Annotated in this window: 84 protein-coding genes; 46 read left to right on the top strand and 38 right to left on the bottom strand. The window is 55.2% G+C overall.

The window, feature by feature from the left end; all coding sequences use genetic code 11:
• The 10 genes from TH5_RS16145 to TH5_RS16100 form a co-directional block, all read right to left on the bottom strand.
• The coding region (locus tag TH5_RS16145; RefSeq protein ID WP_244204947.1) for a DUF4167 domain-containing protein at positions 1-602 on the bottom strand (602 nt) is incomplete at its 3' end.
• A 290-nt stretch (positions 603-892) separates the two neighbouring features.
• On the bottom strand, positions 893-1,813 hold the full coding sequence (gene prmC, locus TH5_RS16140) for a peptide chain release factor N(5)-glutamine methyltransferase (protein WP_114122701.1): 921 nt from the start codon (positions 1,811-1,813) through the stop codon (positions 893-895).
• Between the two features lie 4 nt (positions 1,814-1,817).
• Positions 1,818-2,900 carry a peptide chain release factor 1 gene (gene prfA, locus TH5_RS16135; RefSeq protein WP_114122700.1) on the bottom strand — a complete coding sequence of 361 codons (1,083 nt, stop codon included), beginning with the start codon at positions 2,898-2,900 and terminating at the stop codon, positions 1,818-1,820.
• Positions 2,897-4,246: a glutamyl-tRNA reductase gene (hemA, locus tag TH5_RS16130; protein WP_114122699.1), complete on the bottom strand. Its 1,350-nt coding sequence runs from the start codon at positions 4,244-4,246 to the stop codon at positions 2,897-2,899. The genes prfA and hemA overlap by 4 nt, the downstream gene beginning before the upstream one ends.
• 7 nt (positions 4,247-4,253) lie before the next feature.
• Positions 4,254-5,495, bottom strand: coding sequence for a histidine--tRNA ligase (hisS, locus tag TH5_RS16125; RefSeq protein ID WP_114122698.1), 1,242 nt, complete (start codon positions 5,493-5,495; stop codon positions 4,254-4,256).
• A gap of 127 nt (positions 5,496-5,622) precedes the next feature.
• On the bottom strand, positions 5,623-6,747 hold the full coding sequence (ispG, locus tag TH5_RS16120; protein WP_114122697.1) for a flavodoxin-dependent (E)-4-hydroxy-3-methylbut-2-enyl-diphosphate synthase: 1,125 nt from the start codon (positions 6,745-6,747) through the stop codon (positions 5,623-5,625).
• Between the two features lie 180 nt (positions 6,748-6,927).
• Positions 6,928-8,067, bottom strand: a complete 1,140-nt coding sequence (locus TH5_RS16115; RefSeq protein ID WP_114122696.1) for a helix-turn-helix domain-containing protein — start codon at positions 8,065-8,067, stop codon at positions 6,928-6,930.
• A 167-nt stretch (positions 8,068-8,234) separates the two neighbouring features.
• The gene (ptsP, locus tag TH5_RS16110) at positions 8,235-10,517 is read right to left on the bottom strand and encodes a phosphoenolpyruvate--protein phosphotransferase (RefSeq protein ID WP_062953386.1); all 2,283 of its coding nucleotides are present in this window, start codon (positions 10,515-10,517) and stop codon (positions 8,235-8,237) included.
• Positions 10,518-10,522: 5 nt separating this feature from the next.
• Positions 10,523-11,551 carry an NAD(P)H-dependent flavin oxidoreductase gene (locus TH5_RS16105; RefSeq protein ID WP_062953385.1) on the bottom strand — a complete coding sequence of 343 codons (1,029 nt, stop codon included), beginning with the start codon at positions 11,549-11,551 and terminating at the stop codon, positions 10,523-10,525.
• Between the two features lie 149 nt (positions 11,552-11,700).
• Entirely contained in the window at positions 11,701-12,921 is a 1,221-nt protein-coding gene (locus TH5_RS16100; protein WP_062953384.1) for an aspartate kinase, read from the bottom strand.
• A 419-nt stretch (positions 12,922-13,340) separates the two neighbouring features.
• On the opposite strand from TH5_RS16100, the gene ubiG reads away from it, so the two are divergent.
• Positions 13,341-14,105, top strand: coding sequence for a bifunctional 2-polyprenyl-6-hydroxyphenol methylase/3-demethylubiquinol 3-O-methyltransferase UbiG (gene ubiG, locus TH5_RS16095; protein WP_114122695.1), 765 nt, complete (start codon positions 13,341-13,343; stop codon positions 14,103-14,105).
• A gap of 87 nt (positions 14,106-14,192) precedes the next feature.
• Here the strand turns inward: ubiG and TH5_RS16090 are convergent, their stop codons facing one another.
• A complete protein-coding gene (locus TH5_RS16090; protein ID WP_114122694.1) occupies positions 14,193-14,627 on the bottom strand; it encodes a DUF1178 family protein in 435 nt (144 codons plus the stop codon).
• A gap of 121 nt (positions 14,628-14,748) precedes the next feature.
• On the opposite strand from TH5_RS16090, the gene TH5_RS16085 reads away from it, so the two are divergent.
• Together TH5_RS16085 and TH5_RS16080 are read left to right on the top strand one after the other, a co-directional pair.
• Positions 14,749-15,288 (top strand): class I SAM-dependent methyltransferase, encoded by a 540-nt coding sequence (locus TH5_RS16085; protein WP_244204946.1) that lies wholly within the window; start codon positions 14,749-14,751, stop codon positions 15,286-15,288.
• 108 nt (positions 15,289-15,396) lie between these two features.
• The gene (locus TH5_RS16080) at positions 15,397-17,310 is read left to right on the top strand and encodes a PhoX family protein (protein WP_114122692.1); all 1,914 of its coding nucleotides are present in this window, start codon (positions 15,397-15,399) and stop codon (positions 17,308-17,310) included.
• 84 nt (positions 17,311-17,394) lie between these two features.
• Here the strand turns inward: TH5_RS16080 and TH5_RS16075 are convergent, their stop codons facing one another.
• A complete protein-coding gene (locus TH5_RS16075; protein ID WP_114122691.1) occupies positions 17,395-17,934 on the bottom strand; it encodes a YHS domain-containing (seleno)protein in 540 nt (179 codons plus the stop codon).
• A 204-nt stretch (positions 17,935-18,138) separates the two neighbouring features.
• Between TH5_RS16075 and TH5_RS16070 the strand changes: the two genes are divergently transcribed.
• A complete protein-coding gene (locus TH5_RS16070; protein ID WP_114122690.1) occupies positions 18,139-18,522 on the top strand; it encodes a VOC family protein in 384 nt (127 codons plus the stop codon).
• A gap of 23 nt (positions 18,523-18,545) precedes the next feature.
• Here the strand turns inward: TH5_RS16070 and TH5_RS16065 are convergent, their stop codons facing one another.
• Entirely contained in the window at positions 18,546-19,370 is an 825-nt protein-coding gene (locus TH5_RS16065; RefSeq protein WP_114122689.1) for a carbon-nitrogen hydrolase family protein, read from the bottom strand.
• A gap of 198 nt (positions 19,371-19,568) precedes the next feature.
• Between TH5_RS16065 and TH5_RS16060 the strand changes: the two genes are divergently transcribed.
• The 3 genes from TH5_RS16060 to TH5_RS16050 all read left to right on the top strand — a co-directional run bounded on the left by TH5_RS16060 (position 19,569) and on the right by TH5_RS16050 (position 22,489).
• Complete coding sequence (locus tag TH5_RS16060; RefSeq protein ID WP_114122688.1) at positions 19,569-20,240, top strand: GntR family transcriptional regulator; 672 nt, start codon at positions 19,569-19,571, stop codon at positions 20,238-20,240.
• Positions 20,241-20,317: 77 nt separating this feature from the next.
• Positions 20,318-21,127, top strand: coding sequence for a phytanoyl-CoA dioxygenase family protein (locus tag TH5_RS16055; protein WP_114122687.1), 810 nt, complete (start codon positions 20,318-20,320; stop codon positions 21,125-21,127).
• Positions 21,128-21,151: 24 nt separating this feature from the next.
• Positions 21,152-22,489: an NAD(P)H-dependent oxidoreductase gene (locus tag TH5_RS16050; protein WP_114122686.1), complete on the top strand. Its 1,338-nt coding sequence runs from the start codon at positions 21,152-21,154 to the stop codon at positions 22,487-22,489.
• Between the two features lie 40 nt (positions 22,490-22,529).
• Here the strand turns inward: TH5_RS16050 and TH5_RS16045 are convergent, their stop codons facing one another.
• Positions 22,530-23,432: a LysR family transcriptional regulator gene (locus TH5_RS16045; protein ID WP_244204945.1), complete on the bottom strand. Its 903-nt coding sequence runs from the start codon at positions 23,430-23,432 to the stop codon at positions 22,530-22,532.
• A 456-nt stretch (positions 23,433-23,888) separates the two neighbouring features.
• Between TH5_RS16045 and TH5_RS16040 the strand changes: the two genes are divergently transcribed.
• From TH5_RS16040 to TH5_RS16030, 3 genes are read left to right on the top strand one after another with little or no spacing between them, the layout of a single operon-like run.
• Complete coding sequence (locus TH5_RS16040) at positions 23,889-24,146, top strand: hypothetical protein (RefSeq protein ID WP_147250121.1); 258 nt, start codon at positions 23,889-23,891, stop codon at positions 24,144-24,146.
• On the top strand, positions 24,143-24,400 hold the full coding sequence (locus TH5_RS16035; RefSeq protein WP_114122683.1) for an Atu4866 domain-containing protein: 258 nt from the start codon (positions 24,143-24,145) through the stop codon (positions 24,398-24,400). Before TH5_RS16040 ends, TH5_RS16035 begins: the two co-directional genes overlap by 4 nt.
• The gene (locus tag TH5_RS16030) at positions 24,397-24,951 is read left to right on the top strand and encodes a nuclear transport factor 2 family protein (protein WP_114122682.1); all 555 of its coding nucleotides are present in this window, start codon (positions 24,397-24,399) and stop codon (positions 24,949-24,951) included. Before TH5_RS16035 ends, TH5_RS16030 begins: the two co-directional genes overlap by 4 nt.
• Positions 24,952-25,049: 98 nt before the next feature.
• Here TH5_RS16030 and TH5_RS16025 read toward each other — a convergent pair whose 3' ends face one another.
• Positions 25,050-26,102: an NAD(P)H-dependent flavin oxidoreductase gene (locus TH5_RS16025; protein ID WP_114122681.1), complete on the bottom strand. Its 1,053-nt coding sequence runs from the start codon at positions 26,100-26,102 to the stop codon at positions 25,050-25,052.
• Positions 26,103-26,226: 124 nt separating this feature from the next.
• Here TH5_RS16025 and TH5_RS16020 point away from each other — a divergent pair, with 124 nt between their 5' ends.
• Complete coding sequence (locus TH5_RS16020) at positions 26,227-27,108, top strand: LysR family transcriptional regulator (RefSeq protein WP_114122704.1); 882 nt, start codon at positions 26,227-26,229, stop codon at positions 27,106-27,108.
• 44 nt (positions 27,109-27,152) lie between these two features.
• Here the strand turns inward: TH5_RS16020 and grxC are convergent, their stop codons facing one another.
• From grxC to TH5_RS16005, 3 genes are all read right to left on the bottom strand, one after another.
• Positions 27,153-27,410 carry a glutaredoxin 3 gene (gene grxC, locus TH5_RS16015; RefSeq protein ID WP_062958358.1) on the bottom strand — a complete coding sequence of 86 codons (258 nt, stop codon included), beginning with the start codon at positions 27,408-27,410 and terminating at the stop codon, positions 27,153-27,155.
• Between the two features lie 124 nt (positions 27,411-27,534).
• Entirely contained in the window at positions 27,535-28,305 is a 771-nt protein-coding gene (locus TH5_RS16010; RefSeq protein WP_114122680.1) for a ComF family protein, read from the bottom strand.
• A gap of 77 nt (positions 28,306-28,382) precedes the next feature.
• Positions 28,383-29,279: a LysR family transcriptional regulator gene (locus TH5_RS16005; protein ID WP_114122679.1), complete on the bottom strand. Its 897-nt coding sequence runs from the start codon at positions 29,277-29,279 to the stop codon at positions 28,383-28,385.
• A 141-nt stretch (positions 29,280-29,420) separates the two neighbouring features.
• Between TH5_RS16005 and TH5_RS16000 the strand changes: the two genes are divergently transcribed.
• The 6 genes from TH5_RS16000 (at position 29,421) to radC (ending at position 35,847) form a co-directional block, all read left to right on the top strand.
• Entirely contained in the window at positions 29,421-30,038 is a 618-nt protein-coding gene (locus tag TH5_RS16000; RefSeq protein WP_114122678.1) for a glutathione S-transferase family protein, read from the top strand.
• Between the two features lie 111 nt (positions 30,039-30,149).
• A complete protein-coding gene (locus TH5_RS15995) occupies positions 30,150-32,303 on the top strand; it encodes a 2Fe-2S iron-sulfur cluster-binding protein (RefSeq protein WP_114122677.1) in 2,154 nt (717 codons plus the stop codon).
• A gap of 84 nt (positions 32,304-32,387) precedes the next feature.
• Positions 32,388-33,305, top strand: coding sequence for a methyltransferase domain-containing protein (locus tag TH5_RS15990; RefSeq protein ID WP_114122676.1), 918 nt, complete (start codon positions 32,388-32,390; stop codon positions 33,303-33,305).
• A gap of 51 nt (positions 33,306-33,356) precedes the next feature.
• On the top strand, positions 33,357-34,085 hold the full coding sequence (sfsA, locus tag TH5_RS15985) for a DNA/RNA nuclease SfsA (protein WP_114122675.1): 729 nt from the start codon (positions 33,357-33,359) through the stop codon (positions 34,083-34,085).
• 97 nt (positions 34,086-34,182) lie between these two features.
• The gene (gene map, locus TH5_RS15980; RefSeq protein ID WP_062953366.1) at positions 34,183-34,989 is read left to right on the top strand and encodes a type I methionyl aminopeptidase; all 807 of its coding nucleotides are present in this window, start codon (positions 34,183-34,185) and stop codon (positions 34,987-34,989) included.
• 24 nt (positions 34,990-35,013) lie between these two features.
• Complete coding sequence (gene radC, locus TH5_RS15975; RefSeq protein ID WP_114122674.1) at positions 35,014-35,847, top strand: RadC family protein; 834 nt, start codon at positions 35,014-35,016, stop codon at positions 35,845-35,847.
• A 172-nt stretch (positions 35,848-36,019) separates the two neighbouring features.
• Here radC and TH5_RS15970 read toward each other — a convergent pair whose 3' ends face one another.
• Together TH5_RS15970 and TH5_RS15965 are read right to left on the bottom strand one after the other, a co-directional pair.
• Positions 36,020-36,493: an SRPBCC family protein gene (locus tag TH5_RS15970; RefSeq protein ID WP_114122673.1), complete on the bottom strand. Its 474-nt coding sequence runs from the start codon at positions 36,491-36,493 to the stop codon at positions 36,020-36,022.
• Between the two features lie 38 nt (positions 36,494-36,531).
• Complete coding sequence (locus tag TH5_RS15965) at positions 36,532-37,398, bottom strand: SDR family oxidoreductase (RefSeq protein ID WP_114122672.1); 867 nt, start codon at positions 37,396-37,398, stop codon at positions 36,532-36,534.
• 105 nt (positions 37,399-37,503) lie between these two features.
• On the opposite strand from TH5_RS15965, the gene TH5_RS15960 reads away from it, so the two are divergent.
• Entirely contained in the window at positions 37,504-38,397 is an 894-nt protein-coding gene (locus TH5_RS15960; protein ID WP_114122671.1) for a LysR family transcriptional regulator, read from the top strand.
• Between the two features lie 144 nt (positions 38,398-38,541).
• Here the strand turns inward: TH5_RS15960 and TH5_RS15955 are convergent, their stop codons facing one another.
• From TH5_RS15955 to TH5_RS15945, 3 genes are all read right to left on the bottom strand, one after another.
• Entirely contained in the window at positions 38,542-39,393 is an 852-nt protein-coding gene (locus tag TH5_RS15955) for a MipA/OmpV family protein (RefSeq protein ID WP_114122670.1), read from the bottom strand.
• A 144-nt stretch (positions 39,394-39,537) separates the two neighbouring features.
• Positions 39,538-40,716, bottom strand: a complete 1,179-nt coding sequence (locus TH5_RS15950) for an AraC family transcriptional regulator (RefSeq protein ID WP_114122669.1) — start codon at positions 40,714-40,716, stop codon at positions 39,538-39,540.
• A 41-nt stretch (positions 40,717-40,757) separates the two neighbouring features.
• Entirely contained in the window at positions 40,758-41,924 is a 1,167-nt protein-coding gene (locus TH5_RS15945) for an AraC family transcriptional regulator (RefSeq protein ID WP_114122668.1), read from the bottom strand.
• Positions 41,925-42,572: 648 nt separating this feature from the next.
• On the opposite strand from TH5_RS15945, the gene TH5_RS15940 reads away from it, so the two are divergent.
• The 5 genes from TH5_RS15940 (at position 42,573) to TH5_RS15920 (ending at position 48,095) form a co-directional block, all read left to right on the top strand.
• A complete protein-coding gene (locus TH5_RS15940; protein WP_114122667.1) occupies positions 42,573-44,207 on the top strand; it encodes a peptide ABC transporter substrate-binding protein in 1,635 nt (544 codons plus the stop codon).
• Positions 44,208-44,286: 79 nt separating this feature from the next.
• Positions 44,287-45,210 (top strand): oligopeptide ABC transporter permease OppB, encoded by a 924-nt coding sequence (oppB, locus tag TH5_RS15935; RefSeq protein WP_114122666.1) that lies wholly within the window; start codon positions 44,287-44,289, stop codon positions 45,208-45,210.
• Between the two features lie 26 nt (positions 45,211-45,236).
• Positions 45,237-46,118 carry an ABC transporter permease subunit gene (locus TH5_RS15930; protein ID WP_062953445.1) on the top strand — a complete coding sequence of 294 codons (882 nt, stop codon included), beginning with the start codon at positions 45,237-45,239 and terminating at the stop codon, positions 46,116-46,118.
• Positions 46,119-46,122: 4 nt separating this feature from the next.
• On the top strand, positions 46,123-47,094 hold the full coding sequence (locus TH5_RS15925) for an ABC transporter ATP-binding protein (protein WP_114122665.1): 972 nt from the start codon (positions 46,123-46,125) through the stop codon (positions 47,092-47,094).
• Complete coding sequence (locus TH5_RS15920; protein ID WP_062953355.1) at positions 47,091-48,095, top strand: ABC transporter ATP-binding protein; 1,005 nt, start codon at positions 47,091-47,093, stop codon at positions 48,093-48,095. Before TH5_RS15925 ends, TH5_RS15920 begins: the two co-directional genes overlap by 4 nt.
• A 62-nt stretch (positions 48,096-48,157) precedes the next feature.
• Here the strand turns inward: TH5_RS15920 and TH5_RS15915 are convergent, their stop codons facing one another.
• Together TH5_RS15915 and ada are read right to left on the bottom strand one after the other, a co-directional pair.
• Positions 48,158-48,871 (bottom strand): 2OG-Fe(II) oxygenase, encoded by a 714-nt coding sequence (locus TH5_RS15915; RefSeq protein WP_114122664.1) that lies wholly within the window; start codon positions 48,869-48,871, stop codon positions 48,158-48,160.
• The gene (ada, locus tag TH5_RS15910; RefSeq protein ID WP_114122703.1) at positions 48,868-49,956 is read right to left on the bottom strand and encodes a bifunctional DNA-binding transcriptional regulator/O6-methylguanine-DNA methyltransferase Ada; all 1,089 of its coding nucleotides are present in this window, start codon (positions 49,954-49,956) and stop codon (positions 48,868-48,870) included. The genes TH5_RS15915 and ada overlap by 4 nt, the downstream gene beginning before the upstream one ends.
• Positions 49,957-50,200: 244 nt before the next feature.
• Between ada and TH5_RS15905 the strand changes: the two genes are divergently transcribed.
• Positions 50,201-50,971 (top strand): SDR family oxidoreductase, encoded by a 771-nt coding sequence (locus TH5_RS15905; protein WP_114122663.1) that lies wholly within the window; start codon positions 50,201-50,203, stop codon positions 50,969-50,971.
• Positions 50,972-51,009: 38 nt separating this feature from the next.
• Here TH5_RS15905 and TH5_RS15900 read toward each other — a convergent pair whose 3' ends face one another.
• Complete coding sequence (locus TH5_RS15900; protein ID WP_114122662.1) at positions 51,010-52,761, bottom strand: GAF and HD-GYP domain-containing protein; 1,752 nt, start codon at positions 52,759-52,761, stop codon at positions 51,010-51,012.
• Positions 52,762-52,979: 218 nt separating this feature from the next.
• Entirely contained in the window at positions 52,980-53,993 is a 1,014-nt protein-coding gene (locus TH5_RS15895) for an MBL fold metallo-hydrolase (protein WP_244204944.1), read from the bottom strand.
• A gap of 158 nt (positions 53,994-54,151) precedes the next feature.
• Here TH5_RS15895 and TH5_RS15890 point away from each other — a divergent pair, with 158 nt between their 5' ends.
• The gene (locus tag TH5_RS15890) at positions 54,152-55,060 is read left to right on the top strand and encodes a LysR family transcriptional regulator (protein WP_114116115.1); all 909 of its coding nucleotides are present in this window, start codon (positions 54,152-54,154) and stop codon (positions 55,058-55,060) included.
• Between the two features lie 215 nt (positions 55,061-55,275).
• Positions 55,276-56,586: an adenylosuccinate lyase gene (purB, locus tag TH5_RS15885; RefSeq protein ID WP_114122702.1), complete on the top strand. Its 1,311-nt coding sequence runs from the start codon at positions 55,276-55,278 to the stop codon at positions 56,584-56,586.
• A 56-nt stretch (positions 56,587-56,642) separates the two neighbouring features.
• Here the strand turns inward: purB and TH5_RS15880 are convergent, their stop codons facing one another.
• Positions 56,643-57,551 carry a LysR substrate-binding domain-containing protein gene (locus tag TH5_RS15880; RefSeq protein WP_114122660.1) on the bottom strand — a complete coding sequence of 303 codons (909 nt, stop codon included), beginning with the start codon at positions 57,549-57,551 and terminating at the stop codon, positions 56,643-56,645.
• Positions 57,552-57,648: 97 nt separating this feature from the next.
• On the opposite strand from TH5_RS15880, the gene TH5_RS15875 reads away from it, so the two are divergent.
• Positions 57,649-58,590 (top strand): DMT family transporter, encoded by a 942-nt coding sequence (locus TH5_RS15875; RefSeq protein WP_114122659.1) that lies wholly within the window; start codon positions 57,649-57,651, stop codon positions 58,588-58,590.
• Between the two features lie 59 nt (positions 58,591-58,649).
• Here TH5_RS15875 and TH5_RS15870 read toward each other — a convergent pair whose 3' ends face one another.
• The 3 genes from TH5_RS15870 to TH5_RS15860 all read right to left on the bottom strand — a co-directional run bounded on the left by TH5_RS15870 (position 58,650) and on the right by TH5_RS15860 (position 60,625).
• The gene (locus TH5_RS15870) at positions 58,650-59,348 is read right to left on the bottom strand and encodes a CTP synthase C-terminal region-related (seleno)protein (protein WP_114122658.1); all 699 of its coding nucleotides are present in this window, start codon (positions 59,346-59,348) and stop codon (positions 58,650-58,652) included.
• A gap of 120 nt (positions 59,349-59,468) precedes the next feature.
• Positions 59,469-60,146 (bottom strand): response regulator, encoded by a 678-nt coding sequence (locus TH5_RS15865; protein WP_062953342.1) that lies wholly within the window; start codon positions 60,144-60,146, stop codon positions 59,469-59,471.
• 158 nt (positions 60,147-60,304) lie between these two features.
• Positions 60,305-60,625: a DUF1476 domain-containing protein gene (locus TH5_RS15860; RefSeq protein ID WP_114122657.1), complete on the bottom strand. Its 321-nt coding sequence runs from the start codon at positions 60,623-60,625 to the stop codon at positions 60,305-60,307.
• Positions 60,626-60,769: 144 nt separating this feature from the next.
• Here TH5_RS15860 and TH5_RS15855 point away from each other — a divergent pair, with 144 nt between their 5' ends.
• From TH5_RS15855 to purL, 5 genes are all read left to right on the top strand, one after another.
• On the top strand, positions 60,770-61,549 hold the full coding sequence (locus TH5_RS15855; RefSeq protein ID WP_167443576.1) for an NRDE family protein: 780 nt from the start codon (positions 60,770-60,772) through the stop codon (positions 61,547-61,549).
• Between the two features lie 218 nt (positions 61,550-61,767).
• Positions 61,768-62,526 (top strand): phosphoribosylaminoimidazolesuccinocarboxamide synthase, encoded by a 759-nt coding sequence (gene purC, locus TH5_RS15850; RefSeq protein ID WP_007092029.1) that lies wholly within the window; start codon positions 61,768-61,770, stop codon positions 62,524-62,526.
• 118 nt (positions 62,527-62,644) lie between these two features.
• Positions 62,645-62,884, top strand: coding sequence for a phosphoribosylformylglycinamidine synthase subunit PurS (gene purS, locus TH5_RS15845; protein WP_007092030.1), 240 nt, complete (start codon positions 62,645-62,647; stop codon positions 62,882-62,884).
• Positions 62,885-62,965: 81 nt separating this feature from the next.
• The gene (gene purQ / locus TH5_RS15840; RefSeq protein ID WP_114122655.1) at positions 62,966-63,655 is read left to right on the top strand and encodes a phosphoribosylformylglycinamidine synthase subunit PurQ; all 690 of its coding nucleotides are present in this window, start codon (positions 62,966-62,968) and stop codon (positions 63,653-63,655) included.
• Positions 63,652-65,862 carry a phosphoribosylformylglycinamidine synthase subunit PurL gene (gene purL / locus TH5_RS15835; protein WP_114122654.1) on the top strand — a complete coding sequence of 737 codons (2,211 nt, stop codon included), beginning with the start codon at positions 63,652-63,654 and terminating at the stop codon, positions 65,860-65,862. Before purQ ends, purL begins: the two co-directional genes overlap by 4 nt.
• A 76-nt stretch (positions 65,863-65,938) precedes the next feature.
• On the opposite strand, the gene TH5_RS15830 is transcribed toward purL, so the two are convergent.
• Positions 65,939-66,754, bottom strand: a complete 816-nt coding sequence (locus TH5_RS15830; RefSeq protein WP_114122653.1) for a helix-turn-helix domain-containing protein — start codon at positions 66,752-66,754, stop codon at positions 65,939-65,941.
• Positions 66,755-66,895: 141 nt separating this feature from the next.
• Here TH5_RS15830 and TH5_RS15825 point away from each other — a divergent pair, with 141 nt between their 5' ends.
• The gene (locus tag TH5_RS15825; RefSeq protein ID WP_147250120.1) at positions 66,896-67,300 is read left to right on the top strand and encodes a hypothetical protein; all 405 of its coding nucleotides are present in this window, start codon (positions 66,896-66,898) and stop codon (positions 67,298-67,300) included.
• Positions 67,301-67,346: 46 nt separating this feature from the next.
• On the top strand, positions 67,347-68,120 hold the full coding sequence (locus TH5_RS15820; protein WP_114122651.1) for a substrate-binding periplasmic protein: 774 nt from the start codon (positions 67,347-67,349) through the stop codon (positions 68,118-68,120).
• A 15-nt stretch (positions 68,121-68,135) separates the two neighbouring features.
• Here TH5_RS15820 and TH5_RS15815 read toward each other — a convergent pair whose 3' ends face one another.
• Positions 68,136-69,338 (bottom strand): Mrp/NBP35 family ATP-binding protein, encoded by a 1,203-nt coding sequence (locus tag TH5_RS15815; RefSeq protein ID WP_114122650.1) that lies wholly within the window; start codon positions 69,336-69,338, stop codon positions 68,136-68,138.
• Between the two features lie 276 nt (positions 69,339-69,614).
• Here TH5_RS15815 and hflK point away from each other — a divergent pair, with 276 nt between their 5' ends.
• The 4 genes from hflK to TH5_RS15790 all read left to right on the top strand — a co-directional run bounded on the left by hflK (position 69,615) and on the right by TH5_RS15790 (position 73,661).
• Complete coding sequence (gene hflK / locus TH5_RS15805; protein ID WP_114122648.1) at positions 69,615-70,748, top strand: FtsH protease activity modulator HflK; 1,134 nt, start codon at positions 69,615-69,617, stop codon at positions 70,746-70,748.
• A complete protein-coding gene (gene hflC, locus TH5_RS15800; protein WP_114122647.1) occupies positions 70,748-71,620 on the top strand; it encodes a protease modulator HflC in 873 nt (290 codons plus the stop codon). The genes hflK and hflC overlap by 1 nt, the downstream gene beginning before the upstream one ends.
• Positions 71,621-71,751: 131 nt before the next feature.
• A complete protein-coding gene (locus TH5_RS15795; protein WP_114122646.1) occupies positions 71,752-71,943 on the top strand; it encodes a DUF2065 family protein in 192 nt (63 codons plus the stop codon).
• 218 nt (positions 71,944-72,161) lie between these two features.
• Positions 72,162-73,661, top strand: coding sequence for a DegQ family serine endoprotease (locus TH5_RS15790; protein ID WP_062958388.1), 1,500 nt, complete (start codon positions 72,162-72,164; stop codon positions 73,659-73,661).
• Positions 73,662-73,748: 87 nt separating this feature from the next.
• Here the strand turns inward: TH5_RS15790 and serB are convergent, their stop codons facing one another.
• Positions 73,749-74,639, bottom strand: coding sequence for a phosphoserine phosphatase SerB (serB, locus tag TH5_RS15785; protein WP_114122645.1), 891 nt, complete (start codon positions 74,637-74,639; stop codon positions 73,749-73,751).
• A gap of 200 nt (positions 74,640-74,839) precedes the next feature.
• Here serB and TH5_RS15780 point away from each other — a divergent pair, with 200 nt between their 5' ends.
• From TH5_RS15780 to TH5_RS15755, 6 genes are all read left to right on the top strand, one after another.
• On the top strand, positions 74,840-75,433 hold the full coding sequence (locus TH5_RS15780; RefSeq protein ID WP_114122644.1) for a hypothetical protein: 594 nt from the start codon (positions 74,840-74,842) through the stop codon (positions 75,431-75,433).
• Positions 75,430-76,392, top strand: a complete 963-nt coding sequence (miaA, locus tag TH5_RS15775) for a tRNA (adenosine(37)-N6)-dimethylallyltransferase MiaA (protein ID WP_114122643.1) — start codon at positions 75,430-75,432, stop codon at positions 76,390-76,392. The genes TH5_RS15780 and miaA overlap by 4 nt, the downstream gene beginning before the upstream one ends.
• Before the next feature lie 151 nt (positions 76,393-76,543).
• Complete coding sequence (locus tag TH5_RS15770; RefSeq protein ID WP_114122642.1) at positions 76,544-78,307, top strand: acetolactate synthase 3 large subunit; 1,764 nt, start codon at positions 76,544-76,546, stop codon at positions 78,305-78,307.
• Between the two features lie 104 nt (positions 78,308-78,411).
• Positions 78,412-78,921 (top strand): acetolactate synthase small subunit, encoded by a 510-nt coding sequence (gene ilvN, locus TH5_RS15765; RefSeq protein ID WP_114122641.1) that lies wholly within the window; start codon positions 78,412-78,414, stop codon positions 78,919-78,921.
• A 98-nt stretch (positions 78,922-79,019) separates the two neighbouring features.
• Positions 79,020-80,039, top strand: coding sequence for a ketol-acid reductoisomerase (gene ilvC / locus TH5_RS15760; RefSeq protein ID WP_114122640.1), 1,020 nt, complete (start codon positions 79,020-79,022; stop codon positions 80,037-80,039).
• Positions 80,040-80,193: 154 nt separating this feature from the next.
• Positions 80,194-81,102: a pseudouridine-5'-phosphate glycosidase gene (locus tag TH5_RS15755; protein ID WP_114122639.1), complete on the top strand. Its 909-nt coding sequence runs from the start codon at positions 80,194-80,196 to the stop codon at positions 81,100-81,102.
• Positions 81,103-81,152: 50 nt separating this feature from the next.
• Here TH5_RS15755 and TH5_RS15750 read toward each other — a convergent pair whose 3' ends face one another.
• Positions 81,153-81,818, bottom strand: coding sequence for a pyridoxamine 5'-phosphate oxidase family protein (locus TH5_RS15750; protein ID WP_114122638.1), 666 nt, complete (start codon positions 81,816-81,818; stop codon positions 81,153-81,155).
• Between the two features lie 133 nt (positions 81,819-81,951).
• On the opposite strand from TH5_RS15750, the gene pdxR reads away from it, so the two are divergent.
• On the top strand, positions 81,952-83,466 hold the full coding sequence (gene pdxR / locus TH5_RS15745; RefSeq protein ID WP_114122637.1) for a MocR-like pyridoxine biosynthesis transcription factor PdxR: 1,515 nt from the start codon (positions 81,952-81,954) through the stop codon (positions 83,464-83,466).
• A 107-nt stretch (positions 83,467-83,573) separates the two neighbouring features.
• Positions 83,574-85,058: a cryptochrome/photolyase family protein gene (locus TH5_RS15740; protein ID WP_114122636.1), complete on the top strand. Its 1,485-nt coding sequence runs from the start codon at positions 83,574-83,576 to the stop codon at positions 85,056-85,058.
• Between the two features lie 7 nt (positions 85,059-85,065).
• Here the strand turns inward: TH5_RS15740 and TH5_RS15735 are convergent, their stop codons facing one another.
• The 3 genes from TH5_RS15735 to TH5_RS25350 all read right to left on the bottom strand — a co-directional run.
• The gene (locus TH5_RS15735; protein WP_147250119.1) at positions 85,066-85,620 is read right to left on the bottom strand and encodes a hypothetical protein; all 555 of its coding nucleotides are present in this window, start codon (positions 85,618-85,620) and stop codon (positions 85,066-85,068) included.
• Between the two features lie 36 nt (positions 85,621-85,656).
• Positions 85,657-87,204 carry a CYTH and CHAD domain-containing protein gene (locus tag TH5_RS15730; RefSeq protein ID WP_114122634.1) on the bottom strand — a complete coding sequence of 516 codons (1,548 nt, stop codon included), beginning with the start codon at positions 87,202-87,204 and terminating at the stop codon, positions 85,657-85,659.
• A gap of 75 nt (positions 87,205-87,279) precedes the next feature.
• Positions 87,280-87,794 (bottom strand): hypothetical protein (locus TH5_RS25350; protein ID WP_208638463.1); only part of this gene is annotated, 515 nt, incomplete at its 5' end.

The following is an 87,794-nucleotide window of genomic DNA, read 5'->3' as shown; positions in this document are numbered from 1 at the left end:
GCCTTTGGCGGACGACCGCGCGGTGCGGCACGGCGCGCACGCGGAGCACGCTTTACCGGTGCAGCATCGCCATCGTTGCTGTCTGCGGAAGAAGAAGCAGATGCTGCGACCTCATTGCTATCGGCCAAATTATTGCCGGTATCATTCGACGTATTATCTGTCGATGCCGCAACGTCATCCTGGCTGACAGAATTATCGTTGCTGTCGTCGCCATTTTGGTTTTCGCTACGCTCGTCTCGGTTCGGGCGATTGTTACCCCGATCATTCCGGTCGTTGCGATCATTACGCTGCGGGCGCGGGTTGTTATTGTCGCCACGCTCTTCACGACGCTGGTTTTCCCAGTCAATCGCGGCCTGCAAAATACGATGATAGTGTTCCGCATGCTGGTAATAGTTTTCAGCAAGAACCGGATCGTCAGTACAATCCTTCGCCAGCGAAACGTATTTTTCGTAAACCTGCTGGGCGTTTCCACGAACGCGCCCGTCCGGACCGTTACTGTCAAAAGTCTGAAATTTCGGATTTACAGGACGTTTATTCGGCTGCTGCCGACCGCGCGGACGCTTATTATTGTTGTTGTTGTTGTTGTTGTTGTTATTTCTCATATCAACATGTCTTTGGTGTTGAAGGACAAATCCGGATTCATCAAGGAATCCCGGAACCACTCCGTCTGAAAAACATATTTCCCGCTAAACAGCACCGATTGAACGGCACTACGATAAACCCGCCGAAAACCTTAAAGGGAACGGAGATTCATTACTGTTTACAGGGGAACACGGCGCTTTCATAGCGCGTCGGGCACCCGGCCCGTAAAAACAACCTATATGGCTTGACGCCTTATTCCAACTGTTTTTTTCAATGCCTGTATTTTTTTTGCAATGACGTGGCAGATCGGTCAGATCACACAGCGGCCAACCGAGCAACGGGTCTTTTTGGCTGCAACGCAGCGCACGATGCCGCCCAGATCCTCCCGATATTCCACGCCGACAAATCCGGCCTCGACCAAAAGGCGGGCAACGTCTTCTTCCTGTCCCTGTCCGATTTCAAAAATGACAAACCCGGCCGGTTTGACGAGGGAAAACGCAACCTGTGACAGAATGCGATACGCACTAAGCCCGTCGCCTTCGTCCGTCAGCGCCAAACGTGGATCATATTCGCGCACTTCCGGCGACAGCACTTCCATATCGGCCTGCGTGATATAGGGCGGATTGGACACGACCAGATCAAATCCGGTTTGCCGTTCCTCGTCCGTAATCGCACTGTCCCAGTTCGAAACACGAAACTCAACCTGATCGGCAAGATCAAGGAGCTTGGCATTTTCACGCGCACATGCAACAGCCCCCTCGCTGATATCGACACCAAGCCCGTTTGCATTTTGCAGATCACCAACGATCGAAAGCAAAAGGCACCCTGTGCCCGTTCCGAAATCAAGAACCGTCGGGGCATCCTCATCTTCGAGCCAGTCCAATGCCAGCTCAACAATTGTTTCGCTATCGGGGCGTGGATCAAGTGTTTCGGGTGACAGCTTGAAACTATGGCGCCAGAAATCCCGTTGCCCCAGAATGCGCGACACCGGTTCACGTTTTAAACGACGGGCCACCATATCCCGGAATTTTGCAGCACGGTCATTGGTAACCACATCTTCGGGCCATGCTGTTATCCTGCTGCCATCGATTTCTGCGGCATTCGATAACAGAATACGGGCATCCATTCGGGCATTTTCAATACCGGCATCACGCAGAGCACTTACCGCCTCCTCCATCAGGGCACCAAGGGTTAGCGCATTGTCTTTCGTGCTGGCATTATCAGCCGTCATTGGATCAGTTCTCGATTTCGGCCAGTTTCTGTGCCTGATCTTCGGCAATCAGGGCATCAATCATTTCATCAACCGACGGCCCGCCAGCGATGAAATCATCCAGACGATAAAGGGTCAGGTTGATGCGATGATCCGATACACGTCCCTGCGGGAAGTTGTAGGTCCGGATGCGCTCCGAACGGTCGCCGGAACCGACCTGTGATTTGCGGTCGGCAGCACGTGCGCTGTCCTTGCTTTCACGTTCCTGATCATACAGGCGTGAAAGCAGCATTTTCATCGCCTTTTCCTTGTTCTTGTGCTGGGATTTTGCTTCCTGGCTCGCGGCAACCACACCGGTTGGAATGTGGGTGATACGCACCGCACTGTCCGTTGTATTGACGTGCTGGCCACCGGCCCCTTGCGAGCGATAGGTATCAATCCGCAAGTCTTTCGGATCGATATGAATATCGACTTCTTCTGCCTCGGGCAAAACGGCGACCGTTGCCGCCGACGTGTGAATGCGCCCGCCGCCCTCGGTCACGGGAACACGCTGAACCCGATGCACGCCGCTTTCGAATTTCAGTCGCGCAAACACACCCGCACCCGATACGTTAACGATCACTTCCTTGTATCCGCCAAGGTCGTTTTCATTGGCGTCCATCTGCTCGAACTTCCAGCCGCGGTTTTCAGCGTAACGCTGATACATACGATACAGGTCAGCTGCAAAAAGTGCGGCTTCCTCGCCGCCGGTACCGGCGCGAATTTCAAGGATGGCGTTCTTTTCGTCCGCATCATCCTTGGGCAGAAGCATCAGCTTCACTTCATGCTCCGCCTTGGGCAATTCGTCGAGGATTTCGTATTTCTCGGCTTCGGCCATTTCGCGCATGTCGCGATCGGAACCGGCATCGTCAAGAATTTCCTGCGCGCCCTCCAGATCGGCACGAAGCTTTTTAACCTTCTCGACCGCATCGACAATCGGGGAAAGTTCGGCATATTCGCGCGACAGTTTGGCAAACGAGTCACCATCCGTCGCCCCACCCGAAAGCAGGGATTTGAGCTCGTCGAACCGGCGTACAACGCCATCAAGTTTACCGGGGTCCAGACTCACTCTTTGTCCTCCTTCGGGGTTTCATCATTATCTTCGGCTTTGTCGGCATTCGGAGCGGACTGCAACGCGAACAGACGCGTCAAAAGCTTCTGCGCTTTCATCCATTCGACCGTTCCGGCACCGTCGGTTGTTGCCGCAAGGTCTTTAAGCGCTTGGGTGGGCGCATGCAACAACCGATTGATCAGAAGCCGGGTCGCCTTTTCGGCATCGCCATGGCTTTCGCGCAATGCATCGTCGCGAACGGTTTCGAAATGCGCCCGCAAATCCGCCATCGCCGGGATGGCGGCACGTTCTGCCCGCACACGAACAAAATGCTCGACCTCTTCCTCAATCAGCGCCCAAGCCTCGTCGGCCTTTTCCTCGCGCCCGCCGCGCCCCTCGGCGGCAATCTTTTCAAGATCATCCAGCCGATAGAAAAACACCTCGGCGATCTCGTCGACCTGTGGATCGATATCACCGGGAACCGCCGTATCGATCATCAGGATCGGGCGATAACGCCGACGTTTGATCGCATCCAGGGCACGCGCCTTGTCAATGATATAGCGGCGCGATCCCCCCGCGGTCAGGACCATATCGGCCTCGGCCAGCAGACGATCAAGGTCTTCAAGTTCCGACCAATGACAATCAAGCCTGCGCGCGACAAGACGCGCCCGGGCAGCCAACCGGTCGGTGACCAACACCCGTCCCATGCCGCGTTCGGCAAGGGATGCGGCAATCAGTTCGCCCATATCCCCGGCACCGGCCAGAAGCAGCGTGCAATTGGCAATATCGCCATGCAGGTCGCGCGCAACCGACTGTGCTGCCGCCGCAATCGAAACCGCCCCCTGCCCGATCCCGGTCTGGTTACGGACCTTTTTGGAAATGGCATAAGCTGTCTGATACACCAGCTCCAGCTCGCGTCCGACAAGCTTGTGGTGCCGTGCGATCCGGTGAGCATCCTTGACCTGCCCGAATACTTCGGGTTCGCCGATCACCAGACTGTCAAGAGACGCCGCAACCGCAAAAATATGGCGCAACGCGTCGCGCCCGGACCGTATATAAAGCTCGCTTGCCAGATTGTCGCGATCGATATCCGCCCAAAGTGCGAGAAGATCGATCAGCCGTTCCCGGCCCCGTTCCGCATCCGACGCCAGCAAATGGATTTCGGTGCGGTTGCAGGTCGAAACCACGATCGCCTGCCCCAGACGGGCCTGTGAAATCGCCGACAGAAATTGCGGCAGGCGGGCCTCGTCGATGAACAGACGATCACGCGTATCCTCGCTGGAGCGCCGATGATTGGTGCCGATCACCATCAGGCGATCCAGCGGCCAGTCTCCGGCTTCTTCACGCGGGAATGCGTCTGTCACCCTGCACTTACCTTTTGCCGATTACGCCCGCAAGCTGATCAAGCGCGATTTCCTGCTGCTCACCACTGTCAAGGTCGCGAAGCTGGGCGACGCCCTTTGCCAGTTCGTCATCGCCAAGGATAACCGCAAGACGGGCATTTGCCTTGTCCGCGCGCTTCATGCGTTTTTTCATGTTCCCGGCATAACCGAGCTCGACCGCAATACCAGTTTCGCGCAATGTCTGTGCGAGTGTACGGCATCGTGCCTCGGCTGCACCTCCCATCGGGATCAACGCAATCGGCCGGGGTCCGGCCGGGGCTTCGCCGACCATCAGAGCCAGGCGTTCAACACCAGCCGCCCAGCCAACACCAGCCGTCTGCGGGCCACCCATGGTCGAAATCAGGCCATCATAACGGCCACCGGCCATCACGGTTCCCTGTGCACCAAGGGTGTTGGTCGTGAACTCGAAACAGGTATGACAATAATAATCCAGACCACGTACCAGACGCGGGTTCAGCTCATATCCGATACCGATATCGCCAAGCCCGCCGGTCAGCGACTTGAAGAATTCCTGACTGTGTTCGTTCAGATATTCCGCAAATAACGGTGCATTGGCGACCAGTTCCCGATCGCCTTCATCCTTGGAATCAAGAATACGTAGTGGGTTCTTTTCAAGACGCGCCCGACTGTCTTCTGACAACTTGCCGAAATGTCCCTTGAAATAATCGACCAGAACATCGCGATACGCCGCCCGGCTCTCCGGATCGCCAAGGGTATTGAGCTCAAGCGTTATGCTGTCCCACAGGCCAAGGCTTTTAAGGGTATGGGCACCATAGGCGATCATTTCGATATCGCCTGCGACCTGTTCGACGCCCAGAAGCTCCGCACCGATCTGGTGGAACTGGCGCTGGCGGCCTTTCTGCGGGCGCTCATACCGGAACATCGGCCCGTAATAGGAAACCTTGACCGGTGACATCTGCTGCATCCCGTTCGAGATATAGGCGCGCGCAATGCCAGCGGTGCCTTCTGGGCGCAGCGTGATCTGTTCACCACCGCGATCCTCGAATGTGTACATTTCCTTGGTCACCACATCGGACGTATCGCCAAGGGTACGGGCAAAGACCTCGGTAAATTCGAAGATCGGCGTCGTCATGCGATGGTAACCATACAACTCGCCGATGTCGCGCGCGACCTGCGCGATATGATCCTGCAGACGGTTCTGTTCAGGCAGAAGGTCGTGCGTGCCTCGGACGGGTTGAAGCGATGCCACTTTGGGGTCTCCGATCTAACTTGAATTCCAGATATTTGCGCCAAAACGATCAACGCAAATTCATGTGAACATGAAAATAGCTTTCCGCCCGGACGGCGGAAAGCCAAAATTCGTCAATTCTGCTAAGCTATTCCGCCGCGGCCAGCTTTGCAGCTTCTTCGGCTTCGATCTTGGCGGCGCGTTCCTCGACCAGTTCGACGATATGGTCGACCATCTTTTCGGTGCTGACATTGTGATCCGGACGGCCGGAGATATACATTTTGTGGTTGCCACCACCGCCACCTGTAAGCCCGATATCGGTCTCTCGTGCCTCGCCCGGGCCATTAACGATACAGCCAATGATGGACAGCGAAATCGGGGTTGAAATGTGGGCCAGCCGTTTTTCAAGTTCGGCCACGGTATCAACCACGTTAAAGCCCTGACGTGCACAGGACGGGCAGGAAATGATCTGCACACCGCGGGTCCGAAGGCCAAGCGATTTCAGAATGTCATACCCGACATGGATTTCCTCGACCGGATCGGCTGACAGCGACACGCGCAACGTATCACCAATACCGGCCCACAGAAGGTTGCCCATACCAATCGCCGATTTCACCGTACCACCACGCAGGCCACCAGCCTCGGTAATGCCCAGATGCAGCGGATAGTCGCATGCCTCGGCCAGGCCGTAATAGGCGGCAACCGCAAGGAATACATCGGATGCCTTGACCGAAATCTTGAACTCGTAGAAATCCTGATCTTCAAGGATTTTGGCGTGGTTCAGCGCACTTTCGACCATCGCTTCCGGGCAGGGTTCGCCGTAACGTTCCAGCAATTCTTTTTCAAGCGACCCGGCATTGACGCCGATACGCATCGAACAGCCGTGGTCCTTGGCCGCCTTGACGACCTCGCGCACGCGTTCGGTCGATCCGATATTACCCGGGTTGATCCGCAAACACGCCGCGCCAGCTTCGGCGGCTTCGATCGCACGTTTGTAATGGAAATGGATATCGGCAACGATCGGGACATGCACCTGCTTGATGATGTCTTTCAGCGCCGCGGTCGATTCCCGATCCGGGCAGGAAACACGAACAATATCGGCACCTGCTTCTTCAAGTCGCAGGATCTGATCCACGGTGGCGGCAACATCGGTGGTCAGGGTATTGGTCATCGACTGCACCGAGATCGGCGCATCTCCACCAACTTCCACATTACCAACGCGGATCTTGCGGCTTTTGCGGCGTTCAATATCTCGATAAGGGCGGACGCTCATTTCCGGTTCCAAGCAAATCTGTGTCTCTGGCCGACTATATAGCTCATCAGGGACTAATTAGAAACCGTTGCCTTGCGGTTTTTCCGTCGGATTTTGCAAAGCTGTCATAAAAAAAGCGGCCATATCAGGCCGCTTTTCCGAAAATCACGGGTGGCGCCATCACAAGGATGGCAGGCATCCTTACTGTGCCGTCGCCGATGCCGTGCCTTCAAGGGCTTCAACATCAAGCGAGAAATCCGAAATCACCGCACCGTAATCACCAACCGGCAAGGCTTCCTTGCCATCGACACTATAGGTCAGTGCGCCTGCATTGCCGACTTCAAGCATCAGGCCGTCCTTGTTCGGAACACGATACGTGTCGCCTGCGCTCAGCATCCGGGTCAGCAGGATATTGCCATCGCCTTCGCGAATACGTACCCAGCTGGTTTCGACCGCCTCGATGGTGACACGGCTATCAACATTAACCGCACCGAACACACGTCCACCGCCGACTTCGTCAACTTCGGGCGCTGCCGGAACTGCGGCAGTCTCTGCTGCCGGTGCAGCCGGTGTCTGTGCTGTCGTCTCGGCCACAACCTCTGGCGAGGCTGCAGGTGTTTCGACCGGTGCCACAGCTTCTGCTGGTGCTTCAGCAACTTCCGCTGGTGCCGTCTCAACCTCTTGCGAGGCTGCTGCGGTTTCGGCTGTATCGGTTGTTGCTGCCGGTTCCTTCTGTGCAATCACCGGGGCATCGGCGGTCTCTGCCGGTGCTTCCGCCGTCTCGGCAGCTTCCCCGGTCGGAGCAGAGGCCGAAGGTCCAACTTCTGCCGCACGGGCATCGGCTGCATTTTCCAGATTGCGTTCCGGAACGGCCTGTTCGCCGCCTGACGTGTAGCTTGCCAGTCGCTCAGGCAACGGATCGACCAGGTCGGCGATGGTTTTGCCCTGGCTCGACAGATAGTACCAGCCACCATAGGCGCCGATACCAAGCAATGCCGCAATCAGAAGAACCGCCCCACCGGGGACGCGGCTTTCTTGAACAGGTTTCGGGAAACTAAGTTCAGTCCGGGCTGCGGGTGCGTTGCTTTCCGCGCGGAAACGCCGCACGATTTCTGCCCCGTCCAGTCCGAGATGTTCGGCATAGGCTTTGATAAAGCCCAAACCATACGGGCCACCGGGCAACACCGAATAATCGCTGTTCTCGATCGCCTCGATATAAATCTTGCGGATACGCAGCAAACGGCAAACGTCTTCCACGCTCTGACCAAGACTGTTTCGGGTGTGACGCAAAAGGCGCCCTACCTCGGTCTGATCAGAGGAATAGCCGGTATCTGCTTCCATTTTGATGTCATTTGACGGCCCATTCCCAGGCAACGGCCTGAAACGCAAGCGCCCCCCGGATTGCTCGTCCAAATGATCTTCCTTTCGCTTTCCGATCGCCAACTCCGCACCCCCACGTTACGATCTAGCAATAAAAATAGCAGAATCCCCACCAAAAGCGATTGTTTTTAAAGTTTTACACCGTGATCTATTGCGAAAGCCTTAAGACGCGATCGCAACGATTTACTCGAACTTCCCATTATCGACAGGACATATCCTTCAACGCTTGCCGCATTCATGCTCCGGACCATCTCCTTTACAGGACCAACCGCAGCAGGTGCCATCGACAGGCGGCGAATACCCAATCCGATCAGGGCCATCGCTTCAAGTGGTCGCCCAGCCATCTCGCCACAGATGGTCAGACGGACATTCCGTTCGTCACACAATGTGACAAGTTGCCGCATAAATGCGAACACACTTGGCGAAAGTGTGTCGTAACGCCCTTCCAGCCGCGGGTTCCCGCGGTCGGCAGCGAACATAAACTGCAGCAGGTCGTTGGTTCCGACCGACAGAAAGTCGACACGATCCAAAAGCGCCGGTGCCTGCCATATCAGCGCCGGAACCTCCAACATCGCCCCAACCTCTACCCGGTTCGGTACATAGCCGCGTTCTGCTTCACGCTTTAACTGCTGATCCAGAAGCTCTTTTGCCTGATCGAATTCTGCGACTTCGGCAATCATCGGGAACATGACATACAGGTCCCGCTCGTGAGCAGCCCGTATCAACGCGCGCAACTGATGAACAAGCACTGCAGGGCGATCCAGCGTAATACGGATCGAGCGCCAGCCCATCGCCGGGTTCTCCTCTGTCATATCCTCCCAATAGGGCAACAATTTGTCACCCCCGACATCAAGAGTACGAAAGACAACCGGACGACCTTCGGCCTGTTCGAAAATACGGGTATATAAACGGGTCTGATCGCCAATATCGGGCATGGCCGATCTGACCATGAAAGGAATTTCCGTCCGATAAAGGCCGATCCCGTCCGCACCGCTTTCGATCACATGGGGCACATCAATCAGAAGTCCCGCATTTACGTTCAGCGAAATATCGATCTCGTCGCATGTCCGGGCCGGCATATCACGCATCTGCGCATACAGCGCCTTGCGTTCGGCGCGCGCCTTAAGCGCACCGTCGATAACCGAACGAACATCCTCACTTGGCCGGACAAACAGCTGTGCGTTGTCGGCATCGACAATCAGTGGATCGCCTGTTTCAACCTTGTCGAGAACGCCCTTGACCCCGCCCAGCACCGGAATATCAAGGGCACGGGCAACAATCGCCACATGCGATGTGTGCGATCCTTCTTCAAGGGCAAGGCCACGCAAACGCGTGTGATCGTAATCCAGAAGTTCCGCCGGGCCAATATTGCGCGCCACCAGAATGATATCGTCGGGCAACTCGCCAAAGGCCGGGGACTGATACTGCCCCGAAAGATGCTGCAACAGCCGGTTTGCCAGATCTTCAAGATCATGCAGGCGTTCGCGCAAATACGGATCGCTGACCTGGGCCATGCGGGCACGGGTATCGTCATGCACCTTCTGAACCGCGGCTTCGGCTGTCAGGCCGGTATGGACCGCCTCGGTAATGCGGTTCAGCCAGCCGGTATCCTGCGCAATCATTTTATAGGCTTCGAGGATATCACCCGGATCATCATCGCCGCCATTGCTGTCCATTCCAGCAACGGCTTCAAGCATCTTGTCGAGGTGATCCTGAAGCCCACGCATGGCATCTCGAAGCCGGGTCAGTTCTTCGTCCGGGTCGTCCGACACCATCCGGTCGATGACGATGCGCGGTTCATGCAGGACCGCAATGCCCTTGCCAATCCCCGGTGCCAGACGCGCCCCACCCAGACGCAAGGGCAAAAGCGCAATCCCGTCAGTCGGGATCAGTTCTTCACGGCTGACCAACTCGCCACCAGCGACCATTTCGGCCAAAACCATGGCAACGTTTTCAAGCGCTTCCTGCTCATCCTCGGAATAAAGGCGTTCGGTCCGGTTCTGCACGGCAAGCACACCGATGATACGGCCACCGCGCAGGATCGGCACACCGATCATGGAATGATAGATTTCCTCACCGGTTTCCGGACGATAGGCAAAATTCGGATGGCTTTGCGCATCTTTAAGATTAAGCGGTCGCGCATGTGCTGCCACATAACCCACAATCCCCTCGCCAACCCGAAGGCGGGTCATGTGGACCGCCGCCGGGGCCAGACCGCAGGTCGCAAAAAGCTCCAGAACCTCGCCTGCCCGCATCACATAGACCGAACACACCTCTGCCACCATATCGGCGGCAATGATGGTAACGATCTGCCCAAGGCGTTCTTCTGCCGTCCCCGGACCAGCCATGACGTCGCGGACGCGCTTTAAAAGGCGTCGCGGACCAGTGACTGCGGCGGACGGCATGCTCATCGGGCTTAATTGTCTCTTCGTACGAGGGACTGAACGGCCTGTTCGACCAGCTCTTCAAGAATTTCGGCTACCGGTTGTTCTTTCTTTACCATACCAACCGACTGTCCTGCCATAACCGATCCGCTTTCGACATCACCATCAATAACGGCCCGGCGAAGCGCCCCCGCCCAGAAATGTTCGATCTCAAGCTGGGCTTCGCCCTGATCGACCTCACCGGCACGGAATTTCGCAATCACCTTGCGCTGGGTATCAAGGAATTCGTCAGTCCCCTTGTTGGCAAGCGCACGCACCGGAATGACCGGGAAACGTTCGTCAAGCTGCACCGTGGTAACCGCGTCGCGTGCGCTGGCACGGATAAAGGCCTTTTTGAAATCCGGATGGGCAATGCATTCGGTCGCACAAACAAGACGCGTCCCGACCTGAACCCCGGCAGCTCCCTGTTCAAGCAATCCGGTCATGGCTTCGCCACGACCGATACCACCGGCACAGAAAATCGGCACATCCTTGATTTCCGGAAGAATCTCCTGTGCCAGAACGGTCAGTGAAACCGGGCCGACATGCCCACCGGCTTCGCTGCCTTCGATCACCAGCGCATCCGCACCCGATCGCACCAGTTTCTTAGCCAGCACCAGCGCTGGTGCAAAACAGACAACCTTCGCAAATTCCTTGGCTTTCTTGATCGATGCCGATGACGGCAGACCACCGGCCAGAACCACGTGACCAACCTCGTGCTCGCGGCAAACCTCGATCAGGTCGTCAAGCATCGGGTGCATGGTAATCAGGTTCACCCCGAACGGCTTTTTGGTCAGCGCCTTGGTCCCGGCAATTTCGGCTGACAGCAGATCCGGGGTCATCGACCCGCAGGCAATCACGCCAAAGCCACCGGCATTTGAAACCGCCGCCACAAGGTGACGTTCGGAAACCCAGGACATTGCACCCGCCAGAATGGCGTAATCCGTTCCCAGAAATTCCTTGCCCGCCGCCCACAATTTTTCAAGACGGGCGCGTGCCGCATCGAATTTCGGATCGCTCATATCATCAGTACCCCAAAGCAGAAATGCAGGGAACCGGGGTTCCCTGCCATTTCATCATAAAGGCCGAAACCGATAGTTCCAGCTAGTATGTAATAATTGACGCAATTTAACAGTGACTTAATCGTACACAACGAAGTCACATTATCAAATTACTCGGCATCAAGACCATAAGCGGTATGAAGCGCACGAACTGCCAGTTCGGTATATTCTTCGGCAATCAGAACGCTAACCTTGATTTCCGAGGTCGAAATGACCTGGATATTGATGCCTTTTTCCGCAAGCGTTTCAAACATCTTGCGTGCAACGCCAACGTGCGAACGCATGCCGACACCGATGATCGATACTTTGGTCACATCCGACGTGCTCAGCAATTCCTTGTAGCCGATCTTGGCCGAATTACCTTCAATTACCGACAAAGCACGTTTGAATTCGCCGCGCGGCACGGTAAAGGTCATGTCGGTGCTTTTACCGTCTTCCGAGACGTTCTGCACGATCATGTCGACATTGATATTGGCCTCGGCCAGCGGGCCGAAGATAGAAGCAGCGATTCCCGGTTTGTCTGCGACTTTCACCAAGGTGATCTTGGCTTCATCACGGCTATAGGCAATCCCGCTGACGACTTCCTGTTCCACGATTTCGTCCTCGTCTACAACAAGTGTTCCTTCTGCATCGCTAAAGGTCGAACGGACCTGCACCCGGACGCGATGGTTCATCGCCATCTCGACTGAACGGGTCTGAAGGACCTTCGCACCAAGCGATGCCAGTTCAAGCATTTCTTCGTAGGTAATTTTTTCGATCTTGCGCGCCTTGGGCACGATACGCGGGTCAGTCGTATAGACACCGTCAACATCGGTATAGATATCGCAACGATCCGCCTTCAGGGCCGCGGCAAGAGCCACCGCCGAAGTATCGGAACCGCCACGGCCAAGCGTGGTGATGCGATTATCCGGGGCAATCCCCTGGAAGCCGGCAACACACACAACCTCACCACCATTCATGCGCTTGTCGAGTTCGGTGGTATCGATTTCCTTGATACGCGCCTTGGCATGTGCCCCGTCGGTCTTGATCGGAATCTGCCAGCCAAGCCATGAACGTGCCGGCACATCCATGCTTTGCAGTGCCATCGCGATCAGGCCGACTGTCACCTGTTCGCCCGACGATACGATCACGTCATATTCGCGCGCATCATACATTGGCGAAATTTCATCAGCCCAGCCTACCAGTTCGTTGGTCTTGCCAGACATGGCCGAAACAACAACCGCGACCTGGTTTCCGGCATCGACCTCGGCTTTGACCCGACGGGCGACGTTCTTGATCTTTTCGACATCGGCGACCGATGTGCCGCCGAATTTCATGACAATACGGGCCATGAAGTATCCCCGCTAAGCTTGCCATCCATCGGCGTTCCGAAAAAGATGGCATGTGATCCGGCCCTCGATCGATTGGCGCAAGCCTGCAATGCGGCGCGCCGCCTGATCCGGGCGGCGTTATCAATACTGCCATACTCTCTCGGAAACAAGCATCAACGCAGGGGAAAATTGCATCGATTCATTTTTTATTCGGGTTTGATGATCCTGATGCACCCCCAAGGACGCAAATCGCGAAACATCCTGCGAATTCTTACCTGAAAACCCTGACAACACATGCGATTGGTGCAAGGCACATTACGATTTCACTCATACCCGCAAAACTATCATCCGCGCCATCGACCCGGCAAACTATTGCCTTGCCGGACGCGCCCGCGTAAACAGGGCAAAGCAAAATCAATGTCACGCCTTCGGAGCCGTCCATGTCGCACGCATCCGCCAATAACAGCCGCACCGCCAATGCCGAGGAAATTGCACGCTTTTCTGCAATGGCTGAAAAATGGTGGGATCCGAACGGTGCGATGAAGCCGCTGCACAAGTTCAATCCGATCCGCTTGCAGCTTTTGCGTGACAATATCGCCGCCCATCTCGGTCGGGACGCCAGTCAGCTTGACGTTCTCAAAGATGTCGAAATCATCGATATAGGCTGCGGTGCCGGTCTTCTGTCCGAACCGCTGGCGCGCATGGGTGCCAAAATGACGTCAATTGATGCGGCCGAAAACAATATCGAAGTCGCCAAAGTTCATGCTGCTCAGTCCGGCCTTGCCATTGATTATCGCAACTGCACCCCGGAAATGCTGGTTGATGAAGGCAAGCAGTTCGATATCGTGCTGAATATGGAAGTCATTGAGCATGTCGATGATCCGCAATTCTTCATGCAGGCCTGTGCGGCGTTGCTCAAACCTGGCGGGTTGATGTTTGTCGCGACCCTGAACCGCACAATCAAATCGCTGGCACTGGCGAAATTCGGCGCTGAGTATGTCCTGCGCTGGCTGCCTGCTGGCACCCATGACTGGCGTAAATTCGTCAAACCGTCCGAAATGTCGGGTTTCCTGCGCGGCGCAGGTCTTGATCTCGTCGATATTACCGGTGTTGCGTATAACCCGATCACGGATAAATGGTCAGCAGCACCACGTGATCTTGACATCAATTACATGGTCATCGCGCAGAAACCCGCCAACGCCTGATCATTTGGCAAAAAAAGACAAAAGGCCCGGTCGATCTGACGGGCCTTTCTAATTTCGGAAATCACGGAAAAGAACCGGATTACGATCCTAGTTCTTCTTGCTCTCATCAAGCCATGGCAACGCGTGAACATCGATACCTTCATCAATCAGTTCAGCGGTTTCCTTTAACGATGCCTCGCCATAAATGCCGCGTTTTTCGGTTTCGCCGTAATGAATCTTGCGGGCTTCCTCGGCAAACTTGGAGCCAACATGCTCGCAATTTGCCTCGACCTGCTTGCGGATTTCGGCCATTGCAACGCGGGTTGCTTCGGCCATGGCGACCTGGCGGGTCTTTTCAGCGGCTTCTTCTTTCTGGCGTGACGTCCGAAGACGGGGTGCCATCAATGCCTTGCCGACATTTCCGGTCCCGCAAACAGGGCATGACAATTCACCGCTGGCAGCCTGGGTGTCATATGTGGCACCGTCTTTGAACCAGCCTTCAAATTCGTGATCATGTTCGCATTTAAGCTGAAAGAGGATCATGGTGTTGTTTTGTTCAAGCCAACCGTAACAATTGCAAGGTGTTTTAATATCAAGGATATAGCGACACCTTGCCCGAAACGCCAGTTTCGGGCGGCTCTTTCAATAACCAAGATTTATGAAAATGTCATCATTAATGCCATCTGACTGGATTACCCGTCATTGCCCTCCGAGCGGCGGAACCGCACTTGATCTTGCTTGTGGCAAGGGTCGTCACAGTTTCTGGCTGGCCGATCACGGATGGCAGGTGACAGCCCTTGATCGTGACCTGTCGGATACGCAGACCGGTCACAATATCGGGATTGACTGGATCGAAGCCGATCTTGAATCCGGTCATTGGCCGCTTGGCGACCGGCAGTTTGATCTGGTGATGGTCGTCAATTACCTACATCGTCCGCTGTTTGAATACCTTCGCAAGGCGATCACATCCGGCGGCACCCTGCTTTATGAAACCTTCATGATCGGGAACGAAGCATTTGGCCGCCCACAATCGCCGGAATTCCTTCTGCGTCCAAATGAACTGCCAAACGCTTTTTCAGGCTGGGAAATCAACGCATTCGAACAGGGGCCGCAATACAAATCCGGCGCAACGGTTCCCTTTGCGGTGAAGCAATTCCTGTCGGCCCGCAAACCATCGCCAAAACAGACCGAAACAATTCTGTAACACACTGGAATACCGATAAAAAAATAAACACAAGTGTCACAATTCAAACGGTCTGTTTCTGGCATCTTCCTCGGCGCTAGTTTTAGCATTTGGCAGAGAGAGAAAACCATGAACGAACAATTTGAAATCGTCGAGGATCGCGATGACATTCCGTCGAACCCGACAAACAATCCGCGTGTCGCAGACCTGATCAATGCTCGCCTTTCCCGTCGCGGCTTTTTCAAGGGCCTGATGGCAACTTCGGCCGTCGCTGGCGCTGGTATCGCAACCTCGGGCATGGCCCGCGCGCAGGACGCCTCGACCCTGACCTTCAAATCGATCCCGCAGAAGATCGCAAAAACCCATGCCGTTGCCGAAGGATACGATGCCGACATCCTGATCCGTTACGGTGACAAGGTCGTCGCCGATGCCCCGGCATTCGTTCCGGGCGCCGTCGATGCCACCGCGCAGAACAAGCAGTTCGGCTATAACTGCGACTATATCGGCTATATGCCGCTTCCGGTCGGATCAGACAATTCCGAACACGGCCTTCTGTGTGTCAGCCATGAATACACCAATGCCGAACTGATGTGGCCGGGCCTCAAGGACGCCATGGGCGCATCGCAGGAACAGGCCCTGCATGAAATTGCCGCCCACGGCCATTCCATCGTCGAAGTCAAAAAGACAGACGGCAAATGGCAGGTCATTGACGGTTCAGATTATGCACGCCGTATTTCCGCCCTTGATACCGAAATGGTCATCACCGGCCCGGCAGCAGGCCATGACCGCCTGAAAACCAGCACCGACCAGACCGGTACACGCGTCATCGGCACGCTGAACAACTGTGCAGGTGGCAAAACCCCTTGGGGCACCATCCTGATCGCTGAAGAAAACTTCAACGGCTATTTCGGTGGCGACATCGCCAAAACCAGCGAAGAACGCAACTACAAGCGCCTCGGCATTGAGCCGGACAGCTGGTATTCCTGGGTCAAATATTTCGACCGCTTCAACGTCGAAAAAGAACCGAACGAGCCGAACAAATTTGGCTGGATGGTCGAAATTGATCCCTATGATCCGACATCGACCCCGAAAAAACGTACGGCCCTTGGCCGCTTCAAGCACGAAGGTGCCACTGTTTTCCTGAACAAGGATAACTCTGTGGTTGCCTATTCCGGCGACGATCAGCGCTTCGATTACCTTTATAAATTCGTCGCGTCGAAAAAATACAATCCGAACGACCGTGCGGCGAACATGAACATCCTTGAAGACGGCACACTTTATGTCGCCAAATTCAACGAGGATGGCACGGTTAACTGGATGCCTCTGGTCCACGGTGATGGCCCGCTGACCGCCGAAAATGATTTCAACAGTCAGGCCGATATCCTGATTGAAACCCGTCGCGCGGCCGACCTTCTGGGTGCAACCCAGATGGACCGCCCCGAAGACGTCGAACCAAACCCGGTTAACGGCAAGGTTTACGTCATGCTGACCAACAACTCGAAGCGCAAGGAACCGAACATCGTCAATCCGCGCGCCTCGAACATCCACGGTCATGTTCTTGAGCTCACCCCTCCGGGCGGTATGGGCAAGGATGCCGATCACACCGCCGATACCTTCAAGTGGGACATCTTCCTGCTTGGTGGTAACCCGGCGAATGCCGATGACCGTGCAGTTTACCATCCAGGGGCTGAAAGCTGGGTATCCTGCCCGGATAACCTTGCGATTGACCATAAAGGTCGCCTGTGGATTTCCACCGATGGCGCGCCGAGCTCGGATATTCCAGACGGCATGCATGCCGCAGATGTTGAAGGTGCCGGTCGCGCACTGACCAAATTCTTCTTTGCTTGCCCGGAAGGTGCCGAAATGTGCGGCCCGGAATTCACGCCGGATGGCACGACCCTGTTTGTCGCGGTTCAGCACCCTGCAGACGGTTCAACCTATGACGAACCAAGCACCCGCTGGCCGGACTTCCAGGACGGCGTTCCGCCACGTCCGTCGGTGGTTGCCATCACCAAACAGGGTGGCGGCGAAATCGCCAGCTGATCCTGGTCATACCCGATCATAGTCAAACCGGCCCCGCTTGGGGCCGGTTTTCATTTTCCGGTCACGTTACCTTACCTAGACGGCTCACTTGATCGGTGCTGTGCCTGCATACGTCCCATTATTGTCCGCAATTGCCATCCAGCTTTTGTCCGAAGCCCCTTTGGCTTCAAGCGACGTCCAGTTACCTTCGGACTTGTTGATATTGCCGCTGATATCGCTATTCCAGAAACCAACCACCGTCGGTGTGATATTCAGATAAAGCGCCCCGTCAACAATCCGCCACAGGTTCGGATTGGCAGGGACCTTGCCGCCCTGTGCGACGCCATAGGCGCAATGCCCGTCATATTTCGGCGCGTATTTTTCCGGATTGGCGGTGAATATGTCGCGATGCTCTTCGGATGCAAACGCCCATGTCGCCCCGTTATACTCGGCGGTGATATCGGATCGCCCCGGCACGGCCCGGGGCTGCGCGCCCCCCGGCTCCGCCTGCGTCAGATCGAAATAGGCCACCGGATCATACCCGCTGATCGCAAAGCCCGTTTCATCAACATATTGCTCCCCGGCGAAAGCGGAACCCGATGCTGCCATGATCAGGGACGTCGCCATTAACATATGCTTCAGCATCACCCAAACACTCCATTTGCTGTTTTGATAAGCCGATATTGAAAGAGCATGTGCGAAAGACAAAATGACGTTGCGACACTGTTTCGTGAAACTGCGTGACCACGGAGCTCAACATCCCAATTGGTTGCGAATTTTCTTCTTGACCTAAACTTAAGTTAAGGAATTACACAGGAGATACTTGAGGAAAAAAAAAAGGGAAATGCCATGAGCACCGCGTTTCTGGAACATGTGAATTTCACCGTCGCTGATCCGGTCAAAACGGCCACACAATTATGTGACTGGTTTGGCTGGCATGTGCGCTGGAACGGGCCGTCAAAGGATAACGGCATCACCTATCACGTCGGCAGTGATACAAGCTATGTCGCCGTCTATTCCGGTGGAACGCCGGTAAGTTCGGATGAAAATTCGTATCGCACTCTGGGCGGGATGAACCATGTCGCCATCGTGGTTGACGACCTTGACGCGACCGAAAAGAAAATCCTCGCCAGCGGTCTTAAAACCCACAGCCACGCCGATTATGAACCCGGCCGCCGGTTTTATTTCCATGACGAAAACGGCATCGAGTTCGAGGTGGTTAGCTATAGCTAACCACCTGCGAAATGCTGCTTAAATCAGCAAGGCTTGTATGCCCGGTCATTATGAAGCGATGGTACCATCCGCCGAATATCTTCCACCCGATCCAGATCGATTTCGGCGGTGATAAAGCCGGGATCGGTCCCCGCATCAGCAAGGATCTCGCCCCACGGATCGATAATCAGCGAATGGCCGAAGGTCTGCCGGTTACCCGGATGATCGCCGCACTGTGCGGCCGCAATCACATAACAACCATTTTCAATCGCGCGTGACCGCAACAGATTATGCCAGTGTGCCTGCCCGGTCGTGCGCGTAAACGCCGCCGGGATCGACAGAATCTTTGCCCCCGCCTTGGCATAGTCACGGAAAAGCTGCGGGAACCGGACGTCATAGCAAATCGCGATGCCGATATCCCCTATATCTGTTTTGGCAAGCCGCGCCTGATCACCCGGGCGGAATGTTTTGCTTTCGCGGTAACTTTCTCCACCCGCCAGATCAACATCGAACATATGGATCTTGTCATAAGACGTGATCACCGCCCCGTCCGGGCCAATCACAAAACAACGATTGGCCACCCGGTCTTCGCCCGGTACCTTCACATGCAAAGACCCGACAATCAGGGTCGATTTCAATTCTTCCGCCAGATCGCGGAAAAATGTCAGGGCCGGGTGATCAGCCTCGTCAAACGCCGCTGTCCGAACCTTTTCACCGCCGAATGACATCATCGAAACATTTTCCGGAAACGCAATCAGCGTCGCCCCCGCCGCACGGGCATCGCGCGCATAGGTCGCCGCCCGCGCAAGGTTGTCGCTCATATTGTCCCGCGCATTTACCTGGACACAGGCAGTAACAAAACGGGCCATGACATCGTCTCCTTATCGTTGTTCCATAATGATCATGGAACGCCATCACACCGCCGACAATACACAATTGGGCTACAGCCCAGCCAAAACAGTGTTTTAAGGTACGTACTCAACCGTAAAGTCACTTTTTACCAATTTGATCTTCCAATGGTTAAAATTAGTGTATACAGTATTCCGAATGTAGAAAAAGGATCGAAGATGGAACCTCTTTCCGGTCGTAAAAGTCTGACTGACGAAGTGCATGATCGCTTGGTCGATGCCTTGTGTTCCGGTGCTCTCCCTCCCGGAATGCCTTTGCGTCAGGAAGCCTTGGCCGAGGAGCTCAATGTCTCGCGGCAACCAGTGTTGCAAGCTCTGGGGTTGCTGCGTCGTGATGGGCTGGTAGTACCGATGGGGCGGCGCGGATACCGCGTTGCCCCGGTCGATGCCAAACTGGTCGAGCACGTTTATGACTTGCGCGAAGCGTTTGACGGGCTTGCCGCCCGGCTGGCGTCAAAATCCCCGGAAGACGAACGGAAATCGGCACTGCGGGCTGCCATCCAACAGGGACACCACGCTCTGGGCAGCAATTCCACCGCAGACCTTGTTGCAGCCGACGTCGCGTTTCATCAAACGATCTATCGCCTGTCGGGCAACCCCCTGTTGCCCGAGGCATCAGCCGCAATCTGGTTGCAGGTCCGGCGTGTCATGCATGCCGATCTGCAAACCGGAACCGGTCCCGATCCCGTATGGACTGAACATCAAGCCATCGCCGACGCAATCTGCGTTGGCGATGGTGCGGCAGCCCAGCAGCTGGCAATCGCACATACGCGCAATGCCGCAAACCGCCTGATCACGCATATGAAGGATACCGCAAAGACCACATTATAAACCGCCCGGCATAAAGATCCGGCCGGGCACAGGTCGCATAACAAAAAACAAAAATATGCGACACGGAGGTAAACGTCATGAAACTCAACGAAACGGCACTTGCCGAATTTCGCGAACAGGGCTTTGTCTTTCTGCCGGAACTTTTTTCACGTGAAGAAGCCGCCCTTCTTCTGTCCGAAGCCCGCCAGATTTATGCATCCGACCGAGAAGAAGTCTGGCGCGAAACATCCGGTGTTGCCCGGACCGCCTTTGCCGCACACACCTATAACGAAGCCCATCGCCGCCTTGGTGCCCATCCCCGCCTGATCGAACCTGTTGAACAATTCCTAGAAGAACAGGTTTACATGCACCAGTACAAAATCAACGCCAAGGCCGCCTTTGATGGCGCCGTCTGGCAATGGCATCAGGATTACGGCACCTGGCAGCGTGACGATGAAATGCCCGAACCGCGCGCGTTCAACATCGCTCTGTTCCTCGAAGACGTCACCCCGGCAAACGGCCCGTTGCTCTTCATCCCCAAAAGCCACAAGGCCGGCGTACTCAAAGCCGGTCACGATCTTGAAACCACCTCCTATCCGCTTTGGACGCTGGATAGAGAAACCGTGACAAAACTTGCTGCCGAAGGCGGCTGTGAAGCCCCGATTGGGCCTGCCGGATCGGTTGTGATGTTCCACGGCAACCTTGTCCATGCAAGCCCACCCAATATCAGCCCGTTTGACCGCACCATTGTTTATCTTAGCCTGTGCGCGGTTTCGAACCATATCCGGGCGTTTAATCGCAAACCGTGGATCGCCCATCGCGACTTCACCCCGATCACACCGCTTGCCGATGACTGCCTTGACGAACTGGTTGCCAAACAATCGTCCGCCAAAAGTTCTGCGGCCTGATCGCCCGGCGACGGAGTATTTCAAATGAACCTTGATGCAAAACTGCGCAAACGTGCCGCGGACGGAAACCCCGTTCGCGTCGGCATTATCGGCGCGGGCAAATTCGGCTCGATGTTTTTAAGTCAGGCTGGACACCATCCGGGCTATCACGTTCTGGGGGTGGCCGATCTCAGTGCCACCCGCGCCAAAGAAGCCCTTGATCGTGTCGGCTGGCCAAAAGAACGCTATCAGGCAACCGACCCGAACAATGCGCTTGAAAACGGCACCACATGGATCACCGAGGATGCCGACGCCCTGATCGAAGCCAACGGCCTCGAAGTCATCATCGATGCTACCGGCAGCCCGGCGGCAGGCATTCGCTATGGGTTAAAGGCCATCGAATATGGCCGCCACCTTGTCATGGTCAATGTCGAGGCCGACGTTCTTGCAGGGCCCCTTCTGGCGCGCAAGGCCGAGCAGGCAGGCCTCGTCTATTCCATGGCCTATGGCGATCAGCCCGCTCTGATTTCTGAAATGGTCGATTGGGCACGTGCGGTCGGCCTTGATGTCATCTGCGCGGGTAAGGGCACCAAATATCTGCCCGCCTATCACCATGTCACGCCCGACGACGTCTGGACCCATTATGGCCTGACACCAGAACAGGCAAAGGCAGGTGGCATGAACCCCCAAATTTTCAACAGCTTCCTTGATGGCACCAAATCCGCCATCGAAATGGCTGCGGTTTCCAATGCCTGTGATCTGGTGCCACAGGATATCGGCCTTCGGTTCCCTGCCTGCGGTGTTGATGATCTGCCCCGCTTGCTCTCGCCACGGGAAACAGGTGGTTTGCTTGATCGCAAGGGTACGGTCGAAGTGGTTTCAAGCCTTGAACGTGATAAACGCCCGGTCTTTCGTGATCTGCGCTGGGGTGTTTATGTCACGTTTGAAGCCCCCAGTGACTATGTCAAACGCTGCTTCTCGGAATATGGCCTTCTGACTGACCCGACCGGGCAATATTCCGCGATGTATAAACCCTATCACCTGATCGGTCTGGAACTGGGCATTTCGGTCGCCTCTGCCGCCCTGCGACACGAGGCGACGGGCGCACCGCGCGCATGGTCAGGCGACGCGGTTGCCTTTGCCAAACGCGACCTTCACGTCGGTGAAAAGCTCGACGGGGAAGGCGGTTACACGGTCTATGGAAAACTGATGCCAGCCCGCATGTCAAAGGCCAACAATGCCCTTCCCATCGGCCTTGCCCACCACCTGACACTCAAACACAAAATTGCCACCGATCAGGTCGTTACATGGGACGACGTCGATTTCGACCTCACTGATCCCGCCATCCGCTTCCGCAAGGAAATGGAAGATACCTTTGGCTAATCTGCAATGCCTGTTTTCGGCAACGGGTGCACCATTATGTCTAAAGTGGCGGCACTCGCATCCGGAACTTGCGAACATGCTCGATCAATGCGCGAAGCTTTGGCGTAACCGACCTGCGTCCGGGAAAGTAAAGATAAAACCCCGCAAAGGGCGCCAGCCAATCATCAAGAACAGTTACAAGCTCGCCACGCCGGATATAGGGCGCAAAGGTTTCCTCGATCCCGAATGTGATACCGCCATCCGCAAGGGCAGTGCGGATCATCAAGAGCATGTCGTTTGTCGTAACCTGCGGCTCGACCGCCACATCGAACTCCTGCCCGTCACGTTCGAATTCCCATCGATACGGCGCGGTTTCAGGTGACGGGCGCCAACCGATACAGCGATGCCCTGCCAAGTCGCGCGGATGCTGCGGAATTCCGTGCCGCTCAAAATAACGTGGCGTTGCCACTGCGACCTGCCGCTGCTCGCCCGTAAGCGATACCGCGACCATATCCTGCTCAATCACCTCGCCAAGGCGCACGCCCGCATCGAATCCTGCGGCAACAATATCGAACTCCTCGTCGGTGACTGTCACATCAAGTGTAATTCCCGGATAGGCAATGGCAAATTCGGCGACAAGCGGTCCTGACAGGAACCGTTCGGCAATAGATGTAACCGCAACCCGCAAAAGCCCGTGCGGCATTCCCGATGCACTCCGTGCGGTTTCCAGCGCCGCGCCAATTTCCAGAAGCGGCGAATGAACCGTTTCCAGAAACCGTTCACCTTCTTCCGTAAGGCGAACGCTGCGCGTCGTTCGCTGAAACAGTGGCTGCCCTATGGTTTCTTCAAGACGCCGGATACCCTGACTGACAGCAGAACGTGTTACGCCCAGCCTGTCGGCTGCAGCACGAAAATTTCCGGTATCCGCGACCGCGGCAAACATCGTCAGAAGATTAAGATCCATACCTATTGGTAAATTATATTAACCAGTATGTCGAGCGATTGGTGGGTTATTCTGAACAAAGATAGTGAGTACCGTTAACAGGCAGCGGGGATAAGAGGCACTTGATTGCACACACCCGCAGCACCAATCGAAAAAGCAGGAGATCACTATGAACCCCCGCATACTCGTTTTCTCGCTTTTGTGTTCCGCCATCAGTACCACGGCCTTCGGTCAATCTGAAACAGCACAATCCTGCCCGGCAGACGGGCAAAATAGCCCTGCAATACTCCATAAAACATGGATTCTGGATGGTTGGGAACGTGCCCCGGATGATCCGGATTTTGTCTTTGCCGAAAAGCTTGCCCGTTATTACGACCTCGAAGGTCCCGGTGTTTTTTTGACGACCTCGCACCGGACGGCAAGACCGCCAGACGTGCAATTGACTATGGCACCATGTGGGAAGGGCCGTTTAACAACATGCACTCGGCCCGCCACGCAATATCGGACGGCCCCGATGCCATCGTTGGCAATAATGTCGCCTCAACCACACTTGAGTTTGTTGCCCGTCTCGAAGCACAGGATGGCACGATCACCGCGATCCGGGATCGTTCCCAACTCGGCTGGCAATGCGATGGCAATCGCTGGGTCATTCGTCATGAGCACAACTCGGCCGGGTCGTCACCGAAGCTGAAATTGCCCCCTATTTCCAACAGACAGAGGAACAATCTGGCATGAGCGAAATACAGCCCTCACCCTATGTCGGCATGTGGGTTACCTCGGACAATCATGTCCGGCAGGAACTCAGGCCCGACGGGCGATACGCAGAAGCACGTGGCAATCGCGAAAACGCCTATACCGGCCGTTACGAGATCGAAGGCAACCGGATCGAATACTGGGATGATTCCGGCTTCACAGCCGACGGCGAATTTATCGATGGCATTCTACATCACGGCGGCATGATCATGCATCGACAGGAGAACAACCAATGAAACATACATCCGTTTTGACCCGATACATACCGTCCCCGATCCGGTTTGGTACTGGCCTTTTCACTATCGTTTTACCGATACTTTTAACCAGTCCGGCATCGGCATCGCAAACCGTAACACCAAACGCGGCCGCGCTTGAACAGCAGGAAAACAACCGGGATATCGTTCGCCGTGCCTTCGACGCATGGGTGGCAGGCGAAAGCGTGTTCGGGCAAATTCTTGCCGATGATGTTGTCTGGACGATCCATGGCTCTGACCCTGTTGCTGGCACTTACACCAACCGTCAGGATTTTGTGGAACAGGCTGCAACGCCACTTGTCAGTAGACTTGTAACACCGATCAAACCTGTTGTTCACGCGATCTGGGCCGACAACGATATGGTGATTATCCGCTTCGACGGTAGCGCCACCACCACCACCGGAACGTCTTATGAAAACCAGTTCGTCTGGATATTCAAAATGCAGGAAGGTCTGGTTATCGAGGCCGAAGCTTTTCTTGATCTCGCAGCCTATCGCGAGGTCGTCGACAACAATCCGGTGAAAACCGAATAAAGCCAGCCACGTAGCCCAGGTTTCCAAATGTGAAAAGCATGCGTTGACCTGCATGCTTTTCACCATCACTCAGACAGAGGTTAAGACAAACGGCTGTTTCAGTTCCGACGGGCCGCCTCAAATTCTCGCATCAGGGTCGTAACAAGCTCCGCTGCGGGCATTGCACGCGCCAGTGGCGCGCCTTGCCCGGCCCACTGCGCACCAAAACCGTCTTCGCCTTTGGCCTTGGCCGCAGCGTTCAATGCTTTTCCCGCGTCATAAGCTATCGGATAGGACGGAACTGCCGCATCCAGCGTATCTTTCAAGGCCGTAAAGCGATTTGCAATCGCGCGCGCCGGTCGCCCGGAAATCAACGATGTCAATTGCGTGTGATATGCCCCCGCCCCCATCAGCGCACGGCGATATCCATCATCAGCCGAGGATTCCGGACACGCGATAAAGGCCGTGCCAAGTTGGGCGCTCACAGCACCAAGATCAAGGGCGGCGGCAATTCCCGCGCCATCCATGATACCGCCCGCGGCAATAACCGGTAGCTTGCAATTACGCACCAGCAAACGGGTCAGGGCGACGGTTCCCAAATAGTCATCATGCGCTTCCGGGTCAAAAACACCACGATGACCGCCCGCCTCGATCCCCTGGGCAACGATCACATCAATACCAGCAGCTTCGGTTTTGCGGGCGTCATCCAGACTGGTCGCCGTTGCAAACAGTATGATTCCGGCCTGCTTTAGCGCCGCAATCACATCTTTGGACGGCAATCCGAAATGCAAACTGACCACGGCCGGTTTCACCTCGATCAGAAGAGCCAGCATATCCCGATCATCGACAAAGCTTTTGTAGATGGTGCGCAAACCTGATGGTGGCGTTGCGCCGAATTCGGCAAACTGCGGCCTTAACGCATCAAGCCACGCGGCTTCGCGTCTCGGATCCGGCTTTGGTGTTTCATGAACGAAAACATTGACGTTAAAGGCACGATCCGTCTGGCCACGCAATTCCTCGATCATCTTGCGTGCGCTCGCCACATCACTTGCCCCGACACCGATTGATCCCAGACCACCGGCATTTGAAACTGCCGCGGCAAGCGCCGGGGTGGAAACCCCAGCCATCGGGGCCTGCACAATCGGCAATGTCATACCAAGCCTGTCCAGCATTTCAGCCCTCCCGGATGCTCTGCCCATCTGGCACGACCATCCTTCACGATTTCAGAATTAAGATTGACATATATTCCCAAATAAAGAATATAAATTCAAGTAAATTCCGTATCGGAGAATTATGATGGATCTTGCATCACTGGCGGTTTTTCGTACCGTTGCCAGGGAACAGGGTATTACCCGTGCCGCCGAACTGCTTGGCCGGGTACCGTCCAACGTCACCACCCGCGTTCAGCAGCTTGAAACAGAAATCGGTGTCGCCCTGTTTCAGCGCGACAAAAAACGCATGACCCTGACACAGGAAGGCGAAACCTTTCTGGAATATGTCGACCGCATTTTGAACCTTGCCGACGAAGCACGCCAGATGGTCAATTCTTCGACCCCAGGCGGCACCCTGCGTGTCGGTTCGATGGAAAGCACCGTTGCCAGCCGTCTTCCCTTGCCGCTGGCGGCCTATAACAAGGCATTTCCCGACGTCACGATTGAACTTTCAACCGCCCCCACCCGGCAGCTTGTCGATGGTCTTCTGGCTCGCCGCATTGATTGCGCGTTGATTGCTATACCGTCAGGGGAATGGTGGCTGGAACCCGGAATGCTTGATACCCGCGCCCTGTTTCGCGAGGAACTGGTATTGCTTCTCCCGCCCGGCCATCCCGATATCCACCATGCAGACGACATCCAGCCAAAGTCATTGGCGGCCTTCGCACCGGGTTGCACCTATCGCGCGCTGGCAGAAGAATGGCTGACCGGGTTCGGATCCATCAGGGAATATTTCGCTGTTCAGGAAGTTGGGTCTTATCACGCGATGTTTGCCTGCACCGCCGCCGGATCATGCATCAGCATCATGCCGCGCAGTGTCGTCGATCTGATGCGTCATCTTGGTCCGGTTAGGGAACATCCCCTGATGAAGGTTGATACCTTTCTGGCCTGCCGTCCGGGTTTTGATACCCCGGCATTTTCGGAATTCCGCAAAACGCTTGAAACGGCATCCGATATCAAAAAATAAACGGGTGGCAACAATCGTTGCGACCCGTTTTAGAAATTCCGAACTTATGCCGACAGCTTGCTGTCCAGACCGCCCTTGGCGTTCAGCGCCATAAGTTCGTCGCAGCCGCCGATATGTTCGTCATTGATGAAAATCTGCGGCACGGTATGACGGCCACTCGCACGATCCATCATTTCCTTTTTGCGACGCGGTTCCATCATCACATCAATCAGTTCGTATTTGGCACCCTTTTCTTCCAGAAGCTTGCGGGCACGCTTGCAATAGGGGCACCATTCGGTGGCGTAAACTTCGACTTTTGCCATCTAATCATGTTCCTTTTCATCAGGACTCGACCCGTGCGATGGCGCATGTTTTGCACCCCGGCACCGGGTTACGACCGGTAAATCTTGTTGAATGACCGTTCTATAACAGATATTTCGCAGGGCGTCATCGCACCACCCGTGCAACCGTGATCAGGCGCACTTGCATGGCTCCGGCGCGCTTTAAAATCCGCGCACATGCATTGGCGGTCGCCCCGGTTGTCAGCACATCATCAATCAAAACCACACGCGCACCGGCAAGCCCGATCCGCGCGGCAATCCTGTCATCCACCCCAAAGGCACCGCCAACTTCGCGCTTGCGCGACGACGGCCCCAAACCACCCAGACTGCGTGTTTTTCTCAACCGCCGGAGTACCGTGCCATGCCACGCAATCCCTGTTTGCCGCGACAGGGATGCTGCCAGCAACCCGGACTGGTTATATCGACGCATCAAAAGCCGGGTCCGATGCAGCGGCACGGGAATTATCAGATCCGCATCCCCCCAGAAATCCTGCCCCGCCAGTAACAGCCAGCGACTTAAAAGCGGCGTCAGATCGGTGCGATCCCCATGCTTGAACCGTAACAAATAATCGCGGCTGCCATTGTCATAAACCAGTGCCGCCCGCGCAGCATCAAACGCCGGACTTTTTCGAAGGCATTCGCCGCACAAGAAGCCATCGCCCGCATCATCGTCACCGGCAAGCTCGAACGGATAACCGCAACATGCGCAAAGCGGATCGGAAATGAACCGAAGCCCGGCCCAGCAATCCGCGCAAACCGCATGCACCGTATCGGTAATCGCACCGCATCCGCCACAACGCGGCGGCAAAACGGTGCGCAAACCGATCTGCATCACATTGCCGACAATGCGACCAATCTGTGCCGGTAAAATCCCCACCCGATCATCCCTGCTTATGCATCGTCCCCGATCACAAAACACCCAATTCTATCACGCGTGGTGTTTGAAACGATGCGCTAATTGATCCGCTTATCCGCACGAAGGCGGTCGACCGCCAGATCGATAAAGGCCCGGACCTTGGCCGGAGCATGGCGGCCCTCGGGATGGACGATATGGATGGGGATCGGTTCGGGCTCATAATCACGCAGAACCACCTCAAGCGATCCATTCTCGATAAAAGGTGCCGCCTGATAGGAGAGCATCCGAACCAATCCCCATCCGTCAATCGCTGCTTTGCGGGCCGCTTCAATCGAATTGGTTTGCAGTCGTGCATTGACCGAAAGACTGACCTTCTGGTCCCCTCCGAACTGCCAATCCAGTGGTGCCGACGATCCGGTTGATGCGACAACCCTATGTGTCCCGATATCTGAGGGCACCCCTGGCCTACCGTGGCGGTCCAAATAATCGGGGGCCCCGCAAATGATCCGCCGCACCATCCCGACCTTGATCGCACTCATGGATGTATCGGCCATATGGCCGATACGAATGGCAAGATCGATGCCTTCCTCAACAATATTGACGATGCGATCAAACAACAGCACCCGTCCGCGCATGTCGGGATACAGGTCAAGAAACTCGGTCATCACCGAAAAAACATACATCTGACCAAACAGAACCGGGGCCGTGATGGTCAATGTGCCGCTGGGCCGGGCATAGGCACCGCCTGCAGCAGCTTCGGCTTCTTCCAGATCACCAAGCAACCGTTTGCAGTCATCATAATAATTTGCCCCCGGCTCGGTCAGGGTGACGGACCGTGTTGTCCGCGTCAAAAGCCGGGCACCGGTGATTTCCTCGAGGAACGCGACTGCACGTGTAACGGCGGGTGGACTTGATCCCAACTCCCGGGCCGCTGCGGCAAAGCTTTGCGCCTCGACAACGCGCACAAAAATCTTCATCGCCTGAAATCGGTCCATGGTGCTTTTCCTGCACTACCAACGTATCATTCCATTTTACGGAATAATGAATTACCCGAAAACCATATTCTACGAAAATTCAGAAACAGTCATAGTCAGTGGCATCACATCAATCTTTTGTTGGAAGAAGGATCTGGAACAATGAAGCTGCATTATTTTCCCCTCTCGGGCCATGCCCATCGTGCCCACCTGTTTCTAAGCCTTCTGGGCGTTGACCATGATGTCGTCACGGTCGATCTGCCCAATGGCGCGCATAAATCTACGGAATTCCTGAAACTGAACCCGCTGGGTCAGGTTCCCGTGCTTGAAGACGGCGACGTGGTGATTTCGGATTCAATCGCCATCATGACCTATGTTGCCAAGAAACAGGGCGCGACCGACTGGCTGCCCGAAGATGCCGAAAGTGCCGCCAAGGTTCAGAAATGGCTTTCAATCTCAGCAGGCCAGATCGCCTATGGCGTCTGTGCCGCCCGTCTGGTCACGGTGTTTAACGCCCCGTTCAATGCCGACGAAGTCATTGCACGCGCGCATGCCATTCTGGCCCATATTGAGTCCGCGCTTTCCAAAAAGGACTGGCTCGAACTGGGTCGCCCAACCATCGCCGATGTCGCGCTTTACAGCTATATCGCCAATGCGCCCGAGGGCAATGTTGACCTTGCCCCCTATGGCAATGTGCGCGCTTGGCTCAAACGGGTCGAAGCCCTGCCCGGTTTTGTCCCCTTCGAACAGACAGCCGCAGGCCTGCGCAAGTCGGCCTGACGGTCTGGGCTGGTCTTTCACCCTGTTTGGCTTCCCCCTGCACAAATTTGGTGATCCGCGGATCGGCCCATTCTTTCCCTTAACGTCCGTCGCGTCGCAAAGGAAAATGCCATGAACACGTCAATTACGTCACCCGCATCTGCTGCGGCAACACCTGCCGCAACTCCCGTGCAATTCACCCCGTCCGGCACGGATACCGATAGCCCGTGGCACGAAGGTGAAATTCACATGCAAAAGCTGGTCGGGGTCGATGCCCGTATGGCCGAAGTTGGCAAACGTGTTCTGCGCGACCACCTGATCGAACAGCATCGCCAGTTTTACCCACAACTGCCCTTTGCCGTGTTTGGCGCGGTCGATGACAATGGCGATGTCTGGGCCACCCTTCGCGCCAACCATCCCGGCTTTCTGCATTCACCTGATCCCTATCAGCTTGCGGTCAATATCCCGCGCGACCCGAACGACCCGGCAGACGCCGGGATGGATGATAGCAAGGCAATTGGCATGATCGGGATCGAACTGCACACGAGACGCCGGAACCGTCTGAATGGTACAGTCACCCGATCATCCGATGACGGTTTCGCAATCCGGGTCGGGCACAGCTATGGCAACTGCCCGCAATATATCCAGTTGCGTAATTTCGAGTTCACCCGCGATCCGATGGCAGTTGTTTCTTCGAAAAACAAATTGCATGCAGACTGGGAAAGCACACTGAACGATCAGGCCCACGCAATGATTGCTGCGGCCGACACCTTCTTTGTCGCGACCTATTTAGATCGTCCGGGCGAAAAGCGCGAGGTCGATGTTTCGCATCGTGGCGGTAAACCCGGCTTTGTCCGCATTGATGCCAATGGCAGCCTGACCATTCCCGATTTTGCCGGAAACCTGTTTTTCAATACGCTGGGCAATATCATCGCCAATCCCAAGGCAGGCCTTGTTTTTACCGATTTCGCCAATGGCGATGTCCTGCAAATCACCGGCGATGCCGACGTTATCATCGACGGCCCGGAAATTGCCGCCTTTCAGGGTGCGGAACGTTTGTGGCGGGTTTTCCCGCGCAAGGTCGTGCTGCGTAAAGCCGCCCTTCCGATCCGCTGGCGCGATCAGACCGACGGCGCATCACCCAACAGCCTTCTGACCGGCGACTGGGAAACGGCTGAGCGCAAGGTTGCAGCAATGCAGAACGCGATTACTTGGAAAAATTTAAAAATAACGCGGATTGTGAAGGAAAACAGAATAATCAAATCCTTCCATCTTGAACCACTCGACGGGACCGGAACCCTACCCTACAAGGCCGGGCAGCACCTGCCGATCCGGGTCACGGTGCCCGGTCATGACAAACCGCTGATCCGCACCTATACACTTTCAAGCAGTCCGTCGGACAATCGCTATCGCATCAGTGTGAAGCGCGAAGGTGTGGTTTCAAGCTATTTGCATGACCATCTCGCCGAGGGCGATGTGATCGAAGCCCGCGCACCCGCCGGTGATTTTTCGATTGATGCCAACGCAAAGCGCCCGGCCGTTCTGATCGCGGGTGGCATCGGCATTACGCCAATGATCTCAATGTTGCGCCACATCGTCTATGAAGGGCTCCGCACCCGCGGCTTCCGGCCGACATGGCTGTTTTACGCCGCGCGCACCCGTGAGGACCGCGCATTTGATGACGAGTTGGTCGAACTGGTCAAAGCAGCCCAAGGCAGCATTCGCCTTGTCCGCGTCCTTGCCGATCCGACCGATGCCGAACCGCGCAGGGATTACGAGGCATCCGGGCATATCGATATGAATTTGCTGCGTTCCCTGCTGCCGTTTGATGATTTCGATTTCTATCTGTGCGGTCCGCCACCTTTCATGCAGGCAATGTATGATGGTCTGCGCGGGCTCAACATCACCGATACCCGCATCCATGCCGAGGCATTTGGCCCCGCATCGCTGCAACGCAGACACGACAGCCAACCCGATTTGCCGGAACTGGCACCGGCAAGCAGCACGGAAACAAAGGTCGATTTTTCAAGCTCGGGCCAAAGTACAATCTGGAAACCTGTTGATGGTAAAACCTTGCTGGAACTGGCTGAAGATGCCGGATTGGCACCAGAGGCAAGCTGCCGCGGCGGGAATTGTGGCACCTGCCGAACCAAAATCCTGCAAGGAAACGTGACCTATAAAACCCGGCCATCGGCCAAAACCGCCCCCGACGAGGCTTTGATCTGCTGTGCCGTGCCCGCGGCGACCGAAGATGACAGCAATGAGCCACTTGTTCTGGAGCTTTGATCCGGTCTTGGATTGCAAGGGCGGGCGCGACGTTCTATCTAGGTCGTAACTTTTAAAACGACTTTTGACGGAGCTTCCCGCCCCATGGCCGATCCGATCACCGTTTTTGATCGCCACATCCTGAAACTGCGCCGCGAGCGCGCGTCAAAGCGGGCTAGCGAATTCAATTTCCTGTTTGTCGAAACCGCGGAACGGCTTGCCGACCGGCTTGACGACACCACCCGCAAATTCCCGCTGGCGGTTGACCTTGGCTGTCACAATGGCGAGCTCGGCCAGATCATCGGCGCGCGCGGCGGGATCGAAACCCTGCATCAATGCGACATTTCATATGGCTATGCGCAATCCGCCAGAATGCGCAATGACCGCACGACATTCGTTGCCGACGAAGAATTCCTGCCGTTTGGCGATGGGGCGCTTGATCTAATCCTTTCGAACCTGTCACTGCATTGGGTCAACGACCTGCCCGGTATGCTGCTTCAGGCGCGGCGTGTGCTGAAACCCGATGGCCTGTTTCTGGCCTGCCTTTTAGGCGGTGATACGCTGCGTGACCTGCGCGAGGCACTGATGACCGCTGAGGCAGAAGAAGAAGGCGGAGTCTCCCCCCGCGTGTCACCGTTTGTGGATGTCCGCGATGCCGGGTCGCTTTTACAGCGCAGCGGCTTTGCCCTGCCGGTGGTCGATAGCGACGATATCACCATCGATTACCCCGATGCGCTGAAACTGATGCGTGATCTTTCGGGGATGGGTGAAAGCAACCTTGTTACCATCCGGTCAAAAAAATTCACCAAACGCAGCACATTGGCCCGCGCCGCAGCAATTTATCACGAACGTCATGGTCGCCCTGATGGCCGCGTTCATGCCAAGTTTCAGGTGATTTATCTTACCGCGTGGGCCCCGGACGAAAGCCAGCCAAAGCCACTGCGTCGTGGTACTGGTCAGGTCAGCCTTGTCGATTTTCTGGGTGACGTCCCGAACAAGCCTGATCCGGCCAAAAACAACTAGTCACAAATTTTGATTTAACCGATCAAAAACAAACAATTACCGGAATTTGACATGCTCCTTCCCTCTCCCCTGATTCAGGGCAAGCTGATCAAACGTTACAAACGGTTTCTGGCAGATATCGAGCTTGAAAATGGCGACATGATCACCGCGCATTGCGCCAATCCGGGCGGGATGATCGGGTTGAAGAAAGCCGGGATTGATGTATGGCTGTCACAATCGGACAATCCGAAACGCAAACTGAAATACAGCTGGGAACTGTGCCGGGTTGGTGGTGCGATGGTTGGCATCAATACAGCCCATCCCAACGCGATTGTCGAAGAAGCCATTTTGTCGGGCAAGGTGCCCGAACTGGCCGGGTATGAGACGCTGACACGCGAAGTCAAATACGGCAAGAATTCCCGTATCGATATTCTGCTATCCGATCCGGTCAAAGGGCTTTGCTATGTCGAGGTCAAGAACGTCCATCTGAAACGTGATGACACCGTGCCGGGGCTGGCAGAATTTCCCGATGCCGTGACTGCACGCGGGGCAAAGCATCTGGACGAAATGACCGACATGGTCGCAGACGGGCACCGTGCTGTGATGTTCTATCTGATTCAGCGCGACGATTGTAATCAGTTTGCCTTGGCATCCGATATCGATCCGCATTACGCGGCGCGATTTAAAGCCGCAACCAAGGCCGGGGTAGAAGCGATTGCCTATGACTGCGTCATTGATGTCAAGACACCGTCGGTCACCGTAAACACCATGCTTCCAATCCGCGACATCAACGCAAAGTGACGGCATCCTTGCCAATTTCGCCCTGTCCGATTATGTCATTGAACTATGTCGCGGCATAGCGACTACTGAATTTACTGCCGAACCAAGGAGATTTCGGGTGGCGAACGGAAAAGTAAAACTGCACGGACCCGAAGCGTTCGAAGGGATGCGCGCCGCCGGACGGCTGGCTGCGGAAGTGCTCGATTACATTACACCTTTCGTTGTTCCCGGCGAAACGACCGGCAGGCTTGATCAATTGTGCGATGAGTATATTCGCGATCATAATGCGGTTTCGGCCTGCCTTGGATATCGCGGTTTTCCGAAATCAATTTGCACCTCGATCAATCATGTTGTCTGTCACGGGATCCCCGGCGACAAGAAGCTGATGAATGGCGACATCATGAATATCGATGTCACCGTCATTCTTGATGGCTGGTATGGCGATACATCGCGCATGTATATCGCGGGCACGCCCAAGGTTATGGCGCAGCGCCTTGTCGATGTGACCTATGAAGCATTGTGGCGCGGCATTAATGCCGTCAAACCGGGTGCAACCCTTGGCGATATAGGTTATGCAATCCAGAGCTACGCCGAAAGCGAACGTTTTTCGGTGGTGCGTGATTTCTGCGGCCACGGGCTGGGTCAGGTTTTCCATGATGCGCCAAATGTCCTGCATTACGGTCGTCCTGGCGAAGGACTTGTTCTGGAACCTGGCATGATTTTCACCATCGAGCCGATGATCAATCAGGGCACTTATACCTGTAAAATCCTGCCTGATGGCTGGACAGCGGTAACACGAGACCGCAAACTGTCGGCACAGTTTGAACATTCGCTTGGCGTGACCGATGACGGGTTTGAAATCTTCACCCGCTCGCCGGCCGGACTCGAAAAGCCGCCATACGACATCAGTGCCGCAGCCGAATAAGGCCACAGAAAGGGGGAAGCGGATTTGAGCGAAACAGAAGATCGCAAAGCTGCTTCCCGTTCTGATGGGCCACCTGATACGCAGATCAACGACGGCACGCGTTTCTTTTTCGATCAGACGCGCGATGCGGTCCCGGTCGGACAAAGTCCCGATATTGCGCCATCCCCGTCTGATGCAAAGCCCCCCAAACCCCATTATCACGGCCACCGTCAACGTCTGCGCGAACGGTTCCTTAAGGGTGGGGCAAATGCGCTTGCCGATTATGAATTACTTGAACTTCTGCTGTGCATGGCGATGCCGCGTGGTGATGTCAAACCGCTGGCGAAATCGTTGATTACGCAGTTTGGCAGCTTTGCCAATGTTCTTGCCGCCCGCCCCGAAGATTTGCAAAAGGCCAAAGGGCTCGGCGATGCCGGAATTGCCGCGATCAAGGTCGCCGAAGCCAGCGCGCAATATCTGGCGCGTGAACGCGCGATGGAATTACCCGTGATCGCTAGCTGGGAACAGCTGATTGATTACTGCCGGGTGCGTCTGGGCCATCGCAAGACCGAAGAACTGCATCTGCTGTTTCTGGACCGCAAGAACCGGTTGATTGCCGATGAATGCCATCAGACCGGCACGGTCGATCACACCCCGGTTTACCCGCGCGAAGTGATCAAGCGCGCCCTTGAATTGCACGCCAGCGCGATCATTCTGGTCCATAACCATCCCAGCGGCGATGCCACCCCATCGCGCGGCGATATAGACATGACGCGCAAGATTGTCGAGGCTGCAAAGGCGATGGAAATCACCATCCACGACCACATCATTATCAGTCAGGCCGGGTATAATTCGTTTAAAACCCTTGGCCTGATTTAGCCACATGATCCAACGGGATAAGATCGTGCTTTTGGAATAAAAACCGTAAAACGAACAGGACCAGACAGAAACAGTTGGCTAAAACGCAAAATCTGGTCAGCCATTGGGAACAGCCGACCAGATATCTGTCATCTGAATTTTCAATTATCTCGAACAAAGCAGAAGACCGAGGTCAAATCCTTCCTTCGGCAACCATTTCACGAGTGCGCTTCAATGTAGACAGCAGGGCTGCTTTGTAGCCGTTGTAGCTATCGAACTGTGCCTGCTCTGCCTGTTCTTCCGAGCCGTTAGGTTGCTTATCGCGCAGTCCGAGGTAGCAGTAGAATTTGAGCTGAAGGTCGCCCGCTTCATCTTCAAACAGTTCGTTGATGATCGCCCCCTCTCGTGGACCGGTTGCCTGAAAGAAGGTGACCTTTCGTCCGGGCTCAAGCGTAATGATCTCGCGCAGGTCAGCACCACCGATCATGGCGTCGCGGATAAAATGTGTTGAACTTTCCTCTGTGACATCGCAATGGGTACAGAGGCCAGCCGGAAGAAATTGGCGCGCATCACGAGCTTTCAGCTCAAGGCCCTTCCAGACCTGTTCGCGTGTCAGTTTGGGCTCTCCTTGCGGGTTAACCGGGACGGTTGCGGTCGAATATATCATGTCGATAGCCCTTTTCGGTCGGGTTGGAATGAGGGCGATCAGTCAACGATCTGCGCGACATAGTCACGATAGGAGCGCAGCGGACGGCCAAGCATTGATGTCAACCGGTCCACGTCACCGGCATCCGGAATCATGCCATCGGTCAGGAACCGCTCCGCCATCAGGCGCATGTCAAACGCCATCCAGCCTGGCATGAACTGACGCAGGTTCTGTTCGAACCCGGCGGTATCGTTACCGGGAAAGGTGATGGTACGGCCAAGGACATCACCCCAAATCGCAGCGGCATCGTTGCCAGTCAGCGTGTCTGGACCAACAAGGTTAATGCGATTGATCGGCAGCGGTGTTGCCGATTGTTCACGGCGGATCAGTTCGAGCGCAGCAATTTCGCCAACGTCACGCGCATCGATCATAGCAAGGCCCTTCTCGCCAATCGGCATCGGATAGATGCCATAGCCAGTCACCACATCCTTTATCGTGATCTCGTTGTCCATGTAGTAGGCCGGGCGCAGGATGCTGGCGCCAAGCCCCATTTGCTCGATCATCCGTTCAACACCGAACTTGCCCGCGAAATGCGGGACGTTGACATAAATATCGCTGTGAATTACCGACAGGTACACTATCCGCTCAATCCCGGCCTCGCGGGCAACGTTTAGAGCAATCAGCGCTTGGGTGTATTCGTCGGCAACAACCCCGTTCAGCAGAAACAGGGTCGAGACCCCCGACATAGCGCGCCGCAGTGAGTCGACATCTAACAGATCTCCTTGGGCCACTTCCACGGCGGTGGGGAAACCAGCTTTGGACGGGTCACGGACCAGCGCACGCACATCAGCGGCACCACGGCTCAGAAGTTGTTCAACGACGTTGCGGCCAACATTGCCGGTCGCGCCGATTACAAGAATGGTCATGAATTCTCTCCTTGGTTAAGCAGTTCAGCTATCCCCTAACTTAATGATCCATATTATTGCCGATAGATGCTATATTTAGACAGTTCGTCTCACTGGTGGAACACCATGAAACTTCTTGCTCTTGTCGACTTCAATCTGGTTGCCCGCCACGGCGGGTTTGGTAAAGCGTCGCGCGTCACTGGTCGGCCAAAAGCGACGCTGTCACGGCGTGTGGCAGAGCTGGAGGCAAGCCTTGAGTTGCGTTTGTTCGAACGCGGCGCGCGACTTCTCAAGCTGACCGAAGAAGGAAGGGCGCTATTCGAGCGGACGAGCCAGTTGTTCACTGAACTCGACGAGACGACTGCGGCAATTGCCTCTGGCGGACGCGAACCAAGGGGGAAACTTCGGATCAGCGCGCCTTTGCTGTTTTCACAGACTGCGATGGGGAAACTGGCCGCGGACTTCGCCCTCAAATATCCGGAGGTCCGGCTTGAGGTCACGACCGAAGATCGCCCGGTCGATATGATTGAGGAAGCCTATGATCTGGTAATAAGGGTCAACCCGGAACCTGATGAAAGCCTTGTCGGTCGTGTGTTCCTGCGTGACCGACTGGTGATCGTTGCGAACCCGGGCCTGACGCCACCGATGGATGGCTCCTCTGTCCCGGCTGTTGTACGGGGGCAAGTCCGCCAAGACGAAAGCTGGAATGTGAAAACACCAACCAGCCAGTCAAAGATCGCGGTCAATCCGGTCCTGAGCCTCTCATCGCTCGTCATGGTTCGGGACGCCGTACGCAAAGGAGTTGGCGCGGGACGACTTCCCGTGTCGCTTGTGAGTCACGATCTTGCCGATGGTACGCTGGTGCATTGGGGCGATGTGGACGGGCCGGAAATCACCTTATGGGCACTCTATCCGTCACGCCGATTGCTAAGCGCGCGCGTGTCGGCGTTCCTCGACTTTTTACGGGATGCTTTTCCCAAAGGAACTCCGGACGAGTTGGCGGCCTATGTGGGAAGATGAAAGCCATATAGCTTGGCTTCCATGCCTGCCGTCCGCTTGAAAACACCACAGAAAAGGCGGGCCGGCCCATTGGAAAGGACCAACCCGCCGGAAACCGGCCGCCTGAATTCGGGCGGGCAGGAGACTGGTATATAACGATCAGGATCAGAAGTTGTAAACCAGCCCCAGACCGATACTGTAAACATAGTCATCATCAATCAACGGACTGTCGGTATAGCTGTCAGGCAGCAATTCCACCCCACCGGTTCCAAGCAGAACGATACTTTCGGTAATCGGATAGGTGACAGAGACGTCAAGATGCGGGATGAAGGCTGCATCCGCGTCATAGGCGTTGCGATCACTTCTGACTTCGGTGCCGCTGACTCCGACATGGTAGTTTGCCAGCTTATCGCTTTGCCAACGTACCCCGCCACCCCAGTCGAATGTTACATTCTGCAAATCCATCGGGATGGTATAGGTGAGGTCAAGTTCATGACCGTCATGGGCGTCATTCAGATCAGTCAGGTAATAGGCCCCGACTTCCCCGCGCCACAGGCGGCTGGTGAAACCGATCCCGGCTTCATAGGCCATATCGCGTTCTTTCATGCCACGCAGATATTCACTATCGCCATTTTCAAACGGCTTCATGCGAAGCGCACCAAGTACGTCAAGACTGGCGAATTCGTTTTGCCATGCGGTGACAGATATCCCGTCGGTCCCGATATGCAGCCGATCCGCATCATAAGCCAGAAGCGGCAAAGGATCTAAATCGACGCTGTCCGCACCACGATAAGGATTGCTTTCAACCTGGCCATATGCCCCAAACTGCCATACCCCGCCAAGCCACGGATCGGCTTCGTCCTGTTTGGGATTGACCTCTTCGCGCAGGATGTCCCTTGTACCTTGCTGCGCATTGGCCGAGGTGCTGATAAAAAGCAGAAGCGCGCTTGCGCATAATCCGGTCCCCAACAGGATCAAACCGTTCCCGACCAGATTTGAGACTCTATAAAAATTCATTTTGTCCGATCACCCTTGTATCAGTTTTGGTGATCCGACTATGCCGATCCGCCCTGTGCATGGCGTCCGGCTCTGTATCCTCGAACCTGATTTAAGCGTTCAAAAGGTACGAATGCGCATTCGGACACGATAAGTATTTGTATCTTATGATTTATCTTCCCGATACGCGCTGGGCGTTTTACCGGTGATTTTCTTGAAGGCCAGATTGAAAGTCGATTTGGAATTAAACCCGACACTGATGGCGATATCGAGGATCGTGCGATCCGGCTCCTCGATCAGCAGGCGGGATGCCTCGTTTGTCCGGACCTCATTGACAAAATCAAAGAAGCTTTTGCCAAGATGCTGGTTCAGGACATAGGAAAGCTGGTTCGGTGTCACGCCGACCGCATTGGCAAGTTTCGGCATGGTCAGAAGCGGATCAAACATTAGCTCGCGTGCCGCCACGATGCGGTCCAGTTTTGCCCCTATCCGGCTGACATCTTCGGGATCAACCACATTGCGCGCCAGACCGGATCTGGGCCTTTTTCCATCACTCTCGCCGGTGTTTTCAACCTCATCGCGTTCAGGCTGTACGAACAATGCAGGATTGGCGGCAATAACGTGACACATCCGGAAGAACACCAGAACGAAAGTCGCCTTCACACACAGAACCAGCCATTCACTGCGTGAAACGATGGTATCGAAAAGACTGATCAGCGTGAAAAGGGTGAAAATCACACTCAACCCGACGAGCAGTTCAAGAACCCAGCGCCTTAGCCCTTTCTGATCGACTTCAAGCTGCCGATGGGCATCTTTCAAGTACCGGACCGCAACATGCCAGATTCGGAACATATAGATCGCAAATTGCAGACAGAAGATCGCGATCAACATCATCAGCAGCAGATTAAAGACGCTGCCCTGACTGAAATCGAGATTGATACGGACGTCGGAAACAGCCGTGTCCGACGACGAAAGACTGGCATGCAGCAGAAAAACGACCCAGACCATGACCACCGACACCGGAAGCATGATTGCAAAATGCCATGCCGGTTTTGCGGACGGGTTGCCTGAGATTTCCCGGAAATAAAGATAGATTGCCGGAATGAAGGCGAAGAAGAAGGGTGTAACAAGCGGTGTTAGATACAGGTTCACAAGTGGGGGGACGATGGTATCGACAATATCGTCGACAAAGCCCATGCCGACAGCCACCGCAAACATCATCAGCCAGCGATTTGCTCGAAATGCGCGTTTTCCCTCGCCCTGCAAAAGAATAATCAGAAAAACGGCCTGAACCGCGCCAAGAGCCGCAATCAGCAGCAGCAGCAAATCGATTGTTTCAAACATTCATGTGCCCGTCATTTGGGACGATAAAGATTACGGCAGCGCTAAAGTATGGGGTTACGCCGCGACAGGGTCTCCGATCGGTAAACACTGGGCGTTTTGCCGGTGATTTTCTTGAAGGCAAGATTGAAGGTCGATTTCGAATTGAAACCGACACTGGTGGCGATATCAAGGATCGTGCGATCGGGCTCATTAACCAGCAATCGGGATGCTTCGTCCGTGCGCACCTCATTGATGAAGTCAAAGAAGCTTTTGCCAAGATGCTGGTTTAAGACAAAGGATAACTGATTGGGTGTTACACCGACCGCAGCAGCAAGTTTTGGTAGGCTGACCAAGGGATCATAGATGAGTTCACCCTTATCCCGGACAGTAGCCAACCGCCGACAAATTCTTTCAATTTCATCGGCATCGACAAGATAACGGGGCGTTGATTGAGGCTGATCCTGCCCGTCCCATTCAGCCTGAACGAACAGGGCCGGGTTGGCAGCAATTAGGTGACACAGGCGCAAAAAAACCAGAACAAACCCGATCTGAACAAGTACAACCGACCAGTCACTTTCTGTCGTAGCAATATCGAGACTTGTGGTCGCGGCGAAAATCACAAAGATAATACTGATTCCGATCAGAAGTTCGCGAACCCAGCGCCGCAAGGCTTTTTCATCTGCCCCCAACTGTTCTCCAGCCTGACGCAAATAGCGATAGGTAACCCGCCACGTCCGGATCATGTAGATCGCGACCTGCAGATACAATCCAAAAAGCACCGTTAAAAATATCATCCCTAGGGCAAAATGATTGCCAAGTTCCAGCTCGATCTCGCCTTCGTTGACAATCAGATCCTGAAAATTTTGCAAAATGAGGAAAACCGAAACGACCAGGGAGACGAATACCGGCAGGAGGATCGCAAAATGCAACAGGGGCCATCTTGGGGAATGCCCTGCGATTTCACGAAAATACAAAAAGATTGCCGGCATCAGAGCAAAGGTCGCCGTCAGGAACACCGGGATCAGATACAGGGTTATCGACGGTTCCAGCAAGACATCGGTCAAATCTTCAACGAAGCTGAGACAGACCGCGATGATGAAAACAAATAACCAGCGATTGGCACAAAAGGCACGTTTCCCCTGTTGATAAAGCAACAGCAGCAGGAACATCCCCTGTACCAGACCGACAACCGCAATCAGCAACAGACAAAGTCTGGGTGTTTCGAGCATGGTGGTATCACATCATCTGGCTTTATGTTTCCCGCATCAGGAAAGACCGCTTGGCGGCACTACCTGATTTCGAGGCCCGAATAGAAGAAGGGCAAAGTTGCAAAATGCCTAGCCCGGCAATACCGATTTCACAACGAAAAATTGTGCGACACTGAAATGGCATGTCGCCGGGAGGCATCCCGGGCAAGATACCTGCCGGAAGCCCATGATTTCACCAAAACGGGAAACATTAACCACTCATTTTCGCGCCAAGATACTGATTCTCGGTGGTTTTGATGCAAAAATATGCAACCTTTCCCATCGCCCGATTCGTAACCAGTTGTTTTCACCGCCAACCCTTTGAATGTGAACTATTTCACATTTCACGCATATAGCGTCCAGCCTGCGACACGAGGCATGACGTTACGCATGAAACGGTTTTGCAGGCTCTGGTTGAAGCCCTCTGCCACCGAACAATCATTGGCAATTCATCCAAATTTCGCAAAATTCCATCAATAAATTACCCATATTACGCAAATAACCACCAATTGTTTCAGGTTTGTGGAATCGTGACTTGCAGATTACGCATGTCAGTCTCAGTATTTTTGCGTACGTACTTTCAGGGAGTACGTCGACAACAAAGCAAAATGGATGAGGGAGACATTACACATGTCAAAACACGCGAAGACCGCAAACGGTCTCGTGAAGGGATTGCTTAATTCCTCGCGGGCGTTTGTGCTGGGTACGGCATTGCTTGCCGGGTCCATGACCATGCTGTCGACCACACATGCGCAGGCGGAAAAAATCCTGCGTGTCGGCAATGACGGCGAACCGCAATCGATGGACCCGCATTACATCTCGACGGTTCAGACCAGCCGTATTTCGGACGATATGTTTCTGGGTCTTCTGACCTATGGCCCGAATGGCGAGCCGGTCCCGGGTGCAGCCGAAAGCTGGACCGTTTCCGACGATGGCATGACTTATACCTTTAAAATTCGCGACCATAACTGGTCGGACGGTGTTCCGGTCACGGCACAGGATTTCATCGCGGGCTGGAACCGTCTGCTTGATCCGTCGACCGGGGCGGAATATGCGTCGCTGCTTTATATCATTGAGGGTGCCGAGGCTGTTAACAGTGGCAAGGAAGGCGCGAAAATCGCTGCCACCGCACTGGATGATAAAACCCTGCAGGTTAAACTGACCGCACCTGCCCCCTATTTTCTGGCCCAACTGACCCACCAGACCGCTTTCCCGATCCCGCAGCATGCGGTTGCCAAATTTGGCAAGGATTGGGTCAAGCCGGAAAACATTGTGGTCAACGGCCCATACAAACTGACCGAATGGCTGCCGAACGTTCATTCCAAGCTTGAAAAGAACCCGGAATTCTATGACGCAGCCAATGTGCCGATCGACGAGGTGATCTATTACACCTATGAAGATCGCACCGCGATGCAGAACCGTTTCCGTGCAGGCGAACTTGACGTCGCACGCGACATCGCGTCCGAACAGATTTCCTGGCTGCGCGATAACCTTGCCGATAGCCTGCGCATCGCACCGTATGCCGGTATCTATTACTATGCGATCCGTACCGACAAGGACATGTTCAAGGATGCGCGCGTGCGCAAGGCATTGTCGATGGCGATCAACCGCGAAGCCATCACTGATTCCGTCCTGAAGACCGGCGAACTTCCGGCTTATTCCTTTGTCCCGCCCGGAACCGGTAATTACGGCGAGCCAGCATACATTTCGTGGAAAGACCTTTCCTATAATGAAAAGCTCGAAGAAGCCAAAAAGCTTCTGGCCGAGGCCGGTTATGGCCCTGACAATCCGCTTAAATTCACCCTGCGCTACAACACGTCTGAAAACCACAAGCGCATCGCGATTGCGGCCCAGAATATGTGGAAGCAGATCGGCGTTCAGGCCGAACTGTTCAACACCGAAGGCAAAATCCACTATGCCGATCTGAAGGTTGGTAACTTTGAAGTGGCACGCGCGGGCTGGATTGCCGATTACAACGATGCGCAGAACTTCCTGTTCCTCGGCGAAGAACGGACCGGGCCGCTGAACTATGCGGCTTTTGATAACCCGCGTTACAACGAACTGATGCTGGAAGCCGAAAAGGAAGGCGACCTTAAAAAGCGTGCCAGCCTGATGAAGCAGGCCGAAGCCATCATGATGGAAGCACAGCCCTACGTCCCCATTTACTATTATGTCTCGAAACAGCTCGTCTCGCCAAAGATCGAAGGCTGGATCGATAACGCCCCGGATCGCCACCTGACCCGCTGGCTCGACATCAAAGAGTAAACGCCGGAGACCTTTGCCGCAGGTCCGGTTAACGGGCCTGCGGCATTCCACCGGCCCCCAATGGGGATGAGAGAGAATTATGCTATCTTACGCCATCCGGCGCCTGATGATCGCGATCCCGACGCTGTTCATCGTGATCACGGTTGCCTTTTTCATGATGCGCATCGCACCGGGCGGACCGTTCGACCAGGAACGTGCACTGCCGCCGGAAATCGAAAAAAACATCAAGGCCGCTTATGACCTTGATAAGCCGCTTATTGAACAATACACGATCTATATCGGTAAAATCCTGCGCGGCGATTTTGGACCATCGATTAAAATTCGCGATTTCTCGGTTGCCGAACTGATCATGGCCGGGGCCCCGGCTTCGATGCAGCTTGGCCTGTCGGCGATCTTCCTTGCCCTGATATTCGGGGTCGGGTTTGGCACCTATGCGGCACTCCGGCAAAACAGCACGGTTGATTTTGTCGTGATGGGTGTTGCCATGGTTGGCATAGCCATTCCGAACTTTGTCATGGCGCCGCTTCTATCGCTTGTGTTTGGTCTGTATCTGTCGATTTTGCCGACCGCAGGATGGGGCGATGGCGGCATTGAATACAAGATTTTACCGATCATCGCCCTTGCCCTGCCGCAGATTGCCTATATCGCGCGGCTGACACGCGGCTCCATGGTCGAAGTCCTGCATTCCAATTACATCCGCACCGCACGCGCCAAAGGTTTGCGCGAAAAGCTTGTCGTGAACCGGCATGCGATCAAGGGCGCACTTTTGCCGGTTGTGTCCTATCTCGGCCCGGCGACGGCGGCGGTGATGACCGGTTCGGTGGTCATCGAAACCATCTTTGGCGTGCCCGGCATCGGGACCTACTTCGTCAAGGCAGCACTTAACCGCGACTACCCGCTCGTGATGGGTGTGGTGATCGTCTATGCGGTGATGATCATCTTTCTGAATTTCCTGGTCGACACGGTTTATGGCCTGCTCGATCCCAAGCTGAAGTCACGCTAATGATGAACAAGGATCAAAAAACAGCGATGCTCCAGGCGGCAGGCGCCCCCGGAGAAATCGAGGGACGCAGCCTGTGGCGCGACGCCCGTATTCGACTGTTTCGCAACAAGGCCGCCGTCGGCTCGATGATCATTCTGGCGATCATCACGCTGATGGCGATTTTCGCCCCGCTGCTCAGCCCGTTTGCCTATGACCAGATCGACTGGGGCTATATTCAGGAAGGTCCGAACTGGGAAAACGGCCATATCCTTGGCACAGATGGCAATGGTCGCGATATTTTCATCCGCATCCTTTATGGCGCGCGCGTATCCCTTGCGGTTGGCTTGCTGGCAACGGCAGTCTCCCTTGTGATCGGGGTGACCTATGGCGCGGTTGCCGGTTATTTCGGCGGGCGTATCGACAACATCATGATGCGGTTTGTCGATGTGCTTTACTCCCTGCCCTTCATGTTCTTTGTGATCATGCTGATGGTGGTGTTTGGCCGAAACATCTTCCTGATCTTTGTCGCTCTTGGCGCAGTTGAATGGCTGACCATGGCGCGGATTGTTCGCGGGCAGACGCTGTCGCTTCGGCGGCGCGAATTTATCGAAGCTGCCCATGCCACGGGTGTTTCGAACTTCAAGATCATTTTCCGCCACATCATCCCCAACGTTCTGGGACCGGTCATTGTTTACATGACGCTGACCATTCCGCAGGTGATCCTGACCGAAAGCTTCCTGTCGTTCCTGGGCCTTGGTGTACAGGAGCCACTGACAAGCTGGGGTGTACTGATTTCCGAAGGGGCGAAAGTGATCGAAGCGGCGACCTGGATGCTTATTTATCCGGCGATCTTCCTGGCACTGACGCTGTTCTGTTTCAACTTCATCGGTGACGGCCTGCGCGACGCCCTTGACCCGAAGGACAGATAGGCACATGACAAATCATATTCTGACTGTTGAAAACCTTCGCGCCCGCTTCCAGACCCCGGATGGGGAGGTCGAGGCCGTCAATGACATCAACTTCCATATCGATCCGGGCGAGACACTTGGCGTTGTGGGCGAGTCCGGATCGGGCAAAACCCAGATTTTCCTTGCCGTGATGGGGCTGCTTGCCAAGAACGGCAAGGCCACGGGTACGGTGCGCTACAAAGATAAGGATATCCTCAATATCCCGTCGCGGCAGCTTAACAAAATCCGCGGTGTCACCATGTCGATGATCTTTCAGGATCCGATGACGTCGCTGAACCCGTTCCTCAAAATCTCAAAACAGATGACCGAGGTACTGGTGGAACATCGCGGCATGTCCGAGGGCGATGCCCTTAAACGTGCGATCAATATGCTTGATCGTGTTGGCATTCCGGGTGCGGCCCAGCGCGTACATATGTATCCGCACGAATTTTCCGGCGGCATGCGCCAGCGCGTAATGATTGCCATGGCGTTGCTGTGCGATCCCGAAGTCCTGATTGCCGACGAGCCAACCACCGCCCTTGATGTGACGGTGCAAGCACAAATCCTTGATCTGCTGCGCGATCTTAAAAAGGATTTCAATACGGCCATCGTCATGATCACCCATGATCTTGGCGTGGTTGCGGGCCTGTGTGACCGGGTCATGGTGATGTACGGCGGGCGGATTGTCGAAACCGGTACGGTGCGCGACATTTTCTATGACAGCCATCATCCCTATACCGAGGGACTGTTGAAATCGATGCCGCGCATCGACACCGCAAGCGAGGAACACCTGTTTGCCATTCCCGGACAGCCGCCCAACCTGCAAAACCTGCCAAAGGGCTGTGCTTATCAGGAACGCTGCGCCTATGTGATGGATCGGTGCTGTGTTTCGCGCCCCGGTCTGTTTGGCTTTGACGATGGTCGCGCCAGTGCCTGCTTCCGGGAGGACGGCCAATGAACGCGATCCGTAAAAAGAAAAACGTGCCGATCCTCTCTGTGCGGGACCTTAAGGTTCACTTTTCCCTGCCGGGCAAGGGATTTTTCGGCCCCGAGCGTAAACTGAAAGCCGTCGACGGGATCAATTTCGACCTGTTTCCCGGTGAGACGCTTGGCATTGTCGGTGAGTCCGGTTGCGGCAAATCGACCCTTGGTCGCGCGATCCTGCAACTGATCCCGCCGACCGACGGGCAGGTCGTGTGGCTGGGCCGCGATATTGTCGGCGCCCCACACCGCGAAATGCAGCCGCTTCGCCGTGACCTGCAGATCATTTTTCAGGACCCGCTGGCCAGCCTGAACCCGCGTATGACAATCGGCGAAATCATTGCCGAACCGCTGGTGACCCATAAGCCGGAACTGGGTAAGGACGAAATCAAGGCGCGCGTCAAACGCATGATGGCGCGTGTCGGGCTTTTGCCGCAGATGATCAACCGGTATCCGCATGAATTTTCGGGCGGGCAATGCCAGCGTATCGGCATTGCACGTGCGATGATCCTGGAACCGAAACTGATCATCTGCGACGAACCGGTTTCAGCCCTTGATGTCTCGATACAGGCGCAGATTGTCAACCTGTTGCAGGAATTGCAGCGCGAATTTGACCTGTCACTGATTTTCATCAGCCACGATCTTTCGATCGTACGTCATATCTGCCACCGCATATTAGTGCTGTATCTGGGCAATCTTATGGAGCTTGCCGACCGCGACAGCATCTATGCCGCCCCCAAACACCCTTATACCAAGGCGCTGATTTCCGCTGTCCCTATCCCCGACCCGGAAATCGAACGCACCAAGGAACGCATCGTGCTGACCGGTGATTTGCCCAGCCCGATCAACCCGCCATCGGGTTGCGTGTTCCGTACCAGATGTCCGTTTGCCAAAGATGTCTGTGCAACCGATGTACCGAGCGTTGACACGATCAACGATCAGCATCAGGTCGCCTGCCATTTCCACGAACGGATGTAGGAGGGCAACCTCCCTTTGCACCACCCAACTTGACCGGGCCGTCTCGCGACGGCCCGATTTTTCTATTTGGCGTCATGGAAAATGATGCCAAGCGTATGCCGTGACCCGGCACGCAGGCGGGAAACACCGTGGCGCATATTCACCCGGTACGTGCCACGTGTTCCCGCAACCGGGCGATGATGAACCGGGAAAATCACAGCGTCACCTTGCATCAGCGGCACGACCTCGGCGCGGGACTGCATACGCGGGCGTTGTTCAGTCAGGACAAATTCACCACCTTCGAAATCCGTTTTCGGGTCGCTTAGAAGGATTGCGACCTGTAATGGAAACACGCAATCGCCGTAAACATCCTGATGCAGGCAATTATAATCCTCCGCCCCATAGCGCAGTAAAAGCGGCGTCGGGCGGGTTTGCCCTGCTTCATGGCATTGGGCAACAAACCGGGCGTGATCTCCGGGAAAGCGCCGGTCCAGCCCCATCGCCCGGTTCCAGCGATTGGCAATTTCGGCCAATGGCGGATAAAGCGATTGCCGCAAACCCGCAATCATATCGGGCAAGGGGTAGGCAAAATATTTGTATTCGCCGCGCCCGAACCCGTGCCGGGCCATATGAATATGGCTGCGAAACGTTTCCGTCTCGTCATAGCATGCGACCAATGACTGGCATGTGTCCGGATCAATCAGGTGTTCAAGGATTGCACAGCCATGGGCATCAAGTTCGCGGGCATGCTTTTCCCAATCAAGCGATGCGATCCCGTCACGGGTCATCTTGTTCATTGCCCGGCCTCCCTGCTTTCGAGGTCCAGCAGGGTTTTCTTGCGCTCCACACCCCAGCGATATCCCGAAAGATCGCCATCCTTGCGCACCACCCGGTGGCAGGGAATGGCAACCGCGATGCTGTTGGCACCACAGGCCTGCGCAACAGCACGGGTAGCACGCGGCGATCCGATCTTTTCGGCGATTTCCGCATAACTTGCCTTTGTCCCGGCCGGAATTTCCGAAAGCGCCTGCCAGACGCGTTGCTGAAAGGCCGTACCGCGAATATCAAGCGGCAGGTGATGACCAAGCTGCGGGGCTTCGACCAGACCGATGATCTGTGCCATCCAGTCCTCGAACGACGGGTCGCCGCCGATCAGATCCGCCTTGGGGAAGGCATCCTGCAACTGGCGCACCAGCGCGTCGGGATCGTCGCCCAGAAGGATCATGCAAATCCCCTTGAGACTTGCCGCACCAAGGATTGCGCCCAACGCACATTGCCCCACCGCAAACCGGATTTTCTCGCCCTTGCCCCCCGCGCGATAGCTGCTTGGCGTCATGCCCAGCATCTTGTGTGCGCGTTCATAAAACCGGCTGTTGGAATTGTAACCCGCATCATAGATCGCCTCGGTCACGGTATTGCTGCTGCGCAATTCCTCGCGCACGCGTCCGGCCCGATACTCGCTGGCATAGGCCTTTGGCGTCACCCCGGTGACCGATTTAAACACGCGGTGAAAGTGAAAGCGGCTCATCCCGGCCTCAGTTGCCAGATCATCAAGGCTTGGCATTTCTTCGGCATTACGGATGGTGTCGCACGCGTTTGTCACGGCATCGGCATTGCGTTCGGCAATTGATGCGGTGTTCGGGCGGCACCGTTTGCATGGGCGGAAACCCGCCTGTTCGGCATCATCGCAACTGGCATGGAACGCGACATTTTCCCGGCGCGCCAGACGCGCACCACAGGATGGTCGGCAATAAACCCCGGTGGTTACCACCGAATAATAAAACTGTCCGTCGGCTTTGCCATCGCGATTTGCCACGGCCTGCCATTTGTCTTCGTCACTGATCCAGCCGATCGCCTTGTTCAATTTCGTCTCCGTCAACATGAGGATGGCTCCTTTATCAGAATGCTGGGATGCCAGATGCATCCGTTTGCCCGGCATTCTGATCGTCCATCCCGTGGGCCGCACTCCGTTCCTTGCTTTCAAATTCGCTACCTACGAAAACCGTCAATTCCGCGAATTCAATGCCAATAACCGGAGTGCCCGACCGCCTTGCCCGAACTAGCGTCTCCCCATCGGGCCATCATCACCACGACGGTCATCCTATCATGACAGAGGAGACGGAAACATGTTCGCACTGGGCGATAAAACCGCAATCATCACTGGTGCCAGTTCCGGCATTGGCCGCGCCATGGCCGAACTTTTCGCAGCGCAGGGCGCACAACTTGTCCTCAATGCAAGGCGCTCCGATCTGCTTGACGATCTGGTGGCCGATATTCGCGATGCCGGCGGCATCGCGGTTGCGGTTCCTGGAAACATTACCGACGAAGCGATTTCAAAACACCTGGTCGAGGCGACCCTCGATCATTTCGGCAAGCTTGATATCGCGGTTAATAATGCCGGAATGGTCGGGGAATCGGTTTCAATCCCCGATATGGCAATCGATGACTGGCATGAAATGATCGAAACCAACCTCACATCAGCGTTTTTCGGGGCGAAATATCAGTTACCCGCCATGCTCGCCAATGGTTCGGGATCAATGATTCTGACATCCAGTTTTGTCGGTCATACAGTGGGGATGCCCGGCATGGGAGCCTATGCTGCCAGCAAGGCGGGCATGATCGGATTAATGAAGTCGCTTGCGGCCGAATACGGACCACAGGGCATTCGGGTCAATGCCCTGCTGCCCGGCGGGACTGATACCCCGGCTAGCATCACCAACAAACCCGGCGCCGGGCCGGAGGTCGAACAGTTCGTCAACAGCCTGCATGCCTTAAAACGTATGGCAAAACCATCCGAAATTGCGCAGGCTGCCCTGTTCCTGGTCTCCGACGCAGCAAGCTTTGTGACCGGAGTACCGTTCCTTGCCGATGGCGGGGTTTCAATCAATCGGACCTGATGACGAAACGGATCGGATGCATCGCGTCCGGTCCGTTTTCAGTTGCGCAGAAACTGCGTGATATCAACTTCGTCGCACTGGCCGGGTTGCAGATATTTACGGCCGTACTCGATGTAAACGCCCGACGACAGCAGCAATTCGAACAGATCATTGTCGATCTGCCCCTTGTCACGCATGTCAGCCAGGATCGCGATGCATTCCGATAACATTTTGGGCCGTTTATAGGGACGGTCAACCGCGGTCAAGGCCTCGAATATATCAGCAATCACCATCACCTTTTCGAGGATGCCCATATCTTCGCCCAGCATGCCGTTGGGATAGCCCGAACCATCCATCTTTTCATGATGGTTGCCTGCAATTGCGGGAATACGCTGCAATTCCTTGGGATAAGGCAATTGTGCCAGCATTTCCTGCGTCACCACCACATGGTCATTGATGACCTTGCGTTCCTCGGATGTCAGGGTGCCGCGCGGAACCGAAAGGTTATAAAGCTCGCCCCGGTTAAAGCCGAGATATGCATGATCAGCACGATCATCGAGAAGCTTTTCAACACCGGGCTGGCTGAATTTCGCAAGATCATCTTCGGTCAGACGCTGATTTTCCGCCCATGAAAGCCCGATGGTGCGATCAAAATGACGCATCCATTCCTGCCCGCCGATTTCATGCAGGGCAAAGACCGCATCGCTATCAAGCTCGTCATCGCCAATGTTGCTTTGCGCAACCATCGAAAACTGACTTTCAAGTTCGGAAATCCGGGCACTGAAATCATCATCGCAACGTTGGGCATCCTCGCCCGAAAGCTTGCGTTTGAGCATCTCGATTTCGGCATCGCGCCTGAGGACCTCGAACCGGGTGCGGATTTCGTGAATGCGGTTATGGATGGTTTCAAGCTTGGTGGCCTTTTCGACCACATGATCGGGTGTTGTGATTTTGCCGCAATCATGAAGCCACGCCGCAAGGTCAAGCTCGTACCATTCCATATCGGTCAGATAGAAATTGGAAAATGTCCCCTGCTTTTCGTCGACGGCCGCCTTCGCCAACATGCGGGCAATGATTGGAACCTTCTCGCAATGATAGGCAGTATGGGGCGATTTGGCGTCAATCGCTTGCCCCAGCACCCGTACGAAACTTTCCATCAGATCGCGCTGTGCCATCAAAAGGCGACTATTTTCAAGCGCCACTGCTGCCTGGCTCGCGAGGGCATTGATGATCGGCTCGATCATCGGGTCAAACGCAATCACATTACCCGAGCTGTCGCGTGCATTGATCAGTTGTAACACACCGATCACAGTGCCGCGCGTGTTTTTCAATGGCACGGTCAGGAATGATTTTGACCGGTAACCGGTTTTGGCATCAAAAGCCCGCGTACCGGAAAAATCGAAACCGTCGGCGAAATAGGCATCCTCGATATTGATCGACTCACCCGTTAACGCGACATAGGTTGCGATGTTTTTGTGATTGGGATTGCCATCTGGATCATAAAGCGGCAACGGCGGAAACGGTTTCTCGTTTTCGCGGCCTGATACGAAAAACGTATCAAGCGTATCATTCATTAGAATACGAAACTGAAGCTCTGTTTCCTCCTTGTTGACCAGATACAGCGACCCGCCATCGGCATTGGTAAACTGCCGGGCTGCCATCAGGATTTTCTGATGAAGTTCCTCACGACCCTGCTCTGCCGACAGGGCAATACCAAGATCCACCAGCTGCGCAAGATAGCGCGCATCGGTGTCTGCGCTTCGGGCTATGCGGGTCGGAGGATTTTTCAAATCATCCCCGGTGCGGGTCATAAATACGCGCCATTATCTGTGTCCACTCGCGATCAGAGCGGTTTGCCCGCCCTTGTTCTGGAATGCTCGTTTTACGAACTATATCCATCAGGAGATTGAGATAATCTTAGCAGATGGCAAGTTCCACACAGGTAAAAAGCTATAATAAAGCTGTTATGCCCCAAAGCGGGGTTCCCGATAGTAATGCGTTTGGTGCGTGTCACCCCCTGATAAAAAGATCAAAACTGCCAATAGGCAGGAACCCAGGCATAGCCGACATCCGTTTTGAGCATTCGGCCAAGGCCCGGGAACGGATAATGGAAACCGAGAACAAGAAGCCGGTCTGTTGCCGCCATGTCAAAGATGCGCCGGCGAGAAGCAAGAGCCGTTTCCTTGTCGCGATCCGGCCCCGGCAGCCATGATCGGTCGACATTGACGATTGGATGATAAGCAAGGTCGGCTGTAAGCAGGAGCTGGTCATTCCCTGATTGAACAAGGAAGTTCGCCATGCCAGGCGTATGGCCCAATGCCGGAAGCGTGATCAGACCGGGTATAATCTCTTCTCCGGGTTCATACAATTCGATCCCGTTCGCAACCGGTTCGACGCTCCGCTTGATGGCCGCGGCGAAATTACGACGGAAATCCTCGGGCACCGGCATGTAGGAAAGATCCGGATCGTTGACGACAAAGAAATCCCAATCAGCACGAGGCGCAAAAACGGTCGCGCGTGGAAATGCCTTACGACCATCAGCTGTCCGAAGATTTCCGACATGATCCGGGTGCGTGTGGGAAACAACCACAATGTCGATATCCTCGGGCCTCAAACCGATTGCCGCCAAGTTATCAAACAGACGACCGCCCTGCGGTCCCATCGTCTGCCCGGCGCCCGCCTCAAGCAGTATCCGTCTGCCATTCGTTTCGATAAGAAGCGTATTGAGATTAAGTGTCAGACGATCAGTCGGCAAAAAGGCTTGCCTGAGAACTTCCTCCAATTCTGCCTCCGGCGCGTTACTGGCGTAAATCCGGGGCGGACCACCGATCAGCCCGTCGCTCAACACGGTTGCAGATATGTCATCTCCGACACGAAACCGGTAATGGCCAACATTTCCCCCCGCATTCCCGTTTTGGAGCGGGGACGACGCGCCGGAAGCAGCCTGGGCAAAGGCTATACCGCCGGTTGGCAAGATCAGTCCCGCTGCTGCCGATGCGGCTGTCAGCATGATCTTTCTGCGATTCAATGTAATTCCGCTCATACTCATCATCCTGTCCAAATTGTGATTGCAGGTGTCGTATTTGATTGCAGCGTCGTCCGGCACGGCACCTGTAGGCGATGCCTTTTCTAGAGATGACACAGATCGAGCGCACAGATAAGCTAACAAAAATGGATCAGCTTATTAAGCAGAGCTTTGCAATGAAATCGCTACGCCTTGATAGCCTGGAGATATTTGAGGACGTCGTGCGATGCGGTGGCTTCAGAGCTGCCGCGCTCGACAGGGGTGTCTCATCCTCTGCGATTAGCCAATCTGTCAATGTGCTTGAGGAAGCGTTGGGCATCCGGTTGCTGAACCGGACGACACGCAGCGTCTCGCCAACCGAAGCAGGCGAACGACTTCTTGAGCGACTTGGGCCTGCCCTTCACGACATCAGAACAGCGATCGACGATCTCAATCAGCTCCGGGAACACCCATCCGGTACTGTGCGGATCAATGCGCCGGGCCCGGCCGCCGACCATGTTCTGTGCCCTCTGGCCTTTGAATTCATGGAAATTTACCCCGACATCAATGTTGAAATCGTCAGCGAGGCAGCAATCATAGATATTGTCGAGCATGGTTTCGACGCCGGTGTGCGTTTCGGACATCAACTTGCCCAGGACATGATCGCGATGCCGCTGGGTCCCGCCTTACAATATGCAATTGTGGCCTCCCCCGATTATCTGCGCAGGAGGGGTCGCCCCGGTTCACCGGACGATCTTCTGACGCATGACTGTATTCGCCGCCGTTTTCCCGGTGGAACCTTGGTGACGTGGAAATTCGCGAACAACGGGAATGAGGTCGAAATCACCCCGAAAGGCCGGTTGACGCTGAGTTCCGCGCATCAAGAGCGTCAGGCAGCCCTTGCAGGATCGGGCATCGCTCATCTGTTTGACGATTATGTTCGCAACGATGTCAAACAGGGCAGACTTGTCGAATTGCTTGTCGATTGGAAGAAAAAGCTGCCGAGTTGGTATCTGTATTATCCGAACCGGCGCCATACGAGTGCGGCCATGCGTGCCTTTCTTGAATACATTCGCAATCGGAAATGGCCTGCAATCGGCGAATAATGTCCGGCAGGAAAATCCGGAAACGCCGCGCAACGGCCCCAAAAACACCGGCAAAGATGCCTCTGAACGCAAACAGCCTACGATGCAGGGTTGCCAATCGCAGCGATATGGACTATCCGACGCGTTGAAAGCGTGCCGGAACCAGCATCGCACTTCGCTGATCACGCAATCTGGTCATGACCCGGCACCCAACCATCCTGCCCGGAGGCGACTGCATGATCCCCCGTTATTCCCGTCCGCAGATGACATCAATCTGGGAACCGGCGAACAAATTCCGTATCTGGTTTGAAATCGAGGCACACGCTGCCGACAAACTGGCCGAGCTGGACGTCATTCCGGCTGCCTCTGCCAAACTGGTCTGGGAAAAAGGCAACAAGCCTTATACCCAGGATCGTATTGACCGCATCGATGCTGTCGAAGCCGAAGTCAAACACGACGTGATCGCCTTCCTGACGGAACTGGCAGAACAGGTCGGTGAAGAAGCCCGTTTCGTTCATCAGGGCATGACCAGCTCCGACGTTCTCGATACCTGCTTTAACGTTCAGCTTGTTCAGGCAACCGACATCCTGCTTGAAGACATGGACAAGCTTCTGGCTGCGCTGAAAAAGCGCGCCTATGAAACCAAGGACATCGCCTGCATGGGGCGTTCGCACGGCATCCACGCGGAGCCGGTAACCTTTGGCCTGAAACTGGCAACCTTCTATGCCGAGTTTAAACGCAACCGCGACCGTCTGGTGGTCGCCCGCGAAGAGATCGCGACCTGTGCGATCTCCGGTGCAGTCGGCACATTCGCCAATATCGACCCGCAGGTCGAAGAACATGTTGCCGCCAAGCTTGGCCTGAAACCCGAACCGGTTTCAACCCAGGTCATCCCGCGCGACCGTCATGCCGCCTATTTCGCAGCCCTTGGTGTTATCGCATCCTCCATCGAACATCTGGCAACTGAAATCCGCCACCTGCAGCGCACCGAAGTCCGCGAAGTCGAGGAATTCTTCTCGAAGGGGCAGAAGGGTTCGTCGGCAATGCCGCACAAACGCAACCCGGTTCTGACCGAAAACCTGACCGGCCTGGCCCGTCTGGTGCGCTCGATGGCGATCCCGGCGATGGAAAACGTTGCCCTTTGGCATGAACGCGATATTTCGCATTCATCGGTCGAACGCAATATCGGCCCGGATGCGACCGTAACGCTCGACTTCGCCCTGATACGTCTGACCAATGTGGTTGAAAACCTTGTCGTCTATCCGGAACGGATGGACGAAATCCTTAATCAGATGGGTGGTCTGGTCTTCTCGCAGCGCGTGCTGCTAACCCTGACGCAGCATGGCGTTTCGCGCGAAGATTCGTATCGCATCGTTCAGCGTAACGCGATGAAAGTCTGGAACCGCGAAGGCGATCTGCTGTCGCTTCTGAAAACCGACGCAGACGTTACCGCGAAGATCCCGATGGAAACGCTCGAAAGTCTGTTTGACCTTGGTTACCATACCAAGCATGTCGACACGATTTTCGCCCGTGTGTTTGCCGACTGACGGTAACACCGCGCACCAAAATCAAAGCCCCGGTCAACTGGCCGGGGCTTTTCTGTTTACGTATTTTGCAACAGGGAAAGTTCCTGCGCCTCGCCCAGCAGCCAGTCACGAAACAGCTTTACCTGACCGCGCAGTTCCCGGTTTTTCGGATGCACCAGATAATATCCCAATGGAACAATCTGGACCTGTTCGGGAAACAGATGGATCAGCTTGCCTTCCATCACGTCTTCCTCCGCCAGTAACGGGTTGGCCATCACAACCCCCTGCCCGTGGATCGCGGCCTCGATCGCCATAGATGTCTGATCGATTTCAATGCGCTTGATTGCAGCAATCTCGACCGGGTTCATCTCGGCAAACTGGCCTAGCCATTCTTCCCACCAGTCATGCAGAATGTCGTTTAACAAAGTCGCACGTGCCAGATCGGCGGGGCGCTCAAACCCCATCCGGTCACGATAGGCAGGCGAACAGAAGGCCGCCGCCTGCCCGCGATAGATCAGGACGGATTCAAGCTTTTCATCATTCCCGTCAAAATACCGCACGGCGATGTCGACCGGATCGCGATCAAAATCCGTGAATTGTACTGACGAACCCACGTGAAGTGACGTTGACGGATAATCGATCAAAAACCGCGCCATGCGTTTGGAAAACCATTTCGCGGCGAAGCTTGGCGGCATGACCACACGCACCATATGCTCACGCTGCCCGCGCAAATGCTGACTGGCGTCAATAATCTGCTGCAGGGCGGGCGATATGCGCGCGGCATATTCAAGCCCATCGGCGGTTGGTTTGACCTGCCGGACCGAACGGGCGAACAGCTCCACACCCAGCCAATCTTCAAGCTTTCTGATCTGCTGTCCGACGGCGCCGGGTGTTACGTTCAGTTCCTCCGCTGCACGAGAAAAACTATTCAGTCGAATGGAAGCCTCGAATGCACGCAAGGAATTCAGGGGCGGATATGAACTCATGATGCAGATTTTCTATCCCATGATCCAGATAACATGATTTGTACGCCATTCCGGCCAGACCTACAATCACGGCATCACCCCCACGAAAGTTCCGGCCATGAAGAACAACGCATACCTCGTCTTTGGCTTTCTTGCCCTGTGCTGGGGCATGACCTTTTTGTTCAACAAAACGGCAAGCAGCCTGATATCGCCAATGCAAGTGGTGACGGTGCGGGTCATCATGGGCTTTCTGCCGGTTCTGGCATTTGCGATGGCGCGCAAGGTGCTGCATTGGCAGCATCTGCGCCATACGCATCATTTCATTGTCATGTCGCTTCTCGCGGCCACCGTCTATTACCTTGCCTTTGCCAAGGGCATCTCGCTTCTGCCATCCAGCGTTGCCGGGATGCTAAGTGGTGTGATCCCGATGTTTTCCTTTATCGCGGCGGCCATTTTCCTGCGCAGTGAACCGATCAATATCCGTTCGATCAGCGGATTGCTGTTTGGTTTTGCGGGTGTCCTGATCATTGCAAAACCTTGGGAAAATGGCACATCAGGCATCGATCTGATGGGTGTGGTTTACGTCGCCATCGGGTCGGGCTGTGTCGGGCTTTCATTCGTCTATGTCCGCAAATTCCTGAGCCCCCTTGGCATTTCACCAATTGCACTTTGCACCTATCAGCTTGGAATTTCGGCGGTGACACTATTGATCATTGGCGATTTCACCGGGATTGATGCGATCTTTACCAACTGGAAAATTGCCACCGGGCTTTTTATCGGCCTTGGCATGTTCGGCACAGGCATTGCCTATATGTGTTATTACTTCCTGATCGGGAAACTCGGCGCGGTCAAAACCGCCGGGGTCACCTATATCCCGCCGGTTATTGGCCTTCTGACCGGAAGCCTGATCTTGGGCGAACCGGTTTCCGCAACCGATATTGTTGCGACCGCCATGATCCTGTCGGGTGTTTTCATCATCCAGTCTGGTCGCACCCCGCCGTCATCTGCAAACACGACATCACCGAATGTCCGGGCACACAACCTGCCCGAACGTGCCTGAGACTCTCCGTCTCATGGACTGCACCCCCGTATTGAGAACGGGGGTGCTTTTTTATGGGGTTATTTTCCTGATGCGGCCCTGATAAAGGCCGTGATCAGCGGATGATTTTCACCGCGCAGGGCGGATCGTTCCGGCTGAAACGCCGTGCCGATAAAGAAACGATGATTGTGCAATTCCACCGCGCGGGGATCACCATCTGCATCCCATGCCCCAATCTGCAACGCCTGCCCGTCCAGAAGCCCCGCATAATCACGATTAAACCCATAACTGCACCGATAGGTTTCAATCAGATGGTCCGATCCGCAATGAGCCCGGATCAGGCTGCCCGCAGCCAGATCAATCTCGCCATCCTGATCAATCAGCGCACAGGTCAGGGGCGCAATAAGCGGCAGTTCCGCATCCGGATCAATTTCGGCATTCGCGGCATTGGCAAGCCCCAGAACATTGCGCGCATATTCGAGAATCGCATGCTGATAACCGCCGCATGTGCCCAGAAACGCAATATCGTTCTCGCGCGCGAACCGGATCGCGGCAAGCGCACCTTCAAGACTTTCATACGGACTTGCCGGAACACACCACATCCCATCATAGCCAGACAGTATCAGCGCCGCACCGCCATCAAAACTCGGCGTTGCAATCCAGTCATATTCGACGGAAATGCCGATTTCGGCAGCCGCAATTTCAATGGCCTTGGGGATGGCCTGATGGGCGGTAACGGCGGGATTATAATCCCCGACAAGGGCAATACGGATGGTCATTTCAGTTCCTCGTTTCAGGTGACATTACGAGGGGAACAGCCCGAACCACCAAAGAAAAACGGCCCGTGAAATCACGAGCCGGGTTTCAAGCGTTAAACAGCGCTGCCTTTGACGAGCATACTACAACGTTCCGGTACGCGCCATATCTTCCAGTGCGATTTTTACCGCCTGCGCCCGGTTGGACACGTGCAGTTTGCGGTAAATGTTTTTCAGGTGATATTTCACCGTGATTTCGCGCAGGTCGAGATGACGCGCGATATCCTTGTTAGGACGCCCTTCGGCCAGAAGCGCCAGAACTTCACGTTCGCGCGGGGTAAGGCGACTGAAATCGCCTTCATTGCCAAAACCACCCGCCATGCGCGGTTCGCCGTCACTGCCACCACCAAAGCCATCACCCATATCGTTCAGGATAGAGGACGGCAGATATTTCTCACCGGCCAGCACCAGCTGAATGGCATTGGCGAGTGCCTGCCCGCGCAATGTTTTGGGGATAAAGCCTTGCGCGCCATTTTCAATGGCATGACGCACATCTTCGCTGCGATAGGCCCCCGAAAGCAAAACAACCGATGTTGTCTTGGCTGCTTTTTCAAGAGTGCGTTTCAACCCCTCAAGCCCGTTCATGCCGGGCATCCGCAAGTCCAGAAGCACCAGATCGAAATCGTTCTGTGCCTCGATATGCTCCAGTGCCGGGTCAAGCGCGCCTGCCTCGACCACTTCACAACCTTCGAAATATTGCTGGAACAGCAGTGATAATGCTTCACGAACCAGATCGTGATCGTCTGCCAACAGGATACGCAAAGCCTTTGCCCTTCTCTACCTGACCCACAACCATGCCCGAACATTCACAAGCAAAACAACGCGTGGCTGCAACCAGAAATCTTTCTTGATCCGGGAACAGAATACGAAACCGGCTAATGGTTTGCAAATCCGAACTTTTTCTTATTTCTGCAAAGCAACTATTCCTCGAGCAGCTCGGCACGCGCAAGCGGGCGCAATTCTTCGAGTTTGCGGTTTACCTCGCTGACCGTCATGTCGATATTATGCCGTCCGAAATCGGCCAGAAGCACGGATATGATACCGTTTTCCTGCGGATTACTGACAACATCACCGACGATTTTGGCCGCATAGGAACGACTTTCCGTCTCGCTCATTCCCATTTTATCGCCCGCCCAGGTCGCCAGCATTTTGTATAGGTGGGCTTCGATCCGGAAATTCTGTTCCAGGTCAAAGCTGTATTTCGCCTCGAAACCGCGTTCACGATCCGTGAAATTGGACATGTTCTGGCTCCTCCATCCGGTTTATTTTTGATCGGGACGTTTCCCCTCGTCCTTTATTTATGGACTCTATCACACCATGTCACCGCCCCACCCCGATACTTTTGAATTTGACAAATGCCGGTCCATGTCGCTTTGATCTGGGTCATGTGTACAGTTATCATTCTGCGCCGCCCCGACCATGAATGGCCGGTGATTATCGGCGCCAATCGCGACGAAATGAACACCCGCCCGTGGAAGGCCCCTGCCCGCCATTGGGAGGATCGCCCAGATGTTATCGCCGGACTGGATGAAACCGGCGGCGGAACATGGCTTGGCATCAACGAAGATGGCGTGGTGGCCGCCGTGCTTAATCGCTATGGCACGCTGGGCCCGGCCGATGACAAACGATCGCGCGGTGAATTGCCGCTCGAAGCACTCGACCATGCCGATGCCATCGACGCGGCCCAGGCATTGGCCGAGCTTGACGGCACGGCATATCGCCCGTTCAACATGGTGATTGCCGATAATCGGGATGCCTATTGGCTGGCCAATCGCGGCGAAGGCAAAATTGAAATCACTGACATCCCCGAGGGATTGTCGATGATCACCGCCCATGACCTGAATGACAAAACCAGCAGCGAACGCACCAAACGCAATCTGCCGCGTTTTTTAAGCGCACCGCCCCCCAACCCTGAAGCCGATGACTGGTTTGCATGGCAGGCGCTTCTGGCCGATACCGGCATGATGGAACCCGATCCCGAACATCATGACATCCGTGCCGATGCTATGCTGGTGCGCAGCAATATCGGGTTCGAGACGATCTGTTCGTCCCTGATCGGACTTCCGGCTATTCCGACTCAGAAAAACGAACTGCCGCGCCGCCCGATCTGGCTGTTTGCCAACGGCCAGCCCGACAGCGTCCCCTTCCTCCCGGTCGAGATTTAGGGAGTCCACCGGGTTCACCCCCGTAACGCCCCGTTTTCGGGGATCTTTTTCGTCGTGGCCCTTCGCGGGTTCGACGGTTGCAAAATCCTATTATCAAGTCTGCGTAAATAGACCTACACGGCAATTGAGTTTCTGCGTCAGCACTGCTATACGGGGGGCGCGATTTTCAGGGTGCTCGGGGACACTCCCCGCAAGCAAAGATGTGAAAGATCCCGCCAATGTCCAGAAAGCAGCCCATCTACGAGGGTAAAGCCAAGGTTTTGTACGAAGGTACCGAGCCCGGAACCATCATCCAGTATTTCAAGGACGATGCCACGGCGTTCAACGCACAGAAGCGCGGCACCATTGCCGGCAAAGGCGTCCTGAACAACATGATCACCGAATTCGTCATGACCCGTCTGGCGGAAATCGGCATCCCGACGCATTTCATTCGCCGCATCAATATGCGCGAACAGCTTTGCAAGAAATGCGAAATCGTTCCGATCGAAGTCGTGGTGCGCAATATCGTCGCCGGTTCGATGGCCAAACGTCTTGGGCTGGAAGAAGGCGAACGTCTGCCGCGCCCGATCGTCGAATTTTATTACAAAGACGACGCGCTTGGTGATCCGCTGGTTTCTGACGAGCATATCCTTGCCCTTGGCTGGGCAAGTGCCGAAGAGCTCGAGGAAATCGTCGGCATGACCCTTCGCGTGAATGATTACCTGTGCGGCCTGATGCGCGGCATCGGAATCAAGCTGGTCGATTTCAAACTTGAATTCGGACGCGTCTGGGAAGGCGATTTCATGCATCTGGTTCTGGCCGATGAATTCAGCCCGGACAACTGCCGCCTCTGGGATGCCGTGACCAACGAAAAGATGGACAAGGACCGTTTCCGCCGCGATCTTGGCGGGGTCGAGGAAGCCTATCAGGAAGTGGCGCGCCGTCTCGGTGTCCTGCCTGAGTCCGCGGACATAGAATCGCTGAACAAAGACAAATAATCCCAAGGCCGCGCTTGCGCGGCCTTTTCTTATCGACGCCGGAACCGTCGGAACCGGTACATTATTGTTTGCAAACAAGTATCGCCGTATGGCGAGTGCGCACTCAAAGGAGCTTCTCGTGAAAGCACGTGTCCATGTCACCCTGAAGAACGGTGTTCTTGACCCGCAGGGTAAAGCCGTTCATCACGCCCTGCAGGGTCTTGGTTTTGCCGGTGTCAACGATGTCCGCCAGGGCAAGTTCATCGAACTCGAACTGGATGGCAGCGACGTCGAAAAGGCACGCGCCGAGGTCAAGGAAATGTGCGAGAAGCTTCTCGCCAATACCGTGATCGAAGATTACAGCATCGAGCTGGCCTAACTGCCCGGGCGGGGCTTTGCCGTTGCAGGGCCTTTGTCTGTCGCGATCAAGTAACGGATATTAATCGAGAGACGGTATTTCATGAAATCCGCTGTCATCCTCTTCCCCGGCATCAACCGGGAGAATGACGCCATTGCGGCCCTTGAACAGGCCACCGGCACCAAACCGACCGTGGTTTGGCATGGCGAAACCGAACTGCCAAAAACCGACATCATCATGGTTCCGGGTGGTTTTTCCTATGGCGACTATCTGCGTTGCGGCGCCATGGCTGCCAAATCGCCGATCATGCGTGCGGTTGCCGAACGCGCGAAGGCCGGTGTGACCATCCTTGGCGTCTGTAACGGTTTCCAGATTCTGACAGAAGCAGGCCTGTTGCCCGGTGCGCTGATGCGCAATGCCAGCCTGAAATTCATCTGCAAGAACACGCGTCTGAAGATCGAAAACACCAACACCCGCTTCACCAACCAGTACAAAACTGGCGAAGTCGTTGATTATCCGGTGGCCCACCATGACGGCAACTTCTTTGCCGATCGCGAAACGCTTGACCGCCTTGAAGGCGAAGGTCGCGTTGTTCTGCGCTATTGCGATGCCAATGGTGTTGTTGATCCGGCAACCAACCTGAACGGGTCACAGCGCAATATTGCCGGCATCATCAACGAGGCGGGCAACGTCCTTGGCATGATGCCGCACCCGGAAAACGCGATTGATCCGCTGCATGGTGGCACCGATGGCCGCAATCTGTTCAAAAGCTTGGTGGAGGCAGCATCGTGAGTGCTAACGATTTCAACACCCCGATCACGCCGGAACTGGTCAAGGAACACGGGCTGAACGAAGAAGAGTATAAACTCGTCCTCGAAATCATGGGTCGCGAACCCAACATCAACGAGCTTGGCATTTTCTCGGTCATGTGGTCGGAGCATTGCTCCTACAAGTCCTCGAAAAAATGGCTCAAAACCCTTCCGACCAAGGCTGACTGGGTCATTCAGGGTCCCGGTGAAAACGCCGGTGTGATTGACATTGGTGATGGTCAGGCCGCCGTCTTCAAGATGGAAAGCCACAACCATCCCTCCTTCATCGAACCCTATCAGGGCGCGGCAACCGGCGTTGGCGGCATCATGCGTGACGTCTTCACCATGGGTGCACGCCCGGTCGCAAACCTCAATGCGCTGCGCTTTGGCGAGCCGGATCACCCGAAAACCCGCCACCTGCTAAGCGGTGTGGTCGAAGGTATTGGTGGTTACGGCAACTGCATGGGTGTCCCGACCATCGGTGGGGAAACCAATTTCCACGCATCCTATAACGGCAACATCCTGGTCAATGCGATGACCGTGGGTCTGGCCGATGCCAACAACATTTTCTATTCGGCGGCGGCCGGGATCGGGAACCCGGTCGTCTATGTCGGTTCGAAAACCGGTCGTGACGGGATCCATGGCGCAACCATGGCATCGGCCGAGTTTGATGACGACAGCGAAGAAAAGCGTCCTACCGTTCAGGTCGGCGATCCGTTCACCGAAAAGCTTCTGCTGGAAGCCTGCCTTGAACTGATGGCAACCGACATGATCGTCGCCATTCAGGATATGGGGGCGGCCGGTTTAACCTCGTCTTCGTTCGAAATGGCATCCAAGGGTGGCGTTGGTGTCGAACTGTGGCTTGATAAAGTCCCGATGCGCGAAGAAGGTATGACCCCCTACGAGCTGATGCTGTCAGAATCACAGGAACGCATGCTGATGGTTCTGAAACCCGGTTGCGAAGATGCTGCCAAGGCAATCTTTGACAAATGGGAACTCGACTTTGCCGTGATCGGTATCCTGACCGATACCAAACGCATGGTTCTGAAATGGCATGGTGAGGTTGCCGGTGATCTTCCGATTGATCCGCTGGCCGAAGCATCGCCGGAATATGACCGTCCGTGGGAACCGACCCCTAAGCAGGATCGTATCGATCCGTCCAGCATTTCCGGCAAAGTCAGCCATGTGGATGCGCTCAAAACCCTGATTGCGTCCCCGGACCTCGCATCGCGTCGCTGGATCTGGGAACAGTATGACCATCTGGTCATGGGCAACACGATTGTCCGTCCGGGTGGCGATGCCGGTGTCGTGCGCGTACAGGGCACGAACAAAGGCATTGCAGCCACCACCGACTGTACCCCACGCTATGTCATGGCCGATCCGGTTGAAGGTGGAAAACAGGCCGTTGCCGAAGCATATCGCAACCTGGTTGCAACCGGTGCCAAGCCGCTTGCGATCACGGATAACATGAACTTCGGCAACCCGGAACGCCCGCGCATCATGGGTCAGTTTGTTGGCGCATGTCAGGGCATCGCCGAAGCCTGCATCGCGCTCGACTTCCCGGTCGTTTCGGGCAACGTGTCGCTTTACAACGAAACCAATGGCGTTGGCATCATGCCGACCCCGGCCATTGGTGGCGTTGGGGTGATTACCGATCTGGGTCACCATGCCACCATCGGCATCAAGCGCGATGACAGTGCGCTGATCATGATCGGCGCCGCGACCGGTGAACTAGGTCAGTCGCTGTATCTTAAAACCATCGAGGGCCGCGAAGAAGGCGCCCCGCCGCCGGTCGATCTGAATGCTGAAAAACGCGCCGGTATGCTGGTCCGCGAACTGATCGAACTGGGTCTGGTCCGCACCTGCCACGATATCGCCGATGGCGGTCTTCTGGTCGCAGTTGCCGAGATGTGCCTTGCGGGCAATATCGGTGCCGACCTGCACCTGCCGGAAGCCGGTAGCGAAGTCGCATGGTTGTTTGGCGAGGATCAGGGCCGCTACGTGATCGCCACCCGCGATCCGGACAAGGTCCTGAACGCCGCCAGCAGCGCCAATGTCGCTGCCGTCATCATCGGTCAGGCCGGTGGCGACGCGGTCACCATCGATGGTGGTGCCAAGGTATCCCTTGCCGAGCTCCGCGATCTGAACGAAGGCTGGATGCCATCCTTCATGGCAGAAGCCGCGCAGTAAGCCGTAAAAGCCGAAAACCAAAACCCCGTCAGAGAAATCTGGCGGGGTTTTGTGCTTTGGCCCGGTTCAGTTCAATTTAAGGCAAACCTGTCGCCAGTTCGCGCAAAAGAGCCGACGTTTGGGCATCGGCAGGTAGCAGGGTTTCGATGGCAAGCTCGGATAATGTGACTTCGACCGGGGTGCCAAAGACCGTGGTTGTGCTGACAAAGCGCAATTCACCGGCATCGGTTCGTAAAACCAGCGGCACGACAAGCCCGGTCAGGTCTCCTGCCCTGTCAGCAATGTCGATTTCCGTCACGTTTTCGGGTGCACAGTAACGGCTGGCTTCATCATAAAGGCCCCGCAATTTCGCGTCTGCCGTCACCGCAATCTGGCGACGCAACCGGTCCAGCAAATGATCACGCCATTCAGCATAATTGACCACCCGTGACGCCAACCCGTTCGGATGCAGGCTTAGCCGCAGGATATTGACTGGCGGTTTGAGAAATTCCGGATCAACCCCGCCAAGCAATAACGGTACGATCCGGTTTGCAGCCACCATGTTCCAGTGCCGGTCCATCGCCAGCGCAGGGTATGGTTCATGCGCGGTCAGTATTCTGTCCACCGCTGCCCGGATGGCAGCCGACTGATCTGCGCCAAGATCATGTTCAGCATAAATCGGTGCAAATCCCCCAGCGATCAGCATCGCATTGCGTTCACGCAGCGGCACATCAAGACATTCGGAAAGACGCAATACCATGTCGCGGCTTGGCCTTGCCCGACCGGTTTCAAGAAAGCTCAGATGCCGGGTCGATATCGCGGCCTCGCTCGCAAGGTCAAGCTGGCTCATACGGCGCTGCTTGCGCCAGACCTTCAGCACATTGCCAAACGGGTCGGGTTTCAGTTCGTTCATCGGATCACCGTTTCTGTGGATATTCCGATCCTAGCATCAAACAAAACCGACAAACATTACCTCCGGGGTAATCGTGTGCATTCCCGACTTTCGGCATGGTTGCCTGACCAACAAAACGCACTCCATCGAAAGGTCGATATGATGACAACCAACGTATCCAATAAAATGCTAAAAGCGGTTTTGATATTTGATGCGGTAACCTGTTTTGCTTTCGGGTTGCTGCTTTGCCTCGGTGGGGGCTTACTTGCCAGTCATTTTGGGCTGCCTGCCGATTTGCTGATTTATGCCGGGATTATCCTGTTTCCATGCAGCGTTCTGATGTTTGTCACCGCAAAGCACGCCCGTCCGGCCCTAGCCCTTGTCTGGTTAATCATACTCGGTAATCTCGGCTGGGTTCTGGCCAGTATTACGATATTGGTCCTGCCGATCGGGACACCGACAGTGATCGGATACGGTTTTGTCTCCGCACAGGCATTGGCAGTGCTTGGTATCGCAGCACTTGAATATCGCGCAATCGCGCAGCATTCCTTGTCGTCGACCACCTGACGCCCCATGTGTTCTGTTGGGAACAGACGCATCATCCGGGGCCATAATGACATTTCCGGCAAAACTGATTGCCAAATCACTGATCGTCGTCGGCATGGCCATTCTGACCATGATGCCGGCGACGAAAAGCCATGCCGAAACCATCTATGTCGACGAGGCCAACCCACCCTTCATGTATCGTGCCGGGGATAAGGCAACAGGTATCTATCCTGCAATGATCCAGGCGATTTTTCTTCATGCCGGGATCGACGTCGATATTGTCGCAGTACCGTGGAAACGCGCGATTGAAAATCTGGATGCCAACAGAGGTGGCGTTGCCGGAATTTACAAAAATCTCGAACGCCAGAAAAAATATTACTTTTCCGACCCGATCCATGTTGAACGGCTGATGCTTTATCACCATCGCGATATGGCACGCAAACCAGACGAAATTGATGATCTGCGCGGCCAGACCGTCGGCGTCATTCGCGGATGGAGCTATGGGGATCAGATCGATGACGCACGCGAACGCGGTGTGTTTACCGCGTCCGAAGCATCCGGAGATGAACAGAATTTTCAGATGCTGTCGCTGGGCCGGGTTGATAGCGTAATTGCCATCCAGGAGGCTGGCGATGTCTGGGTCAAGCGGCTGAAACTAGATGAAAAAATTACCCGCGGTGAAGAGCCAGTGCGTGAAAATGCGACCTTTATCGTGTTCAACCGCGCCTCGTCGGGCATTTCGATGATGACCGCAATCAATCGTTCGATTGAAGAGTTGCGCGAAAACGGCACCCTGCAACGCATCACCGAGGATGTGTTGCAGGGTGCAAGCAATTACTGATCGAAAGCAGACGACCTAGCGGAAGCTGATTTTGGGGAACAGGCTTTTCTTCGGTGCGGATTTCGGACCGACGCGTTCGTCAATTGCCGCAGCAATCTTGTCGGCAATCGCGGTATAGGCCCTGGAATGTTCGCCGTCCGGATCGGTATGGATGATTGGTTTGCCTTCGTCCGCGCCAAGGCGGATTTTAAGGTCGAGCGGGATTTCACCAAGAAACGGTACGCCCAGTTCGTCGGCAGCTTTTCGTGCGCCACCATGATCGAATACATGATCGATGTGACCACATTCCGGACATTTATAATAGCTCATGTTCTCGATCAGGCCCATGACGGGGACATTGACCTTGCGGAACATGTTGAGCCCCTTGCGCGCATCAAGAAGGGCAATGTCCTGCGGAGTGGAAACAATCACCGCCCCCGTGACCGGTACGCGCTGCGCCATCGAAAGCTGAATATCACCGGTACCCGGTGGCATATCGACGACAAGAACGTCAAGCTCGCCCCAGTCGCTGTCGCGCAGGAGCTGCTCCAGCGCCCCCATCGCCATCGGACCACGCCAGATAACCGGCTGCTCTTCATCCACAAGAAAACCGATAGACATGATCCGGATGCCAAATGCCGATGGCGGCACCATTTTGCCTTCCTTGTCGGAATGGGTCGGCTTGGCATCGCGAAGGCCCATCATGCGCGGCAGGCTCGGCCCATAAATATCGGCATCCAGCAGGCCGACCTTCAGCCCCTTGGCCGCCAGTGACAACGCCAGATTGACCGAGGTCGTCGATTTGCCAACCCCGCCCTTGCCCGATGCAACGGTGATGATCGAACGTACGGTCGGCAGTTCAAGCGGCTTTTGCGCAGCACCCTGCGGGCGTTGCCCGGCTTGCGGTGCGGGCCTTTCCGCCCCATGTGTATGGCCATGGGAATGGGGATGCGAATGACCACCTTGCGCCGGGGCAGAAGCTCCCTTCGCACGTTCTGCCGTAAGGGCCACACGGGCCGTTGTGACCCCGTTCACATTGGCAACGGCACGCTCGGCAGCAAGACGCAGGTCTTCAAGCGACGCCCCGCGTTCCGGGTCAACAGCGATCATGACATTGACAGTTTCATCATGGATATCAATACCTTGAACCATACCCTTTTCGACGATAGTCTTGCCGTCAGCCGGATCGATAACCGTCGAAAGGGCTTCTGTAATGCGTTCCCGGTTGGGCGAGGTCATATAGCAGTCTCCGAAAATTGGCTTAAGTCCGTGATCGCACAGAACTTGCAGGCGCGTATCGTTGTTTTGCAGGGCAAGCTGTCATATAAGGCCTTAGGGCGTGGCCCCATTAATTACATGCAACGCCGTCCGGATAAAAGGATTCAGACGGAGCTTGGTGCGCAGATAGGTCAGATGACCGCGATAAGCAAGCAATACACATGTTATTAATGGGCTCATGTCCCAAGATCGGTAAGCATAAATAAACACCGAACGGCAAGAAGAGGAAGACACTCGATGCCTTGGAATTCACAAGGGGGCGGCGGCCCCTGGGGTGGTGGCGGAAACAATGGCGGCGGCCGCAATCCGTGGGGACAGCGTCCCCAGGGTGGCGGTGGCGGCGGTGGTAACACTTCCCCCGATTTTGATGAAATGATTCGTAAAGGCCAGGAACGCCTCAAACGGCTTTTCCCCGGTGGTGGCGGCGGTTACAAGGGCGTTGTCCTGATTGGTATTGCCATCATCGGGATCTGGCTTTTGACCGGCTTCTACCGTGTGCAGCCAGGCGAACAGGGGGTTACCCTTCTGTTTGGCAAATGGGTTGGCACGACGGGTCCGGGTCTGAATTATTTCCTGCCCGCCCCGATCGGCGAAGTGATCAAGCCGAACGTCGAACGCACCAACCAGATCGAGATCGGTTACCGTGGTAACGGTACTGGTACCGGCGGCGCGCGCGATGTCCCGGAAGAAAGCCTGATGCTGACCGGTGATCAGAACATTATCGACATTGATTATGTCGTTCAGTGGCGCATCAGCGATGCCGGTGCCTATCTGTTTAATGTTCGCGATCCGGAAAACACCATCAAGCTTGCAGCCGAAAGTGCGATCCGTGAAGTCATCGGCAAAACCAATCTTGAAGAAGCCCTGACGGTCGGTCGTGTCCGCGTTGAAGAACAGACACGCACCCTGCTGCAATCGATCATGGACGGGTATGCTTCGGGTATTTTCATTGCAGAAGTGAAAATGCAGAAGGTTGACCCGCCGCGTGACGTTATTGATGCGTTCAACGATGTGCAGCGTGCCCGTCAGGACCGTGATCGTTCCCAGAACGAGGCGCTGGCCTACCGCAACGACATCATCCCGCGGGCAAAAGGTGAAGCAGAACGTCTGGTTCTCGAAGCCCGTGCATACAAGGATCAGGTTGTGAAGAATGCACAGGGTGAAGCAGAGCGCTTTATCTCGGTTTATAATTCCTATCTGACCGCGAAAGATGTCACCACACGTCGTCTGTATCTTGAAACCATGCAGGATGTTCTGAAGAACTCCAACAAGGTCATTCTTGATCAGAACGGTGAAGGCGCAAACGGTGTTGTTCCCTATCTGCCGTTGCCTGAAATCCAGAAACGCGCGAATGCAGGAGGCAATAACTAATGGCAAGTCCTAAACTTATTGCTGCCGGCGTCGTTGTCGTCATTGGTGCCGTCGTTGCATCCATGTGCATGTTTACCGTTCGTCAGGACCAGCAGGCGCTGGTGCTTCAGTTCGGTAATCCGGTCCATGCGGTTTCCGAACCGGGCCTGCATTTCAAGCTGCCGATCCAGAATGTGGAATATTACGAGCGCCGCATTCTTGAACTTGATCCGCCGGTTCAGCAGGTTCTTCTGTCGGACCAGAAGCGTGTCAATGTTGACAGCTTTGCCCGTTGGAGAATCGTTGACCCGCTGCAGTTCCGTCAGCGCGCAACCAACTCGGCGAACTTTGTTCAGCTTTTTGGGCAGCGTCTGAACTCGGTTATCCGTGGCGAACTCGCACAGGCTCCGCTTGTGTCGCTTCTGTCGGATAACCGGTCGCAGATCATGGAAAAAATCCAGGCAACCCTGATCGAGCCGGCAAAGGAATTCGGCGTCGAGCTGATCGATGTTCGTATCGGTCGTACCGATCTTCCGCAGGAAACGTCGCAGGCGGTGTACAACCGTATGCGTTCTTCGCGTATCGCCGAAGCCGCACAGCTTCGCGCCGAGGGTGAAGAGCTCAAGGCGAAAATTCAGGCAGAAGCAGATCGTGAACGCGTCGGTATTCTGGCCGAAGCCCGCCGTCAGGCAGAAGTCCTGCGTGGTGAAGGTGACGGTGAACGGAACATCGTTCTTGGTGAAGCCTATGGCAAGGATGCCGGTTTCTTCGAGTTCTATCGTTCGCTTGAAGCCTATCGCGAAGCCCTTTCAGATGGTTCGACGATGGTGATTTCACCGGATTCCGAATTCTTCCAGTACTTTAACAACTCGTCGCCTGACGCAACGCGCTAGACAAACGGGTGCTGGACAAAGCACTAGGGCGACCGGCATAGTGTGCCGGTCGCCCTTTTTGTTTGAAAATAATGTCCTGTTGATAGTTATATCGCACACAGGTTCATAGAAACGCCGGAACGTCCACGCCCATGAAGGAACTCGTTACAGCTGTTCTCCTGGCCATCGCGCTGGAGGGAATGTTTTATTCGCTGTTCCCGGGCGGCGCCAAACGTGTGATGGAACTGGTGCAGGAAATCCCCGAATCCCAGCTACGGATCGGCGGCCTTGTTGCTGCGGTCATCGCCATTGTCGCGATCTGGGGCGTCCGGGTCTGGCTTTGAAGATAAAGTTCGGGGGCATTTTGCGCATATTTGCGCCTTCCAGTGTGCAAACACAGAAAAACCCGAGCTCTTCCTTGATTTTTCTCAGGCTTGCCAAATTTCTGACAAACTCGGCGCTAACTTGGCTAGTTAAGCGGTGCATGAACTATCCAAAAGAACAGCATCGCGTGCTGCAAAAATTCAATACCGTGAACGCGGCAACGAACAGGATCAGACACATGCTAAAAGCATTATACAACCCGGCGCGAAGCAAATTTACGGCTGCGCTGGTGATTGTTCTTCTTGGCGTGACCAGCGTGTCGCAGATTGCGAACGCTCGCCCCGCTCCTGAAAGTTTCGCAGACCTGGCCGAAAAGCTTCTGCCCAGTGTGGTAAATATCTCGACCAGTCAAATGGTGGCCGAACGCCAGGGTCCGGACTTCCAGTTCCCTCCCGGCTCGCCGTTTGAAGATCTTTTCAAGGACTTCATGGATCGCAACGGACAAGGTGGTGGACAAGGCCAGGGCCAGACTCCCCAGCAGCGCCGTGCGACCGCACTGGGTTCGGGCTTTATCATCTCGGCTGACGGTTACATCGTGACCAACAACCATGTGATTGACGGTGCCGACGAAATCACGGTGCGCCTGCATGATGGCGATACGCTTCCAGCGAAACTGATCGGTCGCGATCCGAAAACGGATGTTGCACTTTTGAAAGTCGAACCCACAGAAGACCTGCCTTTCGTTAAATGGGGGGATTCAGACCATTCCCGCATTGGCGACTGGGCGATGGCGATCGGCAACCCGTTCGGCCTTGGCGGCACAGTGACCGCCGGGATCATTTCGGCACGTAACCGTGACATCAATCAGGGTCCGTATGACGATTTCATCCAGACCGATGCCTCGATCAACCGCGGGAACTCCGGCGGGCCGCTGTTCAACCTTGATGGCGACGTCATCGGGATCAACAGCGCGATCTATTCGCCGTCCGGAGGTTCGGTCGGGATCGGTTTTGCCATTCCCTCGGCAATTGCACAGTCGGTTGTCGAACAGCTCAAGGAATATGGCCGGACCCGCCGTGGCTGGCTTGGCGTTCACATCCAGACCGTGACTGACGATATCGCGGACTCGGTCGGCCTTGATGAATCGACCGGTGCAATGGTTGCCGGTGTATCCGAAGACGGCCCTGCAAAAGCCGCCGGCATCAAACAGGGTGACGTCATCCTGTCGTTTGATGGCAAGGAAGTCGAAAGCATGCGTCGCCTGCCGCGGATCGTTGCCGAAACCAAAATCGGCAAGGATGTCGATGTGGTGATCTGGCGTGACGGTGAAAAGAAAACCGTTCAGGTCGAACTCGGCGAACTTGAAGAAGAAACCGTCGCAACCGCAGCAGAACCGGGTGAAGAACAGTCGCCTGCCGCCATTGCCGAAGCTGAAATCAAGGCACTTGGCCTCAAGGTCGCCAATGTCGATGATGAACTGCGTCGTCGCTATAACCTCGCCGAAGGCACCGAGGGTGTCATCGTGACCGATGTGAATGGTGACAGCTATGCCGCAGAAAAAGGTGTCCGCCCGGGCGACATCATTATCGAGGCATCGCACAGCTCGGTTTCGACCGTCGAAGAAGTAGCCGATGCGGTTAAAAAGGCACTTGATGATGATAAACGCACCATCCTGATGCTGATTGAAACCTCGGCAGGCCCGCGTTACTTCGGCCTGACCCTGAACAAGGAAGAATAAGGCCTTCGGGTTTTACTCTACGATGATCAAAAAAGGGCGGCCCTTGCGGGTCGCCCTTTTTGCTACGCGTTTTTCTGACTGCCTGGATCAGATCACAAAATCGGATTTGGCATAGCCCTGCAGATAAAGCAGTGCCGTCAGATCACCATGATTGATGCAGATGCGTGCCTGCTCCTGAACCGCTGGCTTGGCATGAAAAGCCACACCAGTCCCGGCAAGCGAAATCATCTGCAGATCATTGGCACCATCGCCAACCGCAATGGCATCCTCTACCCCAATCCCCTGCTCTGCCGTCAATTTTTCAAGCGCATCGACCTTGGCCTGACGGTCCAGAACCGGTTTTTGTACCTTGCCGGTCAGCTTACCATCCTGGGTGATCAGAACATTGGCCTGATCAAAATCAAAACCAAGTTCGCGGCGCACCGCACCGGTAAAATAATCAAACCCGCCCGACACAAGGGCGGCGTAGGCACCGTTGGCCTTCATGGTCGCAACCAAGGTTTTCGCCCCGCCGGTATATGCAATTTCTTTCCAGGCTTCGGCCAGCATATCGGTCGACATGCCATCAAGCAGCCCGACGCGTTCATCAAGGGCGGTCTCGAAATCAAGTTCGCCATTCATCGCACGTGCCGTAATCGCGGCGACATGGTCCTTGATCCCGGCAAAGGCAGCAAGTTCATCAAGGGTCTCCCCCGTCACCATGGTGCTATCCATATCGGCAATCAGCAATTTCTTGCGACGCGTTTTGGCGGTCTGGGTCACGGCATCGACACCAAGACCGGCATCACGTAACGCCGTATCGGCAATATCAAGGCTCAGCCCGGCAAAGCCGATATCACACGCCTCGCCCGCCGCCAGCCACGAAACATCCCCGACATGCGCCCCGGCCCCGGCCAGAACGGTTTTGGCACGCGCAACAATATCATCGCCCAGCGCGTTCGAATTGGGGGCAGCGATCAAGGTCAGGACCAGATCCATGGATTGCGGGCTCCTTGGCGGAAAAGAGAATAAACGAAATATGTCGCCTTTATCCGAATTGAGCCCACAGATGACAAGAGAACTTTTACATTGGCACTGCTGATCTGCACTAACAATGCCAATTCAGTTGCATTAGATCTATTTTGGGTATTAGACGAGAGTATGCCTAATTATCTCAATAAATTTCCCGAGAGAAAAACATGGAATTTGTGTTTAATATTCTTGTTTTTTCAGTGCCGATTTCTCTTGGCGCCGCCGTGTTGCTTCATCTCGTAATTAAGAAATTTGTTCCTCACGCAAGTGAGGGATCTCTATCTCCACAAGACTGGCAAAACTATAAAGATCGCTATCAATTGTACAAAGACGAGATCGTCCAAGAGCACAAATCTGCGGCAGATATTGGTGTAGTCGCACTACGTTCCAGTATAATCCTAAACGGTGCCTCTGCTGCGGCGACCCTCGCTTTTATCGGACGTATTTGGACATCAAATGGCTCAGCCTTAGTCATCTCAGAGTTAGTCGATGTGCTTTCCGCGTACATGGTTGCCACACTGATATCGGCCTTATCAACAGCATTTGCCTACGCAAGAATGTATTTTGGAACCATAAACTGGGATACATGGAAGCGAAAGAATGATGACAATGTAATTGCTTTAAATGCTGCAAACATAAGTCAGTACATCGCAATTTTCCTAGTACTTCAGTCCTATGTACTTTTCGCATCGGGAACAACTTTAGCAACGCATATCCTTAGAAGCTCAATATCATTGAAAAAGGTTTTATTAGCGATTTGAACGAGCCCAAAAGTCCAACTTCAAAAGTCATTATTGTTGCCGGGCCAACTGCCAGCGGCAAGTCCGCCTTGGCACTTGATCTGGCGGATGCGTTTGACGGGGTGGTGATCAATGCCGACAGCATGCAGGTTTATAAAGAACTACGTGTGTTAAGCGCGCGGCCCGATGAAAGGGAAACCGCTCGCGCGCCCCATCGGCTTTATGGTGTATTGTCCGGGCGCGAGGCATGTTCGGCCGGAAAATGGCGCGACATGGCGATGGCGGAAATTGCCGAATGCCATGCAAACGGCAAACTTCCGATCGTTACCGGGGGTACGGGTATGTATCTGAATGCCCTGACGGCGGGGATCGCCCCGATTCCCGATATTCCCGCCGAGATTCGCCAACAGGTCACCGCTGATCTGGAAAAAGCAGGGCATCAGGCGTTTTTCAATGATTTCGCCAAACGCGATCCCGACACAGCCGCCACCCTTGATCCGTCAAACACCCAGCGCCTGATCCGCGCGGCCGAGGTATTGGCGGGAACCGGTCGTGGTCTTGCGGCGTGGCATAACGAGCCGATGGTGACGCCACCCGAAGGCATGGTTTTCAAAAAGCTGTGTTACATGCCGCCGCGCGATATTCTTTATGATCGCTGCAACCGGCGTTTTGATTTGATGATCGAACAGGGTGCGATTGAGGAAGTCCGCCGACTTCTGGCTGAAAAGCTGCCGGAAACGGCCCCGGTGATGAAGGCAGTTGGGGTCCGCGAGATCGCGGCATACCTTGCCGGCGAGACCGATCTGGAGACCGCGAAAGAGAAATCGCAGCGTGAAACCCGGCGTTATGCCAAGCGTCAATTAACGTGGTTTCGCCATCAGATGAGTGACAAGGAGATCATCGACGCGCAATATTCGGAAAGTTTGGCAGACAAATTGCGTAATGATGTTCACCAATTTCTGTTGACCACGCCAAAGTGAGGCGATAGGTTGGCCCTTCCGCCGTCGAAATGGCGGAAAACCGCCGTTTCGGCGGATTTTTCAACTCCAGTTCAAGGGTAATTGGATCATGTATCAACCACGCGGTTATCACGCGGCACGTTGTTGTCGCTAAGGAAGAGGCTCGAAAATCATGGCAGAACGTATTTTAAGCGGTTCGGAAGTAGTGTTGCAGGCTCTGGTCGATCAGGGTGTGGAAGTCGTGTTCGGCTATCCCGGCGGCGCCGTCCTACCGCTATATGACGAGATATTTAAGCAAAACCGGATTCGTCATATCCTAGTACGCCATGAACAGGCTGCCGTGCATGCCGCCGAAGGTTACGCACGTTCGACCGGAAAGGTCGGCGTTGTTCTGGTAACCAGTGGCCCAGGTGCAACGAATGCCGTTACCGGCCTTACCGACGCGTTGATGGATTCGATTCCCGTCGTCTGCCTGACCGGGCAGGTTCCGACCCACCTGATCGGCAATGACGCCTTTCAGGAAGCCGACACCACCGGTATTACCCGCCCCTGCACCAAGCATAACTATCTGGTGAAGGACAGTGCGAAGCTTGCCCGCACGATGCATGAAGCATTCCACGTTGCGTCAAGTGGCCGCCCGGGTCCGGTTGTGATCGACCTGCCGAAAGATATTCTGGTTGCCAAGGCACCGTATCTTGAGCCGTCACAGGTTCAGCACCGCACCTATAACCCGGTTGTCAAAGGCGACCGCGGCCAGATCGAGGAAGCACTCGAACTGCTGGCATCGGCGAAAAAGCCGATCCTCTATTGCGGTGGTGGCGTCATCAATTCCGGCAGCCAGGCCTGCAAGGTTCTGACGGAATTCACCCGCCTGACCGGCGTTCCGATTACGCTGACCCTGATGGGGCTTGGCGCCTATCCGGCATCGGATAAACAGTATCTTGGCATGCTCGGCATGCACGGCACCTACGAAGCCAACATGGCGATGCATGATTGCGATGTCATGATTGCGGTCGGTGCCCGTTTTGATGACCGCGTAACCGGCAACCTCGATTTCTTCTCGCCGGGTTCGCAGAAAGTCCAGATCGATATTGATCAAAGCTCGATCAACAAGAACGTTCCGGTGGATATCGGGATTGTTGGCGATGTCGGTCATGTCCTTGAAGACATGATGAAAATCTGGAAAGCCAAACAGCACAAGATCGAAGCCAAGGCGCTTGATAGCTGGTGGGACGAGATCGAAGGCTGGCGCGGTAAACACTGCCTGTCCTACAAGCAGCCCAAAGACATCATCAAGCCGCAGCACGTGATCCGTCGCCTGCATGCGCTGACCCGGGATCGCAAGACCTACATCACCACCGATGTCGGGCAGCACCAGATGTGGGCGGCCCAGCATTTCGGGTTTGAACATCCGCATGAATGGATGACATCCGGTGGTCTTGGCACCATGGGTTACGGCATGCCCGCCGCCCTTGGCGTTCAGGTTGCCCATCCGGATGCGACCGTGATCTGCTTTACCGGTGATGCGTCGATCATGATGAACATTCAGGAATGCGCGACGCTGACACAGTATCGCCTGCCGGTGAAAACCGTCATCCTGAACAACCGTTACATGGGCATGGTCCGCCAGTGGCAGCAGCTTCTGCACGGGTCGCGCTATTCGGAAAGTTACAGCGAATCCCTTCCGGATTTCGTCAAACTGTCCGAGGCATTCGGCTTTACCGGTATGACCTGTAACAACGCGGCCGATCTTGATGATGCCCTGACCAAGATGCTTGAAATCGATGGTCCGGTGATCCTCGACGTTGCCGTGGATGACAAGGAAAACTGCTATCCGATGATTCCGTCGGGCAAGCCGCATAATGAAATGCTGCTTGGAGCGGAAACCACCGGTGACGAAGCCATTGATTCCGACGAAGGGATGGTTCTGGTCTGATCCGCGAAACCCGTTCGCGACAAGACATCATCAAAACCAAAATCAAAGGCCGGGCCGGGCTGCACACTGAATGCGCCCGCCCGCGCCCTAGCGGAGCAAGACCCGTGAAAGAAACCGAAATTTCGAAACACACGATATCCGTTCTGGTGGATAACGAAGCAGGCGTTCTGGCCCGTGTCATCGGCCTGTTTTCCGGTCGTGGCTATAACATCGAAAGCCTGACCGTGGCTGAGGTTGATGCCAGTTCCCACCAGTCGCGCATCACTGTTGTCACCTCGGGTACGCCCATGGTGATCGAACAGATCAAGGCACAACTTTCACGTCTGGTGCCGGTTCACAAGGTCAGCGATCTGACCCTTTCCGGACCATGCGTTGAACGTGAACTTGCCCTGGTCAAGGTGATTGCATCGGGTGAAAAGCGCGTCGAGTCCCTGCGTATTGCCGATATCTTCAAGGCCCGCGCAGTCGATGCGACCAACAGTTCCTTCGTCTTCGAAATCATCGGAAGCCCCGAAAAAATCGACGCCTTCATCAAATTGATGGAGCCGTTGGGGCTTTCGGAAACTTCGCGCACGGGTGTCGCTGCAATTTCGCGCGGCACGCTGACGATGTGAGTTCGCCGGGGGTGCCTTGGCATCCCCGCTTTAACCAATTTGATCCATCCGCCACGCAAACAAAAATCGCGTGGTCCAACGTCCAGAGGTATCGAAAGATGCGTGTTTATTACGACCGCGATGCAGATGTTAATCTGATCAAGACCAAAAAAGTTGCCATCATCGGTTACGGTTCGCAGGGCCATGCCCATGCGCTGAACCTTCATGATTCCGGTGTTAAAGACGTTGTTGTCGGCCTTCGTGAAGGTTCTTCATCGCGCAAAAAGGCTGAAAATGCCGGCCTGAAAACCATGACCCCGGCCGAAGCCGCAGCATGGGCAGATGTTGTCATGATCCTGACCCCGGATGAACACCAGGCTGCGATCTATGCCAAAGAACTGCGCGACAACCTGAAAGACGGTGCCGCCCTTCTGTTCGCACACGGCCTTAACGTCCATTTCGGCCTGATCGAGCCACGTGCTGATCTTGACGTCATGATGATCGCACCGAAAGGCCCGGGCCACACGGTTCGTTCCGAATACAAGCGTGGCGGCGGCGTACCCTGCCTTGTTGCCATCGAGCAGAACGCATCGGGCAATGCGCTTGAACTCGCACTTTCCTACGCATCGGCAATCGGTGGCGGCCGTTCGGGCGTAATCGAAACCACCTTCCGCGAAGAATGCGAAACCGACCTGTTCGGCGAACAGGCTGTTCTTTGCGGCGGTCTGACCCAGTTGATCAAATACGGTTTTGAGACCCTGACCGAAGCTGGTTATGCTCCGGAAATGGCATATTTCGAATGCCTGCACGAAGTGAAACTGATCGTCGACCTGATGTATGAAGGCGGCATGGCCAACATGCGTTACTCGATCTCGAACACTGCAGAATACGGCGACTATGTCACCGGCCCGCGCGTGATCGACGCATCGGTCAAAGAACGCATGAAAGAAGTTCTTGCCGACATTCAGGAAGGCAAATTCGTTCGTGACTTCGTTCAGGAAATGCATTGCGGCCAGCCGATGTTCAAGGCAACCCGTCGCCTGAACGCCGAACACGAAATCGAAGAAGTCGGTACCAAACTGCGCGCGATGATGCCGTGGATTGCTGCCAACCAGCTCGTCGATAAAGAAAAGAACTAAGCTTTACGCTTTGTTTTGCAAAACGGCCGTCCCGATGGGGCGGCCGTTTTTGTTTGTCCGCACACAACAGCCATGATGTGTTTGGGGTGGATTTTACAGGCCGATCCGCGTAATCCTGACCTTTAAAACTTTAACTCAAACATGAGCATTTTGAATGTCGGACTTTATCGATATCGCCCCGGAAGTCGCCGAAGCCCTTGCTGCTGGCAAGCCGGTTGTCGCCCTTGAATCCACCATCATCTCGCACGGGATGCCCTATCCGCAGAACCTTGAAACCGCGCGGGCGGTTGAACAGGATGTGCGCGATAATGGCGCAATCCCGGCCACCATCGCGGTGATCGGCGGGCGTTGCAAAATCGGCCTGTCACCGTCGGAACTGGAATATTTCGCCAAGGGCACCGACATTCTGAAACTGTCACGCCGCGACATTCCATACTGCATCGCCAAGAAACGCGATGGTGCGACCACCGTTTCAGCCACGATGATTTTGGCAGAAAAGGCCGGTATCAAGGTCTTTGCCACTGGCGGCATTGGCGGGGTTCACCGTGAACTGGCGGCAAGTTTCGATATCTCGGCCGACCTGACCGAACTTGGCAAAACTAGCGTTGCCGTCGTCTGCGCGGGTGCCAAGGCAATCCTTGATATTCCGATGACGCTTGAACATCTCGAAACACTCGGCGTACCGGTCATTTCATATGGCACGGATGAATTCCCGGCCTTCTATACCGTCAAAAGCGGTCAGAAAGCCCCGATCCGCCTTGATAGTCCGGCCGAGATTGCCGAATTCCTCAAATCGAAATGGGAATTTGGTCTTGAAGGCGGGGCAGTAATCGGCAACCCGCCGCCTGCCGACAAGGCGCTGGAACTTGATGCCATCGAACATGCGATTGATAGTGCCCTGATCGAAGCCAAGGGCCTTAACATCCATGGTCGCGAAGTCACGCCCTTCCTTCTGGAACGCGTGACCCAGCATACCAAGGGCAAAAGCCTTGAAGCCAATATTGCGCTGGTGCGCAACAATGCCGCCCTTGGGGCCAAAATCGCGGTTGCGCTGGCAGGTTAAACCCCGATCCGTTCCGATAAAAAGGCAGCCATCCGGGCTGCCTTTTTTGTTTATTCCGGTGCCTTGGCGACCAGCCCCGAATAGGAGGGATCAAGGCGGGTATCCGCCACCGGATCGCCCCAGACATTGGCGCAGGGCAAAACACCGGCCCAGACCGGCAGACCATAATCATCCTCGTCATCGACCGGATCACCTGTGCGGACCTTTGCCGATACCTCGTTCAGATCAAAACCAAGGAACATGGTGGCTTTGAGTTCCTGTTCATTGGGATGACGGATCTGGTCCCAGCGGCCTTTGGACAGCTTTTCGACAAACAGCCGGGAATGTTCCATTTTGCCTTCCGGATCGGCCACGACTTCGCCCTTGCCATAAATCACCACCGAACGGTAATTGGCCGAGTGATGGAAGGCCGAACGTGCCATCACCAGACCGTCCAGATGGGTGATGCACAGGCAGGCTTCCTCGCCATTGGCGATGGCGGCCAGAATCCGGTTCTTGGATGCACCATGGATATAAATCCGTTCCCCCAACCGCCAATGCGCCGTCGGGATCATGGATGGGCGACCATTCACAATGGTGCCCACATGACAGATCAGGGCATCATCGATAATACCATGCACAAGTTTGCGGTCGTAACAGGCACGTTTGGGGCCGCGCACCACTTTGGTGGCAGGATGGACTTCGTATTGTGCCGGAAGTGCGGTGGTATCTGACATTTTCTTTGTTCTCTGTAACTTCTGGTGACGCAAGGGCTGACGTCATCATCGACAGAATTGGACTTTATCACAGGTCCGTTATAAGAATTTTGACAGAACCAATTTCAACATCATCCGTCACCGATTGGCCAAGATGCGCAGCGACTACACCTGGATTTATCCCAGCCATACCGCCAAAGCCGACAATGCGAAGGAAGACAGCGCCTATCGCCGTCTTTATCTTGGCATCCGCCAGGCCATTCTGGACGGGCGACTGCATCCGGGAGAAAAGCTGCCCGCCAGCCGCGATCTGGCCAAGAGCCTTGGCATTTCGCGCAATACGGTGGTGACGAGTTTTGATCTGCTGGTATCCGAGGGGTATCTGGAAACCCGGATCGGGGCCGGAAGTTTCGTTGCCAGCAGCCTGCCCGACAGAGAAATGATGGCGACCACCGAGCCCGCATCGACCAATCAGCGCGCCAAAACCGCAAACCTTCCGCGGCTAAGCCAAAGTGCGACCCGCATGCTGGCCTATGACCGACGGTTTCCGCGGTTTCGCGTGGCGCGCCCGTTTAACCCCGCCACACCGGATCTCGATGCCTTTCCGTTTGATCTTTGGGCACGATTACTGCGCCGAAGCTGGCGGGCACCTGCCCTTGACCTGACCATTCCGGTTGATCCGCTTGGCATGCCGGCATTGCGTGACGAAGTCGCCAAGTGGCTGCGCCAGTCCCGCGGGGTCAAATGCGATGCCGATCAGGTGATGATTGTCTCAGGCGCGCAGCAGGCGCTGGACCTGATTGCGCGTGCCCTTGTGGATCCGGGTGACGTGATCGCAACCGAAGACCCCGGTTACGAAGGCATTCGCGGGGTTCTGGCCGCCAGTGGTGCCACCTTGCTGCCGATCCCGGTGGACGGCGAAGGATTGCAGGTAGATCAGCTTGGCAAGGGTGAACCGGCCCGGATCGTCGTTACGACGCCATCACGCAATTATCCGCTGGGCACGACATTGTCGCTTGCCCGTCGTCTTGCCCTCTTGCAATGGGCAGATAACCATGATGCGTGGATTGTCGAAGACGATTATGACAGCGATTATCGCTATGACGGGCCGCCGTTATCGTCCCTTCAGGGATTGGACCGGCAAAATCGCGTGCTTTATGTCGGTACGTTTTCGCGCGTCCTGTTTCCCGGTATCCGGCTTGGCTATCTGGTTCTGCCGCCTGCGCTGATACCTGTATTTCGTGGTATGCGCGGCTTTGCCGATGGTGTGCCTGCCCCGACCGCACAGGCCGCATTGGCCGCCCTCTTCGCCGAGGGGCACTTTGGCGGTCATGTCCGCAAGATGCGGCTGAGTTACGGGGAACGAAGGGCGCATCTGCGCGAACTGATCGAAACACGCGCCAGTGACATTCTGCAGGTCCTGCCATCGGATGGGGGATTGCATCTTTGTACGCGCCTTATCGGTGGACAGGACGATGTGGAATTGCAGGAACGGATGGTTCAGGCACAGCTCGATTGCCGGGCGCTTTCATCCTATTACCATGATAAATCAGAAGAAAATCGCGGCACCCTGCCGCAAGGGCTGGTGCTTGGCTTTGCCGGATGGAAAAAGAATGTGATTTCGCAAAGTTTCGATGAACTGATCGATCTCATCCGCCGTAGATCATAATGTACCCCGAGCCGGAGAGAGCGCATCGGCATCCCCTCTATGCTGTCACAGTCGATGTGCTCTCTCACCCTTTTGCCCCCTCCCTCCCCCAAGGTACGAGTTCCCGGATGCCCCCTGCTTCTGACGCCCCGGTTGCCATCATGTGGTTTCGCAATGACCTGCGCCTTGCCGACAACCCGGCATTGAATGCCAGCGTAAAGTGGGCAAAGCAAAATAACGGCATCGTGCTTCCGGTCTTTAACCTTGACCCGGTGATTGATGCCCAACTGGGCGGGGCAACGCGCTGGTGGCTGGAAAAAAGTCTGGCTCGACTTGATGAAAGCCTTGCCAGGGCTGCGGGGGTAAAACCGCCCTGTCTGAGGATTTTCAAATCGGACGCACGGGACGTTTTCAATCAGTTACAGGCTGCTCACAAAATCGGCGCGCTTTTCTGGAACAGGCTTTATGACAAGGCATCCATCGCGCGCGATACCGATATCAAGTCGACCATGCGCGACCACGATATCGAATGTGACAGCTTCAACGGTCAATTGCTGTATGAACCATGGGAAGTCAAAACCGGGTCCGGAACCGACTTCAAGGTTTTCAGTCCGTTCTGGCGGGCCTGTTTGAAACTTCCCCCACCGGCAGAACCAAAAAAAGCCCCGGAAAACATCCCGCTTGGTAATCTGAAACTGGTCAATGAAACGGACATTGCCGGGCTTGATCTGTCACCCAAACCGTTTGACTGGGCCACCGGGTTTGCCGATCGGTTTACCCCCGGTGAACAGGGGGCGATGGATCAGCTTTATGGCTTTATCGATGACCGGTTGGTTGACTATGCCGATTTGCGCGACCGGCCCGATCATCGGGTGACATCGGAACTTTCGCCGCATCTGCGTTTTGGCGAGATCAGCCCACGGCAGATCTGGCACGCGGCAGACCATTATGCCGACGCCCATCCCGGCCGAGGCAAAACCGCATCAAAATTCATGGCCGAACTGGGCTGGCGGGAATTTGCCCATCACGTCCTGTTTCATGCCAAGGATCTGAAATCCGTGCCGCTTCAGGGCCAGTTTACCGATTTCCCATGGGCGGATGATCCAAAGGCGCTTGAACGCTGGCAACGCGGGCAAACCGGTTTTCCAATTGTCGATGCCGGCATGCGGGAACTTTGGCATACCGGCTATATGCATAACCGGGTGCGGATGATTGTCGGATCGGTACTGGTCAAACACCTTCTGATCCATTGGCACGAAGGGCTTGCGTGGTTTGATGACACGCTTGTCGATGCCTGCCCGGCCAACAATCCGTTTTCATGGCAGTGGATCGGGGGATGCGGTGCCGATGCCGCCCCCTATTTCCGGATTTTCAATCCGGTCCTGCAAGGCGAGAAATTTGACCCGGATGGAAGTTACGTCCGGCAATGGGTACCGGAACTTGCCGACATGCCCGGCCAGTACATCCACAAACCGTGGGACGCATCGCCCCTGATCCTGAAAGCCGCTGGGGTGGATTTGGGCGATACCTATCCCGAACCCCTGATCGGGATCAAGGAAGGCCGTGAACGCGCGCTGGCGGCCTATCAGGATATGAAACGCGCGGTAGCTTAGGTTGCACTTACCGCGCCTTGCGCAAATACCAGATCAGGTTATCCATCGTGTTTGGCAGCAGGGGGCCACTCGAACAGATTGCAGCTTCGACAAAACTGTCCCGATAACCTTTGCTTTTGGCATTATCAAGCTTGAGGATTGCGGTTCCGACCGCGCAACGGTTCTGCTCCTTGTCTTTGCCAAAGGCAACGAAGCCCTCTGCCCCGTTTGGATGGCCGGGTTTGCCGACGATGGTGTAATCGGAAACCAAAGGCCGCCATCGTTCTTCAAATGCGGGACGGGTATGGATGAATTTCTTCAGTCCGGATGGCATGTCGTCCGTCGCCCAATAGGCTATTCTTACCTGCCCCTTACCGCCATCAAGTTCCCAATTGTAATGGGCGGCTGCCGTTTCGAAAAACCCATCCCTTGGCAGATCCCGAACAGAGGTCACAGACATTCCCGACGCTTCGGCGATATTGAACTGTTCCTGATAGACAACGTCTCTTTCGGCCGGAAACTCGTTACTGGTCACGCATGTCGACAAAGCCAGGATCAGCGGCAAAAGGAGTAGATGATGCAAGACCAACATTAGTCCCAATGCAGATCCCCAATCTGTCTACTTCCAGAACAGCTTCTGCTTTTCGAATTTTTTCCATGCCTGATCAAGTCCCTGCAGGCGATGATCGGCGCGTGCGCCGAACCAGCCGGAAATCAAGCCAATGGCGACCATACCATCTTTGGAAAGTTGCGGTTTCAATGCCATTAACCGTGCTTCGGCCACCGCAACGTCATTCAGCCAGCCAAGGATTTCCTGAAGGGTTGCCAGTTCCTTGCGAAACTTCTTTGCCGGTTTCCCGTCATAAACCTCGCCAAAGAAATCACTGCCATAGCGCATCTGTTTGACATCCAGACGCAAGGCATGGAGTTGCGGGACGGTCAGGCTGCCAACATCACTGCCACGCTTGGTCAGGCGTTTATAGGCGCGGCTCAGCAAGGGTTCGGCCAGTTTGGTCACGGAGGCCGACATTGCTTTCATCTGGCTGGCATCCGCCCCCGATGCCCAGCGCGAATAACTTGACCATGCGCCAAGCAACAGCAAAAGCTGCTGATACTCGAAACTTTCAAGCATTTCGCGCGCGGTCGCCAAGGCAGCCTCGCGCTGTTTGGCTGCCGCCTTGCGCAGATCGGCAATCCCCGGATGATCGGGAAAGCGTTCTTCGACCATCGGCAGGGTTTCATTGAGGAAAACATCCCAGTCGCGCAGGCCATCAAGCGCCTTGGTACATTGTTTCAGCAGGCGGCGGATCAGGACAGCCTCGCCCTGCGGCAGGTTTTTCTTAAACAGGTTGAACGCCACCCGAAGGCGACGCATGCCCACCCGCATCTGATGGCAGCCTTCGATATGGAGGTCTTCGCGCACGCAGACCTCGTTACCAAGGATCATGCGAAGCCCCTGCGCCAGTACCGCCCGAAACGCGGTTTCGGCCGACATGCCCGCATCAAGCCCGCCCGGGGCCGCCTTGTAAAAGCCGGGGACCTCGTTCAGATAAAGGGCCCGCCCGCGCGATGCCTTGGACCGCAGGCTCAGAAACAGCGGAACAGTGCGTTGCAGTTCAAGTGCCAGGTCAAACAGGGCGGCCGGGTGGCCTTCCTTTAGCTCCAGCTCCACCTCGGACAGGGGCGATTCTTTTTCCGCGGTGCGCACCACACCCTGATCGATTGCCAGTTCCATGATCGCATCGCGATAGGTCAGATCGACCGCGCTGCGTTTCAGGTCGGTTTCAAAAATCCGGTCGATCTTCTTCTTTTTGGCATGTTTGTCGAGCAGTGCGACGACGTCTTCATCGGTGAATTTATCCAGATCAAGAACACCGTCGGGCAGTTCGACATTCCATTCATGGCGTTCAGGAAGCGCTTCGCGCATGCCGTTCGATGCCTTGACGGTCTGCTCCCACCCCTTGGTGCCCTTTTTGCGGACACGCAGCGCCAGTCCCTTGCGGGCCAGCGAAAGTTTGGGCGTGTCGTGATAGATGGACACAAGATGGGTGGTCAGAAGGCGGCGGCCTTCCTTGACCTCGCGCAGGACCGGTGCCTGCTTCAAACGCGATACATGCTTCGGATCGATGCGGAGCTTCAGTTCGATCTCGATCTGCTTTTCGGCCATCAGGGTCCCCTGGATGTTTTGTTATTGCAGCGCAGAACACGCTGTCTGTCATAACGTCATAGCCCGAATTGTGTTTCAGCAGTTTGAAACCAGCCGCCGGACGTCATGGTAACGGGATGTAAAATTTCCGCAACATTCCTGACATAACTGTATCTTTTCAAGTATTAAAGTTGCGGCTGGCATCTTGCGCGCACGGTTGTTTTCATATGAAACCCGAACCGCCGCGATACGTTCGTTTGAGCAGTAAAAGTATGAGGAATCATCAAAACATCCAGACGAATCGCAAATTTGTCGAAGGTGAAAAGCTGCCGTTGCCTGCGATTCCCTCCCCTTTTCTGGCGGCATATAAAGTTTTTCAAAAAAGTTCTTGATTTGTTCTTTTCCTTGTGGCATAAGAGAAAAATCAACGGGAGAAATGCACCCGGGCCGAAACCCGCAAGGCCTTGTGCCTCGCGGGTTTTTTGCGTTTGGGGCGGGATCAAAGAGGTAATGACAATGCAGCGGCAAAGATACAGACAGGGCGGCGGGGCAATCCGCAGGATACTGATTGGGGGATGGCGAAGCCATTACGGCGGTGTTCCGCACTGGCT

The sequence above is a fragment of the Thalassospira xianhensis MCCC 1A02616 genome, from assembly GCF_003326475.1.
GTDB lineage: Bacteria > Pseudomonadota > Alphaproteobacteria > Rhodospirillales > Thalassospiraceae > Thalassospira > Thalassospira xianhensis.
The sequence above is the reverse complement of the archived record's forward strand: the minus strand, read 5'-3'. Positions and strand labels throughout refer to the sequence as shown.

What these genes read in the sequence shown, in the direction of transcription:
- prmC (WP_114122701.1), bottom strand. Translation starts at nt 1,813, where the DNA reads ATGACGGCTGATAATGCCAGCACGAAAGACAATGCGCTAACCCTTGGT.
- ispG (WP_114122697.1), bottom strand. Translation starts at nt 6,747, where the DNA reads ATGAGCGTCCGCCCTTATCGAGATATTGAACGCCGCAAAAGCCGCAAG.
- TH5_RS16115 (WP_114122696.1), bottom strand. Translation starts at nt 8,067, where the DNA reads ATGGAAGCAGATACCGGCTATTCCTCTGATCAGACCGAGGTAGGGCGC.
- ptsP (WP_062953386.1), bottom strand. Translation starts at nt 10,517, where the DNA reads ATGAGCATGCCGTCCGCCGCAGTCACTGGTCCGCGACGCCTTTTAAAG.
- TH5_RS16105 (WP_062953385.1), bottom strand. Translation starts at nt 11,551, where the DNA reads ATGAGCGATCCGAAATTCGATGCGGCACGCGCCCGTCTTGAAAAATTG.
- TH5_RS16100 (WP_062953384.1), bottom strand. Translation starts at nt 12,921, where the DNA reads ATGGCCCGTATTGTCATGAAATTCGGCGGCACATCGGTCGCCGATGTC.
- ubiG (WP_114122695.1), top strand. Translation starts at nt 13,341, where the DNA reads ATGTCGCACGCATCCGCCAATAACAGCCGCACCGCCAATGCCGAGGAA.
- TH5_RS16090 (WP_114122694.1), bottom strand. Translation starts at nt 14,627, where the DNA reads ATGATCCTCTTTCAGCTTAAATGCGAACATGATCACGAATTTGAAGGC.
- TH5_RS16085 (WP_244204946.1), top strand. Translation starts at nt 14,749, where the DNA reads ATGTCATCATTAATGCCATCTGACTGGATTACCCGTCATTGCCCTCCG.
- TH5_RS16080 (WP_114122692.1), top strand. Translation starts at nt 15,397, where the DNA reads ATGAACGAACAATTTGAAATCGTCGAGGATCGCGATGACATTCCGTCG.
- TH5_RS16075 (WP_114122691.1), bottom strand. Translation starts at nt 17,934, where the DNA reads ATGCTGAAGCATATGTTAATGGCGACGTCCCTGATCATGGCAGCATCG.
- TH5_RS16070 (WP_114122690.1), top strand. Translation starts at nt 18,139, where the DNA reads ATGAGCACCGCGTTTCTGGAACATGTGAATTTCACCGTCGCTGATCCG.
- TH5_RS16065 (WP_114122689.1), bottom strand. Translation starts at nt 19,370, where the DNA reads ATGGCCCGTTTTGTTACTGCCTGTGTCCAGGTAAATGCGCGGGACAAT.
- TH5_RS16060 (WP_114122688.1), top strand. Translation starts at nt 19,569, where the DNA reads ATGGAACCTCTTTCCGGTCGTAAAAGTCTGACTGACGAAGTGCATGAT.
- TH5_RS16055 (WP_114122687.1), top strand. Translation starts at nt 20,318, where the DNA reads ATGAAACTCAACGAAACGGCACTTGCCGAATTTCGCGAACAGGGCTTT.
- TH5_RS16050 (WP_114122686.1), top strand. Translation starts at nt 21,152, where the DNA reads ATGAACCTTGATGCAAAACTGCGCAAACGTGCCGCGGACGGAAACCCC.
- TH5_RS16045 (WP_244204945.1), bottom strand. Translation starts at nt 23,432, where the DNA reads ATGGATCTTAATCTTCTGACGATGTTTGCCGCGGTCGCGGATACCGGA.
- TH5_RS16040 (WP_147250121.1), top strand. Translation starts at nt 23,889, where the DNA reads ATGCACTCGGCCCGCCACGCAATATCGGACGGCCCCGATGCCATCGTT.
- TH5_RS16035 (WP_114122683.1), top strand. Translation starts at nt 24,143, where the DNA reads ATGAGCGAAATACAGCCCTCACCCTATGTCGGCATGTGGGTTACCTCG.
- TH5_RS16030 (WP_114122682.1), top strand. Translation starts at nt 24,397, where the DNA reads ATGAAACATACATCCGTTTTGACCCGATACATACCGTCCCCGATCCGG.
- TH5_RS16025 (WP_114122681.1), bottom strand. Translation starts at nt 26,102, where the DNA reads ATGCTGGACAGGCTTGGTATGACATTGCCGATTGTGCAGGCCCCGATG.
- TH5_RS16020 (WP_114122704.1), top strand. Translation starts at nt 26,227, where the DNA reads ATGGATCTTGCATCACTGGCGGTTTTTCGTACCGTTGCCAGGGAACAG.
- grxC (WP_062958358.1), bottom strand. Translation starts at nt 27,410, where the DNA reads ATGGCAAAAGTCGAAGTTTACGCCACCGAATGGTGCCCCTATTGCAAG.
- TH5_RS16005 (WP_114122679.1), bottom strand. Translation starts at nt 29,279, where the DNA reads ATGGACCGATTTCAGGCGATGAAGATTTTTGTGCGCGTTGTCGAGGCG.
- TH5_RS16000 (WP_114122678.1), top strand. Translation starts at nt 29,421, where the DNA reads ATGAAGCTGCATTATTTTCCCCTCTCGGGCCATGCCCATCGTGCCCAC.
- TH5_RS15995 (WP_114122677.1), top strand. Translation starts at nt 30,150, where the DNA reads ATGAACACGTCAATTACGTCACCCGCATCTGCTGCGGCAACACCTGCC.
- TH5_RS15990 (WP_114122676.1), top strand. Translation starts at nt 32,388, where the DNA reads ATGGCCGATCCGATCACCGTTTTTGATCGCCACATCCTGAAACTGCGC.
- sfsA (WP_114122675.1), top strand. Translation starts at nt 33,357, where the DNA reads ATGCTCCTTCCCTCTCCCCTGATTCAGGGCAAGCTGATCAAACGTTAC.
- TH5_RS15970 (WP_114122673.1), bottom strand. Translation starts at nt 36,493, where the DNA reads ATGATATATTCGACCGCAACCGTCCCGGTTAACCCGCAAGGAGAGCCC.
- TH5_RS15965 (WP_114122672.1), bottom strand. Translation starts at nt 37,398, where the DNA reads ATGACCATTCTTGTAATCGGCGCGACCGGCAATGTTGGCCGCAACGTC.
- TH5_RS15960 (WP_114122671.1), top strand. Translation starts at nt 37,504, where the DNA reads ATGAAACTTCTTGCTCTTGTCGACTTCAATCTGGTTGCCCGCCACGGC.
- TH5_RS15955 (WP_114122670.1), bottom strand. Translation starts at nt 39,393, where the DNA reads ATGAATTTTTATAGAGTCTCAAATCTGGTCGGGAACGGTTTGATCCTG.
- TH5_RS15950 (WP_114122669.1), bottom strand. Translation starts at nt 40,716, where the DNA reads ATGTTTGAAACAATCGATTTGCTGCTGCTGCTGATTGCGGCTCTTGGC.
- TH5_RS15945 (WP_114122668.1), bottom strand. Translation starts at nt 41,924, where the DNA reads ATGCTCGAAACACCCAGACTTTGTCTGTTGCTGATTGCGGTTGTCGGT.
- TH5_RS15940 (WP_114122667.1), top strand. Translation starts at nt 42,573, where the DNA reads ATGTCAAAACACGCGAAGACCGCAAACGGTCTCGTGAAGGGATTGCTT.
- oppB (WP_114122666.1), top strand. Translation starts at nt 44,287, where the DNA reads ATGCTATCTTACGCCATCCGGCGCCTGATGATCGCGATCCCGACGCTG.
- TH5_RS15930 (WP_062953445.1), top strand. Translation starts at nt 45,237, where the DNA reads ATGCTCCAGGCGGCAGGCGCCCCCGGAGAAATCGAGGGACGCAGCCTG.
- TH5_RS15925 (WP_114122665.1), top strand. Translation starts at nt 46,123, where the DNA reads ATGACAAATCATATTCTGACTGTTGAAAACCTTCGCGCCCGCTTCCAG.
- TH5_RS15920 (WP_062953355.1), top strand. Translation starts at nt 47,091, where the DNA reads ATGAACGCGATCCGTAAAAAGAAAAACGTGCCGATCCTCTCTGTGCGG.
- TH5_RS15915 (WP_114122664.1), bottom strand. Translation starts at nt 48,871, where the DNA reads ATGAACAAGATGACCCGTGACGGGATCGCATCGCTTGATTGGGAAAAG.
- ada (WP_114122703.1), bottom strand. Translation starts at nt 49,956, where the DNA reads ATGTTGACGGAGACGAAATTGAACAAGGCGATCGGCTGGATCAGTGAC.
- TH5_RS15905 (WP_114122663.1), top strand. Translation starts at nt 50,201, where the DNA reads ATGTTCGCACTGGGCGATAAAACCGCAATCATCACTGGTGCCAGTTCC.
- TH5_RS15900 (WP_114122662.1), bottom strand. Translation starts at nt 52,761, where the DNA reads ATGACCCGCACCGGGGATGATTTGAAAAATCCTCCGACCCGCATAGCC.
- TH5_RS15895 (WP_244204944.1), bottom strand. Translation starts at nt 53,993, where the DNA reads ATGAGCGGAATTACATTGAATCGCAGAAAGATCATGCTGACAGCCGCA.
- TH5_RS15890 (WP_114116115.1), top strand. Translation starts at nt 54,152, where the DNA reads ATGAAATCGCTACGCCTTGATAGCCTGGAGATATTTGAGGACGTCGTG.
- purB (WP_114122702.1), top strand. Translation starts at nt 55,276, where the DNA reads ATGATCCCCCGTTATTCCCGTCCGCAGATGACATCAATCTGGGAACCG.
- TH5_RS15880 (WP_114122660.1), bottom strand. Translation starts at nt 57,551, where the DNA reads ATGAGTTCATATCCGCCCCTGAATTCCTTGCGTGCATTCGAGGCTTCC.
- TH5_RS15875 (WP_114122659.1), top strand. Translation starts at nt 57,649, where the DNA reads ATGAAGAACAACGCATACCTCGTCTTTGGCTTTCTTGCCCTGTGCTGG.
- TH5_RS15870 (WP_114122658.1), bottom strand. Translation starts at nt 59,348, where the DNA reads ATGACCATCCGTATTGCCCTTGTCGGGGATTATAATCCCGCCGTTACC.
- TH5_RS15860 (WP_114122657.1), bottom strand. Translation starts at nt 60,625, where the DNA reads ATGTCCAATTTCACGGATCGTGAACGCGGTTTCGAGGCGAAATACAGC.
- TH5_RS15855 (WP_167443576.1), top strand. Translation starts at nt 60,770, where the DNA reads ATGTGTACAGTTATCATTCTGCGCCGCCCCGACCATGAATGGCCGGTG.
- purC (WP_007092029.1), top strand. Translation starts at nt 61,768, where the DNA reads ATGTCCAGAAAGCAGCCCATCTACGAGGGTAAAGCCAAGGTTTTGTAC.
- purQ (WP_114122655.1), top strand. Translation starts at nt 62,966, where the DNA reads ATGAAATCCGCTGTCATCCTCTTCCCCGGCATCAACCGGGAGAATGAC.
- TH5_RS15830 (WP_114122653.1), bottom strand. Translation starts at nt 66,754, where the DNA reads ATGAACGAACTGAAACCCGACCCGTTTGGCAATGTGCTGAAGGTCTGG.
- TH5_RS15825 (WP_147250120.1), top strand. Translation starts at nt 66,896, where the DNA reads ATGACAACCAACGTATCCAATAAAATGCTAAAAGCGGTTTTGATATTT.
- TH5_RS15820 (WP_114122651.1), top strand. Translation starts at nt 67,347, where the DNA reads ATGACATTTCCGGCAAAACTGATTGCCAAATCACTGATCGTCGTCGGC.
- TH5_RS15815 (WP_114122650.1), bottom strand. Translation starts at nt 69,338, where the DNA reads ATGACCTCGCCCAACCGGGAACGCATTACAGAAGCCCTTTCGACGGTT.
- hflK (WP_114122648.1), top strand. Translation starts at nt 69,615, where the DNA reads ATGCCTTGGAATTCACAAGGGGGCGGCGGCCCCTGGGGTGGTGGCGGA.
- hflC (WP_114122647.1), top strand. Translation starts at nt 70,748, where the DNA reads ATGGCAAGTCCTAAACTTATTGCTGCCGGCGTCGTTGTCGTCATTGGT.
- TH5_RS15795 (WP_114122646.1), top strand. Translation starts at nt 71,752, where the DNA reads ATGAAGGAACTCGTTACAGCTGTTCTCCTGGCCATCGCGCTGGAGGGA.
- TH5_RS15790 (WP_062958388.1), top strand. Translation starts at nt 72,162, where the DNA reads ATGCTAAAAGCATTATACAACCCGGCGCGAAGCAAATTTACGGCTGCG.
- serB (WP_114122645.1), bottom strand. Translation starts at nt 74,639, where the DNA reads ATGGATCTGGTCCTGACCTTGATCGCTGCCCCCAATTCGAACGCGCTG.
- TH5_RS15780 (WP_114122644.1), top strand. Translation starts at nt 74,840, where the DNA reads ATGGAATTTGTGTTTAATATTCTTGTTTTTTCAGTGCCGATTTCTCTT.
- TH5_RS15770 (WP_114122642.1), top strand. Translation starts at nt 76,544, where the DNA reads ATGGCAGAACGTATTTTAAGCGGTTCGGAAGTAGTGTTGCAGGCTCTG.
- ilvC (WP_114122640.1), top strand. Translation starts at nt 79,020, where the DNA reads ATGCGTGTTTATTACGACCGCGATGCAGATGTTAATCTGATCAAGACC.
- TH5_RS15755 (WP_114122639.1), top strand. Translation starts at nt 80,194, where the DNA reads ATGTCGGACTTTATCGATATCGCCCCGGAAGTCGCCGAAGCCCTTGCT.
- TH5_RS15750 (WP_114122638.1), bottom strand. Translation starts at nt 81,818, where the DNA reads ATGTCAGATACCACCGCACTTCCGGCACAATACGAAGTCCATCCTGCC.
- pdxR (WP_114122637.1), top strand. Translation starts at nt 81,952, where the DNA reads ATGCGCAGCGACTACACCTGGATTTATCCCAGCCATACCGCCAAAGCC.
- TH5_RS15740 (WP_114122636.1), top strand. Translation starts at nt 83,574, where the DNA reads ATGCCCCCTGCTTCTGACGCCCCGGTTGCCATCATGTGGTTTCGCAAT.
- TH5_RS15730 (WP_114122634.1), bottom strand. Translation starts at nt 87,204, where the DNA reads ATGGCCGAAAAGCAGATCGAGATCGAACTGAAGCTCCGCATCGATCCG.